102 protein-coding genes and 7 pseudogenes (2 of these 109 running past the window's edge) are annotated in these 112,788 nt (G+C 70.7%); 60 read left to right on the forward strand and 49 right to left on the reverse strand.

The window, feature by feature from the left end; all coding sequences use genetic code 11:
- Positions 1-464 carry the 5' portion of a response regulator transcription factor gene (locus ACFW5B_RS02440; RefSeq protein ID WP_066975498.1) on the reverse strand. It extends 208 nt beyond the left edge of the window, so only the first 464 of its 672 coding nucleotides appear in the window; it begins with the start codon at positions 462-464; the stop codon falls past the left edge of the window.
- Positions 465-477: 13 nt separating this feature from the next.
- Entirely contained in the window at positions 478-1,434 is a 957-nt protein-coding gene (locus ACFW5B_RS02445) for a RecB family exonuclease (protein WP_386431991.1), read from the reverse strand.
- A 175-nt stretch (positions 1,435-1,609) separates the two neighbouring features.
- On the opposite strand from ACFW5B_RS02445, the gene ACFW5B_RS02450 reads away from it, so the two are divergent.
- The 3 genes from ACFW5B_RS02450 to ACFW5B_RS02460 all read left to right on the forward strand — a co-directional run bounded on the left by ACFW5B_RS02450 (position 1,610) and on the right by ACFW5B_RS02460 (position 4,693).
- Complete coding sequence (locus ACFW5B_RS02450; protein ID WP_386431994.1) at positions 1,610-2,872, forward strand: site-2 protease family protein; 1,263 nt, start codon at positions 1,610-1,612, stop codon at positions 2,870-2,872.
- 93 nt (positions 2,873-2,965) lie between these two features.
- Positions 2,966-3,892: a tRNA (adenine-N1)-methyltransferase gene (locus tag ACFW5B_RS02455; RefSeq protein WP_386431996.1), complete on the forward strand. Its 927-nt coding sequence runs from the start codon at positions 2,966-2,968 to the stop codon at positions 3,890-3,892.
- A 216-nt stretch (positions 3,893-4,108) separates the two neighbouring features.
- Positions 4,109-4,693 (forward strand): hypothetical protein, encoded by a 585-nt coding sequence (locus tag ACFW5B_RS02460; protein ID WP_386431999.1) that lies wholly within the window; start codon positions 4,109-4,111, stop codon positions 4,691-4,693.
- 45 nt (positions 4,694-4,738) lie between these two features.
- On the opposite strand, the gene ACFW5B_RS02465 is transcribed toward ACFW5B_RS02460, so the two are convergent.
- A complete protein-coding gene (locus tag ACFW5B_RS02465) occupies positions 4,739-5,032 on the reverse strand; it encodes a ferredoxin (protein ID WP_030084810.1) in 294 nt (97 codons plus the stop codon).
- A gap of 249 nt (positions 5,033-5,281) precedes the next feature.
- Between ACFW5B_RS02465 and arc the strand changes: the two genes are divergently transcribed.
- The 6 genes from arc to prcA all read left to right on the forward strand — a co-directional run bounded on the left by arc (position 5,282) and on the right by prcA (position 11,440).
- Positions 5,282-7,048 carry a proteasome ATPase gene (arc, locus tag ACFW5B_RS02470; protein ID WP_386432003.1) on the forward strand — a complete coding sequence of 589 codons (1,767 nt, stop codon included), beginning with the start codon at positions 5,282-5,284 and terminating at the stop codon, positions 7,046-7,048.
- Positions 7,049-7,324: 276 nt separating this feature from the next.
- On the forward strand, positions 7,325-8,836 hold the full coding sequence (dop, locus tag ACFW5B_RS02475) for a depupylase/deamidase Dop (RefSeq protein WP_386432006.1): 1,512 nt from the start codon (positions 7,325-7,327) through the stop codon (positions 8,834-8,836).
- A 189-nt stretch (positions 8,837-9,025) separates the two neighbouring features.
- Entirely contained in the window at positions 9,026-9,244 is a 219-nt protein-coding gene (locus ACFW5B_RS02480; protein ID WP_006607619.1) for a ubiquitin-like protein Pup, read from the forward strand.
- 291 nt (positions 9,245-9,535) lie between these two features.
- Positions 9,536-9,712, forward strand: coding sequence for an endonuclease domain-containing protein (locus ACFW5B_RS02485; RefSeq protein ID WP_386432011.1), 177 nt, complete (start codon positions 9,536-9,538; stop codon positions 9,710-9,712).
- Complete coding sequence (gene prcB / locus ACFW5B_RS02490) at positions 9,664-10,509, forward strand: proteasome subunit beta (protein WP_386432014.1); 846 nt, start codon at positions 9,664-9,666, stop codon at positions 10,507-10,509. The genes ACFW5B_RS02485 and prcB overlap by 49 nt, the downstream gene beginning before the upstream one ends.
- 91 nt (positions 10,510-10,600) lie before the next feature.
- Positions 10,601-11,440 (forward strand): proteasome subunit alpha, encoded by an 840-nt coding sequence (gene prcA, locus ACFW5B_RS02495; RefSeq protein ID WP_386432017.1) that lies wholly within the window; start codon positions 10,601-10,603, stop codon positions 11,438-11,440.
- Between the two features lie 48 nt (positions 11,441-11,488).
- Here prcA and ACFW5B_RS02500 read toward each other — a convergent pair whose 3' ends face one another.
- Positions 11,489-12,601: a LacI family DNA-binding transcriptional regulator gene (locus ACFW5B_RS02500; RefSeq protein ID WP_386432020.1), complete on the reverse strand. Its 1,113-nt coding sequence runs from the start codon at positions 12,599-12,601 to the stop codon at positions 11,489-11,491.
- 121 nt (positions 12,602-12,722) lie between these two features.
- On the opposite strand from ACFW5B_RS02500, the gene ACFW5B_RS02505 reads away from it, so the two are divergent.
- The 11 genes from ACFW5B_RS02505 to ACFW5B_RS02555 all read left to right on the forward strand — a co-directional run bounded on the left by ACFW5B_RS02505 (position 12,723) and on the right by ACFW5B_RS02555 (position 24,205).
- Positions 12,723-13,982 carry an MFS transporter gene (locus ACFW5B_RS02505; protein ID WP_386432023.1) on the forward strand — a complete coding sequence of 420 codons (1,260 nt, stop codon included), beginning with the start codon at positions 12,723-12,725 and terminating at the stop codon, positions 13,980-13,982.
- Between the two features lie 9 nt (positions 13,983-13,991).
- Entirely contained in the window at positions 13,992-15,353 is a 1,362-nt protein-coding gene (gene pafA / locus ACFW5B_RS02510; RefSeq protein ID WP_386432026.1) for a Pup--protein ligase, read from the forward strand.
- A gap of 135 nt (positions 15,354-15,488) precedes the next feature.
- On the forward strand, positions 15,489-16,475 hold the full coding sequence (locus ACFW5B_RS02515) for an FKBP-type peptidyl-prolyl cis-trans isomerase (RefSeq protein ID WP_386432029.1): 987 nt from the start codon (positions 15,489-15,491) through the stop codon (positions 16,473-16,475).
- Between the two features lie 68 nt (positions 16,476-16,543).
- A complete protein-coding gene (locus ACFW5B_RS02520; RefSeq protein WP_018087767.1) occupies positions 16,544-16,918 on the forward strand; it encodes an FKBP-type peptidyl-prolyl cis-trans isomerase in 375 nt (124 codons plus the stop codon).
- Positions 16,919-17,073: 155 nt separating this feature from the next.
- Positions 17,074-18,042 (forward strand): helix-turn-helix transcriptional regulator, encoded by a 969-nt coding sequence (locus tag ACFW5B_RS02525; protein WP_386432033.1) that lies wholly within the window; start codon positions 17,074-17,076, stop codon positions 18,040-18,042.
- A gap of 17 nt (positions 18,043-18,059) precedes the next feature.
- Entirely contained in the window at positions 18,060-19,010 is a 951-nt protein-coding gene (locus tag ACFW5B_RS02530) for a helix-turn-helix transcriptional regulator (protein WP_386432036.1), read from the forward strand.
- Between the two features lie 73 nt (positions 19,011-19,083).
- Entirely contained in the window at positions 19,084-19,332 is a 249-nt protein-coding gene (locus tag ACFW5B_RS02535) for a hypothetical protein (protein WP_386432038.1), read from the forward strand.
- 16 nt (positions 19,333-19,348) lie between these two features.
- Positions 19,349-19,552, forward strand: a complete 204-nt coding sequence (locus ACFW5B_RS02540; protein ID WP_386432041.1) for a hypothetical protein — start codon at positions 19,349-19,351, stop codon at positions 19,550-19,552.
- Positions 19,553-19,768: 216 nt separating this feature from the next.
- Positions 19,769-20,062: a Sec-independent protein translocase subunit TatA gene (tatA, locus tag ACFW5B_RS02545; RefSeq protein WP_386432044.1), complete on the forward strand. Its 294-nt coding sequence runs from the start codon at positions 19,769-19,771 to the stop codon at positions 20,060-20,062.
- Positions 20,063-20,180: 118 nt separating this feature from the next.
- A complete protein-coding gene (gene tatC / locus ACFW5B_RS02550) occupies positions 20,181-21,104 on the forward strand; it encodes a twin-arginine translocase subunit TatC (RefSeq protein ID WP_386432047.1) in 924 nt (307 codons plus the stop codon).
- 287 nt (positions 21,105-21,391) lie between these two features.
- Complete coding sequence (locus ACFW5B_RS02555; RefSeq protein WP_386432050.1) at positions 21,392-24,205, forward strand: DEAD/DEAH box helicase; 2,814 nt, start codon at positions 21,392-21,394, stop codon at positions 24,203-24,205.
- Positions 24,206-24,387: 182 nt separating this feature from the next.
- Here the strand turns inward: ACFW5B_RS02555 and ACFW5B_RS02560 are convergent, their stop codons facing one another.
- The 3 genes from ACFW5B_RS02560 to ACFW5B_RS02570 form a co-directional block, all read right to left on the reverse strand.
- On the reverse strand, positions 24,388-24,516 hold the full coding sequence (locus tag ACFW5B_RS02560; protein ID WP_386432053.1) for a hypothetical protein: 129 nt from the start codon (positions 24,514-24,516) through the stop codon (positions 24,388-24,390).
- Positions 24,517-24,944: 428 nt separating this feature from the next.
- Positions 24,945-25,802, reverse strand: coding sequence for a siderophore-interacting protein (locus tag ACFW5B_RS02565; RefSeq protein WP_386432056.1), 858 nt, complete (start codon positions 25,800-25,802; stop codon positions 24,945-24,947).
- 49 nt (positions 25,803-25,851) lie between these two features.
- A complete protein-coding gene (locus ACFW5B_RS02570) occupies positions 25,852-26,766 on the reverse strand; it encodes a 5'-3' exonuclease H3TH domain-containing protein (RefSeq protein WP_386432477.1) in 915 nt (304 codons plus the stop codon).
- Between the two features lie 227 nt (positions 26,767-26,993).
- Here ACFW5B_RS02570 and ACFW5B_RS02575 point away from each other — a divergent pair, with 227 nt between their 5' ends.
- The 4 genes from ACFW5B_RS02575 to ACFW5B_RS02590 all read left to right on the forward strand — a co-directional run bounded on the left by ACFW5B_RS02575 (position 26,994) and on the right by ACFW5B_RS02590 (position 32,270).
- Positions 26,994-28,160 carry a glycine betaine/L-proline ABC transporter ATP-binding protein gene (locus ACFW5B_RS02575; RefSeq protein ID WP_386432059.1) on the forward strand — a complete coding sequence of 389 codons (1,167 nt, stop codon included), beginning with the start codon at positions 26,994-26,996 and terminating at the stop codon, positions 28,158-28,160.
- On the forward strand, positions 28,153-30,753 hold the full coding sequence (locus tag ACFW5B_RS02580; protein WP_386432062.1) for an ABC transporter permease/substrate binding protein: 2,601 nt from the start codon (positions 28,153-28,155) through the stop codon (positions 30,751-30,753). The genes ACFW5B_RS02575 and ACFW5B_RS02580 overlap by 8 nt, the downstream gene beginning before the upstream one ends.
- A gap of 245 nt (positions 30,754-30,998) precedes the next feature.
- On the forward strand, positions 30,999-31,433 hold the full coding sequence (locus ACFW5B_RS02585) for a hypothetical protein (RefSeq protein WP_386432066.1): 435 nt from the start codon (positions 30,999-31,001) through the stop codon (positions 31,431-31,433).
- A gap of 60 nt (positions 31,434-31,493) precedes the next feature.
- The gene (locus tag ACFW5B_RS02590) at positions 31,494-32,270 is read left to right on the forward strand and encodes a helical backbone metal receptor (RefSeq protein WP_386432069.1); all 777 of its coding nucleotides are present in this window, start codon (positions 31,494-31,496) and stop codon (positions 32,268-32,270) included.
- 42 nt (positions 32,271-32,312) lie between these two features.
- On the opposite strand, the gene ACFW5B_RS02595 is transcribed toward ACFW5B_RS02590, so the two are convergent.
- Complete coding sequence (locus tag ACFW5B_RS02595; RefSeq protein WP_386432072.1) at positions 32,313-33,464, reverse strand: TDT family transporter; 1,152 nt, start codon at positions 33,462-33,464, stop codon at positions 32,313-32,315.
- Positions 33,465-33,550: 86 nt separating this feature from the next.
- On the opposite strand from ACFW5B_RS02595, the gene ACFW5B_RS02600 reads away from it, so the two are divergent.
- Positions 33,551-34,483 (forward strand): LysR family transcriptional regulator, encoded by a 933-nt coding sequence (locus ACFW5B_RS02600; RefSeq protein WP_386432074.1) that lies wholly within the window; start codon positions 33,551-33,553, stop codon positions 34,481-34,483.
- Positions 34,484-34,517: 34 nt separating this feature from the next.
- On the opposite strand, the gene ACFW5B_RS02605 is transcribed toward ACFW5B_RS02600, so the two are convergent.
- From ACFW5B_RS02605 to ACFW5B_RS02615, 3 genes are all read right to left on the reverse strand, one after another.
- Entirely contained in the window at positions 34,518-35,216 is a 699-nt protein-coding gene (locus ACFW5B_RS02605) for a gamma-glutamyl-gamma-aminobutyrate hydrolase family protein (protein WP_386432077.1), read from the reverse strand.
- A 102-nt stretch (positions 35,217-35,318) separates the two neighbouring features.
- On the reverse strand, positions 35,319-36,788 hold the full coding sequence (eat, locus tag ACFW5B_RS02610) for an ethanolamine permease (protein WP_386432080.1): 1,470 nt from the start codon (positions 36,786-36,788) through the stop codon (positions 35,319-35,321).
- A 140-nt stretch (positions 36,789-36,928) separates the two neighbouring features.
- Positions 36,929-37,660, reverse strand: coding sequence for a FadR/GntR family transcriptional regulator (locus ACFW5B_RS02615; protein ID WP_386432083.1), 732 nt, complete (start codon positions 37,658-37,660; stop codon positions 36,929-36,931).
- Positions 37,661-37,733: 73 nt separating this feature from the next.
- Between ACFW5B_RS02615 and ACFW5B_RS02620 the strand changes: the two genes are divergently transcribed.
- From ACFW5B_RS02620 to ACFW5B_RS02635, 4 genes are all read left to right on the forward strand, one after another.
- On the forward strand, positions 37,734-39,101 hold the full coding sequence (locus tag ACFW5B_RS02620; RefSeq protein WP_386432086.1) for a glutamine synthetase family protein: 1,368 nt from the start codon (positions 37,734-37,736) through the stop codon (positions 39,099-39,101).
- An 11-nt stretch (positions 39,102-39,112) separates the two neighbouring features.
- Positions 39,113-40,489, forward strand: a complete 1,377-nt coding sequence (locus ACFW5B_RS02625) for an aldehyde dehydrogenase family protein (RefSeq protein WP_386432089.1) — start codon at positions 39,113-39,115, stop codon at positions 40,487-40,489.
- Positions 40,490-41,275 carry a 3-oxoacyl-ACP reductase gene (locus tag ACFW5B_RS02630; protein ID WP_386432092.1) on the forward strand — a complete coding sequence of 262 codons (786 nt, stop codon included), beginning with the start codon at positions 40,490-40,492 and terminating at the stop codon, positions 41,273-41,275.
- A 112-nt stretch (positions 41,276-41,387) separates the two neighbouring features.
- On the forward strand, positions 41,388-42,662 hold the full coding sequence (locus ACFW5B_RS02635) for an HAD family hydrolase (RefSeq protein ID WP_386432095.1): 1,275 nt from the start codon (positions 41,388-41,390) through the stop codon (positions 42,660-42,662).
- Positions 42,663-42,690: 28 nt separating this feature from the next.
- Here the strand turns inward: ACFW5B_RS02635 and ACFW5B_RS02640 are convergent, their stop codons facing one another.
- Positions 42,691-43,950: an amino acid deaminase/aldolase gene (locus ACFW5B_RS02640; protein WP_386432098.1), complete on the reverse strand. Its 1,260-nt coding sequence runs from the start codon at positions 43,948-43,950 to the stop codon at positions 42,691-42,693.
- Between the two features lie 203 nt (positions 43,951-44,153).
- Between ACFW5B_RS02640 and ACFW5B_RS02645 the strand changes: the two genes are divergently transcribed.
- From ACFW5B_RS02645 to ACFW5B_RS02660, 4 genes are all read left to right on the forward strand, one after another.
- Positions 44,154-45,467 carry a hypothetical protein gene (locus ACFW5B_RS02645; RefSeq protein ID WP_386432101.1) on the forward strand — a complete coding sequence of 438 codons (1,314 nt, stop codon included), beginning with the start codon at positions 44,154-44,156 and terminating at the stop codon, positions 45,465-45,467.
- The gene (gene mycP, locus ACFW5B_RS02650; protein WP_386432104.1) at positions 45,464-46,633 is read left to right on the forward strand and encodes a type VII secretion-associated serine protease mycosin; all 1,170 of its coding nucleotides are present in this window, start codon (positions 45,464-45,466) and stop codon (positions 46,631-46,633) included. Before ACFW5B_RS02645 ends, mycP begins: the two co-directional genes overlap by 4 nt.
- Before the next feature lie 75 nt (positions 46,634-46,708).
- A complete protein-coding gene (locus tag ACFW5B_RS02655; protein WP_386432107.1) occupies positions 46,709-47,440 on the forward strand; it encodes an SseB family protein in 732 nt (243 codons plus the stop codon).
- A gap of 116 nt (positions 47,441-47,556) precedes the next feature.
- Positions 47,557-48,327 (forward strand): MIP family channel protein, encoded by a 771-nt coding sequence (locus tag ACFW5B_RS02660; protein ID WP_386432110.1) that lies wholly within the window; start codon positions 47,557-47,559, stop codon positions 48,325-48,327.
- An 87-nt stretch (positions 48,328-48,414) separates the two neighbouring features.
- Here the strand turns inward: ACFW5B_RS02660 and ACFW5B_RS02665 are convergent, their stop codons facing one another.
- Complete coding sequence (locus ACFW5B_RS02665) at positions 48,415-48,804, reverse strand: DUF1844 domain-containing protein (RefSeq protein ID WP_386432113.1); 390 nt, start codon at positions 48,802-48,804, stop codon at positions 48,415-48,417.
- 319 nt (positions 48,805-49,123) lie between these two features.
- Here ACFW5B_RS02665 and infC point away from each other — a divergent pair, with 319 nt between their 5' ends.
- From infC to ACFW5B_RS02710, 9 genes are all read left to right on the forward strand, one after another.
- Positions 49,124-49,825 (forward strand): translation initiation factor IF-3, encoded by a 702-nt coding sequence (infC, locus tag ACFW5B_RS02670; protein WP_386432116.1) that lies wholly within the window; start codon positions 49,124-49,126, stop codon positions 49,823-49,825.
- Between the two features lie 124 nt (positions 49,826-49,949).
- Positions 49,950-50,144 carry a 50S ribosomal protein L35 gene (rpmI, locus tag ACFW5B_RS02675; protein WP_016576627.1) on the forward strand — a complete coding sequence of 65 codons (195 nt, stop codon included), beginning with the start codon at positions 49,950-49,952 and terminating at the stop codon, positions 50,142-50,144.
- A 104-nt stretch (positions 50,145-50,248) separates the two neighbouring features.
- Positions 50,249-50,632 carry a 50S ribosomal protein L20 gene (rplT, locus tag ACFW5B_RS02680; RefSeq protein WP_018087732.1) on the forward strand — a complete coding sequence of 128 codons (384 nt, stop codon included), beginning with the start codon at positions 50,249-50,251 and terminating at the stop codon, positions 50,630-50,632.
- A 132-nt stretch (positions 50,633-50,764) separates the two neighbouring features.
- Positions 50,765-51,619: a TrmH family RNA methyltransferase gene (locus ACFW5B_RS02685; RefSeq protein ID WP_386432121.1), complete on the forward strand. Its 855-nt coding sequence runs from the start codon at positions 50,765-50,767 to the stop codon at positions 51,617-51,619.
- 83 nt (positions 51,620-51,702) lie between these two features.
- The gene (locus ACFW5B_RS02690; RefSeq protein WP_386432124.1) at positions 51,703-52,851 is read left to right on the forward strand and encodes an ATP-binding protein; all 1,149 of its coding nucleotides are present in this window, start codon (positions 51,703-51,705) and stop codon (positions 52,849-52,851) included.
- Positions 52,852-53,042: 191 nt separating this feature from the next.
- Positions 53,043-54,167, forward strand: a complete 1,125-nt coding sequence (pheS, locus tag ACFW5B_RS02695; protein WP_386432127.1) for a phenylalanine--tRNA ligase subunit alpha — start codon at positions 53,043-53,045, stop codon at positions 54,165-54,167.
- A complete protein-coding gene (gene pheT, locus ACFW5B_RS02700; protein WP_386432130.1) occupies positions 54,167-56,692 on the forward strand; it encodes a phenylalanine--tRNA ligase subunit beta in 2,526 nt (841 codons plus the stop codon). Before pheS ends, pheT begins: the two co-directional genes overlap by 1 nt.
- 254 nt (positions 56,693-56,946) lie before the next feature.
- Positions 56,947-58,284 (forward strand): transcriptional regulator, encoded by a 1,338-nt coding sequence (locus ACFW5B_RS02705; RefSeq protein ID WP_386432133.1) that lies wholly within the window; start codon positions 56,947-56,949, stop codon positions 58,282-58,284.
- Between the two features lie 68 nt (positions 58,285-58,352).
- Complete coding sequence (locus ACFW5B_RS02710) at positions 58,353-58,883, forward strand: NUDIX domain-containing protein (protein ID WP_386432136.1); 531 nt, start codon at positions 58,353-58,355, stop codon at positions 58,881-58,883.
- A gap of 30 nt (positions 58,884-58,913) precedes the next feature.
- On the opposite strand, the gene ACFW5B_RS02715 is transcribed toward ACFW5B_RS02710, so the two are convergent.
- The 4 genes and pseudogenes from ACFW5B_RS02715 to ACFW5B_RS02730 all read right to left on the reverse strand — a co-directional run bounded on the left by ACFW5B_RS02715 (position 58,914) and on the right by ACFW5B_RS02730 (position 61,884).
- Positions 58,914-59,171 (reverse strand): hypothetical protein, encoded by a 258-nt coding sequence (locus ACFW5B_RS02715; RefSeq protein ID WP_386432138.1) that lies wholly within the window; start codon positions 59,169-59,171, stop codon positions 58,914-58,916.
- A gap of 346 nt (positions 59,172-59,517) precedes the next feature.
- Positions 59,518-60,234 carry a hypothetical protein gene (locus tag ACFW5B_RS02720; protein ID WP_386432141.1) on the reverse strand — a complete coding sequence of 239 codons (717 nt, stop codon included), beginning with the start codon at positions 60,232-60,234 and terminating at the stop codon, positions 59,518-59,520.
- Between the two features lie 226 nt (positions 60,235-60,460).
- A pseudogene (locus ACFW5B_RS02725) lies at positions 60,461-60,592 on the reverse strand (3-hydroxyacyl-CoA dehydrogenase family protein); the annotation flags it as partial.
- Between the two features lie 17 nt (positions 60,593-60,609).
- Positions 60,610-61,884, reverse strand: coding sequence for a tyrosine-type recombinase/integrase (locus tag ACFW5B_RS02730; RefSeq protein WP_386432144.1), 1,275 nt, complete (start codon positions 61,882-61,884; stop codon positions 60,610-60,612).
- A gap of 56 nt (positions 61,885-61,940) precedes the next feature.
- Between ACFW5B_RS02730 and ACFW5B_RS02735 the strand changes: the two genes are divergently transcribed.
- Positions 61,941-63,103, forward strand: a protein-coding gene (locus ACFW5B_RS02735) for an IS3 family transposase (protein WP_386432147.1) whose coding sequence is annotated in 2 segments (ribosomal slippage) — positions 61,941-62,225 and positions 62,228-63,103 — 1,161 coding nt in all. Because the reading frame shifts where the segments join, the coding sequence is not laid out codon by codon here.
- A gap of 36 nt (positions 63,104-63,139) precedes the next feature.
- Here ACFW5B_RS02735 and ACFW5B_RS02740 read toward each other — a convergent pair.
- The gene (locus ACFW5B_RS02740) at positions 63,140-63,679 is read right to left on the reverse strand and encodes a 2'-5' RNA ligase family protein (RefSeq protein WP_386432150.1); all 540 of its coding nucleotides are present in this window, start codon (positions 63,677-63,679) and stop codon (positions 63,140-63,142) included.
- 56 nt (positions 63,680-63,735) lie between these two features.
- The gene (locus ACFW5B_RS02745) at positions 63,736-64,002 is read right to left on the reverse strand and encodes a hypothetical protein (RefSeq protein WP_386432153.1); all 267 of its coding nucleotides are present in this window, start codon (positions 64,000-64,002) and stop codon (positions 63,736-63,738) included.
- Between the two features lie 28 nt (positions 64,003-64,030).
- On the opposite strand from ACFW5B_RS02745, the gene ACFW5B_RS02750 reads away from it, so the two are divergent.
- Positions 64,031-64,162, forward strand: a complete 132-nt coding sequence (locus ACFW5B_RS02750; protein ID WP_386432156.1) for a hypothetical protein — start codon at positions 64,031-64,033, stop codon at positions 64,160-64,162.
- An 89-nt stretch (positions 64,163-64,251) separates the two neighbouring features.
- Here the strand turns inward: ACFW5B_RS02750 and ACFW5B_RS02755 are convergent, their stop codons facing one another.
- Positions 64,252-64,587, reverse strand: a complete 336-nt coding sequence (locus ACFW5B_RS02755) for a peptidase inhibitor family I36 protein (RefSeq protein ID WP_386432159.1) — start codon at positions 64,585-64,587, stop codon at positions 64,252-64,254.
- Positions 64,588-65,716: 1,129 nt separating this feature from the next.
- Positions 65,717-66,142 carry a hypothetical protein gene (locus tag ACFW5B_RS02760; protein ID WP_386432162.1) on the reverse strand — a complete coding sequence of 142 codons (426 nt, stop codon included), beginning with the start codon at positions 66,140-66,142 and terminating at the stop codon, positions 65,717-65,719.
- 50 nt (positions 66,143-66,192) lie between these two features.
- On the opposite strand from ACFW5B_RS02760, the gene ACFW5B_RS02765 reads away from it, so the two are divergent.
- The 3 genes and pseudogenes from ACFW5B_RS02765 to ACFW5B_RS02775 all read left to right on the forward strand — a co-directional run bounded on the left by ACFW5B_RS02765 (position 66,193) and on the right by ACFW5B_RS02775 (position 73,058).
- Positions 66,193-70,221, forward strand: coding sequence for a hypothetical protein (locus tag ACFW5B_RS02765; RefSeq protein WP_386432165.1), 4,029 nt, complete (start codon positions 66,193-66,195; stop codon positions 70,219-70,221).
- A gap of 615 nt (positions 70,222-70,836) precedes the next feature.
- On the forward strand, positions 70,837-71,280 hold the full coding sequence (locus tag ACFW5B_RS02770) for a cupin domain-containing protein (protein WP_386432168.1): 444 nt from the start codon (positions 70,837-70,839) through the stop codon (positions 71,278-71,280).
- 819 nt (positions 71,281-72,099) lie between these two features.
- Positions 72,100-73,058 (forward strand): annotated as a pseudogene (locus ACFW5B_RS02775) (phosphotransferase family protein).
- Positions 73,059-73,361: 303 nt separating this feature from the next.
- Here ACFW5B_RS02775 and ACFW5B_RS02780 read toward each other — a convergent pair.
- On the reverse strand, positions 73,362-74,102 hold the full coding sequence (locus ACFW5B_RS02780; protein ID WP_386432171.1) for a class I SAM-dependent DNA methyltransferase: 741 nt from the start codon (positions 74,100-74,102) through the stop codon (positions 73,362-73,364).
- A 420-nt stretch (positions 74,103-74,522) separates the two neighbouring features.
- Here ACFW5B_RS02780 and ACFW5B_RS02785 point away from each other — a divergent pair, with 420 nt between their 5' ends.
- Entirely contained in the window at positions 74,523-74,783 is a 261-nt protein-coding gene (locus tag ACFW5B_RS02785) for a lantibiotic dehydratase (protein WP_386432481.1), read from the forward strand.
- A 48-nt stretch (positions 74,784-74,831) separates the two neighbouring features.
- Here the strand turns inward: ACFW5B_RS02785 and ACFW5B_RS02790 are convergent.
- The 7 genes and pseudogenes from ACFW5B_RS02790 to ACFW5B_RS02820 all read right to left on the reverse strand — a co-directional run.
- Positions 74,832-74,975, reverse strand: a pseudogene (locus tag ACFW5B_RS02790) (histidine phosphatase family protein); the annotation flags it as partial.
- A 109-nt stretch (positions 74,976-75,084) separates the two neighbouring features.
- Positions 75,085-75,213, reverse strand: coding sequence for a hypothetical protein (locus tag ACFW5B_RS02795; RefSeq protein ID WP_386432173.1), 129 nt, complete (start codon positions 75,211-75,213; stop codon positions 75,085-75,087).
- Entirely contained in the window at positions 75,210-75,689 is a 480-nt protein-coding gene (locus tag ACFW5B_RS02800; protein ID WP_386432176.1) for a hypothetical protein, read from the reverse strand. The genes ACFW5B_RS02795 and ACFW5B_RS02800 overlap by 4 nt, the downstream gene beginning before the upstream one ends.
- Complete coding sequence (locus ACFW5B_RS02805) at positions 75,659-75,934, reverse strand: LLM class flavin-dependent oxidoreductase (protein WP_386432178.1); 276 nt, start codon at positions 75,932-75,934, stop codon at positions 75,659-75,661. Before ACFW5B_RS02805 ends, ACFW5B_RS02800 begins: the two co-directional genes overlap by 31 nt.
- A 196-nt stretch (positions 75,935-76,130) precedes the next feature.
- The gene (locus ACFW5B_RS02810; protein WP_386432181.1) at positions 76,131-76,775 is read right to left on the reverse strand and encodes a TetR family transcriptional regulator; all 645 of its coding nucleotides are present in this window, start codon (positions 76,773-76,775) and stop codon (positions 76,131-76,133) included.
- A 235-nt stretch (positions 76,776-77,010) separates the two neighbouring features.
- Complete coding sequence (locus ACFW5B_RS02815; RefSeq protein ID WP_386432183.1) at positions 77,011-78,198, reverse strand: glycosyltransferase; 1,188 nt, start codon at positions 78,196-78,198, stop codon at positions 77,011-77,013.
- A gap of 559 nt (positions 78,199-78,757) precedes the next feature.
- Positions 78,758-79,789, reverse strand: a complete 1,032-nt coding sequence (locus ACFW5B_RS02820; RefSeq protein ID WP_386432186.1) for a GNAT family N-acetyltransferase — start codon at positions 79,787-79,789, stop codon at positions 78,758-78,760.
- A gap of 55 nt (positions 79,790-79,844) precedes the next feature.
- Between ACFW5B_RS02820 and ACFW5B_RS02825 the strand changes: the two are divergent.
- Positions 79,845-80,777: pseudogene (locus tag ACFW5B_RS02825) on the forward strand (IS5 family transposase).
- Positions 80,778-80,792: 15 nt separating this feature from the next.
- Here the strand turns inward: ACFW5B_RS02825 and ACFW5B_RS02830 are convergent.
- On the reverse strand, positions 80,793-81,035 hold the full coding sequence (locus ACFW5B_RS02830) for a hypothetical protein (RefSeq protein WP_386432188.1): 243 nt from the start codon (positions 81,033-81,035) through the stop codon (positions 80,793-80,795).
- Between the two features lie 472 nt (positions 81,036-81,507).
- Between ACFW5B_RS02830 and ACFW5B_RS02835 the strand changes: the two genes are divergently transcribed.
- Positions 81,508-83,205, forward strand: coding sequence for a hypothetical protein (locus tag ACFW5B_RS02835; RefSeq protein ID WP_386432191.1), 1,698 nt, complete (start codon positions 81,508-81,510; stop codon positions 83,203-83,205).
- 58 nt (positions 83,206-83,263) lie between these two features.
- Here the strand turns inward: ACFW5B_RS02835 and ACFW5B_RS02840 are convergent, their stop codons facing one another.
- Positions 83,264-83,731 carry a flavodoxin family protein gene (locus tag ACFW5B_RS02840; RefSeq protein WP_386432194.1) on the reverse strand — a complete coding sequence of 156 codons (468 nt, stop codon included), beginning with the start codon at positions 83,729-83,731 and terminating at the stop codon, positions 83,264-83,266.
- Between the two features lie 106 nt (positions 83,732-83,837).
- Positions 83,838-84,437, reverse strand: coding sequence for a YdcF family protein (locus tag ACFW5B_RS02845; protein ID WP_386432197.1), 600 nt, complete (start codon positions 84,435-84,437; stop codon positions 83,838-83,840).
- Positions 84,438-84,628: 191 nt separating this feature from the next.
- Here ACFW5B_RS02845 and ACFW5B_RS02850 point away from each other — a divergent pair, with 191 nt between their 5' ends.
- On the forward strand, positions 84,629-85,168 hold the full coding sequence (locus tag ACFW5B_RS02850) for a putative immunity protein (RefSeq protein ID WP_386432200.1): 540 nt from the start codon (positions 84,629-84,631) through the stop codon (positions 85,166-85,168).
- A gap of 143 nt (positions 85,169-85,311) precedes the next feature.
- Here ACFW5B_RS02850 and ACFW5B_RS02855 read toward each other — a convergent pair whose 3' ends face one another.
- The 3 genes and pseudogenes from ACFW5B_RS02855 to ACFW5B_RS02865 all read right to left on the reverse strand — a co-directional run.
- Positions 85,312-86,298: an LLM class flavin-dependent oxidoreductase gene (locus tag ACFW5B_RS02855; protein ID WP_386432203.1), complete on the reverse strand. Its 987-nt coding sequence runs from the start codon at positions 86,296-86,298 to the stop codon at positions 85,312-85,314.
- Positions 86,299-86,696: 398 nt separating this feature from the next.
- Entirely contained in the window at positions 86,697-87,836 is a 1,140-nt protein-coding gene (locus ACFW5B_RS02860; protein ID WP_386432206.1) for a PP2C family protein-serine/threonine phosphatase, read from the reverse strand.
- A gap of 249 nt (positions 87,837-88,085) precedes the next feature.
- Positions 88,086-88,781: pseudogene (locus tag ACFW5B_RS02865) on the reverse strand (TetR/AcrR family transcriptional regulator); the annotation flags it as partial.
- 100 nt (positions 88,782-88,881) lie between these two features.
- On the opposite strand from ACFW5B_RS02865, the gene ACFW5B_RS02870 reads away from it, so the two are divergent.
- The 3 genes from ACFW5B_RS02870 to ACFW5B_RS02880 all read left to right on the forward strand — a co-directional run bounded on the left by ACFW5B_RS02870 (position 88,882) and on the right by ACFW5B_RS02880 (position 91,256).
- Positions 88,882-89,802 (forward strand): alpha/beta fold hydrolase, encoded by a 921-nt coding sequence (locus ACFW5B_RS02870; protein WP_386432209.1) that lies wholly within the window; start codon positions 88,882-88,884, stop codon positions 89,800-89,802.
- A 44-nt stretch (positions 89,803-89,846) separates the two neighbouring features.
- The gene (locus ACFW5B_RS02875; protein ID WP_386432211.1) at positions 89,847-90,410 is read left to right on the forward strand and encodes a GNAT family N-acetyltransferase; all 564 of its coding nucleotides are present in this window, start codon (positions 89,847-89,849) and stop codon (positions 90,408-90,410) included.
- Positions 90,411-90,611: 201 nt separating this feature from the next.
- A complete protein-coding gene (locus tag ACFW5B_RS02880; protein WP_386432214.1) occupies positions 90,612-91,256 on the forward strand; it encodes an SUKH-4 family immunity protein in 645 nt (214 codons plus the stop codon).
- Between the two features lie 116 nt (positions 91,257-91,372).
- Here ACFW5B_RS02880 and ACFW5B_RS02885 read toward each other — a convergent pair whose 3' ends face one another.
- The 4 genes from ACFW5B_RS02885 to ACFW5B_RS02900 form a co-directional block, all read right to left on the reverse strand.
- Complete coding sequence (locus ACFW5B_RS02885; protein ID WP_386432217.1) at positions 91,373-92,371, reverse strand: DUF1259 domain-containing protein; 999 nt, start codon at positions 92,369-92,371, stop codon at positions 91,373-91,375.
- Positions 92,372-92,686: 315 nt separating this feature from the next.
- Entirely contained in the window at positions 92,687-94,531 is a 1,845-nt protein-coding gene (gene ggt / locus ACFW5B_RS02890) for a gamma-glutamyltransferase (protein ID WP_386432220.1), read from the reverse strand.
- A 162-nt stretch (positions 94,532-94,693) separates the two neighbouring features.
- Positions 94,694-95,581, reverse strand: a complete 888-nt coding sequence (locus tag ACFW5B_RS02895) for a DUF2268 domain-containing protein (protein ID WP_386432223.1) — start codon at positions 95,579-95,581, stop codon at positions 94,694-94,696.
- Between the two features lie 87 nt (positions 95,582-95,668).
- On the reverse strand, positions 95,669-97,159 hold the full coding sequence (locus tag ACFW5B_RS02900) for a PLP-dependent aminotransferase family protein (protein ID WP_386432226.1): 1,491 nt from the start codon (positions 97,157-97,159) through the stop codon (positions 95,669-95,671).
- A gap of 126 nt (positions 97,160-97,285) precedes the next feature.
- Here ACFW5B_RS02900 and ACFW5B_RS02905 point away from each other — a divergent pair, with 126 nt between their 5' ends.
- Together ACFW5B_RS02905 and ACFW5B_RS02910 are read left to right on the forward strand one after the other, a co-directional pair.
- Positions 97,286-98,104 carry a YitT family protein gene (locus ACFW5B_RS02905; protein WP_386432229.1) on the forward strand — a complete coding sequence of 273 codons (819 nt, stop codon included), beginning with the start codon at positions 97,286-97,288 and terminating at the stop codon, positions 98,102-98,104.
- Positions 98,105-98,246: 142 nt separating this feature from the next.
- Entirely contained in the window at positions 98,247-98,747 is a 501-nt protein-coding gene (locus tag ACFW5B_RS02910) for a peptidylprolyl isomerase (protein WP_386432232.1), read from the forward strand.
- 70 nt (positions 98,748-98,817) lie between these two features.
- On the opposite strand, the gene ACFW5B_RS02915 is transcribed toward ACFW5B_RS02910, so the two are convergent.
- Positions 98,818-99,240, reverse strand: coding sequence for a TIGR03668 family PPOX class F420-dependent oxidoreductase (locus tag ACFW5B_RS02915; RefSeq protein WP_386432484.1), 423 nt, complete (start codon positions 99,238-99,240; stop codon positions 98,818-98,820).
- Between the two features lie 522 nt (positions 99,241-99,762).
- Here ACFW5B_RS02915 and ACFW5B_RS02920 point away from each other — a divergent pair.
- Positions 99,763-100,347, forward strand: a complete 585-nt coding sequence (locus ACFW5B_RS02920; protein WP_386432235.1) for an AAA family ATPase — start codon at positions 99,763-99,765, stop codon at positions 100,345-100,347.
- A 41-nt stretch (positions 100,348-100,388) separates the two neighbouring features.
- Here ACFW5B_RS02920 and ACFW5B_RS02925 read toward each other — a convergent pair whose 3' ends face one another.
- Positions 100,389-101,489: an AI-2E family transporter gene (locus tag ACFW5B_RS02925; protein WP_386432238.1), complete on the reverse strand. Its 1,101-nt coding sequence runs from the start codon at positions 101,487-101,489 to the stop codon at positions 100,389-100,391.
- A 263-nt stretch (positions 101,490-101,752) separates the two neighbouring features.
- Between ACFW5B_RS02925 and ACFW5B_RS02930 the strand changes: the two are divergent.
- Positions 101,753-101,938 (forward strand): annotated as a pseudogene (locus tag ACFW5B_RS02930) (DUF6596 domain-containing protein); the annotation flags it as partial.
- A gap of 198 nt (positions 101,939-102,136) precedes the next feature.
- Here the strand turns inward: ACFW5B_RS02930 and ACFW5B_RS02935 are convergent.
- Positions 102,137-102,874, reverse strand: a complete 738-nt coding sequence (locus ACFW5B_RS02935) for a hypothetical protein (RefSeq protein WP_386432499.1) — start codon at positions 102,872-102,874, stop codon at positions 102,137-102,139.
- Positions 102,875-103,303: 429 nt separating this feature from the next.
- Between ACFW5B_RS02935 and ACFW5B_RS02940 the strand changes: the two genes are divergently transcribed.
- Positions 103,304-104,092 carry an alpha/beta fold hydrolase gene (locus ACFW5B_RS02940; RefSeq protein WP_386432487.1) on the forward strand — a complete coding sequence of 263 codons (789 nt, stop codon included), beginning with the start codon at positions 103,304-103,306 and terminating at the stop codon, positions 104,090-104,092.
- Positions 104,089-105,363, forward strand: a complete 1,275-nt coding sequence (locus ACFW5B_RS02945) for a cytochrome P450 (protein WP_386432242.1) — start codon at positions 104,089-104,091, stop codon at positions 105,361-105,363. The genes ACFW5B_RS02940 and ACFW5B_RS02945 overlap by 4 nt, the downstream gene beginning before the upstream one ends.
- Positions 105,364-105,398: 35 nt before the next feature.
- Here ACFW5B_RS02945 and ACFW5B_RS02950 read toward each other — a convergent pair whose 3' ends face one another.
- The 7 genes and pseudogenes from ACFW5B_RS02950 to ACFW5B_RS02980 all read right to left on the reverse strand — a co-directional run.
- Positions 105,399-107,060: an ABC transporter ATP-binding protein gene (locus tag ACFW5B_RS02950; RefSeq protein ID WP_386432245.1), complete on the reverse strand. Its 1,662-nt coding sequence runs from the start codon at positions 107,058-107,060 to the stop codon at positions 105,399-105,401.
- A gap of 155 nt (positions 107,061-107,215) precedes the next feature.
- A pseudogene (locus ACFW5B_RS02955) lies at positions 107,216-108,079 on the reverse strand (ABC transporter permease); the annotation flags it as partial.
- Positions 108,076-109,029 (reverse strand): ABC transporter permease, encoded by a 954-nt coding sequence (locus tag ACFW5B_RS02960; RefSeq protein WP_386432248.1) that lies wholly within the window; start codon positions 109,027-109,029, stop codon positions 108,076-108,078. The pseudogene ACFW5B_RS02955 and the gene ACFW5B_RS02960, both read right to left, overlap by 4 nt.
- Positions 109,026-110,612, reverse strand: coding sequence for an ABC transporter substrate-binding protein (locus ACFW5B_RS02965; protein ID WP_386432251.1), 1,587 nt, complete (start codon positions 110,610-110,612; stop codon positions 109,026-109,028). Before ACFW5B_RS02965 ends, ACFW5B_RS02960 begins: the two co-directional genes overlap by 4 nt.
- Before the next feature lie 49 nt (positions 110,613-110,661).
- Complete coding sequence (locus tag ACFW5B_RS02970) at positions 110,662-111,465, reverse strand: class I SAM-dependent DNA methyltransferase (protein ID WP_386432254.1); 804 nt, start codon at positions 111,463-111,465, stop codon at positions 110,662-110,664.
- A gap of 7 nt (positions 111,466-111,472) precedes the next feature.
- Complete coding sequence (locus ACFW5B_RS02975) at positions 111,473-112,774, reverse strand: MFS transporter (protein ID WP_386432257.1); 1,302 nt, start codon at positions 112,772-112,774, stop codon at positions 111,473-111,475.
- On the reverse strand, positions 112,771-112,788 hold the end of the coding sequence (locus ACFW5B_RS02980; protein ID WP_386432260.1) for a mandelate racemase/muconate lactonizing enzyme family protein. The gene runs 1,107 nt beyond the window's last position; 18 of the gene's 1,125 nt are visible here — the last part of the coding sequence; the start codon falls outside the window, past its right edge; the stop codon is at positions 112,771-112,773. Before ACFW5B_RS02980 ends, ACFW5B_RS02975 begins: the two co-directional genes overlap by 4 nt.

The raw sequence follows: 112,788 nt of genomic DNA on the forward strand, positions 1-112,788 counted from the left end.
AGGGTGTCCGGCACCGGCTCCTCGCCCGACGGCAGATGGCCCGCGTACTTGTCCAGCAGCCGGCGGGTGATGCTCGGCGCGAGCATCGCCTCGCCCGCCGCCACCACCCGGATCGCCTGCACCAGCTCATGGGCCGGCGCGTCCTTGAGCAGAAAGCCGCTCGCGCCCGCCCGCAGCGCCTCGACCACGTACTCGTCCAGATCGAAGGTCGTCAGCACCAGCACCTTCGCCGGGCCGTCCTTCGCCGGGCCGGTGATCTGCCGGGTCGCCTCGACGCCGTCCATCCGGGGCATCCGGATGTCCATCAGCACCACATCGGGCTGCAGCGCCCGCACCTGCTCCAGTGCCTGGAGACCGTCACCGGCCTCGCCGACGACCGCCAGATCCTGCTCCGCCTCCAGAATCATCCGGAATCCCGTACGCAGCAGGGGCTGGTCGTCGACCAGCAGGACGCGGATGGCCACGAGCTCTCCTTCGTTAGATCTCCCCCATTCTGCCCTGCGGCGGCACACCGCCCTCGGGCGGGCGCACCTGGAGCGGGTACACCGGGGGAGTGCCGCCGAATTCCGGACAGTGCGCCTGGTGGTCGCACCAGCCGCACAGCTTCGTCGGCCGCGGCCGCCAGTCGCCGGTCGCCGTCGCCAGCTGGATCGCCTCCCACAGCGCCAGCAACTTCCGCTCCACGCCCCGCAGATCGGCCTCACCCGGGTCGTACGTCACCACATCGCCGCTGCCCAGATAGACCAACTGCAGCCGCCGCGGCACCACACCGCGCAGCCGCCAGACCACCAGGGCGTAGAACTTCATCTGGAACAGAGCGCCCTCGGCGAACTGCGGCCGCGGCGCCTTGCCGGTCTTGTAGTCGACGATCCGCACCTCGCCCGTCGGCGCGACATCCACCCGGTCGATGAACCCCCGCAGCTGCAGCCCCGAGTCCAGCACCGTCTCCACATACAGCTCACGGTCCGCCGGCTCCAGCCGCGTCGGGTCCTCCAGCGAGAACCACCGCTCCACCAGCGCCTCGGCCTCCGCCAGCCACTCCGCCAGCCGCTCACCCTCCGGGTCGTCCGCGAACAGCCCGGCCAGCTCCGGCCGCTTGGCGAGCAGCTTCGCCCACTCGTCCGGCACCATCGCCCGTGCCCCCGCCGCCGTACGCTCCGCCGCCGGCGCGTCGAAGAGCCGCTCCAGCACCGCGTGCACGACCGTGCCGCGCGTCGCCGCCGGGCTCGGCTTCTCCGGCAGCCGGTCGATCACCCGGAAGCGGTACAGCAGCGGGCACTGCATGAAATCACTCGCCCGCGACGGCGACAGCGCCACCGGCGGCCGCGGCTGCTCCCCGCCCCGCGCCTCCGCACCGGCGGCCTCCGCGCCCGGCTCACCGCCGCTCCGTCCGCTCCGCGTGCCCGCCTCGGCCTGCTCCGTGCTCCATCCCATGCCACAAAACCCTACGGCCCGCCACTGACAGGAGCGGACGGGTCACCCGCGCAAGGGCCCCGCAGCGTAAGGGGCCGAAGCGCGCCGCATACCATCGACGGCGGACCCCTTCTCCCTGCATGATCGAGATATCAGGCCGAGCAGGGGCGAAAGCCGTATTCGATGAGGGGACGCCGTGGACGAGAGCGGGAAGTCGCAGGACCCCGAGGAGTCCGTGCGGCCCCAGCCGCCCGAGCCGCCCGAGCACAACAACGCACCCAAGGGCCCCGCACCGGGCAAGAAGCGGACCGGTGGCGGCATTCTGATGGGCCGTCCCTTCGGCGTGCCCGTCTACGTGGCGCCCAGCTGGTTCGTCGTCGCCGCCCTGATCACCTGGGTCTTCGGCGGCCAGCTGGAGCGCGTGCTGCCCGAGCTCGGTGCCGCGCGCTATCTGGTCTCGCTCTTCTTCGCCGTCGCCTTCTATGCCTCGGTGCTCGTCCACGAGCTGGCCCACACCGTCGCCGCGCTCCGCTTCAAGCTCCCCGTACGCCGCATCCAGCTCCAGTTCTTCGGCGGCGTCTCGGAGATCGAGAAGGAGACCGAGACCCCCGGCAGGGAGTTCGTCCTCGCCTTCGTCGGCCCGCTGCTCTCCCTCGCCCTGGCCGGGATCTTCTACGGCGGCGTGCAGCTGGTCGAGCCCGACACCGTGCCCGGGGTCCTGCTGGCGGGTCTGATGATCTCCAACCTGATCGTCGCGGTCTTCAACCTGCTGCCCGGCCTCCCGCTGGACGGCGGCCGGATGCTGCGCGCCCTGGTCTGGAAGATCACCGGCCGGCCCATGAGCGGCACCATCGCCGCCGCCTGGGTGGGCCGCGCGCTCGCCGTCACCGTCCTCATCGGGCTGCCGCTGCTCACCCACACCGGCGCGCTCGGCACCGCCCGCCCCGAGATCGGCGGCGCCGACTCGCTCACCGACGCGCTGCTCGCCGCGATCCTCGCCGCCATCATCTGGACCGGCGCCGGCAACAGCCTGCGCATGGCCCGGCTGCGCGAACGCCTCCCCGACCTCACCGCCCGCACCCTGACCCGGCGCGCCGTCCCGGTCGAGACCGACACCCCGCTCTCCGAGGCGCTGCGCCGCGCCAACGACGCCGGCGCCCGCGCCCTGGTCGTCGTCGACCGCCAGGGCACGCCCACCGCCCTGGTCCGCGAGGCCGCCATCGTCGGCGTCCCCGACCACCGCCGTCCCTGGGTCCCCGTCGGCACCCTCGCCCAGGACCTCAAGGACGGCATGCGGGTCTCCGCCGAGATGGCCGGCGAGGATCTCCTGGAATACCTGCGGGCCACCCCCGCCACCGAGTACCTCGTCGTCGAGGAGACCGGGGAGATCTACGGCGTGCTCTCCACCGCCGACGTCGAGCGGGCCTTCGTCTCCGCTATGGCCCGCAAGGCTGCCTGATCGGGCTCGGTTCGCCTCCGGGGGTGCCGCACTCGCCCCCGCACCGGCCGCCCACTGGTCGGCGCGGCCCCAACGGGCCGGTAGGCTGGTCACATGTCCGAACCGACCGGTGCCGCCCGCCGTCGCGGGCCCTTCAAGGTCGGGGACCAGGTCCAGCTCACCGACCCCAAGGGACGCCACTACACCTTCACGCTCGAAGAGGGAAAGAGCTTCCACACCCACAAGGGAGCCTTCCCCCACGACGAGCTGATCGGTGCTCCCGAGGGCAGTGTTGTCCGTACCACCGGGAACGTCGCCTACCTCGCGCTGCGCCCGCTGCTCCCCGACTACGTCCTGTCCATGCCCCGCGGTGCCGCCGTGGTCTATCCCAAGGACGCGGGGCAGATCCTGGCGATGGCCGACATCTTCCCCGGCGCCCGCGTCGTCGAGGCGGGTGTGGGCTCCGGCTCGCTCAGCAGCTTCCTGCTGCGCGCGATCGGCGACGACGGCATGCTGCACTCCTACGAGCGCCGCGCCGACTTCGCCGAGATCGCCACGCAGAACGTGGAGCGCTACTTCGGCGGTCCGCACCCCGCATGGACGCTCACCGTCGGTGACCTCCAGGACAACCTCTCCGACGCCGACGTCGACCGCGTCATCCTCGACATGCTCGCCCCCTGGGAGTGCCTGGAAGCCGTCTCCAAGGCCCTGGTCCCCGGCGGCATCCTCTGCGCCTACGTCGCGACGACGACGCAGCTGGCCCGCACCGTCGAGGCGATCCGCGAGCACGGCACCTTCAACGAGCCGTCGGCCTGGGAGACCATGGTCCGCACCTGGCACGTCGAGGGCCTCGCGGTCCGCCCCGACCACCGGATGATCGGCCACACCGGCTTCCTGCTCACCGCCCGCCGCCTCGCCGACGGCGTCGAGCCCCCGCTGCGCCGCCGCCGCCCCGCCAAGGGCGCGTACGGCGAGGACTACACCGGCCCCGGCAAGGGCCCGGCGGCGGCCTCCGGCGGCGGCTCCGCGGACCGCGGCTGACCGTCCGGAACCGGCCACCGAACCACCAGGCGCCGCCGACGAGTTCCCGCACGGGAATCCGCCGGCGGCGCCGCTGCGTTTGCGCCCCGGTGTGCAGGGTGTGTCCACCCCGGATCCGCACGGAAAACTCCGGCCCGGCCGGTTCCTTGCCGCCCCCTCCTGTGGAACGATGCTGGGCACTCCCACCGGCACAGAACTTCACAGGAGTTACCCCGCGTGCAGCCCACGGCAGGCCAGGATCTCTCGCACACCCAGCCGCGCCCCATGCACTGGCTCGCCACCGCCACGGCCCTCTCGGCGGTCATCGCGGGCGCGTCCTTCGTACAGCCCCCCGACGCCACGGCCACCACAGCCCGCGGCACCAGCACTGCCGGGCACCCCGCCGCCGCCCCCGACCCGGACCGGGTGAGCTTTCCGGTCGACTGCGGCCCCAACCGCCTCGACGTGGTGAAAAAGGCCTCCGGAGACCTGGACGGCGACGGTACGACCGAGACCGTGGCGGTGGTCCGCTGCCACAGCGGGACCGGCACCCCGCCCAGCGGCGCCTACGTCCTCGCGCAGCCGTCCGGGCGCCGGGCCGCCCCGCGGATCGTGGCGACACTCCTCGCGCCCGCACAGCAGCGCAGCGTCCAAAACCTCGCCGTCAAGGATGGCGCGATCTCTGCGGCGGTCCTGGGCTACTCCACGCGCGACATCCCGCGCTGCTGCCCGGACGTACGGCAGAGCCTCAAGTGGCAATGGAAGGGCGGGAAGTTCGTCCGGAGCGAACTTCCCGCCGCCATGGGCACACGGAGCGTCTGACCGGTCACGGGGAGTGTCCGCCGGCAGCGCTCTGCTCCGGCGGGGCTACTCCGCGTCCGGGCCGTAGACCTCGACCAGGTCCTTGACCCGGCGGACGTGGATGCAGTCCCCGGGGCACTCCTTGGCGGAGTCCCGTACGTCATCGAGCAGCTTCAGCGGGACGGGCGTTGTGGCCCCCTTGTCCTGCAGCAGCTCGTCATCGCCGCTCTTCACATAGGCCAGACCGTCGATGTCGAGCTCGAAGACCTCCGGCGCGTACTGCGCACAGATGCCGTCCCCGGTGCACAGATCCTGGTCGATCCATACTTCCAGCTCTGGGGCTTCGTCCTGCGCGGTCATCTCGCCTGCCGTTCCTGCGTACGTGAACCGTTTTTGTCTAAGTGGCGCCAGCCCTGACGGGTGTTGACCGACTCGACGATACAACCGCTCGCTTTCCGATGTTGTTGGGTGGGTATTCCCTTGGGGTGAGGACGTGCGCAAGGGTGAAGATCGGACACGCCCCGACAGTCTTTTCGATCTAGGGGTTTCAACCTGCACCGGCCCAGGTAGGGTCAGGAAGCGTCCAGCTCCTTGGAGGAGGTGAGGACCGTGGCAGCCCACGACGACGACATCAACCGCGGCATCCGGCCGGGGCGGGGGTCTGAAGATCCCGCCGGCCAGGTTGCCTATCTTGAGCAGGAGATCGCCGTCCTGCGACGCAAGCTCGCCGACTCTCCGCGTCACACGAGGATTCTCGAAGAGCGGATCGTCGAGCTGCAGACCAACCTGGCCGGCGTCTCGGCGCAGAACGAGCGTCTCGCCAATACTCTCCGCGAGGCCCGCGACCAGATCGTCGCCCTGAAGGAGGAAGTCGACCGGCTCGCGCAGCCGCCGGCCGGCTTCGGCGTCTTCCTGCAGGCGAACGAGGACGGCACGGTCGACATTTTCACCGGAGGCAGAAAGCTCCGGGTGAATGTCAGCCCCAGTGTGGAGACCGAGGACCTCCGGCGCGGCCAAGAGGTCATGCTCAATGAAGCGCTCAACGTGGTCGAGGCCATGGAGTTCGAGAGCGCCGGCGACATCGTCACCCTCAAGGAGATCCTTGAGGACGGCGAGCGCGCCCTGGTGATCGGGCACACCGACGAGGAGCGGGTGGTGAGGCTCGCCGAGCCGCTGCTGGACACCACCATCCGCCCCGGCGACGCCCTCCTCCTCGAGACCCGCTCCGGCTACGTCTACGAGGTCATCCCGAAGAGCGAGGTCGAGGAACTCGTCCTCGAAGAGGTCCCGGACATCGACTACACCAAGATCGGCGGTCTGGGCGGCCAGATCGAACTGATCCGGGACGCGGTCGAGCTCCCCTACCTCTACCCCGACCTCTTCAAGGAGCACGAACTCCGCCCGCCCAAGGGCGTCTTGCTCTACGGCCCGCCCGGCTGCGGCAAGACACTCATCGCCAAGGCGGTCGCCAACTCCCTTGCCAAGAAGGTCGCCGAGGTGACCGGGCAGCCCGCGGGGAAGAGCTTCTTCCTCAACATCAAGGGTCCCGAGCTGCTCAACAAGTACGTCGGTGAGACGGAGCGGCACATCCGGCTGGTCTTCCAGCGCGCCCGGGAAAAGGCGAGCGAAGGCACCCCCGTCATCGTCTTCTTCGACGAGATGGACTCCCTCTTCCGCACCCGGGGGTCCGGCGTCAGCTCGGACGTGGAGAACACCATCGTCCCGCAGCTGCTCTCCGAGATCGACGGCGTCGAGGGCCTGGAAAACGTCATCGTGATCGGCGCCTCCAACCGCGAGGACATGATCGACCCGGCGATCCTGCGCCCCGGCCGCCTCGATGTGAAGATCAAGATCGAGCGTCCGGACGCGGAGGCCGCCAAGGACATCTTCTCGAAGTACCTCACGGAGAATCTCCCGCTGCACTCCGACGATCTCGCCGAACACGGCGACTCGCGGAAGGCCGCGGTAAGCGGAATGATCCAGTCGGTCGTCGAGCAGATGTATGCGGAATCCGAGGAAAATCGGTTCCTGGAGGTCACCTATGCCAATGGTGACAAGGAAGTCCTCTACTTCAAGGACTTCAACTCCGGTGCGATGATCGAAAACATCGTAGGACGTGCGAAGAAGATGGCCATCAAGGCCTTCCTCGAACACAATCAGAAGGGGCTTCGGGTTTCCCACCTCCTCCAGGCTTGCGTGGATGAGTTCAAGGAGAACGAGGACCTGCCCAACACCACCAATCCGGACGACTGGGCCCGGATCTCCGGAAAGAAGGGCGAGCGGATCGTATACATCCGTACGCTGGTCACCGGAAAGCAGGGCGCCGACACCGGTCGCTCCATCGATACGGTGGCGAATACCGGCCAATACCTGTAACACCGCTCTCCGGCTGCGGATGTCCTGCACGGGGCGTCCGCAGCCGGACGCTTTTCCGGGGGCGCCAGAACCGCTCCCCATAAGGGCGCGGTGAACCAGGGAAAACCGGACTGGAGCAATGACTGTAATGATCTCCCCAGCGCCGCTAAGGCGTTCTAGGCTCTTCGGTACCGCTGCGTCACGCTGTGCGGGCGTGGGGCACGCACACGGACCGGAAGCACAGCGGTACTTGAGCGCCGACCCCGTCCGGGGGCGCCGCCGGGCTAGGAGGGCCGCATGACTGTACGGCGAGTAATGGGAATCGAGACGGAGTACGGGATCTCCGTCCCCGGCCACCCGAACGCCAATGCCATGCTCACCTCGTCCCAGGTCGTCAACGCCTACGCGGCCGCGATGCACCGGGCACGCCGTGCCCGCTGGGATTTCGAGGAGGAGAACCCGCTGCGGGACGCCCGCGGCTTCGACCTCGCACGGGAAAACGCCGACGCCAGCCAGCTCACGGACGAGGACATCGGCCTGGCCAATGTGATCCTCACGAATGGCGCCAGGCTCTACGTCGACCACGCCCACCCCGAATACAGCGCCCCCGAGGTCACCAATCCGCGCGACGCCGTCCTCTGGGACAAGGCCGGCGAGCGGATCATGGCCGCGGCCGCCGAGCGGGCCGCCCAGGTCCCCGGCGCCCAGCCCATCCACCTCTACAAGAACAACACCGACAACAAGGGCGCCTCCTACGGCACGCACGAGAACTACCTGATGAAGCGGGAGACCCCCTTCTCGGACATCGTGCGGCATCTGACGCCGTTCTTCGTCTCCCGCCAAGTGGTCACCGGTGCCGGCCGGGTCGGTATCGGCCAGGACGGCCACGAGCACGGCTTCCAGCTCAGCCAGCGCGCCGACTACTTCGAGGTGGAGGTGGGCCTGGAGACGACGCTCAAACGGCCCATCATCAACACCCGCGACGAACCGCACGCGGACGCGGAGAAGTACCGCCGGCTCCACGTGATCATCGGGGACGCCAACCTCTCCGAGATCTCGACGTATCTGAAGCTGGGTACCACCGCGCTGGTGCTCTCCATGATCGAGGACGGCTTCATCGCCGTCGATCTGGCCATCGACCAGCCCGTTCGCACCCTCCACCAGGTCTCCCACGACCCCACGCTGCAACATCTGATCACGCTCCGCAGCGGCCGGACGCTCACCGCCGTACAGCTCCAGATGGAGTACTTCGAGCTGGCCCGCAAATACGTCGAGGACCGTTACGGAGCGGATGCGGACGACCAGACCAAGGACGTCCTGACCAGGTGGGAGGACGTGCTCGGCCGGCTGGAGAACGATCCGATGAGCCTGTCCGGCGAGCTGGACTGGGTCGCCAAGCGGGAGCTCATGGAGGGCTACCGGCGCCGGGACGGCCTGGACTGGGACGCGGCGCGGCTGCACCTCATCGATCTGCAGTACGCCGATGTGCGCCCCGAGAAGGGGCTGTACAACCGTCTCGCGGCCCGCGGCAAGATGAAGCGGCTCCTGGACGAGGCCGACGTCACACGGGCGGAGCAGAAGCCTCCGGAGGACACCAGGGCGTACTTCCGCGGCCGCTGTCTGGAGCAGTACGCGGATGATGTCGCCGCGGCCTCATGGGATTCGGTCATCTTCGATCTGCCCGGCCGTGACTCTCTGCAACGCGTTCCCACACTGGAGCCGCTGCGGGGGACCCGTAAACACGTCAAGGAGCTTCTTGACCGCTGCCGTACCGCAGAGGAGCTGGTCAGGACATTGGCCGGGCGCTGAGCCGCGGCAGGTGCACGACAAAATTCCTGGCGATCCGAGGCCGATTCGCGGCTGAAATCGTCGCGGGGCGGGAATCATCGAGGTGACTCCCGGGCGTTGCAGCAACTGCAAGGCCGATGTCGGACCCTGCTTGTAGGGTCGGATCTTGAAGGTCACATCGAGCGGGGCGAACCGAGCGGGGTGAGGGACATGGCGACCAAGGACAGCGGCGGCGGACAGGCCAAGGCCACGCGTTCCACGGAAGAGGTCGAGGAGCAGACGCAGGACGCGCAGGCTTCGGAAGACCTCAAGGAACGCCAGGAAAAGTTGTCGGACGACGTGGATTCCGTCCTGGACGAAATCGACGATGTGCTCGAGGAGAACGCCGAGGACTTCGTGCGGAGCTTCGTGCAAAAGGGCGGACAGTAGAGCAGACCGGACATGTTCCATTCAGGGGGGCCGAAGCGTTGCGCGCGGTGCGGAAAGTGATGACCGCGCGCAGCCTTCGGGCAGCATCCGGTGAGATTTCCCGGCGGCCGGGAATCCGGCGCTTCGCGCACCCGGGAATTCACCACGGCATCGCGCCGCAGCAGGCGAAGGGAATGCCGGGCGCCGGATCCCGGCCCACCGGCCCCGGCGGGTGCGGGCGCCTCCGGGGAGCCGCGTGGAGCGAGGAGCGCCGGCAGCCGCCCGATCCGTCCCGAGCAGGGCCCCGGGCATGTGGATCACGCCCCCGATACGGGTAAGGTCCGAGGCGTACGCTGCATCAACTACAACTCGGCACTCGGCAAGTTGAGGGATGACCCCGACGCCATGCGCAGGGCCATCGCATATCCGGAAGGATTCGTGTGGAAGCCAATACTCGAAGCACCGGGCGTCTGCCAGCTGCCTTCCTGACGCCTGGATCGTCGTCGTTCATGGATTTCCTCGGCGCGCACTCGCCCGATCTGCTGCCGGGCCATCGCCCGCTGCCGCCGGTGCAGGGCGCCGTCGAGGCGCCGCACGGGACGACGATCGTCGCCGCGGCCTTCCCCGGGGGCGTGGTGCTCGCCGGTGACCGGCGGGCCACGATGGGCAATGTCATCGCACAGCGGGACATCGAGAAGGTCTTCCCGGCCGACGAGTACTCGGCGGTCGGCATCGCGGGCACGGCAGGCCTCGCGGTGGAGATGGTCAAGCTCTTCCAGCTGGAGCTGGAGCACTTCGAGAAGGTCGAGGGCGCCCAACTCTCCCTGGAGGGCAAGGCGAACCGGCTGTCGACGATGATCCGCAGCAATCTCGGCATGGCCATGCAGGGCCTGGCCGTGGTGCCGCTGTTCGCCGGCTACGACCTGGACCGCGAGAAGGGCCGCATCTTCTCGTACGACGTGACGGGCGGACGCTCGGAGGAGCTGGGCTTCGCGGCGACGGGCTCCGGCTCGGTCTTCGCGCGCAGCTCGCTGAAGAAGCTCTTCCGGGAGGACTTCACGGAGGACCAGGCCGCCACGGCCGTCGTCCAGGCCCTCTATGACGCCGCGGACGACGACTCGGCGACCGGCGGACCGGACATGGCACGGCGGATCTACCCCATCGTCACGGTGATCACCGAGGACGGTTTCCGGAAGCTGACCGAGTCCGAGGTCGCGGAGATCGCCCGTGCGGTTCATGAGCGCCGCCTGGAACAGCCCGACGGTCCCCGTGCCGCGCTGCTCTGACGGGACGGACGTTCCGCAATGCTCCCCCAGCTCCCGCTGGGTGTGCCCCCAGCCACTGAGAGAGCTCTTGACAGGAAGGGACGGATAGCCGGTGTCGACGCCGTTCTATGTCTCACCCCAGCAGGCCATGGCCGATCGCGCCGAATACGCCCGCAAGGGCATCGCGCGCGGCCGCAGTGTCGTGGTGCTGCAGTACACCGACGGCGTGGTCTTCGTCGCCGAGAATCCCTCCCGCGCCCTGCACAAGGTCAGCGAGATCTATGACCGGATCGCCTTCGCCGCCGTCGGCAAATACAACGAGTTCGAGAATCTGCGGATCGGCGGTGTGCGCTACGCCGATCTGCGGGGTTACACCTACGACCGGGAGGACGTGACCGCACGCGGTCTGGCGAACGTCTACGCCCAGACGCTCGGCACGATCTTCTCCAGCGCAGCCGAGAAGCCGTACGAGGTCGAGCTGATCGTGGCAGAGGTCGGCAGCGCGCCCGAGGACGACCAGATCTACCGGCTGCCGCACGACGGCTCGATCGTGGACGAGCACGGCTCGGTGGCCGTCGGTGGCAACGCCGACCAGATCAGCAGCTATCTCGACCAGCGGCACCGCGACGGCATGACGCTGGCCGAGGCGCTGAAGCTGGCGGTGGAGTCGCTGTCCCGGGACACCAACGGGGGCGAGCGCACGCTGACCGCCGAGCAACTGGAGGTCGCCACCCTGGACCGCACGCGGCCGCAGCAGCGCAAGTTCAAGCGGATCCTGGGCCGGCAGCTGTCGCGGCTGCTGGACGGGGACGCCGGCGCGGGCGCCGGGGAACCGGCGGCGGACGCCGACGCCGGGGCGTCCGACGAGGGCGCCGGCGACAAGGGAGCCAAGGACAGCAAGGGCGGCAAGGGCAAGGACGACTCCGAGGGGGAGTCCGGCCCGTTGCTCTGACGAGGTACCGCACCCGGGCCCCGGGCCCGGTTCACGCGCCCCGGTGGGTCATGTCCCGCCGGGGTGCGCGGCGTTGCCGGGGGCGTCCGGGGGCGGGGCGGTGGAGCCGCGGGGGACCAGTTCCACGGGCAGGGTGGGGGCGTCCGCCGGGCGTCCGTCGAGCACCGCCATCAGGGCCCGCAGCCCGGCCGCGCCGAACTCCTCGGCGGGCAGCCGTACGGTCGTCAGCTCCGGTTCGACGGCGACGGCCAGCGCCAGATCGTCGAAGCCGGTGACGGAGACGTCCTCGGGGACCCGCAGGCCCAGCCGGCGGACGGCCTTGCAGGCGCCCGCGGCGATGGTGTCGTCGTCGCAGAGCAGCGCCGTGGGGCGGGGGCCGGGCCCGGTGAGGGCGGCGTGTGCGGCCTGCAGCCCGGCGTCGACACAGAGGGCGGCCGGCTGCCGGCGCAGCAGCGCGCCCGGGACGCCGTGGAGGCGGTCGGCGACGACGCGGGCGCGCACCCCGAAGGTCCAGGACCGGACATCGGCCGTGAGATGGGTGATCCGGCGGTGGCCGAGGGCGCTCAGATGGTCCGTCAACTGCCGTGCGCCGTCGGCGATATCGAGGTTGACGGTGGCGTCGGCCCGGTCGTCGTCGGGGTCGCTGTCCAGCATGACCAGGGGCAGATCCGCGTTCCGGAGCGTGGTGAGCGCCTCGGCGGCCATGGAGGAGGCGAGCACGCCGTCCAGGGTGGCCGCGGCGGAGTCGAAGGGGTCGCGGATCACCGGGGCCCGCACGGAACCGTTGGCGCTGGCGGGGGGAGACGGGTCGCCCTCGGGGGAGGGGTAGAGGACGACGCCGAAGCCGTGGTCGGCGGCGGCCCGGGCCGCGCCGGTGTAGACGCGCGCGAAGAACTCGGTGGTCAGGGCGGGGACGACCATCAGCACCGTGCGGGTGCGGCCCAGGCGCAGGCTGCGGGCGGCGAGGTTGGGCCGGTAGCCGAGCTCGCGGGCGGCGGTGCGTACGGCGTCCGCCTTGGCGGGGGACACCCGGCCGCGCCACTTGTCACCCAGGACGAGCGAGACGGCGGCCTGGGAGACCCCGGCGGCGCGGGCCACATCCCGGCTGGTGACGCGGGCGGCGGCCGGGCGGCGGGCGGGGTGTGCCTCGTTGCTGGTCACCGGGTGTTCTGCTCCTCACGTTCGGCCGTCGCGAGTGGACCGCGGGTGGTGGACATGGTACGTATAGCGACGGTAGTTATACGTAACACGTCTGGTTCGGCCGGACAGGGAAGGGGCGGGGATGGCCGCGGGATACGCGGAGCTGCTCAGGACCCGGCACGCGGCCCGGCTCCTGGCAGGCACGCTGGTCGGCAGGCTGCCGAATGCCACCGCCGCGCTGGCGGTGGTCCTCTTCGTACGCGCCGAGGGCGGCAGCTACGCCCTGGCCGGTGCGCTCTCGGCGGTCTACGGGGTCTGCAACGCCATCGGCCAGCCGCTGCTCGGCCGGGCGGTGGACCTCTGGGGCCAGCCGCGGGTGATGCTGCCCGCCTCGGTGCTCTCCGCGCTCGGCGCGGCGCTGCTGGTGGCCGTCGGCCTGGAGGAGCGGTGGCTCGCGTACACCGCCATGGTGATCGCAGGTTTCTTCACCCCGCCCCTGGAGGGCGGTCTGCGGGCGCTGTGGCCCGGGGTCCTGCAGCGCGCGGACCGGGTGCACGCCGCCTATGCGCTGGACGCGGTGGCGCAGGAAGTCATGTTCGCGGTGGGGCCGTTGCTGGTGACACTGTGCGTGGCGGCCTGGTCGGAGGGGGCGGCGCTGCTGGTGATCAATCTGATCGGGGTGCTCGGCGCGCTCTCCGTCGTCGTCTCCGAGCCGTCCCGGCGGTGGCGCAGCGGGCCCCGGGAGGCGCACTGGCTGGGGGCGCTGCGCTCGGCCGGGCTGCTGGTGCTGATCGGGGCGTTCCTCTTCGTGGGGCTGGCGATGGGGTCGATCGCGGTCGCGGCGGTGGCGTACGCCGATGAGCACGGCGGGGGCATGGTCTCCAGCGCGCTGCTGTCCGCGCTCGGTGCCGGTGCGCTGGCCGGCGGTCTCGTCTACGGCGCCCGGGAGTGGCCGGGACGGCCGGAGAGCCGGCTGCGGCTGCTGGTCGGGCTGCTGGCGCTGGGGTATCTGCCGCTGGTGCTGGTGCCGGGCGTCGTCGGGATGACGGCGCTGGCCGGTGTCGCCGGTGTGTTCCTGGCGCCGGCGCTGGCCTGCGCGTTCGTGGTGGTGGACCGGCATGCGCCCAAGGGCACGGTGACGGAGGCGTTTTCCTGGCTGGTGACCACGTTCGGGGTCGGGGCGGCGCTGGGGGCCTCGGTGGTGGGTCCGGCGGTGGAGAGCGGCGGAGCGGTCGCGGGCTTCGCGGTGGCGGGCGCCGGCGGGGTCGCCGCACTGCTCGTCCTTTTGTCGACGAAGCGATTTCTCGGGGATCCCGTAGTGCCGGTGGCCGGGGCCGCCACGGCGGAAAATGATCGAAACGGGGTGGCCGAACCCGGTTTCAGAGCAGGCCGTCAGGCGTAATGTTCAGTCATGGACCGCCGCATTTTCGGGCTGGAGAACGAGTACGGCGTCACGTGCACGTTCAGGGGACAGCGCCGACTGTCGCCTGACGAAGTGGCGCGGTACCTCTTCCGCCGTGTCGTGTCATGGGGCCGCAGCAGCAATGTCTTCCTGCGGAACGGTGCCCGCCTCTACCTCGACGTGGGTTCGCACCCGGAATACGCAACTCCCGAGTGCGACAACGTGACCGAACTGGTCACGCACGACAAGGCCGGCGAGCGCATTCTCGAAGGCCTGCTCGTCGACGCCGAGCGCCGCCTGCATGAGGAGGGAATCGCAGGCGACGTCTACCTCTTCAAGAACAACACCGATTCGGCGGGAAACTCCTACGGCTGCCACGAGAATTATCTCGTCGCCCGTCACGGTGAGTTCTCCCGGCTCGCGGACATCCTCATTCCGTTCCTGGTCACCCGTCAGCTGCTGTGCGGCGCGGGCAAGGTGCTCCAGACGCCGCGCGGCGCCGTCTACTGCGTCAGCCAGCGCGCGGAGCACATCTGGGAGGGCGTCTCCTCGGCGACGACCCGCTCCCGCCCGATCATCAACACCCGCGACGAACCGCATGCGGACGCCGAGCGCTACCGCCGGCTCCACGTCATCGTCGGCGACTCGAACATGTCCGAGACGACGATGATGCTGAAGGTCGGCGCCACCGATCTCGTCCTGCGCATGATCGAGGCGGGCACGGTCATGCGCGATCTGACGCTGGAGAACCCCATCCGGGCGATCCGCGAGGTCAGCCATGACATCACCGGACAGCGCAAGGTACGGCTGGCCAGCGGGCGCGAGGCCTCGGCGCTGGAGGTCCAGCAGGAGTACTACGAGAAGGCGGTGGACTTCTGCGACCGCCGCGGCATCCGTACGGGGCTCGTCGAACGGGTCCTGGAGCTGTGGGGCCGTACCCTCGAAGCGATCCGCGACCAGGAGCTCGACCGGGTCTCCACCGAGATCGACTGGGTCATGAAGCATCAGCTCATCGAGCGGTATCGCAGCAAGAACAACATCACCATGTCCCACCCACGGGTGGCGCAGATAGACCTCGCCTACCACGACATCCACCGGCGCCGGGGGCTTTACTACCTCCTGGAGCGGAAGGGGCAAGCGGCGCGGATCTGCAACGACTTGAAGATCTTCGAGGGCAAGTCGGTGCCGCCGCAGACCACCCGGGCCAGGCTGCGCGGCGATTTCATCCGCCGGGCACAGGAGCAGCGCCGCGATTTCACGGTCGACTGGGTGCATCTCAAGCTCAATGACCAGGCGCAGCGCACGGTGCTGTGCAAGGACCCGTTCCGCTCCGTGGACGACCGGGTGGAGAAGCTGATCGCAGGAATGTGACCCGCGGGGAATGCGGTGGTGTGCCGGGAGCCGGAGCTCCCGGCACATTGCCGTGTTGTGACGGGAAACGTCCGGCGGCTCAGGTCGTAGAGTGGCGGACATTGCCCACCCACCCCACGAGCCCGAGTTGGACGAATGAACCTCACGAAGAACACCCGTCGCGCCGCCCTCGCGCTGACTGTGCCCATGCTGCTGTTCACCGCCGCCTGCGGGACCGACGACGGCAAGGGGGCGTCGGGCGAAGCCGTCGTCAAGGTCACGGGCAAGGCAGGGGAGAAGCCCAAGATCACGGTGCCGAAGGGTGCCAAACCGGCCGACAAGGCGGTCACCAAGACCCTCACCGAGGGCAAGGGTGCCACGGTCAAGAAGGGTGATCTGGTCCGGCTGGACTTCTCGGCGCAGTCGATGAAGGGCCAGAACCTCGGCAGCAGCTGGACGCCGCAGCCGGGCAGCAAGCCGGGCGGGGCGCGTACCCAGGTCGTCACCGAGGTCACCGACCAGATGACGCAGCAGATGCTGCCGCCGAAGGTGCTGTCCGCGGCCGCCGGGCAGAAGGTCGGCAGCCGCTTCGAGGTCGAGGGCACCGCCAAGGCGCTGATCGGCGCGGGCCTGAACCCGCAGGCCGGTATCAAGCCGGGCGACGGCCTGGTCTGGGTCGTCGACGTCGTCGGGGCGAAGAAGGTCGACAAGAAGGCGAAGGCCGAGGGCGAGCAGGCGGAGCCGGAGGACGGGCTGCCGAAGGTGACGGCGCCGGACGGGAAGGCCGCGAAGATCGAGGTTCCCAAGGGCGAGAAGGCCCCCAAGGACCTCAAGCAGCAGGTGCTGATCAAGGGCAAGGGCCCGGAGGTCAAGGCCGGTGACGGGCTGATCGCGCAGTACACCGGGGTGAAGTGGGAGGACGGCAAGAAGTTCGACTCCTCCTGGGACCACGGCGGCGCGACGGCCTTCCAGATCGGCACCGGGCAGGTCGTCCAGGGCTGGGACAAGGCGCTGGTCGGCAAGCACGTCGGTGACCGCGTGGAGATCGTGATTCCGCCGAAGCTGGGCTACGGCGCGAGCCCGCAGCACGAGCTGGCGAAGAACACCCTGGTCTTCTCGGTCGACATCGTCGGCACGGTCTGACGGAGGCCGCGGCAAGATCTGCAAGACTGGCCCGGTAATCGTAAAGATTCGTAAGTAGGAGCACATCCGTGAGCATCGACAAGCCCGAGATCGACTTTCCTGAGGGCCCGGCTCCCACCGAGCTCGAGATCGTGGACCTGACGGAGGGCGACGGGCCGGTCGCCAAGGCCGGGGACACCGTCTCCGTCCACTACGTCGGCGTGTCGTTCAGCACCGGCGAGGAGTTCGACGCCAGCTGGAACCGCGGCAAGCCGCTGCAGTTCCAGCTGGGCGCCGGCCAGGTCATCGCCGGCTGGGACCAGGGCGTGCAGGGCATGAAGGTCGGCGGCCGCCGTCGGCTGACCATCCCCGCGCACCTCGCGTACGGCGACCGCGGCGCCGGCGGCGGCCGCATCGCCCCGGGCGAGACGCTGATCTTCGTCTGCGACCTGGTCTCCGTCTGAGACCGGTACCGGTCGCTGTGCGCGACCGCTGCTGACGTACCCGAGGGCCCGTGCCGCGATGGCACGGGCCCTCGGTCACGTACGGCCTCGGCTTTTGCCCTGACCACCCCGAGCGGTACGGTCAACGATCTGGAGTTCAACGAGAAAGGGCGTCGATGGCCATTGCCAAGGCCGAGCGGCTGATGAATCTGGCGCTGTGCCTGCTGGGGACGCGACGCCCGCTGACCAAACGTGAACTGCGGTCGTCCATCGAGGCCTACATCGAGGCGAGCGGCGACGAGTCGTTCAACCGGATGTTCGAGCGGGACAAGGACGATCTGCGCGAGCTGGGCCTGGTCATCGAGACCGTCGAGGGCATCGACGGCGACATCGGCTACCTTGCCCGCCGCGACAGCAACCGCCTGCCCCCGATCACCCTGGACGCCGAGGAGGCCGCCGCCCTGGGGCTCGCGGCCAAGATCTGGCAGCAGGCCCGGCTGGCCAGCGCCGCCAGCGGTGCGCTCCAGAAGCTGCGCGCGGCCGGTATGCCGCTGGCCGGGGACGGTGCCGACTACGACGCCGGAGCGCCGCACAGCGCGCTGGAGCCACGCATCCCCGCCCATGAGGCCGCCTTCGAGCCGCTGATGCTGGCCTGCCGCGACCGCCGCCCGGTCGTCTTCGACTACCGCAAGTCGAACGCCGTCCACCCCGAGCAGCGGCATGTCGAGCCCTGGATCCTCGAATGCTGGCGCGGCCATTGGTACGTCGCCGGCTGGGACCGCGAGCGCAAGGCCGAGCGGGTCTTCCGGCTCTCCCGGATCACCGGCAAGGTCCGTTCCCGGCAAGGGGCGTTCACCGCGCCGGTGCCCGACCACGTCACCGTCCGCGAGACCGTCGAGAGCTGGGCCGGCGAGACCGCCACCGGCACCGCCCGGATCAAGCTGCGCGCCGAGCACGGGTACCCGCTGCGCGCCCGCGCGCTCACCGTCCGCGCGCTCGGCGACGGCTGGGACGAGCTGGAGATCCCCAACGGGCACGGACTCGACGCCTGGCTCGTGGAGTTCGGCCCCGACGTGGTCGTCCTGGAACCCGCCGAACTGCGCGCCGATGTCATCGACCGGCTGCGTGCCGTGGCCAAGGGCTGAGAGGGATAACGAGACCCATGGCGACGAACGCGATCGACCAGACCCGCCGGATGCTGTCCCTGGTGACCTACCTGCGGGAGCGCCCCGGCGCCCGCGTCGGGGACGTCGCCCGCGCCTTCGGCATCACCGAGGACGAGCTGATCGCCGACCTCGACGTGCTGCCGATGTGCGGGACGAGCTTCCGCGGCGGCGACCTCCTGGACATCGACACCGACGGCGACCGCATCTGGTGGCACAACCCCGACGATGTCGCCGAGCCGCTGCGGCTGGCCGCCGACGAGGCGACCGCCCTGCTGGTGGCGGCCCGCGCGGTGGCCACCCTGCCCGGACTGCGCGAGGGCGACCGGCAGGCGCTGCTGCGGGCCACCGCCAAGCTGGAGGCGGCGGCCGGGGAGGCGGCCGGCGCCAGCTCCCGGCTCTCGGTGACCTTCGAATCCGAGGGCGGGGTGTTCGCCGATGTGGACCGCGCCATCGCCGAGCGGCGCCGGCTGTGGCTGCGCTACTACTCCCCGGCCCGCGACGAGCTGACCGAGCGCGAGGTGGACCCCATCCGGCTCTTCGCCGTCGGCCACACGTACGTGGAAGCCTGGTGCCGGCTCTCCGAGGCCCGGCGCACCTTCCGGCTCGACCGGGTCGCCGAGATCAAGCTGCTGGACGCGCCCGCCGACCCGCCCCCGGTCGAGCTGCGCGATCTGTCGGAGGGCCTGGTGCAGCCCGCGGCCGAGGACCCCGAGGTCTCCATCGAGGTCGGGCCCGGCGGCCGCTGGGTCGCCGAGTACTACCCGCACGACAGCGCCGAGGAGCTGCCCGACGGCGGGCTGCGCATCACCCTGCGCACCCCCGACCCGGCCTCGCTGCGGCGGCTGGCCCTGCGGCTGGGCCGGGACGGCCGGATCGTGGCGCCGCAGGCGCTCGCCGACAGCGCGCGACAGGCCGCCGAGCTGGCCCTCGCGGCGTACGGCGAGTGAGCGCGGCGGACCGGGCGGCGTGCCGGGCGCGCCGCCCGGCGCAGGGCGAAGGACGAGGCAGCGAAGGATGACGATGGCGACCACCACCTTGAGAGGCATGACCGCTCCGGTGCTCTACAAGGCGGCCTGCCCCGACTGCCGGGGCCGCTTCGAACTGGGCTCGGACGCCTTCCGGCTGGCCATCGGCGCCAGCAGCCGCACCACCTTCTACTCCTTCACCTGCCCCGACTGCCGCCGCGCGGTGCGCCGACCGGCCGGTGAGCGGATCATCGAGCTGCTCACCGGCGGCGGGGTCCGCACGCTGCGGCTGCACACGGGCTGACCTATAGGCTCGTCCCATGCTCTGGCCCATGATCGCAATCGCCCTCGGCTTCGCCGGGATCGCCGTGCTCGGCGTCCTCGCCGTCCGTGTCTTCATCGAGGTGCGACGGCTGGCCCACCAGGTCGGGGTGGCCTCGGAGCGGATCCAGCGGGCCGGCGAGGACCTGGAGCGGGCGGCGGTGCCGTTGGCGTCCTCGGCGCACCTGCACAAGCGAGGGTGACGCGGGGCGCCAGGGGACCGGGCTCTCGTACGCTTGCGCGGTACGCTGTCGCGCAGGGCCGTTGTCCGAGGTGCGGCCCGTTAACGGGAGTGCGCACACGGGGTTGCCCAGCGTTTACTCCTGAGCGCTACGATCGCTGTCAGCACGGTGGGCGGACGGAGGTCCGGCCAGTCAGGCAATCCCATCCCAGCCGCCTCGGTGAGAAGGTAAACGCTTATGTTCGGAAAGATCGGTGCTCCCGAGATCATCCTTATTCTTGTCGTCGTCTTTTTGCTGTTCGGCGCCAAGAAGCTTCCCGACATGGCACGTTCTCTCGGCAAGTCCGCCCGCATCCTGAAGAGCGAGGCGAAGGCGATGAAGTCGGAGGGCTCCGAGTCGCAGACGGCTCCCTCGGACCCGCCGAACCCCAACGGGCAGCAAGAGGCCCACAAGACCATTCAGGCCGCTCCCGGCGATGTGAGCAGTTCCCGTCCGGTCGCACAGCCGTCGGACACCACGACGCAGCGCTGACCGACGGCCGACTGGGGCAGCGTCACCTGCTGCCGCCTCTTGCAGGAGATGAGGATGAGGGGTGCTTAAGTCTGCCCTCCCGAAGAAGCAACGCGCGGAGAAGGATCCCGAGGGGCGCATGCCGCTCGTGGAGCACCTGCGGGAGCTGCGCAACCGGCTCGCGAAGGGGATCGTGGCCATTCTGGTGGCCACCGTCATCGCTGCGTTCTTCTACGGCGAGATCATCAACTTCATCACCAAGCCGGTGCTGCAATCGGTCGGCTGTGAAGCGCTGTTCACTGATCTGGCCAAGCAGGGCAAGGGCGGGACGTGCGCCCGCATCGTGATGCTGGACCTTCTCGGTCCCTTCACGCTGGCCTTGAAGGTGTCGCTGGTCGCCGGTGTGATTCTGGCCTCCCCGGTCTGGCTCTACCAGCTGTGGGGATTCCTCGCGCCCGGTCTGCACCGCCACGAAAAGAAATACTCCCTGGCCTTTGTCGGTGCGGGATTCCCGCTCTTCATCATCGGTGGCTATTTCGCCTACATGGTGATGCCGACCACCGCGAAGGTGCTTCTGGAATTCACGCCCATCGGTGTCGACAACCTTCTGCCGCTGGACAAGCTGCTCGACCTCGTCACGCGCATGGTCGTTGTCTTCGGCCTGTCCTTCGAGCTGCCGCTGGCGCTGGTGATGCTCAACTTCGGCGGGGTCCTCAGCGCCGAGCGCATGCGCGGGTGGTGGCGCGGCATGGTCATGGGCATCACGGTCTTCTCGGCCATCGCCACGCCCAGCACCGATCCGCTGACGATGGTCTCGCTGGCCGCGCCCATCGTCCTGCTCTACTTCGGCGCGGTCCTGATCGCCACGATGAACGACGCACGCAGGCAACGCCGGCAGGGCAAGGAACTGCCCGACGACGTGGCTTCCGAGCTGGATCTCACCCCCGAGAGCGTCGGTGAGGCCGAGCCCGTGTCCAGCGGCCGGAGGCTGCCCGAGCAGCTGAGCACCGATGGTGACGGGGGCGAGCCGCAGCGGCGGCACGGGTACGACGACTTCACATGATTGCCGGGTCCGTGCGCCCGCCGGCGCACGGACCGGAATAAGGGCGGCTTCCTGTAGGAGCCGCCCTTCCGCATTCCCGGGCGGTGGCGCTGACATCCCGGAAGACGGAGGGACGGGGAGCCGTATCGGCTCCCGCCCCTCGCCGCACCTGGTCACAGGCGGGCTTTCGCCCCCTCTCCGTCGGGTGTGCCACCGTGTGTCCCGCCTGGCCGCGGTGGCCGTCCGGGTAAAGGCCCGCCATAAAGATCGGGTCGTTGTCAGAGGTGGCCGGTAGGCTCGTAAGCACGATGACCGAGGACATGTCCCCTGCTGAGCGCTATGCCGCCGCCAAGCGCCGGGCGGCCGAGCAGGCCACCGCACTCGCCCCTTTCCGTGAAATGTACGACTTCGGGCTGGATCCGTTCCAGGTCGAGGCGTGCCAGGCGCTGGAGGCCGGCAAGGGCGTGCTGGTCGCGGCCCCCACCGGATCCGGCAAGACGATCGTCGGCGAATTCGCCGTCCACCTGGCCCTGGAGCAGGGCCGGAAATGCTTCTACACCACGCCCATCAAGGCGCTGTCCAACCAGAAGTACCAGGATCTGGTCAAGCGTTACGGGGCCGACAAGGTCGGCCTGTTGACCGGCGACAACAGCGTCAACTCCGAGGCTCCGGTGGTCGTGATGACCACCGAGGTGCTGCGGAACATGCTCTATTCCGGTTCCCAGTCGCTGGTCGGCCTCGGCTATGTGGTCATGGACGAGGTCCACTACCTCTCCGACCGCTTCCGTGGCGCCGTATGGGAAGAGGTGATCATCCATCTTCCCGAGTCGGTGACGCTGGTGTCACTGTCGGCGACGGTCTCCAACGCCGAGGAGTTCGGCGACTGGCTGGACACCGTGCGGGGCGACACCGCCGTGATCGTGGCCGAGCACCGGCCGGTGCCGCTGTGGCAGCACGTCCTCGCCGGGCGCCGGATATATGACCTGTTCGAGGAGCGGGACGGCAACGGCGGGCGCCGCGAGGTCAACCCCGACCTGGAGCGGCTGGCGCGGATGGAGAACAGCCGCCCGACGTTCGGCCGGGACAAGCGCCGGGGCCGCAACATGCGCGAGGCGGACCGGGAGCGGGAGCGGCGGCAGCGCGCCCGTATCTGGACGCCGAGCCGGCCCGAGGTCATCGACCGCCTCGACAACGAGGGCCTGCTGCCCGCTATCACCTTCATCTTCAGCCGGGCCGGCTGCGAGGCGGCCGTCCAGCAGTGCCTCATTTCGGGACTGCGGCTCAACGACCAGGAGGGCCGCGAGCAGGTCCGTCGCACAGTGGAGGCGCGGACGGCCGGAATCCCGGACGACGACCTCCATGTGCTGGGCTACTTCGAGTGGCTGGAGGGCCTGGAGCGGGGCATCGCCGCGCACCACGCCGGCATGCTGCCCACCTTCAAGGAGGTCGTCGAGGAGCTGTTCGTGAAGGGCCTGGTGAAGGCCGTCTTCGCGACCGAGACCCTGGCGCTGGGCATCAACATGCCCGCGCGGTCGGTGGTGTTGGAAAAGCTGGTGAAGTGGAACGGCGAGCAGCACGCCGACATCACCCCCGGCGAGTACACCCAGCTGACCGGGCGGGCCGGCCGCCGCGGTATCGACATCGAGGGCCACGCGGTGGTGCTGTGGCAGCGGGGGATGGACCCGGGCGCGCTGGCCGGGCTCGCCGGGACGCGTACCTATCCGCTGCGGTCCTCGTTCAAGCCGTCGTACAACATGGCGGTCAACCTCGTCTCGCAGTTCGGCAGGCACCGTTCGCGGGAGCTGCTGGAGATGTCGTTCGCGCAGTTCCAGGCCGACAAGTCGGTGGTGGGGATCTCGCGGCAGGTGCAGAAGAACGAGGAGGGGCTGCAGGGCTACCGCGGCTCGATGACCTGCCACCTCGGTGACTTCGAGGAGTACTCCCGGCTGCGGCGGCAGTTGAAGGACCGCGAGACGGAGCTGGCCAAGCAGGGCGCGGCGCAGCGGCGGGTGGCGGCCGCGGCGGCGCTGGAGAAGCTCAAGCCCGGCGATGTCATCCATGTGCCGACCGGCAAGTACGCGGGTCTCGCGCTGGTCCTCGACCCCGGAATGCCCTCGGGACGGACGGACCGCCACCGCGGCTTCGAGTCGCAGGACGGTCCGCGGCCGCTGGTGCTGACCGCCGAGCGGCAGGTCAAGCGGCTGGCCTCGATCGACTTCCCGGTGCCGGTCAAGGCGCTGGACCGGATGCGGATCCCCAAGTCCTTCAACGCCCGCAGCCCGCAGTCGCGCCGTGATCTGGCCTCCGCGCTGCGGACGAAGGCCGGCCACATGGTGCCGTCGCGGCACCGCAAGCCCCGCTCGGAGGCGGCCGACGACCGCGAGATCGCCCGGCTGCGTACGGAGATCCGGGCGCACCCCTGCCATGGCTGCGCCGAGCGCGAGGACCACGCCCGCTGGGCGGAGCGCTATCACCGACTGCTGCGCGACACCCGCCAGTTGGAGCGCCGGATCGAGGGACGGACGAACACCATCGCCCGCACCTTCGACCGGATCTGTGCCCTGCTGACCCAGCTGGACTACCTAGAGGGCGACACCGTCACCGACGAGGGCCGCCGGCTCGCCCGGCTCTACGGTGAGCTGGATCTGCTGGCGAGCGAGTGTCTGCGCGAGGGCGTCTGGGAGGGGCTGGGCCCCGCCGAGCTGGCGGCCTGTGCCTCGGCGCTGGTGTACGAGGCGCGGCAGGCGGACGACGCGGTGGCGCCCAAGCTGCCGGCCGGCAAGGCCAAGGACGCGCTGGCCGAGATGGTCCGCATCTGGGGCCGGCTGGACGCCCTGGAGGAGGACCACAAGATCAACCAGGCGGAGGGCGTCGGCCAGCGGGAGCCGGACCTCGGCTTCGCCTGGGCCGCCTACCGCTGGGCCTCCGGCTTCGGCCTCGACGAGGTGCTCCGCGAGGCGGAGATGCCCGCCGGTGACTTCGTCCGCTGGTGCAAGCAGCTGATCGACGTCCTCGGCCAGATCGCGGCCGCGGCCCCGTCCGAAGGCACGGTCGCCCGCACGGCCCGCAAGGCCATGGACGGGGTGCTGCGCGGCGTGGTGGCGTATTCGTCGGTGGGCTGAGCGGCTGAGCGGAGGACACGGGCTGAGCGCGGCCTGTGGAGTGGTGGCGGCGCGGTGCCCCGTGCGGACGGGGCACCGCGCCGCTTGCTGTGGTGGGGCCGGACACTGCTTGCCCTGTCGGCCGCCGCCCGTGGCGCCGTCCCGTTCAGCCGCCTCCGTGGGCACGGGCGGGATGACGTCACCTACCGGCCGAAGTTGAGGGCGTCGGTCAGCTCACAAGCACGGAATTCTACGACCGTGTCCTCGCCCCGCTGGGGGCTCAACGCACCAAGGAGTTCGGCGAGTTCGTCAGCTTCGGCACGACCGGGCACTCCCTCTGGCTGGTTCCGGCGACCGACGAACGTCCCGCCCGTGAGGTGCATCTGGCCTTCGCCGCGCCCGACCGTGCGGCGGTCGACGCCTTCCACGCCGTAGCGGTCGCGGCCGGTGCGAGTCCCTGCACGCGCCGCAGCTGTGGCCCCAGTACCACGCGTCGTACTACGGGGCTTTCGTCCGTGACCCGGATGGGAACAACATCGAGGCGGTCTGCCATGCCGCTCAGGGGGCTGGGCAGGGGCGGTGAGGGGGAGGCCGCTTCCGGGTGCCGGGTGCCGGGTGCTCGGCCGGGGGCGGGAAGGAGGGCCCGGGTCGGGCGCGGTCACCCCGGCCCTCCATAGGGCAGTCGCCTCTTCCCCTCCCTGGGCAGTTGGCCCCTCCCACGACGAGTGCGCCGGAGAAGGGCCCGTCCGCGTCGCCGGTTTCAGGAAGCCGCGGCCGGTGTGGCCTCCTGTTCGGCCTCGATCTGCTGGTTCCAGTCGCGCTTGGCGGCCTGCCAGCCGTCCTCGTTGTGGCCGGTGCGCCAGTAGCCGGAGATGGAGAGGTCCTCGCGCGGTATCTGGTGCTCGACGCGGAGCAGCCGGCGCAGCTCCTTCACGAAGCCGGCCTCGCCGTGTACGAACGCCTGGACACGGCCGGCCGGGAACGCCAGCCCCCGCACCGCGGAGACCAGTTCGCGGCCGACGGGGGCGTCGCCGCGGTAGAGCCAGTTGATCTCGGCGCCGGGAGGCGCGTCGAGCTGCTGGCGCTCCTCCGGGCCCGCCACCTCGATGAAGGCGTGCACCGGGACACCGGCGGGCATCCGGGCGAGCGAGGCCGCGATGGCCGGCAGCGCGCTCTCGTCGCCCGCCAGCAGATGCCAGTCGGCGCCGGCCTCCGGGGCGTAGGCGCCGCCGGGGCCGAGGAGGAAGATCTCCTCGCCGGGCCGGGCCGCGGCCGCCCAGGGCCCGGCCAGGCCCTCGGCGCCGTGCACCACGAAGTCCACGGTCAGTTCGCGGGTCGCGGCGTCCCAGGCGCGGACGGTGTACGTACGGGTGCTGGGCCACTGGGCGCGCGGGAAGTCGGCGCGGATCTGCGCGATGTCGAACGGCTCGGGGTAGTCGACACCGGGCTGCGGGAAGACGAACTTGACGTAGTGGTCGGAGTATTCGCCCGCGGCGAACTCCGCCAGCCCCGCACCGTCCAGCACCACCCGGACCATGTGCGGGGTGAGCCGTTCGGTGCGCTGCACCCGGGCGCGGTGCACGGCGGGCTTCTTGCGGGACGGACGCTCTGCTGCCACGGCGATCTCCCCTGCTGCCAAAGTCATTAGGTATACCTAACCTAACAGTTCATCGGCTGAGGGTGAGGAGCAGCCGCTGCAAGGCGCCACCGAGGCCCCACTGTGCGGCCAGTGCCTCCAGACGCCCGGGGTCGGCGGGTTCGGCGGGGAGGGTGTGGTCGACGGCGGGTACGGGCACGTCGGTGGCCACCTTCACGACCTTCGGGGCGACCGCCAGGTACGGGCGCGCCTCCAGCAGCCGCTTGCGCTGGGCGGGGGTGATCTTCGAGGCCGGGTCGTCGGCGGCGGCCGTGATGCCCGCCAGGTCGCCGTAGGTGGCCAGCAGCTTGGCGGCGGTCTTCTCGCCGATGCCCGGGACGCCGGGCAGGCCGTCGCTGGGGTCGCCGCGCAGCAGCGCCAGATCGGCGTAACCGGGGCCGTCCACGCCGTACTTCTCGCGCAGCAGCGCCTCGTCGGTGACCTGGAGGGTCCCGACGCCCTTGAGCGGATAGAGGATGCGGATGCCGCGCCGGTCGTCGACGAGCTGGAAGAGGTCGCGGTCTCCGGTAACGATGTCCACCGGGCCCGTGGCCTGCGCGGTCAGGGTGCCGATGACGTCGTCGGCCTCGTAGCCTTCCGCGCCGATCCGGGCGATGCCCAGCGCGTCCAGAACGTCCTCGATGACCGGGACCTGCGGCGAGAGGGTGTCGGGGATCTCTTCCTCGTCGGGCTCGGCGGAGCCGGCCGGGGCCTCCTCGGCGACCCGGTGTGCCTTGTAGGAGGGGATCAGATCGACCCGCCACTGGGGGCGCCAGTCGAAGTCCATGCAGGCGACCAGGTCATCGGGGTGGTGGTCCTGGACGAGCCGGGCGATGAAGTCCAGCAGACCGCGTACCGCGTTCACCGGGGTGCCGTCCGGAGCCTTGACTGATTCCGGTACCCCGAAATAGGCGCGGAAGTAGAGCGAGGCGGTATCGAGGAGCATCAGGCGTCGAGTCACACCCCGCATCTTGCCGTATGCCCCAAACGTCACACAGGTGTGAGCTGAGTCACCGTCGCGTTTGAGTCAGATAAGGCCGGGCAGGCGCGGGGCCGGAGTGGACCCGGTCGGATTTCAACTATTCGACCGGTAAAGGCGGGCCGAACCCGTGCCGCTCCACGACCTGGCTACGGGGGTGGCAGGTCGTTACCCGCACAACAAGAGAGGCACATGTGTCCAGGCTTCACGCCGAGCACCTGTACAAGGTGTTCGGCAGACGACCCGAGGACGCGGTCCGCGCACTCGAATCCGGCAGGAGCCGGGACGAGCTGCGGGCCGAAGGCACCACCGCCGCGGTGATCGACGCGTCGATCGAGGTGGACGAGGGCCAGATCTTCGTCGTCATGGGTCTGTCCGGTTCCGGTAAGTCCACCCTGCTGCGGATGCTCAACGGGCTGCTGGAGCCGACCGCGGGCACCGTCCGGATCGACGGCCAGGACCTCACCTCGATCGGTGACAAGGAGCTGCGCAAGGTCCGCTCCCAGAAGATCTCCATGGTCTTCCAGCACTTCGCGCTCTTCCCCCACCGCAGTGTGCTGGAGAACGCCGCCTACGGTCTGGAGGTCCAGGGCGTCCCGCGCGCCGAGCGCACCCGGCGCGCCACCGAGGCACTGGAACTCACCGGGCTCAAGGGCTGGGAGAAGTCCTGGCCCGACGAGCTGTCCGGCGGTATGCAGCAGCGGGTGGGCCTGGCCAGGGCGCTGGCCACCGACGCCGATCTGCTGCTGATGGACGAGTCCTTCAGCGCGCTCGACCCGCTGATCCGCCGCGATATGCAGGACCAGCTGCTCGAACTGCAGAAGACCCTGAAGAAGACCATCGTCTTCATCACCCACGACCTCAACGAGGCGATGCGCCTCGGTGACCGGATAGCGGTGATGCGGGACGGCCGGATCGTGCAGACGGGCAGCGCCGAGGACATCCTCGTGCGCCCCGCCAACGACTATGTGGCGTCCTTCATCCAGGACGTGGACCGCAGCCGGGTGCTGACCGCGGGCGCGGTCATGGCCGAGGTCGGGACCGTGCTCGGGGCGACGACCCCGGAGGGCGGGAAGCTCACCACCGCGGCGGAGTTCCGGGCCGCGGCGCCCGCCACCGTCGGTGTGGACACCCCGCTGGCCGAGCTGTTCACGCCCTGCTCGGCCGGCACCGTTCCGGTCGCGGTGACCGATGAGCACGGTGACCTGGTCGGCGCGGTGACGGCCGAGCGGCTGCTCGCCGTCCTCGGTGAAGCCGCCGGGCAGGACCCGGCCGGTGCGGTCCCCGCGCCCGCCAAGACGGCCGCCGCGGACGCGTCGGCCGGCCACGAGCCCGAGGACAAGGTGATCGCCGGTGCCTAGGATCCAGATAGGCAGCTGGGCGGAGCACGCCGTCAACTGGCTGCGGGACAACCTCGACTGGCTCTTCACCCTCATCACGAAGGTGCTGAACGGTCTCTACGACGGGATTCACACCGTCCTCGCCGGCCCCGAGCCGCTGCTGCTGGCCGGCATTCTCGCGGTGCTCGCCTGGTGGCTGCGCGGTCTGCCGGCCGCCCTGCTCACCTTCCTCGGCTTCGCCCTGATCGACTCGGTGGAGCAGTGGGGCCCGACCATCGAGTCGCTCTCCCTGGTGCTGGTGGCCTGCCTGATCACTGTGGTGGTCGCGGTGCCGCTCGGTATCTGGGCGGCCCGCAGCCGGGTCGTCGGCGGTCTGCTGCGTCCGGTCCTGGACCTGATGCAGACGATGCCGGCGATGGTCTACCTCATCCCCGGCATCCTCTTCTTCGGTCTCGGTGTCGTCCCCGGCATCGTCGCCACCATCGTCTTCTCCATGCCGCCCGCGGTCCGGATGACCGAACTCGGCATCCGGCAGGTCGACGAGGAACTGGTCGAGGCGGCCGAGGCGTTCGGCACCCACCCGCGGCGCACGCTCTTCCGCGTCCAGCTGCCGCTGGCACTGCCCACGATCATGGCCGGTGTCAACCAGGTCATCATGCTGGCGCTGTCCATGGTCGTCATCGCCGGCATGGTCGGCGGCGGCGGTCTCGGCTCGTCCGTCTACAACGCGATCAGCTCGGTCGACGTGGCGCTGGGCGCCGAGTCCGGCATCGCGGTCGTCATCCTCGCCATGTACCTGGACCGGATGACCGGTGCGCTCAACGAGCGGGTCTCCCCGCTGGGCCGGCGGGCGCTGGCCAAGGCGCAGGCGGCGCTCGGCGGACTGAAGTTCCTGCGGTGGCGGCCCGCCACCTCCGTGGCCATGGTCGGCATCGTCGTGCTGGCGCTGCTGGCCGGCGGGATGAGCCACTTCGGCAAGGGCGACGGCGGGGCCGGCGGCGGCAACGGCCGGCCGATCAGCCTCGGCTACGTCAACTGGGACGAGGGCAAGGCCACCACCTACCTCTGGAAGGAAGTCCTGGAGGAGCGCGGCTACAAGCCCAAGGTCCAGGCGCTGGAGGCCGGTCCGCTGTTCGCCGGGCAGGCCCGCGGTGACATCGACGTCCAGACCAACGCCTGGCTGCCGACCACCCACGCCTCGTACTGGAAGAAGTACCAGGACAAGCTGGAGGACCTCGGAGCCTGGTACGACAAGACCTCCCTGGAGATCGCGGTCCCGGCCTACATGAAGGACGTCAAGACGCTTGACGACCTCAAGGGCAAGGGCGGCGAGTTCGGCGGCAAGATCACCGGCATCGAGCCGGGCGCCGGCGAGATGAAGATCCTCAAGGAGAAGGTCCTCAAGGACTACGGCCTGGGCGGCGAGTACAAGGTCCAGCAGTCCAGCACCGCGTCCATGCTCACCGAGCTGGACCGCTCGCTGCACGCCAAGAAGCCGATCGCGGTCACGCTGTGGTCGCCGCACTGGGCGTACGACAAGTACAAGCTCACCAAGCTCAAGGACCCCAAGGGCTCCTTCGGCTCCGGTGACAGCCTGCACCTGCTGGGCCGCAAGGGCTTCGCCAAGGACGAGCCCGAGGTCGCCAAGTGGATGAAGAACTTCCACCTGGACGAGAAGCAGCTGACCAGCCTCGAGAACGACATCAAGAGCGCCGGTGAGGGCCATGAGCAGGACGGTGTGCGCACCTGGCTGAAGAAGCACCCCGGCCTGGTCGACAAGCTCGCGCCGTCCGCCGCTGCCTCGTACGCCAAGGGCAAGGACGCCGGCAAGGCGCCGAACATCGGCTACCCGGCGTGGGACGAGGGCATCGCCACCACGTACCTGTGGAAGAACGTCCTGGAGAAGCGCGGCTACAAGCCGAACATCCGCAACCTCGACATCGGACCGATGTGGACGGGACTGTCCACGGGCCAGATCGACGTGGAGACGGACGGCTGGCTGCCGGTCGCGCAGAAGCAGTACTGGGACAAGTACAAGAAGGATCTCGTCGACGTCGGCCCCTGGTACGACAAGACCTCGCTGGAGATCGCGGTGCCGTCGTACGTCAAGGGTGTGAAGACCCTGGACGACCTGCGGGAGCACAAGGACGAGTTCAAGGGCAAGATCATCGGAATCGAGCCGGGCACCGGCGAGATGAAGCGCCTCAAGGACACCGTCGCCCCCGCGTACGGCCTGCAGGACTTCGAGGTCACCTCGGCCGGCACCAGCGCCATGCTCACGGAGCTGGACCGGGCGTACCACAAGAAGGAGCCGGTGGCGGTCGTGCTGTGGTCGCCGCACTGGGCGTACAGCAAGTACAAGCTCACCAAGCTCAAGGACCCCAAGGGCACCTGGGGCGCCAACAACCAGATCAAGACGCTCGGCAACAAGAGCTTCCCGAAGAAGTTCCCGGAGTTCCACGGCTGGCTGAAGAACTGGAAGATGAGCCCCGATGAGCTGGGCAGCCTGGAGAAGGACATCCAGGACGCCGGCAAGGGCAACGAGAACAAGGGCGTCGAGAAGTGGATCGGTGACCACCCGGGCATCGTCGACAAGATGGCGCCCGTGAAGTGAGCCCGTACGACGGGTAGTTCGCGCGGTCGCGTGCGCGCGTGACCCGTTCCGCGGTGCGGCGAGCCCCGCCACCAGGCAACTGCCGGTGGCGGGGCTCTCGCGTGGACCGGCGCCGCGGCGCCGCGGCGGATCACCCGACCGGCGGCGTTTGCTGCGCGACGGGGTGGGTCAGGTGATTCGCTCAGCTGTGTGCCCGATTTTTCCTGAGGGGCCGCCGTAGTGGGCGGCCGGCGAAGGAGACGCTCGTGAACCCCGCACATCCCGCCGCCGTCGCTCTGATCGGCGCCACCGCCCTCGGGCTCGCCGCGCCCCCCGCCGCCGCCCGGGTCGACCCCGACCCGATGGTGGCCGGTCAACGGGTGAGCATCAGCGACGGCAGCCGGTGCGCTCCGGCCCGCGGGGTGCGGGCGTCGTCGCGGCTGTTCGGCTCGGTGGAGCTGCGGCCGGGGGAGCGCGGGATGGCCGCCCAGGTCCGGGTCGCCGAGGGGACCGCGCCGGGCCGCTACCCGGTCACCATCCACTGCGCGCCGGGCGGGGCGAGCTTCACCGAGACCGTCTCGGTGCGCGACGGCCGGATCGAGGGGGTGAACGCCGCTCAGGCGGCCGGGGGTCTGGCGCTGCTGGCGCTCGCGGCGGGCGCGGCGTTCTGGCTGCGGCGTACGGTCGGCGGGCGCTCCTGAGCCGGGACACGGGCCGACGGCGTACTGCCCGCGCGGTGGCGGGACACGTACCGTGAGCGGATGACCGGTCACCGTTCCCCGCGGCGCGTGGTGTCCCTGGTGCCGTCGCTCACCGAAGCGGTGGCGGCGTCCGCGCCGGAACTTCTGGTCGGGGTCACCGACTGGTGCAGCCACCCCGCCGGGCTCGGCGCCGCACGGATCGGCGGCACCAAGAACCCCGACCTCGGCCGGATCGTGGCGCTGGCGCCCGATCTGGTGCTCGCCAACGAGGAGGAGAACCGTCCGCAGGACCTGGCCGCGCTCCGGGCCGCCGGGCCGTCCGTCCTGGTCACCGCGGTGCGGACGCTGGACCAGGCGTGGGACGAGCTGACGCGGGTGCTGGTGGACGGCTGCCGACTGCCCAGGCCCGGATGGCTGGACGCCGCCGAGGACGCCTGGCGGGCGCTGCCGGTCCCGGCGGCGATCGGGGTCTCCTCTGCTCGAACGGAGGGGGGAGCCTGGGGAAGGACCGCGGTGGTGCCGGTCTGGCGCCGGCCGTGGATGGTGCTGGGGCGGGACACCTTCGCCGGTGACCTCCTGGCCCGTCTGGGCGTCCGCAATCGCTACGCGGACCACACCGACCGCTACCCGCGAATCCCGCTCGATGCACTCAACGCGGCCGGCGCCGATCTCGTCGTCCTCCCCGACGAGCCCTACCGCTTTACCGCCGAGGACGGCCCCGAGGCGTTTCCCGCTCTGCCCGCCGCGCTGGTCAGCGGGCGCTTTCTGACCTGGTACGGGCCGTCGCTGGCGGAGGCCCCGGCCGCGCTGGCAGCGGCGCTGGCCGGGGCCCGCTGAGGGAGGACCGTCCTGCGCGGGACCGGCCCCGGCCGCGGACGGCTACGGCGTGACCGGCCGCGGCGGGCGCAGCAGGCTGCCGCGGGCCAGGCCGGCGGCGGTACGGGTACCGGCCACCGCCACCGCCGTCGCGAGGGCCGCGAACAGCGCCGTGGCGAGCCAGTCGAAGGCACCCAGACCGGTGTGCCGGGCCAGACCCGCCGCACCCGTGACACAGGTGCCGAGCGGGAAGGTGAAGCCCCACCAGGTCATCGAGAAGCCCATCCCGCGGCGGAAGGCGCGGACCACCAGCGCGCCGGCGAGCGCCAGCCACAGCAGCGCGAAGCCCATCACCGGGACGCCGTAGAGCACCGCGAAGGCGCCCATGGCGTGGGCGGTCGAGGCGTTCACGACGCCCGGGGCGGCGTCGGCGAGGTGGTTCACCGCGGTGGTGGACTGGCCCAGCGGGCCGAGGACCAGGAACAGCGTGGGGGTGAGCGCCAGGGGCAGCGGGCCGTGGTGGATCAGCCGGGACAGCACCAGCGGCAGCACGAGCAGCGTGGCCAGCAGGGACATTCCGAACAGGGCGTAGCAGCCGAACAGCAGGGCCCGCTGCCACGGGCCGGCCGGCAGATGGGGCACCAGCGCCGGGCCGACCGCCGCCGACACCATGGGCGCGACCAGCGGCAGCAGCCAGACGGGCGAGGCGCTGCCGGGCTCGATGCGGTGCCGGGTCACCATCAGATACGGGATCGCCGCGGCGCCCACCAGACCGGTCACGGTGCCGGCGGTCCACAGCACCGCGTCGGCGGCCACCGCGGCCGGTGTGCCGATGACGTCCCGGCCCACCGCGAGCGTGCCGCCGCCGACCGCCAGCAGCGCCATGGCGAGACAGCCGTGGAACGGGGCGACGGCCGGGTCCAGCAGCTGGCGGCGGGCCTGGTCGCGGTGGCGGACCCAGTGCACGGCCCTGGCGGCCAGCAGCACCGGCAGCATCAGCGCGGACAGCGCCCAGACCGCCTGGCAGGCGAGGCGCGGGCCGGGCGCGGTGAACGGCAGGGCGGCGCCGGCGCTCGCGACGATCGCGGTGCCCATGACGGTGGCGTACCAGTTCGGCCCCAGATGGCGGACCGAGGCCGCGGGCGTGGGCGCGGTCGGCGGGGTGCCGGGGGCGGTGGGGTCGGTACGGGAAGGTGCTTGCGCGACGGTTGCCATGGGAGCAGCCTCGTCGCCCCCGGCGCCCGCCACCAGGGACCCGGTGTCTATGAGGGCATAAGCTGGGGTTATGTGCAGGGGGATTTATGGGTGCTGAGGACGAGCCCGTCGCCGTGCCGCTGTCGCACCGGGTCCCGGATCTGGGCGCGCTGGAGCTGCTGCTCGCCGTCGCCCGGCTGGGGAGTCTGGGGCGGGCGGCCCGTGCGCGGGGCATCTCCCAGCCCGCCGCCAGCAGCCGCATCCGGTCGATGGAGCGGCAGTTGGGGGTGGCGCTGGTGGAGCGCTCGCCGCGCGGTTCCCGGCTGACCGACGCCGGTGTGCTGGTGACGGACTGGGCGCGGCGGGTGGTGGAGGCGGCCGAGGCCTTCGACGCGGGCGCACAGGCGCTGCGGGGGCGGCGCGACTCCCGGCTGCGGGTCGCGGCCAGCATGACGATCGCCGAGTATCTGCTGCCGGGCTGGCTGATCGCCTTGCGCGCGCGGCGGCCGGACACCGCCGTGTCCCTGCTGGCGGGCAACTCCCGTGCGGTCGCCGAGCGGTTGCTGGCGGGCGCGGCCGATCTCGGGTTCGTGGAGGGGCTGGAGGTGCCGGCGGGACTGGACGGCACGGTCATCGGACAGGACCGGCTGATCGTGGTCGCCGCGCCGTCCCACCCCTGGACCCGGCGCCGTACGGAGCTGACCGCCGCCGAACTGGCCGCGACCCCGCTGATCCTGCGCGAACGGGGCTCCGGCACCCGCCAGGTGCTGGACGCGGCGCTCGCCCGGCACGGCGGCCTGGCCGAGCCGCTGCTGGAACTCGCCTCGACCACCGCCGTGAAGGCGGCGGTGGTGAGCGAGGCCGCGCCGTCCGTGCTCAGCGAACTCGCCGTCGGTGAGGAGCTGACCGCGCGCCGGCTGGTGGAGATTCCGGTGCGCGGACTGCGGCTCGGCCGTGCGCTGCGCGCCGTGTGGCCCACCGGTCAACGGCCCGCGGGCCCGGCCCGCGAACTGCTCGGGCTGACCCGCGGCACCTCCTGAGGCACCCGGGGCGCGGCGGCCGGGGGCCGGCCCGTCACTCCCCGGTGGACGACCCGCCTGCCGCGGCGACCAGCGCGTCCATCACCCGGGTGTCGTCCCCGGCCTCCGGGTGCCACTGCACCGCCAGCGCGAAGCCGTAGGCGCCCGGGAGTTCCAGCGCCTCGATGGTGCCGTCCTCCGCGTACGCCGAGGTCAACAGGCCGCGGCCGATCCGGTCCACGGCCTGGTGGTGGTACGTCGGCACGGCGACCGGCTCGGGGAGCGTACGGCCCAGCAGGGTCCCGGGGACCGGTTTGATCTCGTGCTGCTCGAAGACCCCGGGCGCTCCGGCGTGCCCGTCGAGGTGCTGGACGAGGGAGCCGCCCAGCGCCACGTTCAGCAGCTGGAGGCCGCGGCAGATGCCCAGCAGCGGGACGCCGCCCGCCAACGCGGCCTCGATCAGGGCCAGCTCCCAGGCGTCCCGGTCCCGGGCGGGCGGGCCGGTCCGGGGGTGCGGCTCCGCGCCGTAGCGCACCGGCTCGACATCCGCGCCGCCGGCGATCACCAGACCGTCCAGCCGGGCGACGGCCGCGGCGGCGGTGGCCGGATCGCCCGGCGGCAGCAGCGCGGCCAGCCCGCCCGAGCGCTGCACCAGCTTGGGATATCCGGCGGGCACCAGCGCGGCGGGCAGCGTCCACACCCCCCACCGGGCCTCTTCCTGGTAGGTGCTGATGCCGATGAGGGGCTGGGACATGGGGTGTGGTCCTCCGTGCGTACGTGGGGTGGGTGCGGTGCGGGGACGGCCGGGCCGGCCGGGAGGTCCCGGGCCGCCGTGGGGCGTGTCCCGATGTGCCGGTCAGTCGCGTGCGAGCTCCGCCTCCGCGGCCGCCAGCGCCGCGAACTCCTCCTCGGGCGCGGTGGCCACCAGCCGGTGCCGGGAGTAGAAGGCGAAGTAGGCGAGCGCCACGACGTAGACGCCGAGGGCGATGAAGGCGGCTTCCTTGTCGACCAGGAACGTCGCCACCAGCGCCGAGCAGGCCAGCACGAACGCGACGGACGAGGTCAGCATGCCGCCCGGGGTGCGGTACGGGCGGGGCAGGCCGGGCTCGCGGCGGCGCAGCACGAGGTGGGAGAGCGCCATCAGCGCGTAGGAGATGGTGGCGCCGAAGACCGCGACATTGAGCATCCGGGCGCCGTCGCCGGTGGCCGCGGCCAGCGCGAAGCCGAGCGCGCCGGGCACCAGCAGGCCCAGGTAGGGGGCCTTGCGGCGGCTGGTCAGGGAGAGGAAGCGGGGGAGGTAGCCGGCCCGGGAGAGCGCGAAGAGCTGGCGGGAACCGGCGAAGATGAGGGAGAAGAAGGAGGCCACCAGGCCCGCGAGACCGGCGTAGTTGACGATCCGGCCGACGGTGGTCGGCTTGCCGTCCGGCTGCAGCGCCTGGACCAGTGGATCGCCCACCGACTGGATCGCCGCCGAGCCGCGGGCGCCGGTCGCGGCGACAAAGGTGATCAGTGCGAGCAGCAGCAGGATGCCCATCGCGGCGCCCATCGCCTTGGGCAGCGAACGGGCCGGGTCCTTGGTCTCCTCGGCCGCCAGCGGCACGCCCTCGACGCCCAGGAAGAACCACATGCCGAACGGGAACGCCGCCCAGATGCCGAGGATGCCGAACGGCAGCCAGGAGTTCGCCCCGAAGGCGCCGGCCTTGACGGGGATGTCGTTGAGCGAGTCGACATGGAAGTCGGTCAGCGCGGCGATCGCGAAGACGACGAGCGCGGCGACCGCGATGGCGGTGACGATCAGGCTGAAGCGCAGTGCCTCGCCCACGCCCCACAGATGGATGCCGATGAAGATCGCGAAGCAGACGAGATAGACCGGCCAGCTGGAGTGCAGCCCGAAAAGGCCGAGCGATTCGATGTAGTCACCGATGAAAATGGAGATCGCGGCGGGCGCCAGCACATATTCGATCAGGATCGCGGTGCCGGTCAGGAAGCCGCCCCAGGTGCCCAGGGCGCGGCGGGCGAAGCCGTAGCCGCCGCCCGCGGTCGGCAGGATCGAGGCCAGCTCCGCCAGCGCGAAGACCAGACAGGTGTACATCAGGCCCATCAGGACGGCGGCGATCGCCAGGCCGCCGAAGCCGCCCTGCGCCAGACCGTTGTTCCAGCCCGAGAAATCGCCGGAGACCACGTAGGCGACGCCCAGGCCGGTCAGCAGCAGGGGGCCCGCGCTGCCCCGGCGGAGGGTCCGCCGCTCCAGATAGGTCTCGTCGGGCGATGTTCCGCCGGTGGCCCCGAGGGGCGGTGCGGTCTGCGATTCCGTGTTGTCGGCCATGAGCCGCTCCTGCCTCGCCGAGGGGGGAAATCGAGCAAAGGTTCAGCGGCATACCTTTGCTCTGGGTACCGGCCCAGCGCAAGACCCGTGCGTAAAAGAATGGTTAACCGGCGCCCACGGGCCGGCTGCCGTCCGGTGTCTCACGGCGCCGGCGCGGTCAGGAACCCCCGCAGCAGCGCCGCGGTCCCGCAGCAGTGCTCCCGCATGACCTCCCGCGCCCCGTCCGCGTCGCCCTCCAGCACCGCCTCGACCAGTGCGCTGTGCTGGGTCTGTGAGTGCTCCAGATTCCGGACCAGCAGCGGAATGCAGTCCAGGAGATCGTTCACGCTCGCCCGTACCGCCGCGTACTGCGCCGCCAGCGACGGTGAGCCGGACAGCTCGGCGAGCGTCAGATGCAGCAGGGTGTCGTGCCGGCGGTAGTCGGCGAGCGGGGCGTCCTGGGTCGCCGCGAGCGCCGCCCGCAGCCGGCCGCTCTGCTCGTCGGACAGCCCGTGCGCGGCGCACAGTCCGGCCGCGCCCACCTCCAGCACCTCCCGGAACCGCAGGGTGTCCTCGACGTCGACCTTCTCGATCCGGCGCCGCAGCTCGGCCTCGCCCGGGTTCTCCGTACGCACCCGGACGAACGTGCCGCCGTAGCGCCCTCGCCGGCTCTCCACCAGGCCCTCGTCCTGCAGTACCTTCAGCACCTCGCGCAGGGTGACCCGGCTGATCTGCAGCCGCTCCGCCAACTCCCGCTCCGCGGGCAGCCGTTCACCCTGGGGTACCAGGCCGAGCCGGACGATCTGGAGTATCTGTTCCAGGGCTTCCTCGAAACCGTTGCCCGCCCGGACCGGTCGCAGCACCGGTGCCAGCCGATCAGCCGCACTCTCCATCGATACCCCTTCCCAATCAATGGTTCGTGTGCCTACCTTATGACCTCCGGATGCAGTGACAGGAGGCAAAACCGTGGCAGACCGCACGCCCCCACTCTCCGTCGAGGACCTCAGAGTCCTCGTCGACGCCGGGGAGATCGACACTGTCGTCCTCGCCTTCACCGATATGCAAGGCAGGCTCCAGGGCAAGCGGTTCGCGGCCCGATATTTCCTCGACACCGTCCTCGACCACGGTACGGAGGGCTGCAACTACCTCCTCGCCGTCGACGTCGACCTCAACACCGTCGAGGGCTACGAAATGTCCTCGTGGGAGCGCGGCTACGGCGACTTCGCCATGCACGGCGACACCGGCACCCTGCGCCGCATCCCCTGGAACCCGGGCAGCGCCCTGATCACCGCCGACCTCGCCTGGCACGACGGCTCACCGGTCGTCGCCTCGCCCCGGCAGATCCTGCGCCGCCAGCTCGACCGGCTCGCCGAGCGCGGCTGGCGGGCCTTCGCCGGCACCGAGCTGGAGTTCATGCTCTTCAAGGACACCTACGAAGACGCCTGGGCGCGCGGCTACCGCGAGATGAACCCCGCCAACCAGTACAACGGGGACTACTCCGTCCTCGGCACCGGCCGCGTCGAACCCGTGCTGCGCCGCATCCGCAACGAGATGGGCGCGGCCGGCATGACCGTCGAGTCCGCCAAGGGCGAGTGCAACCTCGGCCAGCACGAGATCGTGTTCGTCTACGACGAGGCGCTCACCACCTGCGACCAGCACAGCATCTACAAGACCGGCGCCAAGGAGATCGCCTCCCAGGCGGGCATGTCGCTCACCTTCATGGCGAAGTACGACGAGCGCGAGGGCAACTCCTGCCATATCCACCTCTCGCTGCAGGACACCGAGGGGCGGCCGGTGCTGGCCGACGACAGCGGCCCGTACGGCATGTCGAAGACCATGCAGCACTTCCTGGCCGGCCAGGTCGCCGCGATGCGGGACTTCACCCTCCTCTACGCGCCCAACATCAACTCCTACAAGCGCTTCCGCCCCGGCTCCTTCGCGCCCACCGCCGTCGCCTGGGGCCCGGACAACCGCACCTGCGCCCTGCGGGTGGTCGGCCACGGCCGCAACCACCGCCTGGAGAACCGCCTGCCCGGCGGCGACGTGAACCCCTACCTCGCGGTCGCCGGCATGGTCGCGGCCGGTCTGTACGGCATAGAGCACGAGCTGGAGCTGCCCGAGGCGACCACCGGCAACGCCTACACCGGCGACGCCGCGCACGTCCCCACGACCCTGCGCGAGGCCGCCGAGCTGTGGGAGAAGAGCGCCATCGCCCGGGAGGCGTTCGGCGACGAGGTCGTCGACCACTACCGCCACATGGCCCGCGTCGAGCAGGACGCCTACGACGCCGCCGTCACGGACTGGGAGCGCTTCCGCTCCTTCGAGCGCATGTAAGGAACCACGCTGTGTCCCATGGATCGCACGAGCTGAAGATCCTCAACCCGGCCACCGAGGAAGTGGTGGCCACCGTTCCCACCACCTCTCCCGAGCAGGTCGACGCCGCGGTCCGGCGGGCAGCCGCCGCCCAGGAGGCCTGGGCCGCCGTGGCCCCCGGCGACCGGGCCCGGCTGCTGCGCCGGTTCGCCGAGGTCGTCGACGCGCAGATCGAGCCGCTCGCCGAGCTCGAACTCAAGGAGGCCGGGCACCCGCTGGGCAACGCCCGCTGGGAGGCCGGCAACGTCCGCGATCTGCTGCACTACGCCGCCGGGGGAGTGGAGCGCCTGACCGGCACCCAGATCCCGGTCGCCGGCGGCCTGAACATCACCGTTCAGGAGCCGCTCGGCGTGGTCGCGGTGATCGCCCCCTGGAACTTCCCGATGCCGATCGCCGCCTGGGGCACCGCCCCCGCGCTCGCGGCCGGCAACGCGGTGCTCCTCAAGCCCGCCGAGACCACCCCGCTCACCGCGCTGCGGCTCGCCGAACTCGCCCTGGAGGCCGGGCTCCCCGAGGGCCTCTTCCAGGTCCTGCCCGGCGAGGGCCCGGTCACCGGCACCGCGCTGGTCGACCACCCCGGCCTCGCCAAGGTCGTCTTCACCGGGTCCACCGCCACCGGCCGGCAGATCGCCGCCCGCTGCGCCGCGCAGACCAAGCGGCTCACCCTCGAACTCGGCGGCAAGAGCCCCAACATCGTCTTCGCGGACGCCGATGTCGAGGCCGCCGCGGCCGCCGCGCCCGGCTCCTTCCTCGACAACACCGGCCAGGACTGCTGCGCCCGCAGCCGCATCCTCGTCCAACGCCCCGTGTACGACCGGTTCATGGAGCTGCTGGAGCCCGCGGTCAAGGCGTTCACGGTCGGCGACCCGGCCGATCCCGCGACGCAGATGGGCCCGCTGATCTCCGCCGCCCAGCGGGAGCGGGTACGGTCCTACGTCCCCGAGGACGCCCCGGCCGCCATCCGCGGCGAGGCCCCCGGCGGCAAGGGCTTCTGGTACCCGGCCACTGTCCTGGAGGGGCGGCCCGACGACCGTACCGCCGTCGAGGAGATCTTCGGCCCGGTCGCCGTCGTCATCCCCTTCGACGACGAGGCCGACGCGATCCGGATCGCCAACGACACCGACTACGGGCTGTCCGGCTCGCTCTGGACCCGTGACGTCGGCCGGGCGCTGCGGGTCTCGCGCGCCGTCGCGGCCGGCAACCTCTCCGTCAACTCCCACAGCAGCGTGCGCTACTGGACCCCCTTCGGCGGGTTCAAGCAGTCCGGCCTCGGCCGTGAGCTGGGCCCGGACGCGCTGTCCGCGTTCACCGAGACCAAGAACATCTTCATCAGCACCGAGGAGCGCTAAGTGACCGACCAGACCGCAGTGTGCCGCCGCCTCGTCGGCCGTACCGCCGTGATCACCGGAGCCGGCAGCGGCATCGGCCTGGCCACCGCCCGCCGGCTGTCCTCCGAAGGCGCCAACGTCGTCTGCGCCGACATCGACGAGGTGGCCGGCAAGGCCGCCGCCGAAGAGGTCGGCGGGACCTACGTCCAGGTCGATGTGACCGACTCCGAGCAGGTCGAGGCGCTCTACAAGACCGCCTTCGACACCTACGGATCGGTCGACATCGCCTTCAACAACGCCGGGATCTCCCCGCCCGACGACGACTCCATCCTCACCACCGGCCTGGACGCCTGGAAGCGTGTGCAGGAGGTCAACCTCACCTCGGTGTACCTCTGCTGCAAGCACGCGCTGCCCTACATGCAGCGGCAGGGCAAGGGCTCCATCATCAACACCGCGTCCTTCGTGGCCGTGATGGGCGCCGCCACCTCCCAGATCAGCTACACCGCCTCCAAGGGCGGCGTGCTGTCGATGTCCCGCGAACTGGGCGTGCAGTTCGCCCGCGAGGGCATCCGGGTCAACGCGCTCTGCCCGGGGCCGGTCAACACCCCGCTGCTGAAGGAGCTGTTCGCCAAGGACCCCGAGCGCGCCGCGCGCCGCCTGGTGCACGTCCCGGTCGGCCGGTTCGCCGAGCCCGAGGAGATCGCCTCCGCGGTCGCCTTCCTCGCCAGCGACGACTCCTCGTTCGTCAACGCCGCCGAATTCCTGGTCGACGGCGGTATCGCGGGCGCGTACGTGACTCCCCTGTAACCGCGCGCTGTTCACCTGCGCGCCATCGTCACGGCGGCCGGACGTCAATCGACGCCCGGCCGCCGTACGCTAGCGTCCGCCTTCGGTTCTTCGTTCGACAGGAGTGCGTTCCATGCTCACCAAGCGTCGCTGGATGGCAGCGGGTGCTGCCCTCGCAGTCTTGGGCGGTGGCGGCGTCGCCGTCGCCCAAACAGCCACGGCGGGCCCGGCCCCGCGCCACTGCCCCACCCTCCATGTGACCAAGGGCTGGTACGGCGACAACCGTGCCAAGCTCCAGAAGATGATCGACGAGCGGGGCAGCTGCTCCGGCTCCGGGGGCGCGCGGCCGGTCGCGACCTTCGACTGGGACAACACCGTCGTCAAGAACGACATCTCCGACGCCACGCTGGCCTGGATGCTGCGCAACGACAAGGTGCTGCGCCCCGCGGACTGGCAGGCCACCAACAAGTGGATGACCAAGGCCGCCGCCGACGCGCTCACCAAGGCCTGCGGCACCTCCGTACCCGCGGGCCGTGCGCTGCCGACGTCGACCGACACCGGCTGCACCGACGAGATCCTCGGCATCTACCTGGACGCCAAGACCTCCACCGGCAAGAAGGCGTTCGAGGGCGAATGGAATGCCCGCCGCACGGTCCCCGAATACGTCTGGATCACCCAGCTGTTCGCCGGCCACAGCCCCGCCCGGCTGACCGCGTACGCCCGCGCCGCCCGCGCCCAGAACCTCGCCGCGCCGATCGGCAGGGAGCAGAAGGTCGGCACGCACACGATGGAGGGCTACGTCCGCTACTACGACCAGCAGCGCGACCTCATCGCCACCCTCAAGAAGGCCGGCTTCGACGTCTACATCGTCTCCGCCTCGGCCGAGCCGCTGGTCCGCGCCTGGGCGCCCGGTGTGGGCATCGACCGTGACCACGTCATCGGCATCCGCAACCTCGTCCGCGACGGCAAGCTCACCACCGGCGTCCAGGGCTGCGGCGACGTCAAGGACACCAACGGCGAGGTCCTGACCTACATCGACGGCAAGCGCTGCTGGATCAACCAGGAGATCTTCCACGTCAAGGGCGCCAAGGCCTGGCAGCAGCAGGACCCGGCGCACCGCCCCGCCTTCGCGGCCGGTGACGCCGACACCGACGTCACCTTCGTCGGCGACGCCACCGCCGGGCACCTGGCCATCAACCGCAACAAGACCGAGCTGATGTGCCGGGCGTACGACAACGCCGACCACCGCTGGCTGGTCAACCCGATGTTCATCGAGCCGAAGAAGCGCCAGGCCGACCCGTACCCGTGCGCGACCGCCGGCTACACCGAGCCGGACGGCTCGCTCGGCCCGGTCCGCCGCGCCGACGGCAGCATCGTGCCCGACCAGCAGGACCGCATCCACGGCTGACGGGGAACACAGGGGGAGGGGCACACCGTCACAGGAAGGTGTGCCCCTCCCCCCGGTACGTCGGCACCGTGTCCACCACCCGGTCCCCGTCGATCAGATGCAGGGCGGAGAACCGCTCACACAGCTCACCGGCCTTCGCGTGCCGGAACCACACCTTGTCGCCGAGCCGCAGTCCGTCCGCGGCCGGCCCCAGCAGCGGGGTCTGCACCTCGCCGGGGCCCTCCTGCGGGTCGTAGCGCAGCCCGGCCGGCAGATACGGCACCGGCAGCCGGTCCGGCCCCGCCACCCCGGACGCCGGATAGCCGCCGCCCAGCACCGTCACCACCCCGGGGCCCGGCCGCCGCACCACCGGCTGGGCGAACAGCGCCGCCGGACGCCCGCTGAACGACCGGAAGTTGTCGAACAGCCGCGGCACGTACAGCCCCGACCCGGCCGCGACCTCGGTGACCGCCGCCTCCGCCGCGGTGTGCTGCACACTGCCGGTCCCGCCGCCGTTGACGAACTCCAGCCGCGGCGCGATGTCCCGCACCGCCCGTACGGCCGCCCAGCGCCGCCGCGCCAGCTCCCTGCGCGCCGCCGCCTGCATCACCCGGACCGTCCGCGAGAACACCGGCTTGCCGGCGACCTCGTCGCCGACCCCCGCCACATGCCCCTCGTAGGCCATCAGCCCCACCAGCCGGAACCCCGGGCGGCGCACCACCGTCCGGGCCAGCGCGGCCAGTTGGCCGGGCGCCCGCAGCGGGGAACGGCGGGCACCGACCCGCACCCTCCCGCCCAACAGCCGGTAGGAGGTGTCCAGTTCCAGGCACACCCGGATCTCCTCGCCCGAACCGCCGGCCGGCCGGGCCGCGTCGATCAGATCCAGCTGCACCGGATCGTCGATCATCACCGTCACCGCGGCCGCCGATTCCGGATCGGCGGCCAGCTCGGCGAAGCCCGCCCGGTCCGCCGACGGATACGCCAGCAGGACGTCCGGGAAGCCCGAGCGGGCCAGCCACAGCGACTCGGCGAGCGTGAAGCTCATGATCCCCGCGAAGCCGTCCCGGGCCAGCACCCGTTCCAGCAGCGCCCGGCAGCGCACCGACTTGCTCGCCACCCGGATCGGCTTGCCCCTCGCGCGGCGCACCAGGTCGGCGGCGTTGGCGTCGAAGGCCGCCAGGTCGACGACGGCCAGCGGCGCGTCGAACTCGGCGGTGGCCCGGTCGAAGCGGGTCTCCCCTGTGCGGACCGGGTGGAGAGCTTGCGCGGGGGCTGTGTCGCCCTCTGTATCGGATGTGTACTGGGGCATGGCCGCAGCCTGCCAGACCCCACTACCACTGGGTAGGGGAGAGATTGCGACAGAGCGGACAGGGGTTGGAGCACCGGCTGTGCCAGCCCTTAGAGTGGCCCGACACCGCAACCAGCAGGTCAGCGGAGTGTTGTCCGGATACGAACCACCGTGCCCCGATTGCGGATCGGAGCCGGTGGTCAGCGGTGCAAGGGGGAGCGCGGGTGAGCACCGACGCCGAATTCGCCGATGCCCGGCACATTCCACCGATACCCCCGCAGCCGCCCCACCGGCCGGGCCCGGCCGGGGCGCCGGAGCCGGACGGGGACCCGCGGACGACCGTGCTGCGCCGGGTCCCGGCCGAGCCGTCGGTACCGGCACCCGGCCCGCCCCCCGCCGCGCACCCCGTCCCGCCGCGCCCCACCGTCCCGCCGCCCGCCGCGCCCCGCGTCCCGCCGCCCGCCGCCGGTACGCAGCCGCCGCCCCGCGTGCCCGGCGCCCCGGCCCCCGCCGCACCGGCCGCCCCCGCCCCGCCGCCCGCCGGCCCGCCCGTCAGCTTCCGCGACACCGCCGCCTTCCACCTGGCCAACAGTCAGAGCCTGTGGGCCGAGGGCCGCGGCCCCGGCGGCGGTCCGGCCGCCCCGCCGGCCCCCCGCACCCCGGCCGCCGGTCCCGCTGCCGAACCGCCCTGGCCCGCAACCGCCCCTCCACGCAACGGAGTTGGGGCCGCCCCCGGGGCCCCGGCGATGCCCCGGCGCCCGTCCGCCCGCCGCCCCGGCCCCCGGCTGCTCGGCGCCGCGGCCTGCCTCGTCCTAGGTATCGGCCTGCTCGGCGGCGCCGCGGCCGGGAGCTGGCTCACCGACGAGGCCGGCGCCGCCCCGGCCTCCGCCGCGGCCGCCTTCACCAAGGGCCGCGACGTCTGGCACAACACCCCCGTTGACCGGCTCTTCCCACGCACCGTCAACGGCCTGGGCGCCGGGCCCGGCGGCGCCGACCGGACCTGGACCCGGATCGCCGTCGCCCCGGACAGCGGCTGCCGCGACGCCTACGACCCCGAGCTCGCCGCCGCGCTCGCCCGCGCCGGCTGCACCCGTCTGCTGCGCGCCACCTACACCGACGCCACCCGCACCGGCGTCATCACGGTCGGCGCGCAGACCACCAAGGCCGACCAGCCGGGGATGATGGCCCTCAACACCCGCTTCAGCACGAAGAGTCTGGGCAGCCGCACCGATCTCTTGCCGGTGCCGTACGCCGCCAAGGGCACCCCGGCCGAGGACTTCGGCCGGGCCCAGCGGGCCAGCTGGACCGTCCGCATCCTCACCGACATCCCGGTCGTGGTCTACGCCGTCTCCGGCTTCGCCGACGGCCGCACCGGCACCGAGCCGCAGCCCGCCGAGGCCGCCGTCCGGACCGGCGCCACCACCGCCCCGGCCGAATCCGGCCTGGGCCACGACGCGAAGGGCCTCGCGGACCGCGTCGAGGCGGACTTCCGCAAGGCGGCCGGCCGCCCCCCGCAGACGACGGAGGCCTCGTCATGACGCACCCCGTGCTGCGCGGCACCGCCCTTGCCCTGGCCTCCGCGGCCCTCGCCGTCCTGCCTGCCGTCCCCGCACGGGCCGACACCCTCCGGGACCAGGAGTGGGCCCTCGACGCCGTCCACGCCCCGCAGGCCTGGCGCACCACCAAGGGCAAGGGCGTCACCGTCGCGGTCCTGGACACCGGTGTGGACGCCAACCACGCCGATCTGGAAGGACAGGTGGACCCCGAGCGCGACCTGGTCGGTTTCGGGGCCGGCCCCGGGGACTCCTCCTGGGCCCGGCACGGCACCGGAATGGCCAGCATCATCGCAGGCCGCGGCCATGGCGCGGGCGGCGGCGACGGTGTGCTGGGGCTCGCCCCGGAGGCCCGGATCCTGCCGGTCCGGGTGATCCTGGAGGACGACGACCCGCAGCGCGGCCGCGCCCGTACGGAGAAGGCGGGCGCGCTCGCCGACGGCATCCGCTGGGCCGCCGACCACGGCGCCGACGTGATCAATATGTCGCTGGGCGACGACAGCGAGTCCGCGCACCCCGAGCCCCGCGAGGACGCCGCGATCCAGTACGCCCTCGCCAAGGGCATCCCCGTCGTCGCCTCCGCGGGCAACGGCGGCGAGAAGGGCAACCACGTCTCCTACCCCGCCGCCTACCCGGGCGTCATCACGGCCACCGCCGTCACCCACCTGGGGGGCCGCGCCCGCTTCTCCACCCGCCACTGGTACGCCACGGTCAGCGCGCCGGGCTTCGACATCGTCATGGCCGACCCCGAGCGGGACTACGTCCGGGGCTGGGGCACCAGCCCCGCCGCCGCCTTCGTCTCCGGCGCCGTCGCCCTGATCCGCTCCGCCCACCCGGACCTGAGCCCGGCCCAGATCCGCCGGGTGCTCACCTCCAGCGCACAGGACCGCCCCGAGGGCGGCCGCGACGACGACTACGGCTCGGGCCTGATCGACCTCGCCGCCGCGCTCGACGCGGCCGCCGACCTCCGGCCCACGCCGCAGAAGCCGTCCCCCGCCGCCTACACCGACCGCTATTTCGGCCCCGGCCCCTCGGCGGACGCCACCGAGGACACCGGCACCTCGTGGCTCCCCTGGACCGCCGGCGCCGCGGGCCTGGTCCTCCTCGCGACCGCCGCCGTCCTCTGGCGCAACCGCTTCCTCGACCACTGACCCGCGCCCCGGCACCCGTCGCGGGCTCCGCCCCGCGCCCGGTGGCGCCGCGGACCCACCCGATACGCTCGGGCGGTGCAGAAGAACATTCCCGACCCCGGTTTCGCCGACGACGACGGCTCCGCCGACCCGGCCCTGGCCGCGGCCCTGGCGGCCTACGACCGGGACCGCGGCGCCGAGCCCGAGCTGCTGACGGCGCTGGCCGGCGCCCGCGTCCTGGTGCCCGTGGTGGCCGTCCTCGGCGAGGTCGAGACCGGACCCGACGGCCTGCGCCGGGAGAAGACCAGCGACATGGCCGTCCCCACCCTCCAGGCCCCGGACGGCCGCCGCGCCCTCCCCGCCTTCACCTCCACGGAGACCCTCCGGCGCTGGCGGGCCGACGCCCGCCCGGTCGCGGTCCCGCTGCCGCAGGCGCTGCTCGCCGCCTCCCACGAGCAGGCCGACACCGTCGTCGTCGACCTGGCCGGCCCGGTCACCTACCAGCTCACCGGCCCCGCGCTGCGCGCCCTCGCCGAGGGCCGCACCAGCGCCGACCCGCTCGCCGACCCGGCCGTCACCGACGCCCTGCGCACCCTGCTCGACGCCGAACCCGCGGTGCTCGTCGCCCGCCTCACGCCGTCCGAGGAGACCGACGCCACCCTCGCCCTCGGCCTCGCCCCCGACGCCCCGGCCGCCGAGGTCGCCCAGCGCCTGGCCCGTGCCCTGGCCGCCGACGAGGTCCTCCGGGCCCGGCTCGTCCGGGGCCTGGACCTCGCCCTGCTGCCGCCGGGCGGCACGGGGGCCGACGAGCCGTTCTACCGGCGCTGACACCCCACGCCGGGGGCCCGGTGCCCCCGGCCGGACCCGCTGTCGTCGACGGGCGGGTTCGTCTCCAGGGCCGCACAATGCGAGGAGAGCTCAAGATCCACGCGAGGAGAGCCCCCATGGAGAAATCGGAGATCTCGTCGGTACTGACCCGCACGGTCGTATCCGAGTTCCTCGGCACCCTGCTCCTGGTGTTCTTCGCCGTCGGCTCGGCAGTGCTGGCGGGCGAATACATCGGCACCTTCGGCATCGCCCTGGCCTTCGGCTTCACCATGGTGGCGCTGGCCTACGCCCTCGGCCCGGTCTCGGGCTGCCACTTCAACCCAGCGGTGACCCTGGGCATGCTGCTGTCCCGCCGGATCACCCTGCGCACGGCCGCCGAGTACTGGATCGCCCAGGTGGTCGGCGCCATCGCCGGCGCGGCCCTGCTCTTCCTGGTCGCCAAGCAGATCCCGGGCCTCCAGACCCATGCCTCCTTCGGCACGAACGGCTGGGGCGACCGCTCGGCGGTCCACCTCAACCTCGGCGGTGCCTTCGTCGCCGAGATACTGATGACCTTCCTGCTGGTCTACGTGTGGCTGTCGGTCACCCACAAGGTGGCCGTGATCGGCTTCAACGGCATGGCGATCGGACTGGCCCTGGCCGCCGTCCACCTCATCGGCGTCCCGCTGGACGGCACCGGCGTGAACCCGGCGCGCTCCATCGGCCCGGCGCTGTTCGCGGGCGGCGCGGCCATCACCCAGCTGTGGCTGTTCATCGTCGCGCCCCTGATCGGCGCCGCCATCGCCTCGGTGGTCCACCAGCTCACCCATCCACCGCACGAGCCGGTGCTCGTCGCCGACGAGTCGATGCCCCCCGAGTCCGCGGCCACCACCGACGACGGGCTCTGAGCCCGCCCGCGCCGCGCACACGACGGGCCCCGGCCGTGTTCCCGGCCGGGGCCCGTCACCTCTGCGTGCGGCGGTCCGCCGCCCGGCTCAGCCGTGGACCGGACCGGTGTACTTCTCCCCGGGGCCCTGGCCCGGCTCGTCCGGCACGACCGAGGCCTCGCGGAACGCCAGCTGGAGCGACTTCAGCCCGTCCCGCAGCGGCGCGGCGTGGTACGAGCCGATCTCGGTGGCGCTGGCGGTGACCAGCCCGGCCAGCGCCTGGATGAGCTTGCGCGCCTCGTCGAGGTCCTTGTGCGTCTCGCCGTCCTCGGCGAGCCCGAGGTTGACCGCCGCCGAACTCATCAGGTGCACCGCGACCGTGGTGATCACCTCGACCGCAGGCACCTCCGCGATGTCACGGGTCATGGCGTCGAAATCGGGGCCGGCCGGGCTCGCCGCGTGCGCGGCGCCGGGCTGCTGCGGGGTCTGGTCACTCATGTCTTCGGACTTCTTCCTGCTGAGGGGTCGGCTCCAGCCTATGGGCAGTGCCGCCGGACCCCGCGTCGGGGAGTGTCATCCCCGTCACGGCGCACGTCCGCGCCGGCACAGAAGTGGGTGCCACCCCTTGACTCGTGTATTCTGGTGTTCCGACCGGCCGGACACGCATGTGACCGGCCCACAAGTGGAGGCTCCGATCTCCCACCCGACCGACCTCACGGTTGGCGGGTCAACGGTCCGGCTGCGCCCCGCGGAGACTTCGCGGCGGTGCTCCAGATCCACGTGGAGCCCCGCCTGTGTCCCGTCCGGGGCGTTTTTCATGTACCGGCGCGGTAGGTCACACCGAAAAAGACGTTACGCGGCAGTCCGCCAGGCCGTCGCGTGGTGCTACCGAGGAGGATCCATCAGCGCCGAGCCCCGCATCAACGACCGGATTCGCGTCCCCGAGGTGCGACTCGTCGGTCCCAGTGGCGAGCAGGTCGGCATCGTGCCGCTTGCCAAGGCCCTGGAGCTTGCGCAGGAGTACGACCTCGACCTGGTCGAGGTGGCGGCGAACGCCCGTCCGCCGGTCTGCAAGCTCATGGACTACGGAAAGTTCAAGTACGAGTCGGCCATGAAGGCCCGTGAGGCGCGCAAGAACCAGGCGCACACGGTCATCAAGGAGATGAAGCTCCGGCCGAAGATCGACCCGCACGACTATGACACCAAGAAGGGTCACGTCGTCCGGTTCCTCAAGCAGGGTGACAAGGTCAAGATCACGATCATGTTCCGTGGTCGCGAGCAGTCCCGCCCCGAGCTGGGCTTCCGACTGCTGCAGCGCCTCGCGGAGGACGTCCAGGAGCTCGGCTTCATCGAGTCGAACCCGAAGCAGGACGGCCGCAACATGATCATGGTCCTCGGTCCGCACAAGAAGAAGACCGAGGCGATGGCCGAGGCCCGTGAGGCGCAGGCCGCCCGCAAGGCGGAGCGCCAGGGTGGAGCCTCTGCGGAGGAGCCCACGGGGGAGCACGCCCAGGCGTGATCCCCGAGGCGTGAGCCCCGGTTCGCGCCGGGGCGCCCCGCCCCGGACATCAATCGATACACATGACGCTCCCGCATGCCGGTACCAGCCGGCGGGGGCGCCACTGACGAGGAGAGAACGGCGCATGCCGAAGAACAAGACGCACAGCGGTGCCAGCAAGCGCTTCAAGGTCACCGGCTCCGGCAAGGTGCTGCGTGAGCGCGCCGGCAAGCGCCACCTGCTCGAGCACAAGTCGTCCCGCGTGACGCGTCGCCTCACCGGCAACGCCGAGATGGCCCCGGGCGACGCCGCGAAGATCAAGAAGCTTCTCGGCAAGTGAGCCGACGCGCCCCGAGGAAACGGAGGGGCGCGCGACTCGGACCGGGACCCAATCGATTCGGGCCGTGTGACGACAACCACGGCCCCGCTACAAGGAGTTAACAAGTGGCACGCGTCAAGCGGGCAGTCAACGCCCACAAGAAGCGCCGGGCGATCCTCGAGCAGGCCAGCGGCTACCGTGGCCAGCGCTCCCGCCTGTACCGCAAGGCGAAGGAGCAGGTCACCCACTCCCTCGTCTACAACTACAACGACCGCAAGAAGCGCAAGGGCGACTTCCGTCAGCTGTGGATCCAGCGCATCAACGCCGCTGCCCGCGCCAACGGCATGACCTACAACCGCTTCATCCAGGGTCTGAAGGCCGCCAACATCGAGGTGGACCGCAAGATCCTGGCCGACCTCGCGGTCAACGACGCCAACGCGTTCGCCGCGCTCGTCGAGGCCTCGCAGAAGGCGCTTCCGAGCGACGTCAACGCCCCGAAGGCTGCCTGAACCCCAGCCTGACGACGTTGTGACGGACCCGCAGGCCCCGGCCTGCGGGTCCGCCGCTTTTCCGGTCCCGGCCGGGTGCGCACGCGCGGACCGGGAGCCCCACGTACGAACAACAGAAGCGAGCCGCCGCCCATGGGCACCCCCGAGCTGATCTCCCCGCGTTCCCCGCGCGTCACCGCCGCCCGGCGGCTGGCCCGCCGCGCCTTCCGCGGCAAGGAACGCCGGTTCATCGCCGAGGGCCCGCAGGCCGTGCGGGAGGCCATCGCGCACCGCACCGGCGGGACGCCGACGCTCATCGAGCTGTTCGCCACGGTCGAGGCCGCCGAGCGGCACGCCGACATCGTCGAGGCGGCCCGTGCGGCCGGGGTGCGGGTGCACCACGCCGACGACCGGACCGTCGCCGACATCTCCCAGACGGTCACCCCGCAGGGGCTGCTCGGCGTCTGCGGCTTCCTCGACTCGCCCTTCGAGGAAATCCTCGCCGCCCGCCCGCAGTTGGTCGCCGTGCTCGCCAACGTCCGGGACCCCGGCAACGCCGGTACGGTGCTGCGCTGCGCGGACGCCGCGGGCGCCGACGCGGTCGTGCTGACCGACGCCTCTGTGGACCTCTACAACCCCAAGTCCGTACGGGCCTCGGTCGGTTCGCTCTTCCACCTCCCGGTCGCGGTGGGCGTCCCGGTCGAGCGGGTGGTGAGCGGACTGCGGGGTGCCGGCGTACGCATCCTCGCCGCCGACGGTGCGGGCGACCGCGACCTCGACGCCGAGCTGGACACCGGCTCCATGAGCGGCCCCACCGCCTGGGTCTTCGGCAACGAGGCCTGGGGGCTGCCGGAGGAGACCAGGGCGCTGGCCGACGCCGTGGTGCGGGTCCCGATCCACGGCAAGGCCGAGAGCCTCAACCTCGCGACGGCCGCCGCGGTCTGCCTCTACGCCTCCGCCCGCGCCCAGCGCAGCCCCGGCGGCTGCCGCGCGGTGTCACCCGCCTGAGGGGTGTCCCCCGGATCTTCGGGGCACTTGGGGCACGAGCTAGTAGGCTTGCGTGCTCGGGGGCCCGGAAGGGGGGTACGGGGATGACTGCGCGGACTTCCGGCACCACGGTCACCGCTGACGGCCGTCGGTCCGAGGGGCCGTCGCCCGCTCCGGCCGGGGGGCCGGATGCCCTGGGGGACGGTCTCGGAGTGGACCCGGACGATCTGCCCGACGGTCTGGTCGTCGCCGATGAGAACGGCCGGGTGATCTGCTTCAACGCCGCCGCCGCCAGGATCACCGACATCGTCCCCGAGGACGCGGTCGGCCGCCCCCTCGAACACGCCCTGCCGCTCCAGGACATCGAGGGCCGCCGCTGGTGGCGGCTCACCGACCCCTATGGCGGGCTCGCCATCCGCCGCGGCCAGCCCGAGCGCAATCTGCTGCTCGGTGGCCGGGAGGTGCTGGTCTCCGCCCGCTATGTCCGCAGCCGGCCGACCGGGCCCGTCCAGCGGCTGGTGATCGCGCTGCGCGGCACCGAGGCCCGGCGGCGTACGGAACTCAGCCACGCCGAGCTGATCGCCACCGTCGCCCATGAGCTGCGCTCGCCGCTGACCTCCGTCAAGGGCTTCACCGCCACCCTCCTGCAGAAGTGGGAGCGCTTCACCGATGACCAGAAGCGGCTGATGCTGGAGACGGTGGACGCCGACGCCAACCGCGTCACCCGGCTGATCGCCGAGCTGCTGGACATCTCCCGGATCGACTCGGGGCGGCTGGAGGTGCGCCGGCAGCGGGTCGACATGAGCGCCGCGGTCCGCCGGCACGTCCAGGCGCAGACCACCGCGGGGCAGCGGCCGGACCGCTTCCTGATCCGGATGCTGGAACCACTGCCCGATCTGTGGGCGGACCCGGACAAGGTCGACCAGGTCCTGGGCAACCTGCTGGAAAATGCGGTGCGCCACGGCGAGGGAACCGTCACCATCGAGGTCGGTCCGGTAACGGACGAGACCAGCACGGAGGGGACGAGCGTCACCGTGAGCGACGAGGGCCCCGGCATCCCGGAGGAATCGATGAGCCGCGTCTTCACCCGCTTCTGGCGGGGCAGCAAACGCGGCGGCACCGGCCTGGGCCTCTACATCGTCAAGGGCATCGTCGAGGCCCACGGCGGGACGATCACGGTCGGCCGGGCGCCGGCCGGCGGCGCGCAGTTCCGATTTAGCCTGCCCGTCGCAGCTCCGGCCTTCATGGCATAAGAGAGACCGCGGCGGGCGCCCCGCGGGGGCGCGGACCGGCCGCGCGGCCCGCCCCCCTTAGACTTGACCTTTGGCACCTTTGGCGCACAGGCATCGCGGGCGCAGCGCGGGCTCGGCATCCGACCTTTGTGATCGAGGGGCCGAGGCGAAGCGAGCCAAGCCAAGCCAGTCCACCGGAAGCACGGGAAGAGATGTCCGCACCCAATAAGTCGTACGACCCTGTCGAGGTCGAAGCCCTGAAACCGGAAGAGATCGCCGCCCGGCTGGACGAGGCGCTGGCCGCCATCGCCGCCGCGGGCGACCTCGACGCGCTCGCCCAGGCGAAGATCGCGCACACCGGTGGCACCTCGCCGCTCGCCCTCGCCAACCGCGAGATCGGCGCCCTGCCCCCGCAGGCCAAGGCGGAGGCCGGCAAGCGCGTCGGCCAGGCCCGTGGCCGGGTGAACCAGGCGCTCAAGGCCCGCCAGGAGGAGCTGGAGGCGGAGCGCGACGCCCGCGTGCTGGTCGAGGAGGCCGTGGATGTCACGCTGCCCTACGACCGCACCCCGGCCGGCGCCCGGCACCCGCTGACCACCTTCATGGAACGGGTCGCGGACGTCTTCGTGGCCATGGGCTACGAGGTCGCCGAGGGCCCCGAGGTCGAGGCGGAGTGGTTCAACTTCGACGCCCTGAACTTCGTGCCCGACCACCCGGCGCGCCAGATGCAGGACACGTTCTTCGTGCGGGCCAACGGCGCCGAGGGCGATGAGTCCGGCGTCGTGCTGCGCACCCACACCTCGCCGGTCCAGGCCCGGACGCTCGTCGACCGCGAGCCGCCGGTGTACGTCGTCTGTCCGGGGCGGGTCTACCGCACCGACGAGCTGGACGCCACGCACTCCCCGGTCTTCCACCAGATCGAGCTGCTCGCCGTCGACGAGGGCCTGACCATGGCCGACCTCAAGGGCACCCTGGACCACATGGTCCGGGCGCTCTTCGGCCCGGACATGAAGACCCGGCTGCGACCGAACTACTTCCCGTTCACCGAGCCGTCCGCCGAGATGGACATGGTCTGCTACGTCTGCCGTGGCGAGTCCGTGGGCAACCCCGACCGCCCCTGCCGTACGTGCTCCAGCGAGGGCTGGATCGAGCTGGGCGGCTGCGGAATGGTCAACCCCAAGGTGCTCATCGCCTGTGGCGTCGACCCCGAGAAGTACAGCGGCTTCGCCTTCGGGTTCGGCATCGACCGGATGCTGATGTTCCGGCACAACGTGGAAGACATGCGTGACATGTTCGAAGGCGACGTCCGGTTCACCCGGCCGTTCGGGATGGAGATCTGATGCGGGTCCCGCTTTCTTGGCTGCGGGAGTACGTCGAGCTGCCGGCGACGGAGACCGGCCGGGACGTACAGGCCAAGCTCATTGCCGTCGGCCTGGAGGTCGAGACCGTCGAGCGCCTCGGCGAGGGCCTCAAGGGCCCGCTGGTGGTCGGCCAGGTGCTGACCATCGAGGAACTGGAGGGCTTCAAGAAGCCGATCCGCTTCTGCACGGTCGATGTCGGCGACGCCAACGGCACGGGTGAGCCCCAGGAAATCGTCTGCGGCGCGCGGAACTTCAGCATCGGCGACAAGGTCGTGGTGGTCCTCCCCGGTGCCGTGCTGCCCGGTGACTTCAAGATCGCCGCCCGGAAGACGTACGGCAAGAAGTCGCACGGCATGATCTGCTCCGGCGACGAACTGGGCATGGGCGACGACGGCAGCGGCGGCATCATCGTGCTGCCGCCGGAGACCGCGGTGGGCACCGACGCCATCGCGTTGCTGGAGCTCGTCGACGAGGTGCTGGACATCGCCGTCACCCCTGACCGCGGCTACTGCCTGTCGATGCGCGGTGTGGCCCGCGAGACCGCCACCGCCTACGGCCTGCCGCTGCGCGACCCGGCGCTGCTGGACGTGCCGCCGCCGAACGCCGCCGGCTACCCGGTCCAGGTCTCCGACCCGCTCGGCTGCGACCGCTTCACCGCCCGTACGGTCACCGGTCTGAACCCCGAGGCGCGCACCCCGATGTGGCTGCAGCGCCGGCTGCAGAAGGCCGGGATGCGCCCGGTCTCGCTGGCCGTCGACATCACCAACTACGTGATGCTGGAGCTCGGCCAGCCGCTGCACGCCTACGACCGGGCCAGCGTCGACGGCACGATCGGCGTCCGCCGGGCGACCGCGGGCGAGCAGCTGACCACCCTGGACGGCACCAAGCGGGTGCTGGACGCCGCGGACCTGGTCATCACCGACAACCGCGGTCCCATCGGCCTCGCCGGTGTCATGGGCGGCGCCAACACCGAGATCGCGGCCCCGGCCGCCGACCCCGGGACCGGCGAGCCGCGCGGCACCACCGACGTCGTGATCGAGTCCGCGCACTTCGACGCGCTCTCCATCGCCCGTACGGCCCGCCGGCACAAGCTGTCCTCGGAGGCCGCCAAGCGCTTCGAGCGCGGGGTGGACCCGGAGGCCGCATCCGCCGCGGCGCAGCGCACCGTCGACCTGCTGGTGCTGCTCGCGGGCGGCACCGCCGAGGACGGCGTCACCGAGGTCGTCACGCCCAGCGGACCGCGCACGATCACCATCTCCGCCGACCACCCGGACAAGGTCGCCGGTGTCGTCTACGGCCGGGAGACCGTCGTCCGCCGCCTCCAGCAGGTCGGCTGCGACGTCTACGGCCAGGACGAGCTGGTCGTGACCGTGCCGTCCTGGCGGCCGGACCTCAGCGACCCGAACGACCTGGCCGAAGAGGTCATCCGGCTGGAGGGCTACGAGAACCTGCCCTCCACCCTGCCGCTGCCGCCGGCCGGCCGTGGGCTGACCGAGCGTCAGCGGCTGCACCGCCGGGTCGGCCGGGCGCTGGCCGGCGCGGGCTATGTCGAGGCGCTGAACTACCCGTTCACCGGCTCGCACGTGCTCGACCAGCTCGGCATCGAGGCCGACGACCCGCGCCGCGCCGCGGTCACCCTCGTCAACCCGCTCTCCGACGAGGAGCCCGACCTCCGCACGACGCTGATCCCGGGGCTGCTGAACGCACTGCGCCGCAACTTCGGACGGGGCACCCACGATCTGGCGCTCTTCGAGACCGGACCGGTCTTCCGGGCGTCCGGCGACGAGAAGCCGGCCAGCCGGCTGGTCGTCGACCGCCGGCCGACCGACGACGAGATCGCCTCGCTGGACGCCTCGCTCCCGCAGCAGCCGCGGCGCGCCGCCGTGGTCCTCGCCGGCGGCCGTGAGCAGGACGGCTGGTGGGGCGGCGCCCGCCCCGCGACCTGGGCGGACGCCATCGAGGCGGGCCGTACCGTCGCCCGCGAGGCGGGTGTGGAGCTGATCGTCCGCCAGGACCAGCACGCGCCGTTCCACCCGGGCCGCTGTGCGGCGCTGCTCGCCCTCGCCGACGGCGAGGAGATCCTCGTCGGCAACGCCGGTGAGCTGCACCCGCGGGTCATCAAGACGCTGGCCCTGCCGGAGCGCACCTGCGCGATGGAGATCGACCTGGACCGCCTGGAGCAGGCCGGCACCGGACCGCTGCGCGCCCCGAAGATCTCGGCCTTCCCGGTCGCGACCCAGGACGTCGCGCTCGTGGTCGACGCCGGTGTCCCGGCGGCCGAGGTCGAGGGTGCGCTGCGCGACGGCGCGGGTGAACTCCTGGAGTCGCTGCGGCTGTTCGACGTCTTCACCGGTGAGCAGATCGGCGCGGGCAAGAAGTCGCTGGCGTACGCGCTGCGCTTCCGGGCCGCCGACCGGACGCTGACCGCCGAGGAGGCCTCGGCGGCCCGTGACGCGGCGGTCCAGGCGGCCGTGGCGCGGACGGGTGCGGTGCTGCGCGGCTGAGTGTGCGTGGCCCGCGACGCCTTGAGGGCGTGCGGGAAGGAGTGCGGGCGCGGACGGTGCACACCGTCCGCGCCCGCACCGTTTTCCGGGGGCGGGTTCCGTGCGGGAGCAGGGCCTTCGTGCAGTGGATGCCGCGCGCCTCTTCACACCCCGTGTGCGGGGGCGTTCACTACGCTCAACTGACGGAGTGGTCCCTGTCGATGAGGCCAGGAGCCGGCGGTCCGCGGACCGGCCCGGCTCACCGGGAGGCCGGTATGGAGCCCAACACCCTTCTGGACGCGATGCTCGACGAGTCCGGGATCTCGCACGCGGGACTCGCCGCGCGGATCAACCAGCTCGGCCGGCGCCGCGGTCTGGCGCTGCGGTACGAACACACCGCGGTGGCCCGGTGGCTGAAGGGGCAGCGGCCGCGAGGCCAGGTGCCCGATCTGATCTGCGAGATCCTGGGCGAACGGCTGCACCGGCCGGTCGGGCTCGCGGACATCGGGTTCAGCGGCCCGGGGGCACGGCGGGCGGATGACACCCCGCTCTCCGGCTTCGTCGAGCGGGCCACCGCGCTGTGGCGGTCCGACGAGCAGCAGCGGCCGCACATCCTCGACGCACCGGCGCTCACCGGCACCTCGGCGGTCATCCCCGTATGGGAGTGGGAGAACCCGCCGGAGGACTCCGATGTCTCGCGCGACGGGCTGACCCGGGTCGGGATGGCCGACATCGAGATGCTGCGCAGCGCACGGACGCACTACGAGACGATGTACCGGAAGGCGGGTGGTATCGCTACCAGAGCACGCATCGTGGGATTCCTCAACGCCGAGGCGGCGCCGCTGCTGCGGGGCAGCTACAGCGATGCGACGGGGCGTCAGCTCCACCGGGCGACCGGCGGGCTGGTCGCGGTCGCCGGCATCTGTGCGTACGACTCGGACGCTCTCGGGCTGGCCCAGCGCTACTTCCATCAGGCGCTGCGGCTGGCCAAGGCCAGCGGGGACCGCGGCCTCGGCGCGTACGTCATCGCGCTGCTGGTCAACCAGTCCCTCTTCGTACGGGAATACCGCCAGGCGGTCGCCTTCGCGGAGGCGGCGCTGCGGGCCGCGGGCCCGCAGATCACCCCGGCGCTCTCCGCGGACCTGCACGCGATGCAGGCCAAGGCCTACGCCCGGCTCGGGGACGGTGCCGGCGCGCTGTCCTGCATCCGTCGCGCGGAGGCGGCCGCGGAGCGCATCCGGCCCGGTCAGGAACCGGCCGAGACGGGCTATGTCCAGCCCGGCCTGGTGAACGTACAGGTCGCGGAGGCGCTGCTCAGCCTGGGGGACTTACGGGCCGCCCGGGAGCAGGCGGACGCCGCCGTCGGCACCCCCGCACACGACCGTGGCCGGGTCCACCGGCTGGCCATGCTCACCCATATCGAGCTGCGTCAAGGCGATGCGGACCGGGCCGTGGCCAATGCCGCGCAGATGACGGAGCAGGCTCGGGGTATGGAGTCGCAACGGCTGCGGGACCGGCTGCGGGCGGTGCGCGAACATCTGGCGGAGACCGGGAGCTCCGCGACGGACGAGGCTGCCGATCTCATCGACGAGGTGCTGCGCGTGCCGCTGTAGGGCGTGAGAACTGCCCCTGACCGGGCCCGTGTCACCTTGCCGGCCCTACAGCGGAAGGTGGCAGTTACGTGCGTTGGAACAATCTCGGCGAAAAGCCCGTCTATGTGAATCCGTGGTTCCGGGTCAATCTGGCCGATGTGGAACTGCCCGACGGCCGGCATCTGGATCACTATCTGATCCGGATGCGGCCCGTCGCGGTGGCCACCGTGGTCAATGAGGCCAACGAGGTACTGCTGTTGTGGCGGCACCGCTTCATCACCGACACCTGGGGCTGGGAGCTGGCCGCCGGAGTCGTCGAGGACGGCGAGGACCCCGCGGCAGCGGCCGCCCGGGAGATGGAGGAGGAGACCGGGTGGCGCCCCGGGCCCCTCCACCATCTGCTCACGGTGGAGCCGTCCAACGGCCTCACCGACGCGCGGCACCACATCTACTGGTCCGAGGAGGGCGTGTACACCGGCCCGCCCCAGGACGGTTTCGAGTCCGAGCGGCGGGAGTGGGTGCCGCTGAAGCTGGTGCCCGACATGGTGGCGCGGGGGGAGGTGCCGGCCGCCAACATGGCCGCCGCGTTGCTGATGCTGCATCACCTCCGGCTGGGCTGACCGGGACCGGCCGGTGACCGTGGCCGGCGGTCATCGGCCCAGGGCCTGCCACAGCGCCACCGCCAGCGCCGCGAGCCCCGTGAGCGCGGCGAGCGACGGCAGGGGCCAGCGGGTGCTCTCCAGCCGTATGACGCGGGCCTGTACGTCGTCCGCGTCACGCTCGTACTGCTCGGAGCGCTGGGCGAGCAGCGCGAGCTGTCCGTCGACCCGGGCGGTGCGGACGTCCAGCAGACGCCTCAGCTCGGCTAAGTCGGCGGCTACCAGATCGGGTTCGGGGTGGGCGGTCACGTTCCGCTCCTCATTCCTTCGGTCCGTTGCTTCGGTGTCCTGACGGGCCTCAGTCAACTGTGCTGGGGCGACGGGCGGGAGCGTGTGCGGCGGGGAGATCCGGGTCTGTGCTTCACACCCCGTGTGACATGACGCGGAGTGACGGCGCGGCGGCCCCTTCGCACGGGGTGTGAACCATGCACCCCGGCTCACCCCCTTCACACACTCCCGCCCGCGTCCGCACGGGAGTTGACTCGGAGGTGCCACGGGGGCCGATGCCGGCGGACGGGCGCCCGCCGGCCCGGAGTCCGCCCGCCGGCATTTCCCCCGAGCGGCGGGCGGACGGCCGCCCTCTGTGCGGGCCCGCCTACTTGATGCCCTGGGCGCGGGCGTTGGCCAGCAGGGCCTTCAGACCGTCGAGGTCGAAGCCGGTGAGGCGGCCCATGCCGGTGGCGGTGCGGTAGCCGCCGTTGGGCGAGCACATGACCGGGGTGTTGCCCGCGGAGGTGGCCACGCATTCGTAGTCGGCGGTCTTCCCGTCCTTGTTGGTGTCCAGGTTGGGATGGTCGAGGCCGAGCGCGTGCAGCGGCTCGTGCACGAGCGTGTTCCGCAGCTTGTACGCGGGCATCGGCCAGGTGCCGTCCCAGTACTCGGAGTCGATGGCGACGATGCCTCCGATGCCGACGCCCTTGGGCGGATAGGGGCAGGGCATGCCCTGACTGAAACCGGCACGGCCGAGCGGCCGGTAGAGCTCGGTGAACTGGATGTGTCCCACGGGCCCGCACCTGGCCGGATCGACGGGCTCGACGCCACCGATGGCGAGCTTCACACCGGCGGCTTTGACCTGCGCCACCGCGGCCGTCAGATAGGGCGTGTAGCGCGTCTTCATCGCGCTACTGGCGAACGTGATCGTGTACTGACGGCCCGGACTGAGACTGGTGACACCGAGCTGGGCCGTGAGCTTCCACCCCGTGCCCTTCGTGGTGACCTTCGCCGCCTTCGCGGGAACCGTCGCCGCCTGCGTGGGTAAGGCGGCGAGCGCACACACCACGAGCGCCGCGGCCACGGGCAGGGCCTTGTACATGGGTCCTCCGTATGTAGTTGTGGGGGGAGTGTGTCGGTCCTTTCACAAGTGAGACGCATGCGACCGGAAAATGGATACATCGTCAACTGGATCGTTTTGACGGTGATTTGGTCGGTTGGTGGGAGCGACGCGCGCGGCGGAGGCCGGGCGCACAGCAAACCGCCTCGCACCGGGAGGTGCGAGGCGGTGTGGGCGGGGCGGCGGCACTGGTGCGCCGCCGGGTTCGTCAGTACGAGTAGAACCCCGACCCCGACTTCCGGCCCAGCCGCCCCGCGTCCACCATCCGCGCGAGCAGCGGAGGAGCGGCGTATAGGGGCTCCTTGTACTCGTGGTACATGCCGTCCATCCGCGCGGCTACCGCTCTGACCTGCGGTTTCATGGCCCGTCCGGGGTCTTCCGGGCGCTCAGGGACTTCTCAGGGACATTCGGTTGTGGATCTTGATCGAACCACTCGTCCATGGCGGCGAGGCCCCGCTTGCCTGCCCCGGGCATGAAGTGAGCGTAGTGCTTCAGCGTGGTCTGCGGCGATGCGTGCCCGAGCCACTCCGACACGCTCACGATCGACTCGCCCGCCTCAAGCTGGGTACTCGCGTATGTGTGCCGGAGCACGTGGTACATGTCCGCGCGCGAAAGTTCGTAGACGGGGTACCGCCGGATGCGGCCTCCATGCGTCGCGACCTTCTCGCCGATCGCCGCCAGAAGCCCGGCCGCCGCGAGCGCGGGCCGCCAGCTCCGCTTGTTCCACATCGAGGGGTTGATTCGATTGCCGTGCGAGGTGCTCAGGACCAGCCGGACGGTGATCGGTTTGCGCTGTCGCGCTTCCAGTTCGGTCGTAGGTGGCTCGGGGTTGCGCCACGGGAGCGTGCAGGCGACCGAAGGGAAGCGGCGCAGGTGGTCCTGGACGCGCTTGGCGAGGTTGGGGGAGAGGGGAGCGTCTCGCGTCTTGCCGCCCTTCGGCAGGCAGAAGTACGGCCTTCCTTTGGAGTCCCACCGCAGCTGTCGGCGGACGTGCACGACTCCGGCATCGAAGTCGAAGTCCTCCTCGGCGAGGCCGAACGCCTCACCTTGGCGAAGGCCGAGGCCGACGCCAAGGTCCACCGCGATGTGGTATCGATCCTGGAGGCCCGCCCGGACGGCATCCACGGTTGACCTGGACCATGCCTTGGCCTTCTTCTTCGCGGGTTTGGGAGCCTTGACCGTCCGGTGGGCCTTGCAAGGGTTCTTGACCAGGCGGCCGTCGTCGACGGCAGCTTCGAGGATCGTGGAGAGGTGGATCCAGATCACCTGGGCCGTGGACGCCTCGACCCGCGTCAGCAGCTGGGCCGTCCAGGTGCGCAGCGCGGCAGCGTCGATGTCCCGGAGCGCCGTTGCACCCAGGAACGGCATGATGTGGTTCCAGATCTTGCTGCGCATGGGGGCGGCGGTCGACGGTTCGTCTGACCGGCTCGGCCACCAGTGCTTCTCGATGTACTGGGCGAGAGGGATCGTCCCATCGCGGGGGTCGACGAACTCGCCACGTGTGGTGTCGGTCTGTGCGTTCGCGAGCCACTGCTTCGCATCCTCGCTCGTGTCGAACGAACGGTCCCGGACGCCCGGGATACCCTTCACCCGGTAGCGCTTGCCCTTGCCCCACAGGGGGGGCTGCCGCACGATCGGGTGACATCTGAACTGGCTTGCCCTGTGGGGTGGGTGGGAAGGATGTCGCTGTGCCCAAGCCTTATCCGGAGGAGTTCCGTCAGGACGTCGTGCGGGTCGCGAGGAACCGCGGGCCGGGTGTGACGGTCGAGCAGGTGGCCACCGATTTCGGAGTCCATCCGATGACGTTGTGGAAGTGGATGCGTCGCGCGGACATCGACGACGGGACCAAGCCCGGAACGACCAGTCGGGAGAGCGCCGAGCTTATGAAAGCGCGTCGGCGGATCAAGCTGCTGGAGCAGGAGAACGAGGTGTTGCGGCGGGCTGCGGCCTATCTGTCGCAGGCGCATCTGCCGGGAAAAGGATCTACCCGCTCGTGAAGGAGCTGGCCGGGGACGGGGTGCCCGTCACGGTTGCGTGTCGGGTGCTGAAGCTCGCCAGACAGCCCTACTACCGCTGGCTGGACCAGCCGGTGACCGATGCCGTTCTGGAGGAGGCGTATCGCGCGAACGCGCTGTTCGACGCGCACCGTGACGACCCGGAGTTCGGCTACCGCTTCCTGGCCGACGAAGCGCGCGGCGCCGGGGCCGTGATGGCGGACCGGACCGCATGGCGGATCTGCCGGGACAACCGTTGGTGGAGCGTGTTCGGCAAGAAGCGCGGCAAGGGCAGGAGGGGCGGCCCGCCGGTGCACGACGACCTGGTCCGCCGTGACTTCACCGCGACCTGCGCGAACCGGCTCTGGCTCGCCGACATCACCGAGCACGCCACCGGCGAAGGCAAGCTCTATCTCTGCGCGATCAAGGACGCCTTCAGTAACAGGATCGTGGGCTACTCCATCGACGAGCGGATGAAGTCCCGCCTGGCCGTGGCCGCCCTGGACAACGCCGTGGCCCGGCGTGGAGACGTCGACGGGTGCATTCTGCACAGCGATCGCGGATCGCAGTTCCGCTCCCGGAAGTTCGTCCGGGCGCTCGACCGCCACCGGATGACCGGATCGATAGGGAGGGTCGGAGCTGCCGGTGACAACGCGGCCATGGAGTCCTTCTTCAGCCTGCTGCAGAAGAACGTCCTCGACCGCCGTGTCTGGGCCACGCGCGAAGAACTCCGGATCGCGATCGTGACCTGGATCGAGCGGACCTATCACCGACGTCGCAGACAAGCCTCACTCGGCCGACTGACCCCCATCGAATTCGAGACCGTCATGACCACGCCGGCCCTCCAGGCCGCGTGACCGCACCTGTCACCCGAACCTGCATCAGCCCCCTGCTCATTCACGGAGCGCGAACGACGCCCGCTCTTGCCACTTCGAGCCGTCATGCACCACGAGGTCAACTGACGCGACCCGGCAGGTGAAGGGGAGCCTGCCGAGCAGGTCAGCCCCAATCTCATCCAAAACTGCATCCTCCTGACCGTCAGCGACGGTCAGGTGGGGCACGATCTCGGTGAACTGGCCCTCATAGGGAGGTGCTTCGGGCCACCGGTCAGCGATCACCTCAGTGAGCAGCCGCAACTGCGCGTCTGGCTCCGGAGCAAGATACAGCACCCCCGGAAACTGACCGCAGCTCTCAAATCGCAGGTCAAAGGCATGATGACTGCCGAGCACATCAGTGAGCGTCGAGTAGACACGCGCATCTATTCGACTCTCGTCGAGGAATGGGAAAAGCACCGTGACATGTGCTGGTACTCCTGCCTGGGCTGACGGATCGAACCGTTCACGCCATGCGCGGACGGCCGGCTCCGCGTCCGGGACCTTGACGATGAGTCCCGTCCGGCCTGCCTGAAACCTGCTGGTGCTGTCGTCTGCCATGACACCGCATGCTGCCACCCCGGAAGCCGGCGACAGCACTCAATATGCGTCCGTGATCATGAGCGACCCGAGGCACGAAACAAGCGCGGAGCCGAGGGCGCCGGAACACGACTGCCGTCATTTCCCGTGAACATCCAGATGGTCGACGAACACCAAGCGCCGCCGGAACCGATGAACAAACGCTGTCGGTTGCAGTGAACGAAGCCAGGATCCCAGATCTTCGCCAGGCGGTTGGCCCACTTGGGCTGGAACATGCGCTGCGCGTCGAGGTTCGGGTCGACCCTCAGCTGCGAGACCGGAATGGCCTCGTAGTACTTCTTCACCACCGGCTTGGACCGGATGATTCTGCGCGTGCTGGAGACGCATCTCCCTCGGTGTGAGTGGACGTCAGATGACAACCACCGTAACGCCGCCCGCGCACGCGCCGGCTGTGCGGCCGACGAGCTGGTCACCGCTGCCGGCGGACTCCTCGCCGTCGCGTAGCCTGCGTCCGGCTGCTGGGCGGCACCGGCATGCGGGAGCGTACGTGCACCTGTGCCGGGGCCGTTGGTTGCTGTCGACTGGCGGGCGGGTCATCGGGGGAGTCTGAAGGCGCGGACCTTCCAGGGGGTCTTGTTGGAGTGGGTGTGCGACTTGAGCGTGAAATGTGATCCGTGGCAGCCGGCGTGGTTGTAGAAGGTGACGTGGGAACGTCCCTGGTTGGAGACAGATCGGCTGGTGTTGGGGCGGTAGCAGCCGGGGCTCATCTGGTCGAACCACTGGTCTTTTTTGCCGTGCATGTGAGGCTTGGGCCAGCCGCAGATGTAATCCCTTGGGCACTTGGATGCCGCGTGCGCCGGGGCAGTCGCGGAGAGCGGCAGAGTCGCGGCGAGGATGACGCCTGCCAGTGCTGGTACGCGTAGCTTCATGCGGGATCTCCTCAGTGGTGCTGTGCCTGTTCATGGGTGGTGGCCGGCCCTGCCCGGCGCGGTTGCCCGGCCTTGGCGGGCGGCGGCGTGGTGGTCAGCCCCCTCACCGCGGTGGCAGCCTCATGCTTGCGTCCAGTGCACCGAGCGCGGTCGCGCACCCCGGACGTCAGGCGGTGGCTGTGCGGCGGTGCGACCGCGGCGACGATGTCTGCTGGTGGTCGGCAGGCGGTCACGGGCTGTCCTGGCGGGCGATGTCATCAGAGATGTCACCGTGGAACTGCCGAGGGATGGCAGTGAGCTGGTTTTCGTGGCCCGGATCACGGTACCGGCACCAGTTCGTGTCGCTGCTGTTGTGCGCGGCGTGGACGTTGCCGTTGGGGGTTCTGCGTTGACGTCCTTGAGGTCATGGGCGCCGTCGTTGAGCGAGGGGTGATGACGGTCTCCGCCCTTGTCGGAGTAGATGCAGAGCTCACCCGGGTCGTACTCCCGGTTGTTCGGGGGCTGCGGGTTCAAGTGCGCGGCGGCGGGATTGACGGCCGGCACTGCGCTCGCGCTGTCCGCCGCATCGCCGGAGCCGGCGACCGGAGTGATGACACCGGCAACTGCAGACGTCCGTGAGCTCTTCAGGACTCCTTCCTTTGGCTCGGCGTCAGCATGTTCGCGCCGACGTCTTCATCCGGTAGATGTACGACGGGGCTGCGCGTATGGCGGCGAGGCGTGTTTGGCCCAGTGGGGCGGAGCAGGGCCAGAGGCCATTACCAACAGTGCGTGAGCGCAGGATGCCATTGGGTGACCATGCAAGGGCGGTCCTCGCTGTGTCACGCGCCTGATGGGTATGCCCCGCGCCCCTTCATCCGCCGCGTTCGGCCACCTTGCTGCAGCGCCGCGCGGACCCAAAGTCAGCGGAGGTGAAGGGGTTTCGCCGGGTGCCGTTCTCCTGCCGCGGCGTCCTGTGGCAACGACCTGGTGGCGGCAGCCGGTCACGGCTGGGCCATGTGGCTGCGCAGGGGAGTGTGGCCGCCGCCCGCCAACGGTGAAGGGCCGGAACCCCCGTTCCCGGCCCTTCCCTGCCCGCCCTGGCTTCGGCGGCGGGCCCGTTCTTCACACGCTTATGCAGGTGCCGTGAGCTTCACCAGGACACCCTGATTCCCCCCTTCACCCTGGTGGCCTTGAAGTGATGCTTGTCGCCGGCGCGCAGGGAGAAGTGCTTCGTCTGGCCCTTGCGGCACACCTTCTTGGACAGGTCGGTGTCACGGAGCTTGCCGCCCTTGTACCACTTCACCAGCGCCTGGGCGCAGGTCTTGTCCTTGGACAGCTTCGTGACCCGCCCCTTCACGATGCGGTTGTTCACCTTGGTGAACTTCACCTTCGCCACCTTGCGGCCCTGGACATTCTTGATCATCGTGTCGGACTGGTGCACCGGCCCGTCTGCCTGCACAGCAGCGGTAGTGGCGGGCGCTGAGGGGGCGGCTGTGGCGGCCGGGGCGGCCACGCCGGCCAGGCTTCCCATGCTGAGGACGGCAGTGGCTGCGGTGAAGGTGAGCTTGCGCTTCATGTGATCAGTCCTTGGGTTGTCACGTGTGCCGTCGCCGGGCCGGCGTCGGCATGAACGACTCTGTGGGAGGTAAGGAGTTGTCCGAAAGCGCAGGTGGCGATCGACAAACAACCCGGACAACGGTGTCGTTGCCGGGCCGGGCCCAGGAGCCGAAGGGGGAGCTTGTGAGGGCGGACAGGGGTGGGCGGAATGCCTCGGACGGGGGGCGGGTGGGGCGGCCGGAGAACCCGGTGGACCCCGATGCGGGGCCGGTGGAACGGCTGGCGTGGGAGCTGCGGTGCTTACGGGCGGAGGCGGGAGGCCCCAGCTACCGGGCGTTGGCGAAGAAGGCCCATTACTCGGTGAGTACGCTGGCCGCGGCGACCAAGGGAGACCGGCTGCCGTCGTTGGAGGTGCTCCTTGCCTTTGCGCAAGCGTGTGGAGGCGAGCGCGCCGAGTGGGAGGCGCGGTGGCGGGCCGCCCTGCAGGCCAGCGGGGAGTGCGGGGGCGCGGAGCCGGCCCCTGGGTGTCCGTACCCCGGGCTTGCGCCCTTTGGGGCGGGGGATGCGGAGGTGTTTTGCGGGCGCACGGAGCTGGTCAAGGAACTGGCCGCCGGTGTGGAGCAAAACCCGCTGACGGCTGTGTTCGGTGCCTCGGGCAGCGGCAAGTCGTCGCTGCTGCGGGCCGGGCTGCTGGCGGGGCTGGGCCCCCTCTGGCACACCGTCACGCTCTCTCCGGGCGAACATCCTCTGGCCGCGCTGACCCGCGCCGTCAACCGAGTCATCGGCGGGCAGGCCGGTGACGGCGGCATGGCCCCGGAGGCGGCCGATGGTGCCGTGGCCCCGGAGGCGGCCGGTGACGGCGGCATGGCCCCGGAGGCGGCCGGTGACGGCGGCATGGCCCCGGAGGCGGCCGATGGTGCCGTGGCCCCGGAGGCGGCCGGTGGTGCCGTGGCCCCGGAGGCGGCCGGTGGTGCCGTGGCCGCGGAGGGCCTTGCCGAAGAGCCCGAGCGGGTGGAGCTGGCTTTGAGCACGTGGCTGTCGGGGCGGCCGGAAGAGGAGCGGGTGCTCTTGGTCGTCGACCAGTTCGAGGAGGTCTTCACGCTCTGCGCCGATGAGGCGGAGCGCACCGTGTTCCACTCCGTCCTGGCCGAGGTCGCTGGGGCCCAGTCGCCGCGGCTGGCACTGGTCATCGGTGTACGGGACGACTTCTACGGCCGGTGCTTCGCCCACCCGGGGCTGCGGGCGGCGCTGAGCGAAGGCGTGCAGCTGCCGGTGGGCCCGCCTTCCCGCGCCGAGCTGCGCGAGATCATCGTCGAGCCCGCGGCACGGGCAGGGAGCACGGTCGCTCCCGAGCTGGTGGCTACCGTGGTCGCCGAGGCCGCGGACCAGCCCGGAGCCCTCCCGCTGGTGGCCCACGCCCTGCGGGAAACCTGGCACCGCGGCCGCGGGCCCGTCGTGCGCCTGGATGACTACCGTGCCACGGGCGGTATGCGCGGTGCCGTGGCCCAGACCGCCGAGGCGGTCTACGCCTCCGAGTCTCCCGCCCGGCAGGCCCTGATGCGCGCCGTCTTCCTGCGCCTCATCACGCTCGGCGACGGCACCGAGGACACCCGCCGGCACGTACCACGTAGCGAACTTGACGGACTTGCCTCACCGGCGGATGTGGACTCGGTTCTGGGGAGTCTGGCGGACGCCCGGCTGGTCGTGCTCTCGCGCGGCAGGGTGGAGGTGGCCCACGAAGCAGTGATCCGGGCCTGGCCCCGGCTGCGCCGCTGGCTGGAGGAGGACCGCGAGGGGCTGCGTACGCACCGCCGCCTCACCGCCGCCGCCACGACGTGGGACGCCCTCGGCCGGGACAGCGGCGCGCTGTACCGAGGGGTGCAGCTCGCCGCGGCCCGGACGTGGTTCCGTGAACACAGCACTGCGCTCAACGAGCTGGAGCAGGACTTCCTGCGCAGCGCCACCCGCCATGACCAGCGGCGCGGACGGCGGGACCGGTGGGTGACCGCGACGCTGGCCGGCCTGCTGGTATGCGCACTGCTCGCCATGGGCATCGCCTTCCAGCAGCGCTCGGATGCCGAGCAGCAGCGCCAGGTGGCGGTCTCCCGCCAGTACGCCGCCCAGTCCGGGGAATTGCGCGAGCAGCAGCCCGAGGCAGCGGCGCTCACCGCGCTCAAGGGCTATCAGCGGGCGCACACCGCCGCGGCCAGAGGCAGCCTGCTCAGTGCCGATGCCGCCTTCAGAGCCAACCAGTTCACCGGGCACACCGGGTTCGTGAACGCGGTGGCCCACTCGCCCGACGGCCGCACGATCGCCACCGGGAGCCAGGACCGCACGATCAAACTGTGGGATGCGCGCACCCACCAGCTGCGCGGCACACTCACCGGCCACACCCTCGGGGTGTCCTCGCTCGCCTTCAGCCGAGACAGCCACACCCTGGCCAGCGGCGGTGACGACCGGATCGTGCGGCTGTGGAATCTGCGCACCCAGCGCACCACCGCGATCCTCTCGGGCCCTACGAACGGGGTGAGTTCGGTGGCGGTCTCCGGGGACGGCCACACCGTGGCCGCGGCCACCGGCGCGGCCGTCCGCCTGTGGGATGCGCGGTCCGGGCGGGTAAGGGCCGACCTGACCGGCCACTCCGCCTATGTGGTTGCCGTGGCCTTCTCGCGCGACGGCCGAACGCTGGCCAGCGCCGGCGGTGACAACACCGTCCGCCTGTGGGACGTGGCCACGCGGCGGACCACCGCCGTCCTCCACGGCCACACCGACCCCGTCAACGCCCTTGCCTTCACCCCTGACGGACGCACTCTCGCCAGCGGGAGCGCCGACCGCACCGTACGGATCTGGGACGTCGGCGCTCGCCGCACATCCGCCACCCTCACCGGTCTTCGTGCCACGACGCTGGCGATCTCGCCGGACGGCCGCACCTTGGCCACCGGCGGAGCCGATCAGGTACGGATCTGGGACGTAGAGACGCGTCGCAGCGCTGCAGTCATCGGCGCGCACATCCGCGGGACGCAGGCGCTTGCCTTCTCCCCGGACAGCCGCACCCTGATCATCCCCGACGGCGCAGACAAGGGAGGGGTGCGGCTGTGGGACACCCGAGCCCGCCGCACCACAGCCACCCTCGGCGGTCGCCATGACGCGGTCAGATCAGCGGCCATCTCCCCCGACGGCCGGGTGATCGCCACCGCCGGCCGCACACTGCGCCTGTGGTCCGCCAAGAACCCACGACCGCTGCGCACCCTCGCCAGCTCCATCGAGCCCACCTGGCACCTGGTGTTCTCCCCGGGCGGACGCAGGCTCGCCTCCGTAGAGACCGATGGCACCGTGCGGCTCTGGGACGTGACCACCGCACACGCGGTGGCCACGTTCCCGGGGCACACGAAACTCTTCGACGGCGCGGCCTTCTCACCGAACGGGAAGACACTCGCCACACTTTCCGACGACCGTACGGTGCGGCTGTGGGACACCGCGACCCACCGGACGAAGGGCGTGCTCAGGGCAAAGACCGGCGGACTGTCCGCCATCGCCTACTCCCCCGACGGCCGGACACTGGCCGCCACATACAACGGCAGCGACTACGGCACCCGCAGCACGGTACGACTGTGGGACGTGGCCCGGCAGCATCCCGTAGCCAGCTTCTCCGGCCGTGCCGCCGCCCTGTTCACGGTCGCGTTCTCACCGGACGGCAAGACCCTCGCCACCGCCGGAGCAGACCTCCCGGTGCGCCTGTGGGACGTGGCCTCCCGACGGCCGGCAGGCACCCTGGAAGGCCACTCCTACAGCATTCAGTCGCTCGCCTTCAGCCCGGACGGACACAAGCTGGCCAGCGCCGGCTTCGACAACACCGTCCGCCTGTGGGACGTGACACAGCAACGGACCACCGCCGTCCTCAGCGGCCACAAAGACTGGCTGGAATACGTAGGGTTCAGCCCCGACAGCAGCAGCATCGTCACCGCAAGCCAAGACGGATCAGCGCGACTGTGGGACATCGACGTGAACCGGGCCGCAGCAGACATCTGCACCCTCAGCCGCACCAACCACTGGCGAGACCTCAAACCAGAACTGCTGAAACAACCACTCTGCACCTGACAAAACACCACCACACACCCGCACCACCAGCCACCACGACTCCTTCACCACCACAACCAGGCACACTCTGATGTCCACCGTCGTCGGCCGCGTGATGCCGACCACAACGCGGCGTAACGCCCTGGCGGTTGGCCGGGGCGCCGGCATGGTGCGGCCGGTGATCACCGGCGGGCGGCCACCGACCGGTTCAGGCCCGACGCCTGCGCCCATCCCGACGTCGCTGAAGAAGGCGGCACGCGGCGCCAAGGCATGGCCGGTGATATCCGAACGACTGGAGCCGGCGGAAGACTCGACACGAACTGCTGCTCGCAGTCTGAAGGGTGACTCCTGGAACGGCTCGGTGGGGCCCGCTTGGACCAGGCGCTCGAAGACCTGGCACAGCCGGTCGTCTGCCCTGGTCAATAGATGCCGTTCACGGCACGACAGGTGCCACGCCACTGCGGACAACTACGCCCACAACGAGGGCGCCAATACGCAAGCAATGGTGGCGAGCGCTTGCTCCGGGTGCGTGTTCGGATGCGTGCGCTTTGCCATAACGGCAACGATAGTTGTCGTACTGGCGCGGGAGTCGCAGCCTGTTCCGGTCAAGGCCATGAGAACGGGAGCTGCACGACGATGACTACGCATGAAGGTGTGGGGACTGCGTTGGGCGCTGGTGACAACGCGCCGCTGAACAACCGCGTCCACCACGTCCGATCCGGCGAGTTGGATGGCTACGCCGCTATCAGCGGGGGCACGGTCGGCTCGAAGAGGCTCTGGATGGGCCTGGTGGAGAACCCGCCGTTGAGCGTCACGGACAACCACCATCACGGCGATTCGGAGGCGGGGATCTACGTGGTCAGCGGTCACCCCGTCTTCGTCTACCACGACGGCATGCAGGAGGTACGGCTCGCCGCCGGTCCGGGCGACTTCTTCCTCGTCCCCCCGTTCGTCCCGCACCGCGAGGAGAATCCCGACCCGAACGAGCCCGCGGTCGTGGTGATCGCTCGGACCACGCAAGAGCCGATCAAGGTCTCCGTGCCCGAGCTGTACCAGCGCGAAGAGACAGAGACGCAGTAGGAACAAGACGCGGACCGGTCGGCCATCGCCGCAAGGACTGGCCGATGGCCAGCCAGCGCACGGCCCTTCTTGACCGTGGGCCGAGCGGCTGTAAGCCCATCAAAGAGACGCCCCTGGCGGCGGGATGTGCTCGTCTGCGTGCACCAGGCGCCGGGTCCCCCGGGCCAATGCGTCCGGTGGACTCGGTCAGCTGAATGCGGCTGGCCGAGCATCGCGCTCCGTCAGTCGGCGGCGCGGCCTCTTCCAGCGGGTCGTGCTCGAAGGGGTTGTCCCTCGGTGGTCCGTTGCCTTGCTTGCAGACCGGGTCGGGCTCCTTGCCCGCCTCGGCGGCTGCCTGCTCCGCCGCCCGGCACTCCCCTGTCTTCCCGCGCTCGCGTTCGCGCTGCTGCTCCTTCTTCGGCTTGCGCTGCTGTTCGCGGAGTTGGCCGCGCTGCCCTGGCGGCGTCGAAAGGCTCGCTTGTCCTCGGGGTTGTCGAGGACTTCGGTGAGGGTCTGCCCGGTGCGTGGCCGAAGCGGAACCAGACCGGGTCCAGGGGCCGGTGGAAGGACCGTGACCGGAGCGCGGCGACCGAAGGAACCGGGCTACCGAATGCCCCCGATCCTGCTTCAGTGACTCATCGTGACGGCTCGCCTCGATCGCTACCGGATTCCGCTGAACGGGGACTTTCCAGGCTGCCGCCACGGCTCGCTGTGAGGACCTGGAAAACCTGAACAGTGCCTGCGGCAGCAGCGAGAAGAGCAAGGCAGAGCAGGGCAGTGTTGTCATCGCCTCCGAGGAAAGCTTTTGCGCATGCTGCGTTCGGATGTTGGGGTGGCCCGGTGAACAACCACGATGAGGTGGCGCTCCGACCGTTGACACTGGCCTGGGCGAACCGGCACCTGGAGGTCGGCGAACGGATCGTCAGAGCTGACGCGCTGCACGGCGGCATCACTGCCGAAATGCGGAGGCTGACCATCAGCACACGCGATGAAGGCACCCGTCACCTGGTGCTACGGACCTTCGCCGACCCGATCTATCCGAAACGCTCCGAGGACCGGCTGAACAGGGAGGCCGGCGCCCTGACCCAGCTCGCAGGGACCGCTGTGCCGGCTCCTGGACTGATCGCGGTTGACCCGACCGCCGCGCATTGCGAGTACCCCTCACTCCTGATGACGCACCTGGCGGACCGGACCATCATCAAGGATAAGGGACTGGAGACGCGCATCCCGCTGCTGGCCCGTCAACTCGTGGCGATCCACGCATTGCGGCCCGGCGAACGGCCCCCAGAATATGGGGCTTTGACGACCGCGGACACCGTCGTAGTGCCGAAGGGAGCCGACACGGCGGCATGGGCCGCAGCGATCAACATCATCCGCAAACCCGCGCCGCCCTATGAAGGGCGATTCCTGCACCGGGACTTCCAACCCGGCAACGTGCTGTTCGACGTGCCATCACCAAGGCCGGCAGGTACCCGGATCACGGGAGTCGTCGACTGGGCAGCGGCCTCCTGGGGCCCGGCAGATCTCGATGTGGCGCACTGCTCCACCAACCTCGCGTGCTGCACGGCCCAGCGTGGGGTCTACGGTTCGCCGAGGCGTACGAAGAGGCTGGCGGGGTGTTGGCCGCGGCCGCGAGCGAACGGCTGTACTGGCGGGTGCGGGACGGACTGGCGTGCTCAGAAGAAGTGCAGCAAGTGGCGCAGCCATGGCGGGAGGCAGGGAGGACAGAGCTGACCACTCGAGCCGTGGAGGAGCGGCTGGATGCCTATATCACCGCCCTGATGAACGCACTGGGCTGAACCAGAGCGGTCTGCGGCGCGAGCACCCTGGCGAGCGTCTGGCGTGCTGCCACCGAGCGTCGATGCGGCCGCGGCATTCTCCTACAGGGCCGCTATAGGCACCGGGCTCCACGTGCCGTCCGGGGCTTGGCCGTCTTCGGGTCTGGGCGACAACGGACGTGAAGACCCGTCCAGCGACGTCTGCGAGATGAAGCCGCTCTCCTTCGGCCTGGACGAAAGGTGGACGACGCGGGGAAGCACAGCGGATTCCGGTCCGTGGCTCGTGAACGGCCCGGCCGATGCCGGGACAACGAGAGGGGCTCCTCAGGCAGGCTTGCGCCACACGGAGATGTGCTGTGCGGAGTCCTGGGTGAATGGTGCCCCCTCCCAGTCCGCGACGCGACGTTCCAGTTCGAGCCCGGCGATCCGAGCCATCAGGTCAAGTTCCGCCGGCCAGGCGTACCGGTGCCGGGAGCTGTCCCGGCGGTAGCGGCCGTCGTCGCCGTCACGGGTGAAGTGGTGCGAGACGAGAATCTGCTCGACCAAGTCGAAGGTGTCGAAGCCGAGATGCTGCTCAGAGACGTCGAAGGGCACCGCGACCTGGCCGGGCGGCAGGAACCGCAGCGGCGGCACGCCCAGCTCGATGACGAATCGGCCGCCGGGCTCCAGATGACGTGCGGCGTTGCGGAAGCACTCGACCTGCTCGTCCTGCGTGAGCAGGTTCGTGATGGTGTTGTAGACGAGATAGACGAGGGAGAACTCGCCGGGGACGGTGGCGGTGGCCATGTCCCCTGTGACTACCGGGAGCGTGTCCTCATCGGCCTTGCGTCGCAGGACCGATGCCATGTGCCTGGACAGTTCGATGCCCACGACCGGCACGCCGCGTTCCCGGAGCGGGACGCCCACTCGTCCGGTTCCGATGGCGAACTCCAGTGCCCGACCGTCTCCGGCGAGTTCGGCCAGGAAGGCGAGAGTCGGTCCGAGAACGGCGGCCGAGGACATCTCGGTCTCTTCGGCGTCGTAGCGGTCGGCGGTCGTACGGGTCCACAGCTCACTACTCGTCACAGCTGGCCACCCTGCCGTGTGCTGAGGGCGATGTCGACGCAATTACCTGCCACCGGCTCCCATCACAGGGTTCGGGGCGGGCGGTAAGGTCGCCTTGGCCGTGGTGGTCGTGACCGCCCGCACTCGCCGGCGCGGCTGCGAGAGGAGCCGCAGCGGCCCCCGAGACCACGGTCGCGAGCACAGTTCGCACAGCTCAACGCATGTCTCGGTCCTCCGTTGGTGTGTCGGCGGATCAATGCTCCTGGATCAACTGCTGAGTGTTGGCGCGCACCAAGCTCCGCTGGCCGCCGAACCATCGCGACGCTGCGCACGATCCATGACCTGATGTCCGAGCACAAGCGCCTCCCGGCCTCTGCGGAAAAAGGCCACCGCAGGTCGCCGGGCAGAACGGATGCGCGAGCACGGTGACGTCGCGAACCGCTGGCAGTGAACCTGCACTTGGATGCCGAAGTGCAGCTGCCCCACGCGGGCGCCCGGGAAGCCGAAACCGAAACCCCCGCGGCCACCGTACGGGCCCGGCTCACCACCCACCCCGACGGCACCCCCGCCGGGCAGACCTACCGCCACCGCTTCCTGGAGGACCACGGCCCGCACGTGCTGATCCCGCTACTGGAGTGCACCGACCCGGTCACCGGCATCGACCTGCCGGACGGGTTCCACACAGCCGCCAGCGCTGCATGAGCGCTTGGTCGAATCGAGGTGAAGGGTTGACCAGTTGGTTCTGGTATGTATTCCCTCGGCCTGCCGCCGCCCGGTCTCCGACAACACCGGATCGGAGCCGCCGCTGCCGGACAACCGCTTCTGCGGTGTCAGTGCCGTCTCACCGTGGCGTAGCAGCACAAGGGTCGGGGGGGTGCCCTGGCCGGCGAGCGCGACCTTCACGCCGTCCGCTCCACTGCTGGTTCCGGAGCCGATGCGCATCGGGGTCACCCCTTTCGGTCACAGCCTCCGTCGTCGGCGGCATTGTGGCGAAGTGTGCAGTTCAGCGGAGCGCGGCGATGACCGGCGCGAAATTCTCCATGTTGTATTCCATCACCGTGAAGTAGCTGAAGCCGTAGCGTTCGCGGCGTTCCTTGAGTTGTTGCGCCATCTCCGTTGGGGTTCCGATCAAACAGAAGGCAACCCCTCGGGGCTGTCCACGGCATCGGGCGGCAGCAGCGGCTCGAACCTGCCGGGAACCACGCCGCGTTCGGCAGGCGGAATCACCTGCTGCACCATGATGTTCAGCTCCACGGCGTCGGCACGGTCACCGAGTAGGCCGCGCACGTAGGCGACCCGTTCTTCCGTCTGCGCGACTCCGGCCAGATGGAGTACCTCACCCGTGGCGCCGGCCCAGCCTCCGGTCAAGGCGATGATGTCGGCGTGCGCGGCGGCCAGCCGCAGCAGCCGGTCGCCCCAGCCCCCGATCAGCAGTGGTGGCCCGGATGGTTGGGCCGGACGCGGCTGATATTCCGTGTCCTCAAACAGAGAACGCAACGTGGTGACCGTCCGTTCCAGCTGTTCGACCCGCCTTCCGCCGCTGGGGAACGGTATCTCCGCGGCGTCGAACTCGGCCTTCACGTAGCCTGCGCCGAGCCCGAGTTCCATACGCCCGCGTCGACGAATTGGTCGGTGCTCGCCACTTCACGCACGAGAAGGACGGGGTTGTAGAGCGGTGTGTTCAACACGAACGTACTCAGACGAACCCGTTCGGTCATTGCGGCCGCAAGCACCATCGCTGGAAACGGCGCGGAGAATCCCAGGTGATCGGCCACTCCGACGACATCGAAACCGAGTTCCTCGGCTCTGCGGCACTTCGCGCTCCACTCGTGTCGCGAACCGGGAACGAACATGTTGACACCGAAGCGGAAAGGACGCTGCGAAGGAATTATGCGTGTATATCACACGAGCATTCTCCCGTCATCCCGCTGGCCGCCCCTGCCCGTGCGCCGCCAACAAAGCGCATCACACCACCAGTTGAACTGGCCACTCGTCACGAAAGGTCGTGGCTCATCGCAGGGCCGACGGCCGGTTCGGCCAGGGAGGTGCTTACGCGTCCGGAGCGATGAGGCCACGGAGCAGCGGAGTGGCGATCCGCACGATGTCCTCCACGTCCGCCTCGGCCAGGTCGGGAAGGTGCAGCAGATAGCGCTGGGCGGCGAGGCCCATCATGATCGCGCTGAACAGTGCGGCACGCAGTCGCGCGTCGGGGGTATGGATGGTGGCAGCGATGTGATCGGTGACTTCCACGGTGAGATGCCTACGCAGCAGCTCTGCCGCTTCGTCGCTCGTCATGCTGGTCCGCAGGAGCACTGCCATGGGGCTGTCCGGATCCGCCGCCCAGGTGTCCAGCATGCCGCGCAGGCGGTTCTCCACCGTCTGGCCGGGGTCGCTGGTGGTGAGTTCGTCGTGGGGGATCTGCCAGTGGACGGCCTCGCGGAACAGGTCCTGCTTGCTGCCGAAATACTGGATGACGGAGGACTTGTCCACGGCGGCTTCGGCCGCAATGGCGCGGATGGTGGCACGTTCATAGCCGACCTCCGCGAACTTCCGCCGTGCGGCCGTCAGGATACGCCGACGTGTGCGCTCACCTTTGCGCTCCGGAAGGGCTGTGTCCTCGGCCGGGCCTCCTGGCTCCACCGTCCGCCGGGCGGCCTGTCCGGGCGCATTCGTCACTGCATCGGCGCAGGTCAAGTCGGCCTCCTTTCCGGTGCCGGTCCTGATGGTACAAGCACCTCCGGGCGGCGCCGAGGACTTGGAGACGGTAGATCGGAGGGGTCCGCAGGGGTGGGGAGTCGATGCTGTTTCAGGGTGGGGCCGGCTCTCACCGCCGCTGCACTCCGACCGGTGGAGTCCCAGCGGCCGGAGTGACACGCAACAGTTGGGCGTACCGTCACCATGGGTGGGGTGCGCAGGAGAGCCGTCCGGCTCAGGTGGCCAGCGACACTGCGTCCTCCACCAGCCGGTTGAGGTCCGGCAGAGCGTGGGACCGGCGCTGCAGTCCTTGGGCGCGGGACCGGTAGGAGCGGTCCTCCAGTACGGTGCGCACCGCCTCGGCCAGCGAAGTGCGGGTGACGTCCTGGACATCTATCCGGGTCCCGACGCCCAACTGCTGCAGCCGGGCGGCATTGTGGGACTGCTCGGCGAACAACGGCACAGCCACCATGGGGACTCCGGCTGCCAGCGCCTCCCGGGTCCCGTTGAATCCAGCATGGGTAAGGAACAGATCGCTGGACCGGAGCAGCAGTTCCTGCTGCACGAAAGACGTCAGATGGACGTTGTCGGGGCGCGGCCCGTCCCACTGGCCCGGGTCGCGGTCCGCCCCCAGGGCCACTACTCCGGTGACGGGCAGCTCTCCGAGCGTCTCGATGATGGTCTCCAGCAGAGCTTGCGCGCCGCCGGGAAGCCGGGTGGCATTCGAGCCGAGGGTGGCGAGGACGAACGGCCGGTCCGTGGAGAGTTGGGCGATATCCGGGTCGAGGGCACCCTGTACCGCCTGGGCGGGGAGCTGGTAGCAGCGGGCGCTGGGCAGTCGGCTGTCCGTGGGATAGAAGTCCTCCGGAACGACTCCGGCACGGAAGGTCCGGAAGGTGTGCCAGGGATCGCTGACCGGTGCCAGGCCGAGCTTCCCGCGCTGCCGGTTGAGTTCCTCCGTCACGACGGGATGGGCATAGGGCGCCATCGGCGCGATGTCCAGAGCGCCGTGCGGGATGCCGAGGCATTCCGCCGCCAGATAGCCACCGTACTCGGTCGACTCGTGGAGGATCAGGTCCGGTTGCCAGCTCCTCGCCACTTCGAGGAGGTCCTGGGCGCCGGCCTCGGCGAGGAGCCCGACGAAGGCCGAAGCGAAGAATTCCGGCGCCAGCTCGATGGTCACGGAACCGGCCTTCTCCATGCCCGGCGGGGGCCGGAGCCTACCGTCCTCGAGTGCTTCCGCCATCGTTGGGACGTTGGGCAACGTCACTGCGGTAAGTCCGCGATTCTCGATGTGCTGGACAACACCGGCTCCCGTGGCGACGGCCACTTCATGCCCTGCCTGTTGGGCCCTCTCCGCCACTGGCAGCACCAGGGGGGCGAGATGCGAATAGATTGCCTGTGCAGTGATGAGAATGCGCATGGTGCTCGCTCTCCACGATGCGGTGCAGGCGCCACGGTGTGGGCCTCGCCCCGGGCTTCACGGCCGATTCGCAAAAAATAAACGCTTGTTGAGAACCTATCACTCACCCTTCGCCGCTCCTTCAGGCCCCCTGTGAGGCCCGCTCGCGCTTGTGCGGCTTGGGCCGACGCCCACTGGTTCTCAGCCCGGCGAGGGAGCGGCGGAAGCGGTCAACGCCGTCTCGCCCGGGGCGCATCTGGAATCCGATGGCCACGCTGCCGGCAACCAGAGCAACAACTCGTCCGCGCCCGGCGGGAGGTGTCAACGCCGCGAGGGGTACGGTCCCGGACCGGCCACTGCTGATGGCCGGCCGGGCGTACGCCGCCTTGGCCGCCTCGGGCTCGTCCTCGGACGGCGGACGAGTGGGTGAGCGCGCGGGTGGCGGTGGCCGTGCCCCTCGAACTTCTGGACACGGCCGGGCAGGGAGAGCTGCGTGGGTTAGGACCTGTCCGGCCGATCAATCAGGGCTCAGTCTTCTGCAATCCGCACTGTCAGGTGCTGCCGAGCTGGCTCTGTCGGATCAGACAGCGATCGGCTTGCGGTAGCGGACGTGCTCGTTCTGGCACCGGAATCCTACGCTCTCGTAGAGGTCGTAGGACCGGTGCGGATTCGCAGTCCCGGTGTACAACCGGGCGGTCTCCGCACCGTGCTCGCGAAGACATCGCAGCCCGTCCAGCAGCAGGGCCCGCCCAAGTCCCAGACGCCTTGACTCTGCCCGGACGCTCAGTTCTTCGACTTCGCCCACAGCGGGGTCGTGCCGACGGATGGAGCACAAGGCGACCCCGGCCATAATCTCCCCATCCCAGGCAGCCCGCCAGCACGTCGGGTCGGCAGTGGCGAGGAAGCTCTCGAACGTCCACCTCTGGGTGAAGGCGGCATCCGCATACGAATCAACGACCGTCTTCCATGCCGCGCGGTAGCTGCTCGGATCGACCGCACCGACTCGGATGCCGGCTGGCAACGGCTTGCCGTCGGAGAGCTGTCGCAGATCGGACAGCTCCAGCTCTACCAGGCTGAAGACACGCCGGTATCCCGTTTCGAGCAGCAGCGCCGTTGCCTCCTGTTCGGAGGCCATGGCGTTCGCGCCGATCACGGCCGTCTGCGCGGTTCCATGCTGCTGCACGAGCTGACGGATACGGCTTTCTGCCCAACTGAGCATGGCCGAGCCGATGCCCTGGCCGCGGTGCTCGGGCAGCAGATAGCCGCGGTGCAGGTACAGCCATGTCCCGTCCCGCTCGTGCCACCACCTGATCGTCGAGTAGCCGACGACGCCGCCGTCGTGCTCCACCAGGACCTGGTTCTCGGATGGATCGTCCAGTTTGGCGCAGGATTCGGCGATCTCGGCTGCCGTCGGGATTCCTTCCACAACCGAGCGGGCGTCGGCCCGATCCCGCTGGGCACAGCCCAGCCGCACACCGGCCATCGCGCCATGGTCGTCGTGGCCGCGATACGGCCGGAAGACGTAGCCAGGCAACCGTTCCCACGATGCAAGGCCACTGCCGCTGTTCGCCTCCACATCAATACCCCCGTTATGTTGGAGATGCGGTGTCATCGACCAATGAAGCGTAGGCCGTGCTGATCAGACGGCAGAACTCGTTTTCCGCAGCATGACCGTTCGCGGGGACTTGACGGACGAGGCGTGGGACCGGCTGCGGCCGTTCCTGCCCGTAAGCAACGGCCGGTGCGGCCGGTGGCGGGACCACCGCCAGGTGATCGACGGCATCCTGTATCGGGTACGGAATGGGGTGCAGTGGCGTGACCTGCCGGAACGCTTCGGACCGTGGAAAACGGTCTACGAACGGCACCGGCTGTGGTCGGCTAACGGGACATGGGAGCGCGTGCTGCAGCAGCTAGGCCGCAGCCGATGCGGCGGGTGAGATCGACTGGGACACCTCCGTGGACTCCACGACCGTGCGCGCGCGCCACCACGCTGCCGGCGCCCGCACCGACCCACCACCAGCCCCGCATCAAAAGGGGGCCACAACGGCAGAACACCAGGACGAAACGCCGTGGCAGAACCTGTACGGCCGCCTGGTGGAGGTGGCGCATCGGGTGAGGGCCTGGGCCGCTCGCGCGGTGGCTTCACCACGAAAGTCCATCTGAGCGCGGACGGACGCTGCCGTCCGCTGTCCCTGGTCGTCACGCCGGGGCAGCGGGCGGACTGCACTCAGTTCGCACCGGTGCTGGAGAAGATTCGCGTCCCACGACGCGGGCGCGGCAGGCCGCGCAAGAGGCCGGAGAGTGTCGCGGCCGACAAGGCGTACAGTAACGGGCCCTGCCGCCATTACCTGCGGCATCGAGGCATCCGGCACACCATTCCGGATAAGACAGATAGCCAGGCCGCCCGCCTACGGAAGGGGTCACGAGGCGGACGGCCTCCAGGCTTCGACGAAGAGCGGTACAAGAAACGCAACACCGTCGAGCGAACGATCAACCGACTCAAGCAGGCACGAGCAGTCGCCACCCGCTACGACAAGCGGGGCTACGTCTTTCCCGGCACCGTCACCGTCGCAGCCATCGTCATCTGGCTCCGCACGTGATCGCCCGGACAGGTCCTAATCGTCGACACACTTGGGGTACTTCGAGCCCCGGTTGCAGTCGTGGTAGTCGTACTTGCTGACCCGGAACTTCTGCTCCTTGCCCTCCTTCGTGGGATCGACGACCAAGTAGAACTTCTTCCCGTCCTTGGTCTTTTCAGTGACCCGGCCTTCAGGGCCGTGACCAAAGTCCTGCGCGCACCCGGTGAGTGCGAGGGCGGCTACTGCCACGAGGACGGGGGCGAGAATAAGGCGACGCATGTCGTGCTCCGATCAGACTTTGAGACGACGGCAGTCTAGGAGGTCGGCCGACCGTCAGAGCAGGCAGGGCTGCTCACTTCCACGAAGGAGCAAAGCTCGACGAAGGCGACCGCGGGACCTTCCACTCGAAGAGCACATATTGCTGTTCTCGGCGTACTGGCACCGAACTTGACGCCGTGCCAGTTAACTCCGCTCTTGGGAGTCTCGGACGGCAAGGGCCCGGAGAAGGACTGGGGGATGTGCACGCGATGAGCAGCGTGCGGGCCGCCCGGATTGCGGAGGGGCATAACGCCATTCCCGTCGCCAGCAGCGGAACACTGGCCTCGCCATCGCTGAATCCGCCCCTCAGGGATAAAGCTCATTCGAGTGAATGCGGTACGGCGTGATCCGCCGGAAGTGCACAAAGCCAATCGGCACCTACGCACTCAACGCGGACTATCGTCGAGTCCACATCCCTCTGCAGGAGATCCTCATGGACTACTTCGACCTCGGGACCTTCGCCCGGCCCGTATCGACACGTTCGCCGGAAGCACAGCTCTGGTTCAACCGTGGACTCGCCTGGAGCTACGCGTTCAACCACGAAGAGGCCGTCACCTGCTTCGAATCGGCGGCGGCAGCGGATCCCGGCTGTGCCATGGCGTACTGGGGCATCGCGTTCGCCCTGGGCCCCAACTACAACAAGCCCTGGGAGTTCTTCGACGAGAGCGAGCTGCAGCGCACGGTGGAACGGGCGCACGCCGCCGTCGAACGGGCCCACAAGCTGCGTGACGGCGCCACGCCGACCGAGCGCGCGCTCATTGAGGCACTGCGCGAGCGCTACCCCGCCACGCAGGCAGTGGAGGACTGCTCCGTCTGGAACGCGCCCTATGCCGAGGCCATGCGCGCCGTCTACGAACTCTCACCCGATGACCTGGACGTCGCCACCCTCTACGCGGACGCATTGATGAACCTCACCCCGTGGCAGCTGTGGGACCTGCGTACGGGCGAGCCCGCCGTCGGCGCGCGCACGCTGGAGGCGAAGGCCGTCCTCGACCGCGCGTTGCTGACCGCGGCCGGCAGCGACCACCCGGGCACACTCCACATGTACATCCACCTGATGGAGATGTCGCCGACGCCGGAGAAGGCCCTTGCGGTCGCCGACCGACTGCGAGGGCTGGTCCCGGACGGGGGCCACCTGCAGCACATGCCCTCACATCTCGACGTGCTGTGCGGGGACTACCGACGGGTCGTGTCGGGCAACAGCGAAGCGATCAGGGCTGACGAGAAGTACCTGCGGCGAGCCGGCGCGATGAACTTCTACACGCTGTACCGCTCGCACAACTACCACTTCAAGATCTACGGAGCGATGTTCCTCGGCCAGTCCAGGACGGCGCTGGAGACGGCCGCACAACTCGAAGCGTCCATCCCTGAGGACCTGCTGCGCGTGGAGAGCCCGCCGATGGCCGACTGGCTGGAGGGCTTTCTCGCCATGCGGGTGCATGTGCTGATCCGCTTCGGCCGGTGGACAGACATCCTCGCGCTGCCGATGCCCGCCGACCCGGAGCTGTACTGCGTCACCACGGCGATGCTGCACTACGCGCGCGCAGTGGCGTACTCGGCCACGGGGGCGACCGTCGAGGCCGAGGCCGAACGAGAACTGTTCCGTCACGCGGTCGAAGGGGTTCCCGAGACGCGGATGCTGTTCAACAACACGTGCCGGGACATCCTGGCGATCGCCTCCGCCATGCTCGACGGCGAACTCTTCTACCGCCAGGGCGAGTACGACGTGGCGTTTGCCGCCCTGGAGCGCTCCATCGAGCTGGACGACAACCTGCCCTACGACGAACCGTGGGGCTGGATGCAGCCGACCCGCCACGCCTACGGGGCGCTCCTGCTGGAACAGGGCCGGGTCGAAGAGGCCGAGGCCGTCTACCGGGCCGACCTCGGACTCGACGACACCCTGCCCAGGCCGTTGCAGCATCCCGGAAACGTCTGGGCCCTCCACGGCTTCCACGAGTGCCTCGTGCAGCTCGGCAAGACGGGAGAAGCCCGCATCGTCGCCCAGCAGCTCACCGTGGCCACCGCACTCGCGGACGTCCCCGTCGAGGCGTCGTGCTTCTGTCGCCTCGACACCGCCGCCGGCGCGAAGAGCGACTGCTGCTCCGACGGAATCCGTGACCGTACGAACTGATGCCGCGTCCTCGGGCTGGCAGGCAGAGCGGACCGTCAGGCTCCGCGCCTCCCCGTGCTCATGCCATCGGCCCACCCCTCCGCAGCCGCTCCGCGAACGCCCGCGCGGCCGCCAGGTCCCCGGCGCTCGGCCGCTGCTTGTGGAGTCCGCCGACAAGCCTGAAGGGCATCCAGGTGTCGAACGCACGGCACGAGAAGCTCCCGTCCGCCGCGAAACCCCTCCCTTCGAGGAGCCGGATCAGCGGACGGGTGAAAGGCACCGGCGGGAACTCGGACAGCCCGCTGGTAGCGAACACGAACGCACGGCCCCGCCCAGCGGGAAGTCCTTTGACGAAGTTGGTCAGGCGAGGGTGCAGCCGACCGTAGAAGACGCCTGAACCAAAGCCCACGAGGTCGGCGGCGGCCAGCTCCGTCGGCTCGGCCGCTTCGGGGGATACGACCTTCGCACCCAGTACGTGGGCCATGGCGTCGGCGATACGACGCGTATTGCCATGCGACACGGAGACGCACACGATGACACTCTTCACCTGACGATCCCTTCCTCGCTTCCACGGTGAAGACGCCACAGCGGCACCGGATGTGACACCACACCCGCGCGACGACTGCCTGCGTTCGTCGTGACAGCAGCGCCGGCTAGAGGCATGTCCTTCGCTCATCAGCACGGAAACGACGGAGCGTCCACAGTCCGTACAGGGCCAGAAGCGGCTTGGCGATCAGCCACTCGCCGAGGTGGTAGTCGTCCGCGCGCACGAGCCGGTCGGCGAGATCAGGGCGTTGCCTGCGCAAGTACGCGCGGGCCTTGAGCGCGTGAGCCGGCTGGGAGACGATCTTGATGCGGTCGGCGTCCTCAAGCAGTGGGGCCACGTTCGTGATGTTCTCCCACGTCGTCCCGCTTTGGTCTTCGAGGAGGACCGTGCCGTCGAACGTGCGTACCGACTTCGCGTAGTCAGCCATCAGCTGCGCCTCCGCGGCGCCGCCGGTGGTCGCACCGCCGCTGAAGATCACGCGGGTGTTACGCGCGCTGTCGGCCGCGATGGAGCGCAACCCGGCACGGACACGCCAGCGGTTGATGAGGTTCGCCGTCGCTCGGGGGTTCCGGTACCCCAGCACGACCACGGCCTCACTAACGCCCCCGCGGTTCCCCACAAGCGTGCGAGACCAGCGCCAGTTCAACCACTCCCCCCAGGCCAGCGCTACTCCCCCAGCTACCACCCATACCGTCCTGCGTCGCATGCGGCGACTCTAGGCCACCTCAACAGCGTCGTCCCGAAGCACCGACGCCCAGTGCTTCACCTTCGGCCACCGGTGCTGCCCATCTGGCCCCGCCTCCCGCCAATAGGCAGAAGCCAGCCTTGGTGCAGCCTCCTGCGTCGTAGCACACCAGCGGGAGCTGCACACAGTTGGTGCGTGGGAGGATCGGACGCATGACGAACGGGACCGGGGACTTCGAACTGGCCATGGAGGAGCTGCGTGTTGTCGCGCGCTACGCTGCGCAGAGCGCCGAGGAAGTCATCCCGGTGTTCGAAGCCGCGCACCCCGACGATCCACGTCCTCGTGCCGCGCTCGACGCCGCATGGGAATTCGTGAACGGCGCCAGAAGAACCAAGCTCCAGCGCATCACCTCCCTGGACGCACACCGCGCGGCGAAGGAGGCTGCCACCGAAACCGCACGCCTGGCCGCAACCGCAGCCGGCGATGCCGCCTCTGCGGCCTATCTCCATCCGATCGCGAAAGCCACCCAGGTAGGCCACATCCTCCGCGCTGCCGCAAGCGCCGCCCGCGTAGGGGAACTCAACGCAGGCGACGATCCCGACGTCGGACTCCAGCTGATCGAGCAGGCCCGGCAACGCGCCACACCCGTGCTGATCGGTGTCCTCAACCGATACCCGCTCGCGCCGACCGGCAAGAGCCGCGTTGCACAACTGATGGCTGTCCTGGACGCCTCCCTGCGTACTTCCCGCTAAGGAAAGAGAGGGCAACTACAGCCTGGCCTCCGGCTCGACGCAACTGCGGGACAGGCACTGCCCCTCGGCAACATTCCTGAGCGGGCTCAGCCAGCACACCGCCCGGACCGAGACCGGCAGTGGGACGGTCTCGTTCGTGTTTCCTACGGTGCTGTTGTGGTCCCGGAGTGCTTCGTGACGAGTTCGTAGGAACGAAGGCGGTCGCGGAGGTCGTAGACGGGTGTGGTCAGCATCAGTTCGTCTGCTCCGGTCGCCTTGGCCAGCCGGCTGAGCCGGTGCAGGACGGTTTCAGGTGTTCCGACGGCTTGTTGTGTGCGGAAGGCGGCCAGTGCCTGTCGCTCCGCCGCTGTGAAGGGGTGTGTGGCTGCGTCAGCGGGCGTGGGGAACGGGATCTCGCTCTGCCCCTTCAGGAGGCCGGCTTTGACGACGTCCATCGGTCCCACGCGCCACGCGGCTTCTTCCTCTGTCTCGGCGCACACCGTTTCCACGCACACCAGCACCCGGGGCACGTCGCACCAACGGGATGGTGTGAAGTTCGCCCGGTATCGCTCCAGCACCGGTTGGGTGTTTTCCGGCCGGATGTGATGGGCGACGGCGACCGGCAGGCCCAGTCGCGCGGCGAGAGCGGCACCCGCGGTGCTGGAGGCCAGCAGCCACGGCTCCGGCAACGGGTCCAGCGCCACCTCGTCCACCAGGAACGACAGGATCGCGGCCACGTCGCCCTCGTACTCCGCGTCCGTCGCCGGCCCCGCTCCGCGACGCAGCGCCCGCGCGGTCGCCTCGTCGAAGGTCCCGGGCCCCCGGCCCACCCCCAGGTCGATACGGCCCTGGTGCAAAGCCGCCAGCGTTCCGAACTGTTCCGCCAGCGTCAGAGGCGCATGGTTGGGTGCCAGCACACCACCTGAGCCCAGGCGGATCACCGAAGTCGATGCGGCAGCGTGCGCGCTCAGCACCACGGGCGGGAACGCGCCGATCGCGGGCGAATGGTGATGCTCGGCGTACCAGATCCGGTCATAGCCCAGCCGTTCGACACCCTGCGCGAAAGCCGCGGTGTCGCGCAGGGTATCCACGGCTCGGGCGCCCGCCTGGACCATCGCGACTTCAAGCGCCGAAAGAGGTATATCGAACATGCCGTCAGCATAGAGATCATGCGGGTGGGGAGGGAGCAGTGATGGTGCTTTGGCTGCTGACGGGACATCAGCTCGCGCGCCCCAGAAGGTGCGGGCCCACCACGGACATGTCCGGCTGCGGGGGGCCAGGCCCACCACGAAGGCATACAGGCCACAGGGGTCAAGAAGCCCGCCGCGGTCCGGAGTCAGCGCCGGAGGCAGTAATGAGTACCAACACCAGCAAGCAGCAGGCCTGATGTATGCCAGACGACGACGCCCACACCGGATGGCCAGGAGAGACCGCCCGCGGGTGGGGTGAGCCCCGCCATGGCCCTCCCCCGGACCCGGCCAGGACCACACCACCGCGGGCTGGCGGTATGCCAGCCACATGTCATGCACACACAGGCCCAGTTACGCCCCTACACCCCCCCAGACCGCGCAAGAAGGTCCCTCTCCCACCGTGGGCGATGCAGCACCAGCAAGGCCTGATCGTCCTGGGGAGCGCCACCGCTGTGGCGGCTGACGTCGCGGGCCAGGAGGTCCAGGACCGTCGACGGGTCGGGGAAGTGGCCCGTCTGCCGCTGATAGGACCGCACCATGTGCGGGACACGGTCCACGGGATCGTAGAAGACGCCGGCCGGGTCACGCGCCTCGGTGACGCCGTCGGTGAAGCAGAGCAGCATCGCTCCGGGCGGGAAGGCGTACGACTCCACCGGGGACGTCCAGGACCCCAGGCCGGTGATGCCCAGGGGCGGGGCCACCTCCGCAGGCTCCAGCACGTGCGCCCGGCCATCCGCGAGGAGCAGCACGGGAGCGGGATGGCCGCGGTTGACGATATGGACCTGGCTCAGATCGTCGGCGAACTGCACGATCAGCGCGGTGGTGAAACCCTCCGTCGCATCCAGGCCTTCCCGGCGCTGGCTTTCGCGCAGCAGGGCCTCTTCCATGCAGCCCACCAGGGCCGGCAGGTCGGCTTCATGATCGGCGGCGTAGCGGAACACCCCGATGTCGACGCTGACCGCCGTCACGGCGGACAGTCCCTTCCCCCGTACGTCGCCGACCATGGCGCGCACCCCGTACGGGGTCTCCTGCATCACGTAGAGATCGCCGCCGATCAGCGCCATGTCCTCGGCCGGTACGTAGCGGGCGGCGATGCGCAGGTCCCCCAGACGGCTCGGAGGGCTGGGCAGTACGGCACGCTGGGCCATCTCCGCGGCGTAGCGTGCCCGGCTCGCGCTCGCGTGCTGCATGCGCAGGGACCGGTTCAGGCCGACGGCCAGGGCGGTGACGGACGCCAGCGTGATCTGGACCGCCGCGTCGCCCTGCCAGTCGTACGACCCGTCGACGAACGCGAGACCCGCCTGCACGACCATCGCCGTCACGCCGATACCGACGATCCCTGCCGGGCTGAGCAGCGAGACCGCGGCCACCGGTGCCACGGCCAGCAGGGGTGCGGACGACACCGAGGTAGGCGTCAGCAGATCCACCAACGCCGCTAGGGCGATCACCACGGCCGGAACCCAACGGCGCACCCGTGACCACACCGGCATCACCCTCATCAGACCATGATGCCTCCCGGCACCCCCACGACGCCGGATCTGTCCGTGGCGACACCTCTGCCGCAGCCAAACAGCCGACAGTCCGATTCGGGCGCGGTGCCGGTGACGGTGGGGGCGACGGGGACGACCTCAGCGAGCACCGCGGCCGCCGTCGCCGTCCTCGCTCTCTTCCTCGGCCACGATGAGGGCGTCGACCTCCCCGGCCTCTTCAAGGTCGTCAAGGTCGTCAGGGTTCTCAAGGCCTTCATCGTCCTCGACGTCACCGACGACCAGTCCGCTGAGCACCCGGCGCATGGCCCGCTCGAACAGAAGCTGTGGATCCGCTGCCGGATCCCCTCCCGTGCGGTCGGCCATGGCGGCCGCGAGGCGGGGATGGCGGCCTTGGGAGGCCGTCTGGCTCAGGTAGGCGAGTTGCGCCGCATGGCGGTCGGTGGTCCCGCGGGCGGCCTGGATTTCCGCTCGGGCGAACTGTGCGACCAAGGCGCTCATCAAGGCGACGATTTCCAGCTCGGTCCGGCCCGGCAGGCGGGCCGGGGCCAGTGCCCGTAGGGCGTATTCCAGGTAGTCGACGCCCCGCGGCCCCAGCCGTAGAGGTTCCGGTGGGACATCGGGCAGCCAGGGGTGCCGCAGCTGGACGGTCTTGGCCCGGGTCGCGAGGGCGACCAGGTCCTCAACGGGGTCGCCGTGGAGCGGGACGCCGAGGTCGATCTCGCCGGCCACCGCGTCCGCCATCAGGTCGAGCAGGTCGTCGCGGCCGGAGACGTAACGGTAGAGGGATGCCTGGCCGGTGCCGAGTTCCTTGGCCACCTGGCGCATGGACAGCGCCGAGAGGCCGCCCCGGTCCGCCAGCTCGATGGCTGCAGCGGTCAGCTCAGCGTGGCTGTGCACAGCCACGGGGCCGCGGGCACCGCGTTCGGCCCGCGCCCAGACCGTCACAGGTTCCATGGGCACTCGTTCATCTCTCTCCCTGCCTCCTCCGCTCCGGCGGCACATGCACTACTCTAAACTGCGAACACCGGTCGCAGTTTTAGGAGGTTCGGTTCTCGTGTCCTCAACTCAGGAGCATCAGGAGCATCTGTGGGGTCCGGTCCGCTGGGCGGAGAACGGCGCGGTGCGGCTGGCCTTCGACTCGCTGGTCGAAGGAGCCGACGGTGAGCCGCTGCTGATGGCCACGGGGCTGGGCGCCAACCGGTTCTGGATTCCGGACGGGCTGTGCCGGCTGCTGGCCGCGCAGGGCTTCGCCGTGGCCCGGTACGACCAGCGCGACGGCGGGGAATCGACCCACCTGCCGCCCACCGCCACCCGCAATCCCCTCTCCGCGCTCTTCGCCAAGCGGGAAGAGGCATATACGGCCGAGGACATGGCAGATGACACCATCGCCGTCATGGACGCCCTGGGGTGGCGATCGGCGCATCTGCTGGGCGTCTCCCTCGGTGGCGCCGTCGCACAACGCGTGGCGCTGCGGCATCCCGGCCGTGTCCGGACCCTCACCACCATGGCCGCCGTCCCCGGAGACGTCTCGGGGCTGCGGACCATGCGGTACATACGGATGAGCACCCTGGCGAAGTTCGCCCGGGTGAGGTTTCCCGACACCCCTGACGGGGCCGTCGCGGCCGGGGTCGCCGTCTCCCGGCTCGTCGCCTCGCCCAACCGTCCCTTCGACGAGCAGGCCGCCCGGGAGGCCGCCGAGCGCAACGCCGACCGCGGCATACACGACCAGGACGCGCAGAGCCGCCAGATCGGCGCCCAATGGCACGGCCCGCCGATCAGCGCCGTCACCCGGCCCACACTCGTCCTCCATGGGGCCGACGACCCTCTCATCAAGCCCAGCGCGGGAAAGGCGATCGCGTCCCGCATCGCTCATGCGCGCCTGGTCCTTCTGCCGCGCGTCGGCCACGAATTCCCCGAATGCGCCTGGCACAGCGTCGCCACCGAAATCCGCGACCTGGCCAACTCCGAGCGCTGATAATTGCGTTGTCGAGCTGACGTGGCTCCGCCAGGATCTCGGCCATGGAACAGCCCGCTGAAGTCCTTCGCTCGGACCAGGTCGAGTTGCGTCGCTGGCGTGAGCCAGACATCGAGATCCTGCACCGGTTGCTTACCGAGTCGCGCGAACACTTGCTTCCCTGGATGCCCTTTGCGGCCGACCATGACCGGAGGCAGGGCGCGGCCTTTCTGACCAGGTGCGCGGAGGAGTGGGCGTCGGGGCAGGCGTATCACTACGTGATCACCACGGACGGTGTGGCGGTGGGCGCCTGCAGTCTGATGCGCCGGATCGGTCCGGGCGGGCTGGACATCGGCTATTGGCTGCACCCCTCGTGGACGGGTAAGGGGCTGGTCACCATGGCCGCGGCTGCCCTGGTGAATGCGGGACGCCGGATGCCGGGTATCGAGCGCATCGAGATTCATCACGACGAGGCCAACCCCGCCAGCGGGGCCGTCGCCCGGCGCCTGGGCTTCACCGAAGTGGAGCGCGTACGGATACCGGAAGGACCTGCCGCCCCGGGTGAGACGGGCATTGACCTGATCTGGCGTCTGCAGGTCCGCTCCTCTCCTGGAGTACGACGCTGTTGATGGCTACGACGGGCAGCCCGTTTGCCGCTCCACCTCAACTTCCCCGGTCCATCCGGTAGTCAGGACTTCCGAGGCGCCGCAATACGGGTCAGAGGGAGGGGACGGGCCCAGCAGGGCCGGGTTGTCAGTGCCCTGGGGTTCACTGGTCTGTGTCATTTCAGCGGAACGGCCGAGGAGGGTCACGCAGGCATGGATGAGCGGATGGATCAGCGGGGGGATGAGGTGGACGAGTGGGTGGCGGCGGCCCGGAACCCCACGGCGGAGTGGCTGGAGTCCTGTTTCGGGGTGGGGTCGCTGTGGCGGCCGGCGGAGGCGGAGCTGCCCGAGCGGCTGGAGCACGCGGGGACCAGGGAGTTCCTCACCAATGTCGGCTTCCCTTCCGTGCGGCTCGACGGGTTTCTGGAATTCATCGACTTCGATTCGAGCCGTCTGAAGACCGAGGGCCCGTGGTCGGAGGACCCGGACGAGCTGTTCGGGCAGCGGACTCCGGACGACACCTCTCCGCCGACGAGCTATGCGTTCGAGTTCGGTCAGTGCGAGGAGTTCTCGCTGATGGTGGACGGCGTGGTGGGATGCGTCGATCTGTACGACCCCAACGGCTGGGACCACGCGGCGGGGTACGCGGGCGAAGCCCACTCCTCCCTCAAAACGCTGGCGGGTGCGCTGGGGCTGGCCGCGCAGTTCGCCCGTCGCTTTGAGGGAGCGGAGCCGCTGAGCGCGCTGGCGGAGTTCCGCACGGCGGTGCAGGGGCTGGACCCGCAGGTGGAATCCGCCTTGTGGGAGAAGGTCACCGAGGTGTTGGAGGAAGAGTTCGAAGTGGCGGAGGAGATGAAGCAAGACGGGTAGGCGGGGTGCGGCACGGAGCCTGCGGCAGGCTCGCCCGGGACCGGCCGCTGGAAGCTTCTGGTGGCGGGCTCAGGGCCAGTCGTCGTCCACAGGGGCGGGCCCGCTGCCCGGTGAGGTCAGCCGACCGGCACGACGTTGGTGGCGTCCACCGCGGGGCGCAGGGCACGGGCGAGTCGGACGGCTTCGCCTACCGCCCAGAAGTGGACGAAGAACAGGCGGGGTTCGTCCGTCAAGCCGTGATTGTGCAGTTCGACAAGCTCGGCGCCGGCGCGCCGCAGCGCCTTCAGGACGTCTTGGACCTCGCTGGCGATCATGGCGCAGTCGCCGCTGATCGCGGCCCGCCCGTTGCCCAGCGGCTGGAAGTTGAACGCGCTGGTCGACCCCAGGCCCGGAGGGAGTACCAGGTTTCCGTCGGTGATGGTCTCGCGGCGGACGAAGACGGACTTGTAGATCCCGTCGTCGACGGAGCCCTTGACACCCATCGCCTTGTCGATGCCGGCGGTGTCCAGGTCGACGGGCTTGGGCTGGGACAGCGGCAGCGGGGGTGGGGTGCCGGTGCGGTCGAACGCGGCGCGCAGGCCGCGGGCCAGAGTCACCGGATCGGGACCGTGACCATGGACGTGGACCCACCAGATGTCGGGAGTCTGGGCGAGCAGATGCTTGTGGATCGCGGTCTGCGCGATGTTGTGCTGGTGCAGGGCATCGGTGAAGCGCTGCAATTCGTGTTCGGTGACCACCACGTCACCCATCAGCAGCGTGCTGGTGTCCGCGTAGCGCACGAAGGACACATGCGAGCCCAGAGCGAGCGCCGGCTTGACGAGGACGTGGTGCGAGCACACCCGGAGGTCACGGCGTGGGAGCGCCGTGTGGTACATCAGGTTTCGCTTCATGTCGCCGTTGCGCCCGAGCGTGCGAGCCACCTCGGCCCAGTCCGACAAGTCGGTGGTAACCGGCTTGACCAGTGTGCTGCTCCACGCCTCGCCCGTCTTGGTGGACAGGGCCCGGGCAGGGGCCGCGGCACCCGCAAACAACGAGGTCAGGGCAGCCGCGGCCAGTACACGCCGCCGTGGCGCACCCCGATGCGGAGAGCTGTCTTGCTGTGTTTCGTCGGCCATCACGTAGGCACCTCCATGGCGCGATGGAACACGACGGAGGGGAGTCAACGCCGTCTCCGCCACCCCCATGGGGCCAGGTGGGCTAAGCAATCAGCCCGGCCCGCCTATGGCTCCGCGGCTGCCCGCAAAGCCGAGGCGGTGGGACGGGGAGGACACCGAGCGCGCTCCGCCGGTCCCCGGCCGGGGGTGACCTGGCCGGGGACCGACTTCACCGTGCGAACTTCACTGTCCGAACTTCACGGTGCGCACTTCAGGGGGCCGGCTCCATGGGCTGACTTCATGGTGCGAAGTTCCGGACGGCGGCGTGGTGGGGCCTCAGTGGGATTCGTTGAGCACCATGGCCGATCCGCCGCCGCGGCGCCTGGGCTCGGCCACTGCCGTGAGCTTGCCGTGGGGCAGGAGCTCCAGGGCGGCCACCGCACCGATCTCCGGGGACGGGGTGAAGGCCTTCGGGGCGAGGACGAACCGGTGGCCCAGGGCTTCCAGCTTCTTCCGCTCGGGAGAGGCGAGGAAGGCCGGTTCGGCTTCCGTCGCGGTCTGATTCCGCTGTGAGATGCGCGGGGCGGCGACCGCGGCCGGGAGTGACATGCCGAGGTCGACCCGGTTGACCAGGGTCTGCAGCACGGTGGTGATGATGGTGGCGCCGCCCGGTGACCCCACCGCGATCATCGGCTTGCCGTCCTTCAGGACGATCGTCGGCGACATGCTGCTGCGCGGGCGCTTGCCCGGGCCCGGCAGGTTCGGGTCCGGCGTCCCCTTGGTGAGGGGGGCGAAGTCGAAGTCGGTCAGCTCGTTGTTGAGCAGGAATCCGCGTCCGGGCACGGTGATGGCCGAGCCGCCGGTCTGCTCGATCGTCAGGGTGTACGAGACCACATTGCCCCAGCGGTCCGCGGTCACCAGATGCGTGGTCGAGGGCCCCTCGTGCGGCTGCTTGCTGCCGGCCTTGTGCTCGCAGCCCGAGCCCGGGTGGCGCGGGTCGGCGGGAGCCAGCGGGCTGGTCAGCGCCTTGTCGGAACGGATCAGGCAGGACCGGTCCTTGGCGAACTCCTTGGCGAGCAGCGGCTTGGTCGGCACATCCGAGAACGCCGGGTCACCCACCCACCGGTTGCGGTCGGCGAAGGAGATCCGGCTGGCCTCCAGGTAGTGGTGCAGCGCCTGGGTCCGGTCGGCCTTGGAGAGGTGGAAATTCTCCAGGATGTTCAGCGCCTCACCCACGGTGGTGCCACCGGACGAGGACGGTGCCATGGAGTACACGTCCAGGCCGTGGTGCGAGGTCCGGGTCGGCTCCCTGCGTACGGGCTTGTAGTCGGCGAGGTCCTTCGCCTTCATCAGGCCGGGGCGGGCCTTGTGCGAGGCGTCGGGTGCCATCGGAGGCTTCTCGACGGTCCGCACCACATCGCGGCCGATCGCCCCGTTGTAGAGCGCGCCGATGCCTTCGCGGGCGAGCTGCTGGTACGTCTTGGCGAGACCTGGGTTGCGGAAGCGCGAGCCGACCACCGGGAGTTTGCCCTTGGGCAGGAACAGGTCGGTGGTGGGCTTGAATTCCCGGAAGCGCTTCTCGTTCATTTCGGTCTGTGCCCGGAATTCGTCGTTGACCACGAAGCCGTCGCGGGCGACCCGGGTGGCCGGGCGCAGCGCTTTCGCCAGGGAGACCGTGCCCCAGTCCTTGAGCGCCTTGTCCCAGGTCGCGGGCGTGCCCGGAATGCCCACCGACAGGCCCGAGTTGATCACTTCGTCGGTGGGGAGGGGCTTGCCGGTCGAGGGGTCGAGGAAGGCGTCCGAGTGCATACGGCGGGGTGCGGTCTCCCGGCCGTCGATGGTGCGCACCTTCTTGGCCTTGGCGTCGTAATAGACCATGTAGCCGCCGCCCCCGACTCCCGCCGAGTAGGGCTCGACCACGCCGAGTGCGGCGGCAGTTGCCACCGCCGCGTCCACGGCGTTGCCTCCCTTGCGCAGCACCTCGATGCCGGCTCGGGAGGCGTACGGATTGACGCTGGACACCGCGCCGCCGCTACCGGTCGCCACGGCTTTCTTCGCGGGCGGCCGGGGCGTGGGTTCGGCGGCGGACGCGGCGCCGCCGACATTGCAGGAGGTGGCCAGCAGGGAAAGACTGAGCGTTGCCGCGGATGCGGCGGCGACAGCGGCACGGCGGACAGCCATACGGCCTCCAGGTCTTCACTGTGTGGTTGCGAGCGAATTCCGAAACCCTGACATCGGTCGATCGGCGGATCAACGCCGCGCTGGAAGGTTTGCGGGAGATCTGAGGTTTCCGGCCGGTAGCCCGGTGGGGGGCGGATGCGCCCCCCACCGGATTCCGGGGCCTCACGCCCCCGTCGGAACGCCCGCGTTACCGAGGATCTCGCGTGCCGGCAGCGCCGTGCTCTCGGCGGCGGAAAGGCCGGACGCCGACAAGTGTGCGTCCACGATCCGCAGTCCGACGGCGTAGCCTGCGAAGTCCGGCAGGCCGACGGGCTGCTGGCCCATGAGCTGCGCGGTGGCGTCGCCCAGTACGTAGGCGGTCAGGTTCTGCATTCCGGCCACGTCGATATCGGCAGTGATCTTTTCGTAGGCGCGGTCCAGCGGGGCGCCGGTGAGCGCCTTGGACCAGTGGCCCATACCCTGCTCGCCGACGAGTTCCCGTACGAACGCCTCGGCCAGCCCCTCGGCGACGACGTACTCCCCCACCGTGACCGCCGTCGGGTTCCAGACCACATTGGCGTAGCGCACATTGTGGTGGAGCTCGTGGGCGGCGCCGCAGACGATCTTCTGGAGGCTGTGCTCGGTGGGCCACATCGTCAAGTGGATGGCCCCCGGAAAGCCCCCCATACCGAAGTAGCCGGCGCTGCGGCCCATCAGATGCTCGTCATCGGGGTTGCCGAGCACGAGGACGACGTGCACGGTGTCGGCGTGCCGGATGCCGGGCGCCGCGGCGCCGATCCGTTCCCAGGCGGTGGTGAGGGTCTCCTCGATGCGCTCCCATACCCCCGCGTCCTGCATCCGGCGCAGGGCGGGAACGTAGCGCGGGTCGTCACGGTCGAGCCGGAAGCCGCTGCCCTGCTGATGCATCTGGACCGGATCCACGTCCCCCATCGGGGACATCGCGCTCCGGAGCGGGCTGAGTATCTCGCGTAGGGCGTCGGGCCGCTCGTCCAGCGGTCGCTGCAGGAGGTCGAGCATGGCCGACGCGGTGTCGTGCACAACGATCTTCATGGCTCGGACCGTAGGACCTCCCGTTGCGTGAGGTGCAAGTCCTGCTGATGGGGCGGCGGTTGCGGGGCCTCTTCCCCTCACGGATGTTCAGGCGATCCAGTGCGGGTGGCGGGTGGCGGGTGTGCGTGGGAGGCCGTCGGCGAGGGCGGTGGCCATGCGGTGGACGGCCTCGCGCAGGGTGTCCGGCGGTGTGGTGTAGGGGATGCGGAGGCGCTGTTCGAAGAGGCCCGGGTCGGTGGCGAAGTAGGCGCCGCCCTCGATGCGTACGCCGTAGTCCCGTGCCCGTTCGGCCAGCGCCGAGGCGATGGGTTCGCCGAGGTCGACCCACAACGACAGGCCGCCGGGCGGCAGTTGCCAGGTCCACTGCGGGACGTGTTCGGCGAGCGCTTCAGCGAGGGCGGTGCGCTGCCGGCGCAGCTGTTCCAGGCGGGGCGGCAGCAGGTCCCCGGCCCGTGTCAGCAGGGCGAGGGCCAGGAGTTGGTCCAGGACCGAGCCGCCCATGTCGGTGGCGACCCGCTGGCCGGCGAGTTCGGTGACGAGCCGCGCGGGGGCGCGCAGCCAGCCGATGCGCAGGCCGCCCCAGTGGGTCTTGCTCATCGAGCCGAGGGTGATGACCTGGCCGGTGCCGCCGCCGGGTGTGCCGTGGGAGGCGAAGGGCAGCGGGGCGGGGACGTCGAGGGCGAGGTCGGCCAGGGTCTCGTCGATGACCAGCCAGGTGCCGGCGCGCTGCGCGGCCCGCAGCACGCGGACGCGCTCGTGCCCGGACATCAGACAACCGGTCGGATTGTGGAAGTCCGGTATCAGATAGCCGAGTTGGGGCACGACCTGACGCACGGTCGATTCGACGGTCCCGATGTCCCAGCCGGCGTCGGTCACCGGGACCGACACCGTGCGCAGGCGGCCACGGCGCATCGCGTCCAGCGCGGTCGGGTACGACGGATTCTCGACCATGACCCGGTCGCCGGGGCGGCACAGCAGCCCGAGGACGAGGCTGAGTGCGTGTTGGGCACCGGAGGTCACCAGGATCTGTTCGGGCACGGTGGCCAGTCCCCGCCGGGTGAAGCGCTCGGCGAGGGCGGCGCGCAGTTCCGGCAGGCCGTAGGGGTGGTAGCCGGGGGTGTGGACGTGCTCGGCCAGTTGCGGGGCGATCCTGGCGAGCGCCTCGGTGAGGGTCTGCTCCGGCAGTCCGGGGGCGGCCCTGGCCAGGTCGATCGCGGTGTCCTGGGGTCCGAGGAGACGGGTGATGCCGCTGGGAGCCCGGTCGTCCGGCAGGGCCGTCCAGGTGCCGGAGCCCTGGCGGCTGTGGGCGTAACCGCTCTCGCGCAGCAGGTCGTACACGGCGGTGACGGTGGCCCTGCTGGTGTTGAGGGCCGTGGCCAGTTCCCGTTCGGCAGGGAGTTTGACGTGCAGCGCAATACGGCCGTCGAGGATGAGCGCGCTGATGGTCCGGGCCAGGTGGCGGTAGGCGGGGCGGGTTCCTGACGGGTCGGGCAGCATCGCGGCGAGCTGCCGGCTCCCCAGGGTCCGTTGAGTGCGCTCCACCCGGTCCACGGGCCGGAACGGATGCGAATCCGCCATACCACCCTCCCTGGATTGGCCGTACTGCTGAGGCCAATCACTGTACATAGTCGCCGTATTGGCCTTGAGGCACACATGTGCCCATCTACCGAGAGCGTGGGGAGTGCGCCCGTGGAGGCGACCGGCATGGAGCAGGACCGTCAGGACTTTCCGGACCGTACGGAACGCGGCGAGCGCGGACCTCGGCGTCGTCGGCAGGAGCGCATCGGGGATACCGCACCGCCGGACGGGGGCGGCGGCCCCACGGGCGGTCCCACGCGGCTCATGTCCCGTACGACGCCGTCGCCGAAGCCGTCGCCACCGCCCCTCACCTACCTCCCGTTCGGTGCGCGTCCACTGCGCCGGCTGCCTCAACTCCTCGTCGGACTCGGCCTGTACGGCTTCAGTCTCTCGGTCATGGTCAGGGCCTCGTTGGGCGTCAGTCCGTGGAGCGTTCTGTACGAGGGGCTGGAGCGGCACACCTCGTTGAGCTTCGGCACGATCAGCGCCGTGCTGGGTGTGCTCGTGCTGCTGTTGTGGATTCCCCTCAAGCAGCGGCCCACATTCGGCACGGTCGCCAACATCGTCGTCCTGGCGTACTCGGCCGATCTCGGGCTCCTTCTCCTCCCCCAGCACCTCGGGCTCCCCGCCCGGGTCGGTCTGCTCGCCGGGGGCGTGCTCCTGAACGGTCTGTCGGTCGCCGTCTACGTCGGCGCGCGCTTCGGTCCCGGGCCCCGGGACGGGCTGATGACCGGTGCGTCCGCCGTGACCGGGCGCTCCCTGCGGCTGGTCCGTACGCTGATCGAGGTCGCCGTGCTCGTGGTGGGCCTGCTGCTGGGTGGGAGTGTGGGGGCGGGCACCGTGCTGTACGCGCTCGCGGTGGGCCCGGTCACCCAGTTCTTCCTGCCCTGGTTCGTCTGCCGGAGCGCTGCCGAACGGGGCGGGGACAGGCGCCCTGCGGCCTGATGGCGCGCGGGGCCGGATACCGGTGCGAACGCGTTGCGCGAGCGGACCGGCCTGCCCCCAGGAGCGGCGGTGTGTACCCTCTGTGACCGGCAAGCCGGGGGTGCGTGCCGAGCCGGTCACGGGGGATGTGAGGATTACCGGCATGAGTAACAGCGACGTGTACTTCGACATCACCATCAACGGCGACCCGGCCGGCCGGATCGTCTTCACGCTCTTCGACGACGTGGTTCCCAAGACCGCGAAGAACTTCCGTGAGCTGGCCACCGGCGAGCACGGCTTCGGCTACGAGGGCTCCGGCTTCCACCGCGTGATCCCCGACTTCATGCTCCAGGGCGGCGACTTCACCGCCGGTAACGGGACCGGCGGCAAGAGCATCTACGGCGAGAAGTTCGCGGACGAGAACTTCACGCTCAAGCACACCAAGCCCGGCCAGCTCTCCATGGCCAACGCGGGCCCGAACACCAATGGTTCGCAGTTCTTCATCACCACCATCGTCACCGACTGGCTGGACAACAAGCACGTCGTCTTCGGTGAGGTCGTCGAAGGCATGGAGCTCGTCCAGAAGATCGAGTCCCTCGGGTCGCGCAGCGGCGCCACCAAGGCCGACATCGTCATCGCGAAGTCGGGCGTGATCGGCGCCTGAGGTAGCGGAACCGGGGTCCGTGCGTGGGTCGGCGTCGGCCCACGCCGACCCACCGGTCAGGCCTGAGTGGTCAGCTGGCGTACCAGCCGGACCAGCGGGCCACCCGGATCTCCACCACGGGGCCCTGCGGGGCGCGGTCGGCGTATTGCTGCCGGTACTTGCGTGTCAGCAGGTCCACATAGTGCGCGGACGCCGCCGCCTGCCCGGCCGGTGGCAGCACCACGGCTGTACCGTCCGCGCGCGCCCACCACAAGCGGTCCCAGTCCTCGTCATAGCCGTCGATGAGGAGGCAGACCTGGGGGTGGGCGCGGATATTGGCCAGCCGCTTGAGGTGCGCCGAGCGCTTCGGTTTGTGGTCCACGGCGAAGACCAGGGTGTCACCGGTCTGGGCGAAGACCGCCGGAACCAGGTGCGGGCGGCCGGCGTCGTCGACGGTGGCGAGGCGGGCGATCCGCGCCTCGGCGAAACGCTCCCGGGCCCGCTCACCGGTCATCGTCGGCACGGCGGCATCATCCGATCGCTCACCGGAAGCCGTCGCGACGTCGGAGAACCGGTCCAGGTACGACTCGGAGAACCGGTCCAGGTACGACAGGGTCTCGGGCTCCGGAAGCGTCGGAGAGGGGCGGTACACCGAACTTCACAGCGGCTCCCTGGGGTTCCGGGCTTTGCGGGGTCGCGGGGCTGGGGGCTTCGTTTCTCAGGGCCCTGGTTGCGGATCCGGAAGGCCGGCCCAAGGCCAGGTACCCGGATCGGCCCCGGCCCAACAAGGCGTGCGGCCGACCGGGCGATGTCGTGAACTGGTTCCGGACGGGTGTCCGGAGGCTTGCGCCCCGGCGGAAAATGCGTTGCGGTGACGCGCTGAATCGGCGATATGGTCGCCGAACGCCGCGCGGCACCGGCTGCGGCTGCGGCTGCGGCTGCAATCCATGCAACCTGCTGGTCGTTCCTGTAGCACGCCTGAGGCGGCGGACGGCTCCGCCAAGCGCACGGCAGAAGGGCAGAGTGAGTACACACCATGACCGCAAACGCTCCCGGACGGGTGACACCGCAGGGGCCGTGGAACGACGGCGGTGTCGTGGTGATCACCGGCGTCCAGGCAGCCGGCAAGTCCACGGTGGCGCAGGCACTCGCCGAGCGCTTGCCCCGCTCCGTCCATCTGCGCGGTGACACCTTCCGCCGCAACATCGTCCGGGGCCAGATCGCCATGACGCCCGACGCGGAGCAGCAGGCCGTCGCCCAGCTCGAACTGCGCTACCGGCTGACGGCACACTGCGCCGACGAGTATGCGCGGGCCGGCTTCACCGTCATCGCGCAGGACATCCTCATCGGCGAGTACTTGGCCGAGATGACCGGGTTCATCAAGACCAGGCCGCTCGCGGTCGTCGTGCTGCTCCCCGACCCGGCGGCGGTCGAGGCGCGCGAGGCGTCCCGTCCCAAGACGGCGTACGGGCCCGACTGGACCGTGCAGGACCTGGACAAGCTGATGCGGGCCGACACTCCCCGGGACATCGGGCTGTGGCTGGACACCTCGGGGCAGACGGTGGACGAGACGGTCGACGCGGTCCTCAGCCGGGCCTGGACCGAGGGCGCCGTCGTCTGACGGGTGCCGGCGCTCGCCCGGCCCGCTGAGCGACGGCCCGCTCACCGCCCCGGGGAAACCGCCGTGGGTGGCACCCGCAGTACCCCGTAGACGGACCATGCCACCGAGACCACCGGTACGGCGACGACGGCTCCCAGTACGCCCGCGGTGACGCTGCCGCAGATGACCGTGAGGGCCACCACCACCGGGTGGAGCCGGACCGCCTTGCTCATCACCAGCGGGTGCAGCACATGGCCTTCGATCTGGCCGATGACCACGATCAGCACCACGACGAGGGCGGCCACCAGCGGCCCCTTCGCGGCCAGCGCCACGACGGCGGCCACGGCCAGCGCCACGGGTGAGCCCACCAGCGGGATGAAGGCGGCGAAGAATTCCAGCACCGCCAGGGGAAGGGCGAGGGGAATCCCGAGCGCGAAGAGTCCGGCTCCTACAAGAACGGCGTTGAGGGCGGCCACCACCACGATGCCTCGGGTGTAGCCGGTGAAGGTGATCCATGCGGCGCAGCCGGCGGCATGGACGGGACGACGCCCGCGTTCCGGCAACTGGCCGCCGAACCACTGCCACATCCGGTCGCCCGAGTGCAGAAAGAAGATCGAGCAGAACAGCGCCAGCACCCCGACCGTCAGGACGGCCACCACCTGGCCGACGCCGCTGAGCGCGGTGCTGATGAGGGTGGCGCGATGGCTCGTCACGAAACGCGACAGCCGGGCCTGCGCATCGGAGAGGGTTCCCGGACGCAGATGGACCGGCGGGCCTTCGAGCCAGCGCTCGATGCGCTGCACACCGCCGACGAATTCCCGGCGCAGTCCGTCCCACTCACCGGCGACGGTCGCCCCGATCAGGCTCAGGACGGTGAAGACCAGCAGGATGCCGACGACCAGGCCGACCGCGACCGCCGCCGAGCGGGGCATCCAGCGGCTCAGCAGCGTGACCGCGGGCTCCAGGAGGGCCGTCAGCACCAGGGCCAGGAAGACCGCCAGGGTCACCAGGTGGAAGCGTCCCAGTGCGGCGAAGATCGCGTAGGCGGCCGCGCCCACGATGATCAGGCGCCAGGCGTACCCGGCCGCCACCCGCAGCGTCGGAGAGACCTCGGAGCCCTTCCCCGGGCAGCGGTCCGGCGCCTGCCCCCGCGACCGGTACACGCTCAGGGACCGCGCCCCCCGGGCGGTGTGCCGCGCCGCGCCCCGGAGCCGCCGGGGCCCGTTCCCGTGGGTGCCGGGAGTTCGCTCACGCTCCCCGCCGGATCGGATCCGCACTTGGCCGCCACCGCCTCCCGCCCCTCCCGTGGCCAGCGCCGGAAGGGGGACGACTGCCGCGCGCGAGCCGGTGCTCACCCGTGGCGCATACCCAGAGGTGGTATCACCGCGGGGCGGTCTTCGAACGTGTGCGGGCGGGCATGGCCCCAATGGAGCATGCCGTCGGCGCACCCATCGACGACGACCGACGGGCCGACGCGGATCTCCCGGACCGCCTCCGGGCCGCCCCGGCCGTGGTCTACCTCCTCTTCAACGAGGGCTACACCGCCGGCTCGGGCGAGTCGCTGGTCCGCGAGGACCTCTGCCGGGAGGCGATCCGGCTCGGCCGGCTCCACCGCGACGAGCGGCCCGGGCCTATGAGCGGGCCCTGGCCCGTACGGACAACGCGGCGGAGCGCCACTTCCTGGAGCGCAGTCTTCGGGCACTCCCCCGGGGCGTACCCGGCCGGTGAGGCACGGGGCGGTGCGGTGTGTGTCCCTGACGCGGCTCCTACCCGGCCCCGCGCTCATCCATGGGGACGGGGTGCCGTCCCGTTATGCCGGGGCTGCGGTGAGCGACGGCAGAGGGGTGGGTGCGGTGGCGGCCGCGGTGTCCCGGAGGCTCTGGCATTCGTCCGTGAGGTGCGCGAGGGCGGCGGTGAGGGCTTCCTCCGCCTGGTCGTGCGGAGGGTTGTCCGGCAGCACGGTGACGGACAGCTGGCGCAGCAGCTCGGTGTGGGCGGCGAGGGCCTGCCGGGTGCGGGTGTCGGCGTGGTCGGTGAGCAGCAGACGCGCGGCGGTGTTGGCGGCGCGCAGCCGGGGCTGGTGGATACGGCGGTGGGAACGGGGAAGGGCGCGCCAGGCCGTGTTGGCGATGGTGACCAGGCGCCAGATCTCGTTGTCGGCGGGCTCGGTGTCGTAGAACCGCAGGCCGTAGCGGCTCACCAGCCAGTAGGAGGCGGCCAGGACGAAAGCCGTGGCGGCGTCGAACGCCAGCCAGAATCCGAGCAGGTGAGGCTCACCGCAGACCGCGCGTACCGCCAGGGCCGCCCCCGCTCCCCCGGCGCCGAACAGCAAGGACCCGACGAGCACAAGCAGGAGCGCGGCCGGGAGGGCGCCGATGCCGTTGGCGCTGTCGAGGCGCGCCATGCCCTTCCAATGGGGCGCGAGATAGCGGGCGTAGCGGGCGCACCTGGGGGCGGGCTCGACCAGGGCGACACGTCCGGCCCAGCTGACGCTCTGCGGTCTCTTGGCGCTGTTGATGCCCGGGGTCGGGCTGCTGCAGGGAATCACGTGAGCGTCAACGAGCCGTGCCGGAAAACGCGACAGCCGCAGCGGAGGTTTACGGGCCAGATTCCTCCCTCCGGCCGGGCGCACGCCGCCGCGCGCCGAATGCGCCGGTGGCATACCCGGTCGATCATCCGATACATACGCTCGATGGGGGCTCCCCCGGGGCGGCTCCGGGTCCGAGGGGCCGCGGGCCCCGGAGCGGGCCGGATCGGGGCCGGAACGGGGCAGTCCAGCGGCTGGACGCGGCCGACCGGTCATGACGAAACCGGCGGCCGGTCCGGTGGCCCGGTGGCCCGCGCCGTTCAGGGTGAATCTGCCTGGGTCAGCGGGTCGGCGGCGCCCTTGCAGGGCAGGGAGGTTGCGGCCACTGTGGTCGCACAAGGCCAATGGCCGGTCACCGTCGGCAGGTTCCGTCACACGGTTGGAGTGAGCGTGGCTTCCTTCGTACTGCCCCATGATGTGCGCGGCACGGGATCGCACAAGGTCATCCTCGTGCACGGGTGGTTCGCCGACCGGTCTGCCTTCGACCCGGTCCGGGAGGATCTCGATCAGGACGCGTTCCAGTACGCGCGGGTCGATCTCCGTGGGTACGGGGCGGCGAAGGACGCGGCCGGCGCGTACACCACCGGTGAGGGGGCGGCGGATGTGCTGGCGCTCGCCAATCGGCTGGGCTGGGACCGGTTCTCGGTGGTCGGGCATTCGATGGGGGCGAGCGTCGTCCAGCGGGTGCTGGCCGCGGCGCCGCGGCGGGTGCGCCGGCTGGTCGGCATCTCCCCGGTGCCGGCCTCCGGTCTGCCGCTGCCGCCGCAGCAGTGGGAGCTGTTCTCCTCCGCGGCCCACACCCCGGAGAACCGGCGCGCCATCATCGACCTCACCACCGGCGGGCAGCGCCCCGCCGCCTGGCTGGACCGGATGGTGCGGCGGTCACTGGAGTGCAGCGACGCGAAGGCCTTCCGGTCCTGGCTGGACTCCTGGTCGGGGGACGGATTCCAGGCCGAGGTGGACGGCTCCGCGGTGCCGGCGCTGGCGGTGACCGGCACCCTCGATCCCGCGCTGAACGCCGAGCTGATGCGGCAGACCTGGATGCAGTGGTACACCCGCGGCGAGCTGGTCGAGCTGCCGTCGGCGGGGCACTACGCCATGGACGAGACGCCGCTGGAACTGATCCGGGCCGTGGAGGACTTCCTGCGCGCCGACGATGACGCAATCGCGGCCGGATGACCGTGTTCGCGGCCGGTGCCACGGAGCGGGAGGGCCCGGACGTCTTCGACCCCCGGGGCTATGCCGACGGGCTGCCGCACGCGGCGTACCAGCTGCTGCGCGACCGCTGTCCGGTGGCCCGGCAGGAGGAGCCCGAGGTGCTCGGCTGGCCCGCCGGGCCGGGTTTCTGGGCGGTCACCCGGCACGAGGACGTGGTACGGGTCCTGAAGGACGCCCGCACGTTCTCCTCGCATCTGGGCGCGACCCAGATCCGCGATCCCGACCCCGCGGATCTGCCGTTCATCCGGCGCATGATGCTCAATCAGGATCCACCCGGCCACGGACGGCTGCGGCGTTCGGTGAGCCGGGCCTTCACGCCTCGTCAGGTCGACCGTTTCGGGACCGTCGTACGCGAGCGGGCCCGTGCCCTGCTGACGGCGGCGGTCGACACGGCGCGCACCGGGAACGGGGTGGGTGATCTCGTCGCGTCGGTCACCGATGACTTCGCGCTGCTCAACCTCGCCGATCTGCTCGGTGTGCCGGCCGCCGAGCGCGGGCTGCTCCTGGAGTGGACCCGGCGGGTCATCGGCTACCAGGACCCGGACGAATCAGGCCCGCCCGTGACCGGCCCGGACGGGCGGCCCGCCAACCCGCGCTCCCCGGCGATGCTGCGGGACATGTTCGACTTCGCACGGGATCTGGCCGCCCACAAGCGGCGGTATCCGGGCGACGATGTGATGACGGTGCTCGCCTCGGACACCGAACTGGCCACGCCCGAGCTGGAGATGTTCTTCTTCCTGCTGACCATCGCGGGCAATGACACCGTACGCAGCGCGGCCCCCGGCGGGCTGCTGGCGCTGGCCCGGCACCCGGACGCGTACCGCCGGCTGCGCGCGGGCGCCGTGGGGACGGCGACCGCGGTGGAGGAGCTGTTGCGCTGGCATCCGCCCGTGCTCAGCTTCCGCCGCACCGCGGCCCACGACACCGACCTGGCCGGCCGCCGTATTCGGGCCGGCGAAAAGGTGGTGGTCTTCCATGGCTCGGCGAACTACGACGAGCGGGTCTTCGCCGACCCGCACCGGCTGGACCTGGCCCGGTCCGTGAACCCCCATGTCTCCTTCGGCGACGGCCCCCATGTCTGCCTGGGCGCGCATCTCGCCCGGCTGCAACTGCGGGTGTTGTACGAGGAGACCTGCCGCCTGCTCCCCACCCTGGAGGTCGCCGGTCCGCCGCAGCGGCTGGTGTCGAACTTCATCCATGGGCTGAAGTCGCTGCCGCTGCGGCTGTCTTGAGGGGCGGGCGGGGCGGCGGTGGCACCAGGGCCTGGTCACGGAACGGGCGCGGCTTCGGCGTCGGGTGGTGAGGGCAACAGGGCTGCGGTGAGGGGGTGCCGCGGGCTGGAGAGGAGTTGGCCCGCCGGGCCTTGTTCGATGAGGTGGCCGTTGTCGAGCACGGCGATGCGGGTGGCCAGGGTCGCGGTGTCGCGGTCGTGGGTGATGAGGACCAGGGACATGTCCGGGTGGGTCCGGACGAGGTCGGCGAGGAGCGTGCACAGGCTCCGGCGGGTGAGGGCGTCCTGGCCCGAGGTGATCTCGTCGCAGATCAGGACCCGGGGGCGGGCCAGGAGGGCACGGGCCAGGGCGGCGCGCTGGAGTTCACCGCCGGAGAGTTGCGCGGGGCGGCGGCGTACGAGGGCGGCGGAGAGCCCGAGGGTGCTCAGGGTGCGCTCGGCCTCCGCCCCGGCCGCGGGCCGCGGGACGCCGCGCAGACGTACGGCGCTGCGCGCCACCTGGTCGAGGACCGGGCGGTGTTCGTCGAAGGCGGCGCGGGCGTCCTGGAAGACGTACTGGACCGCGGCCAGTTGCGCGCGGGTACGGTCGCGGAGGCTGCGGGGCAGGGCGTCACCGTCCAGCAGGATCCGGCCGTCGTAGCTCCGGTGGAGACCGGCGAGGCAGCGGGCGAGGGTGGTCTTGCCGCTGCCGGAACGGCCCACGACGGCCGTACAGCCGGGCGGGAGGCGTAGTTCGGGGGTGTGCAGGACGGTGGAGCGGCCGTGGTGGGCGGTGAGGCCGTGGACTTCGAGCACGGCTGTGGGGGTGGGGGCGGAGGGCGGGCCGGAGACGGTCTCGTCGGTCCCGTCCGTCCCGTCCCTTTCGTCGGTGCCCTGGGTCCTCGCGCTTCGTTCGCTCCCGGCGGTCCGCGGCGCGGTGTCCGTGTCCGCGCCCGGGACGACCGGGCCGTCCGACGGGGCGATGGCGGCGGCCGGGGTGAGGAGGGTGCGCGTCCAGGCGTGCTGGGGGCGGCTCCAGAGCTGTTCCGGGGTGCCGGATTCCACGATGCGGCCGGCGCGCATGACATGGACGTCGTGGGCCAGGGCCCGGACGACGTCCAGGTCGTGGCTCAGGAGCAGTACGGCGATGCCCTCCCGGGCCACGGCGCCCAGCTGGCCGGCGATGCGCTGCTTCGTCAGGGCGTCCTGGCCAGTGGTCGGTTCGTCGGCGACGAGGGTGCCGGCGCCGGTCAGCAGGGCCTGGGCCAGGACGATGCGCTGTTGTTGGCCGCCGGAGAGCTGGTGGGGGTAGCGGGACAGCAGGGCTTCGCCGTCGGTGAGTTGAGCCTGTGCGAGCGCGCGGAGGATGCGTTGCCGGATCTCGGGCCGGCGGGCGCGGCGGGGCAGATGGCGTACCCGGGTGCGCGCGATGTCCCGGAGGAGGGCGGCGACCGGGCGGGCGGGGTTGAGGACGGTGGCGGGGTGCTGCGGTACGTAGCCGACGAGGGTGTCGGGGACGCACACCTCGCCGGTGACCGCGGCGCCGGGCGGATGTTCGTGGAGCAGGGCGAGTCCGGTGGTGGTCTTTCCGCTGCCGGATGCGCCGATCAGGGCGGTGATCCGGCCGGGTGGCACCCGTAGGCTCACTCCGTCGACGAGCGCCCGGCCGTCGATTTCGACGCGGAGGTCCCGGATCTCAGCGGCCTGGTTCAGGTGCACGGATGGCTCTTCTCGTCTGGTCCGGGAGCGGGCGGCGTGCCGTGGGCGGTGGTGCCGATGCCGGGGGTGCTGTCGTTGGGCGTGGCGTCGTTTGGTGTGTCCTCGTTGGGCGTGCCGTCGTCGGGTGCTCCCTCAGCGGGCGGTGGGGCGGGAGTACGGCCGGTCCGCGAGGTACGGTCCGGGCCGGGCTTCCGGTCACGCCGTCCCCGCCCCGATCTGCCGTCCCGCCTCGTCAGGGCCGCGTCGAAGAGCAGATTGCTGCCCATCGTCAGCGCCATGATCAGCACGGCGGGGAGCACGACGGCCCAGGGCTGGACGAGCATGCCCGTGCGGTTGCGGTCCACCATCACCGCCCAGTCGGCGGCGTCCGGTTCGGCGCCGACGCCGAGGAAGGCGGCCGTGGCGACCAGGTACAGCACTCCGGTCAGCCGGACCCCGGCGTCGGCGGCGAGGGTGCGCAGGGCCGACCGGCCGACGTAGCCGACGGCGGTCCGCCACCAGGTCTCCCCCTGCATCCGCAGTGCCTCGACCGCGGGCCGGGCGGCCGCTTCGGCGGTGGCGGCCCGCACCGCCCGAACGGCGTCCGGGATGTTGACCAGTGCCACCAGCAGCGCGAGACCGCCGGCGCCGGGCGTCAGGACCGCCGCCACCAGCAGGATGAACAGCAGCGACGGGATGGCGAGCAGGACGTCCAGCGGCCGCATCAGCAGCTCGTCCAGCCAGCGGCGGCGGGTCAGCGCGCTCATGAGGCCGAGCGGGATCGCCACCACATAGGCCAGCGCCGTCGCCGCGACGGCGGTCAGGACCACCGGGCGGCCGCCGAGCAGCACCTGCCGCCAGACTTCCCGGCCGACGAAGTCGGTACCGGCCCAGTGCCCGCCGCCGAGGGTGAACGAGGGGGCCCGTGGCCCGGGTTCCCCGGCGAACAGCGGCCCGAGGAGGGCGAGGAGCAGCGGTACGGTGATGATCAGCAGGGCGAGGGTGAAGCGGCGCGGGCCGCGGGCCGTACGGATGCTCATGCGGCCACCGCCGATCGGGGCACCAGTCGGTGTGTGGCGAGGTCCGCGCCGAGGTTGAGGAGCACGGCGGTGCAGCCGAAGACGACCGCCAGGCCCTGGATGACGGGGACGTCGCGTTCCGCCACGGCATTCATCAGGACGGTGCCGAGGCCGGGAATCACGAACAGGGCCTCCACGACGATGACCCCGCACAGCAGCCAGTCGACCGTGCGGGCGAGCTGCTGGGCGGCGGGCGCAAGGGCGTTGGGGAGGGCGTGTGCCCAGCGGACGCGGGCGCCGGGGACGCCGTAGCGGCGGGCCTGGGCGACGTACGGCGAGGCCAGTGCGTCGATCATGCCGGCGCGGACCAGCCGCGCCAGCGAGCACACCGGGCGGGACAGCAGCACCAGTACGGGCAGCACCAGCGCCGCGGGGTGGGCGAGCAGATCGTCGCCGTAGCCGACGGCGGTCGGCGGGAGCCAGCCGAGGCGCAGCGCGAAGACCGTCACCAGCAGCACGCCGAAGGCGAACTCCGGTACCGCGTACACGCCCAGGGTCACCGAGCTGATGAGGCGGTCGACGAGCCGTCCTTCGTGGCGGGCGGCCAGGACTCCGAGGCCGCCGGCCAGCGGCACCAGCAGGAGCAGGGTGAGCGCGGCGAGCAGCAGGGTCGGTCCGAAGCCGTCGGCGAGGTAGGAGCTGACCGGCCGGCCGGAGGTCAGTGAGGTGCCGAGGTCGCCGTGCAGCAGTCCGGCCGCCCATGCCACAAGGCGTTCGTGGGCGGGCCGGTCCAGGTGCAGGGCCTCCCGGATGGCCGCGATCCGCCCGGGGTCGGGCTGGTCGCCGGCGAGCGCCACCGCGGCGTCGCCGGGCAGCGCCTCGGTGAGGGCGAAGACGAGCAGCACGACGGCGGCGGTCTGCCCGGCGCCGAGCAGCAGCCGACGGGCCAGCCACGGCCGCAGACCGGTCACGCGAGCCACACCCTGTCGAAGCGGGCCCAGTCGAGGGTGTTGGCGGGGGCGCGGTGCGCGACGCCGCGGACCGTACGGGCGGTGCCGAGGATCCAGTCGGCGAAGCCCCAGACCAGGAAGCCGCCCTCGGTGTACAGACGGCGCTGCATGCGCGCGTAGACGGCGGCCCGGTCCTTCTTGTCCCTGGTGGACTGGGCCTGCTGGTAGAGCGCGTCGAAGTCCTTGTGGTGCCACTTGGTGGCGTTGGTGGTGGAGCCGGACAGCAGGCGCTGGGAGAAGTGCGACTCGATGGGCATCGCGCCGGAGCGGTAGCAGCACAGCGTTCCGGAGTCGAGGGTGTCCTGCCAGTAGCTGTCCTTGCTGCCCATCGCCACCTTCACCCGCACTCCGGCCTTGGCGGCCTGGTCTCGGAAGATGGCGGCGGACTCGGTGAAGCCGGCGGCGACGGCCGAGGTGTCCAGGGTGACCCGCAGCCCGTCGGCGCCGGCCTTCTTGAGCAGGTGGCGGGCCCGGTCGAGGTCCTGCTCGCGCTGCGGCAGTCCGTCCGCGTAGTACTCGTAGCCCTTGCCGAACAGGTCGTTGCCGACCTCGCCGGCGCCGGAGAGCGCACCGTCCACCAGTTCCTTGCGGTCGGTGAGGAGGAAGAACGCCTCGCGCACCCGCCGGTCGTCGAACGGCGGCCGGTCGGTCTTCATCGCGAACGCCTGCATCGCGCTGTTGCGCAGCCGGACGATCTCGATCCGGCCCTTGCCCTCGTGTGCGCGAGCGGTGGTCGGTGTCAGCTCGTGGGCGTACTCGACCTGGCCGCCCAGCAGGGAATTGACGCGTGCGGACTCCTCGTTGGCGACCAGGAACTCCAGCTCGTCCAGGTAGGGCGCGCCGTCCCAGTGGTCGTCGTTGCGCCGGAAGACGGCGGAACGTCCGGGGGCGAAGGAGACGAAGCGGAACGGGCCGCTGCCGACGGGTTTCGTGTCGAAGTCGGTCGCGCCGTCGGGGACGACATAGGCGCCGAACGCGGCCAGGATGTTGGGGAATTCGGCGGTCGGGCGCTTGAGGGCGAACTCGACGGTGTGCGCGTCGACGGCCCGGCTCGCCTTGAGGTCGAGGGGCTCCAGCGAGGCCTTGGCGCGGAACGCCTTCTTCGGGTCGGCGATGCGGCGGTAGCTGTAGAGGACATCGCGGGCGGTGACCGGCCTGCCGTTGTGGAAGGACGCCTTGCGCAGCCGTACGGTCCAGCGGTCGAGGGCTGCGTTGGGCTCCCAGGACGCGGCAAGCCGCGGCTCGGCGCCGAGGTCGGCGCCGAAGTCGGCGAGCTTGTCGAAGAGGGCCTTGGCGCGGGCGGCGTCGGCGAAGAGGTTGGCCAGGTGCGGGTCGAGAGTCTCGCTCGCGCCGCCGCCCGCGAAGACGGCCCGCAGTCTTCCGCCGCGCCGGGGCTTGCCCCCGCTGTCGGCGGCGTCCCCGGCCGGGTCCGTGCAGCCGGTGAGGGCGAGCGCGCCGAGGCCTGCGGCCCCGCCGGCCGCGGCGAGGAAGCCGCGACGGCGCAGGCCGGGGAAGCGGGGGTCGTTGACGGGGCCTTCGTTCATGGCGGGTTCCTTGCTGTGCGCGGGTGGGTGGCGGGGGTGCGAGCGGGCGTCAGGCGTGCCGGGTGAGCCGGGCGACGAGGTGCAGCCGGTCGCCGTCGGCGGACGCGCCGGGCCGGTCGCCCTCCTGCCAGGCGGGGTCGGTCCGCGGCCCCGGCCCGTCGTGCAGTTCGAGGACGTCGAAACCGTGCGCGGTCAGGGCGTACCGCAGTTCCTGGGGGAAGAGCAGCCGCCATGCGGAGCGCTGCTCGTGGGGCGGGGCGCCGTCGTCGGTGGTCCAGAGGCGGGTGCGGCGCAGGAGTTGGGCGGTGCGGTCGAGGTACAGCGTGGTGGTGGAGGTGTGGACGGTGCCGCGCCAGGTGAAGGCGTGGACGGCGGGGGCGTCGAGCAGTTCCGTGCGGCCGAGGAAGAAGGCGCCGTTGCGCATCTCCGCCACGAGCAGCCCGCCGGGGGTGAGGGCGCGCCGGCAGGAGGCGAGGAAGCCGTCGAGTTCGGCGTTGGTGTGGCAGTAGAGCAGGGCGCTGTCCAGGCAGACGACGGCGTCGAAGGGGCCTTCCTGGAGGTCGAAGTCGCGCAGGTCGGCCTGTACGTAGTCCGGTCCGGGGTGGTGTCTGCGGGCGTGGGCCAGCATCGCGGTGGAGAGGTCCGCCCCGACGACGGTGCGGCCGGCCCGGTGCAGATGTGCGGCGTCGCGACCGGTGCCGCAGCCGAGGTCCAGGACACGGTGTCCCGCGCGGTGGCGGCCCAGGCAGTCCTCGGCCCAGCGGGCGGCGAGCCGTTCGGCGTCGGGGAAGCGGGCCTCGTAGAGCTCCGGGGTGTCGGTGAGCAGGTTGTCGCTGCTTCTCTGCGTTTCCATGGGTGGGTCAGGCCTTTTCCGTCGTCTTGGGTGCCTCGGTGACCAGGGGTGCGGCGGTGGCCGGTGCCTTGGTGGTGTCCCCCGGCAGGCCGCGCAGCCGGTGCAGCCAGGCGACGCCGGCCGCGGAGACGAGGCCGAAGGCCAGGCAGCAGGCCCACGGCAGCCACTGCGTACGGGTGTGTTCACCGGTGTCCATGGCCCAGCCGACGACGGTGTTGCCGGCCGCCGCGGCGATCCCGGAGACCACGTAGAACAGTCCGAAGTAGGTGCCGGTGAGTTCGGCGCGGCCGAAGGCGGGGATCAGCTCCATCACGAACGGCTGGGCGACCATGACACCGAGGTAGAGCAGCAGCGCCCCGGCCAGTACGGGCAGTGCCCGCAGCGCGGCGTCGCCCGGTCCGCCGGCCGGTGTTCCCAGGCCCGCGACGGCCATCGGCGGGATGAAGGAGAGGGCCATCAGGGCGAGCCCGGCGCTGATCCACCGCGCTCGGTTGCCGCGTTCCTTGAGGGCGCGGGTGATCCGCAGTTGCAGCGTGAGGTTGGCGACGGTGCCGATGAGGAAGACCAGTCCGGCCGCGCCGTCCCAGCCGGTGGCCCGCCGGGCGCCGTCGGGCAGCAGCAGGTACAGCTGGTTCTCCATGGTGAACATGCCGACCATGGCCAGCGCGAAGGCCAGGAAGACGCGGTTGCCGAGGACTTCACGCCAGTCGCCGAGGACGCTGTTGCGCGCCGGGGCGACCTCGGAGGCGGGCAGCACGACGGCCTGGGCGACGGTGAGCAGGGCGAAGATCCCGGCGGCGGTGAGCGCGGAGGCCCGGAAGTCGACCAGCAGCAGGGCGCTGCCGAGCAGTGGCCCGATCAGGGCCCCGGTGGTGGCGAAGACATTGAAGAGGGCGAACGCCTCGGCCTTGTCCGCACCCGCCTCCTGTGCGAGGTAGGCCCGTACGGCCGGGTTGAACAGCGCCCCGGCCAGCCCGCTGAGCACGGACGCGGCGAGGAGCACGGGCAGGCCGTCGCCGAGCGCGAAGAGGCCGAAGCCGACGGTCCGCAGGGCGCAGCCGGCGATGATGACCCCGCGCGCGCCCAGCCGGTCGGCGGCCGAGCCACCGATGAGGAACAGGCCCTGCTGGCTGAGATTGCGGACGCCGAGGACGATCCCGACGACCGCGGCGGACATCCCCAGGTCTTCGCCGAGGTGCACCGCGAGGTACGGAATCAGCAGATAGAAGCCGGTGTTGACACCGAGCTGGTTGATCAGCAGCAGCCGGATGGCGAGCGGGAAGCGGCGCATTTCCTGCCAGGTCCTCATCGGGCCGCCTCCTC

The organism is Streptomyces sp. NPDC058773 (genome assembly GCF_042746015.1).
In the GTDB taxonomy this organism is placed as follows: domain Bacteria; phylum Actinomycetota; class Actinomycetes; order Streptomycetales; family Streptomycetaceae; genus Streptomyces.

Excerpts from the sequence above, each read along its gene's own strand:
- ACFW5B_RS02445 (WP_386431991.1), bottom strand. The coding sequence starts at position 1,434 with ATGGGATGGAGCACGGAGCAGGCCGAGGCGGGCACGCGGAGCGGACGG.
- ACFW5B_RS02455 (WP_386431996.1), top strand. The coding sequence starts at position 2,966 with ATGTCCGAACCGACCGGTGCCGCCCGCCGTCGCGGGCCCTTCAAGGTC.
- ACFW5B_RS02465 (WP_030084810.1), bottom strand. The coding sequence starts at position 5,032 with ATGACCGCGCAGGACGAAGCCCCAGAGCTGGAAGTATGGATCGACCAG.
- dop (WP_386432006.1), top strand. The coding sequence starts at position 7,325 with ATGACTGTACGGCGAGTAATGGGAATCGAGACGGAGTACGGGATCTCC.
- ACFW5B_RS02480 (WP_006607619.1), top strand. The coding sequence starts at position 9,026 with ATGGCGACCAAGGACAGCGGCGGCGGACAGGCCAAGGCCACGCGTTCC.
- ACFW5B_RS02505 (WP_386432023.1), top strand. The coding sequence starts at position 12,723 with ATGGCCGCGGGATACGCGGAGCTGCTCAGGACCCGGCACGCGGCCCGG.
- pafA (WP_386432026.1), top strand. The coding sequence starts at position 13,992 with ATGGACCGCCGCATTTTCGGGCTGGAGAACGAGTACGGCGTCACGTGC.
- ACFW5B_RS02515 (WP_386432029.1), top strand. The coding sequence starts at position 15,489 with ATGAACCTCACGAAGAACACCCGTCGCGCCGCCCTCGCGCTGACTGTG.
- ACFW5B_RS02525 (WP_386432033.1), top strand. The coding sequence starts at position 17,074 with ATGGCCATTGCCAAGGCCGAGCGGCTGATGAATCTGGCGCTGTGCCTG.
- ACFW5B_RS02530 (WP_386432036.1), top strand. The coding sequence starts at position 18,060 with ATGGCGACGAACGCGATCGACCAGACCCGCCGGATGCTGTCCCTGGTG.
- ACFW5B_RS02535 (WP_386432038.1), top strand. The coding sequence starts at position 19,084 with ATGGCGACCACCACCTTGAGAGGCATGACCGCTCCGGTGCTCTACAAG.
- ACFW5B_RS02540 (WP_386432041.1), top strand. The coding sequence starts at position 19,349 with ATGCTCTGGCCCATGATCGCAATCGCCCTCGGCTTCGCCGGGATCGCC.
- tatA (WP_386432044.1), top strand. The coding sequence starts at position 19,769 with ATGTTCGGAAAGATCGGTGCTCCCGAGATCATCCTTATTCTTGTCGTC.
- tatC (WP_386432047.1), top strand. The coding sequence starts at position 20,181 with ATGCCGCTCGTGGAGCACCTGCGGGAGCTGCGCAACCGGCTCGCGAAG.
- ACFW5B_RS02555 (WP_386432050.1), top strand. The coding sequence starts at position 21,392 with ATGACCGAGGACATGTCCCCTGCTGAGCGCTATGCCGCCGCCAAGCGC.
- ACFW5B_RS02570 (WP_386432477.1), bottom strand. The coding sequence starts at position 26,766 with ATGCTCCTCGATACCGCCTCGCTCTACTTCCGCGCCTATTTCGGGGTA.
- ACFW5B_RS02590 (WP_386432069.1), top strand. The coding sequence starts at position 31,494 with ATGACCGGTCACCGTTCCCCGCGGCGCGTGGTGTCCCTGGTGCCGTCG.
- ACFW5B_RS02595 (WP_386432072.1), bottom strand. The coding sequence starts at position 33,464 with ATGGCAACCGTCGCGCAAGCACCTTCCCGTACCGACCCCACCGCCCCC.
- ACFW5B_RS02600 (WP_386432074.1), top strand. The coding sequence starts at position 33,551 with ATGGGTGCTGAGGACGAGCCCGTCGCCGTGCCGCTGTCGCACCGGGTC.
- ACFW5B_RS02605 (WP_386432077.1), bottom strand. The coding sequence starts at position 35,216 with ATGTCCCAGCCCCTCATCGGCATCAGCACCTACCAGGAAGAGGCCCGG.
- eat (WP_386432080.1), bottom strand. The coding sequence starts at position 36,788 with ATGGCCGACAACACGGAATCGCAGACCGCACCGCCCCTCGGGGCCACC.
- ACFW5B_RS02615 (WP_386432083.1), bottom strand. The coding sequence starts at position 37,660 with ATGGAGAGTGCGGCTGATCGGCTGGCACCGGTGCTGCGACCGGTCCGG.
- ACFW5B_RS02635 (WP_386432095.1), top strand. The coding sequence starts at position 41,388 with ATGCTCACCAAGCGTCGCTGGATGGCAGCGGGTGCTGCCCTCGCAGTC.
- ACFW5B_RS02640 (WP_386432098.1), bottom strand. The coding sequence starts at position 43,950 with ATGCCCCAGTACACATCCGATACAGAGGGCGACACAGCCCCCGCGCAA.
- mycP (WP_386432104.1), top strand. The coding sequence starts at position 45,464 with ATGACGCACCCCGTGCTGCGCGGCACCGCCCTTGCCCTGGCCTCCGCG.
- ACFW5B_RS02660 (WP_386432110.1), top strand. The coding sequence starts at position 47,557 with ATGGAGAAATCGGAGATCTCGTCGGTACTGACCCGCACGGTCGTATCC.
- ACFW5B_RS02665 (WP_386432113.1), bottom strand. The coding sequence starts at position 48,804 with ATGAGTGACCAGACCCCGCAGCAGCCCGGCGCCGCGCACGCGGCGAGC.
- infC (WP_386432116.1), top strand. The coding sequence starts at position 49,124 with ATGTACCGGCGCGGTAGGTCACACCGAAAAAGACGTTACGCGGCAGTC.
- rpmI (WP_016576627.1), top strand. The coding sequence starts at position 49,950 with ATGCCGAAGAACAAGACGCACAGCGGTGCCAGCAAGCGCTTCAAGGTC.
- ACFW5B_RS02685 (WP_386432121.1), top strand. The coding sequence starts at position 50,765 with ATGGGCACCCCCGAGCTGATCTCCCCGCGTTCCCCGCGCGTCACCGCC.
- ACFW5B_RS02690 (WP_386432124.1), top strand. The coding sequence starts at position 51,703 with ATGACTGCGCGGACTTCCGGCACCACGGTCACCGCTGACGGCCGTCGG.
- pheS (WP_386432127.1), top strand. The coding sequence starts at position 53,043 with ATGTCCGCACCCAATAAGTCGTACGACCCTGTCGAGGTCGAAGCCCTG.
- pheT (WP_386432130.1), top strand. The coding sequence starts at position 54,167 with ATGCGGGTCCCGCTTTCTTGGCTGCGGGAGTACGTCGAGCTGCCGGCG.
- ACFW5B_RS02705 (WP_386432133.1), top strand. The coding sequence starts at position 56,947 with ATGGAGCCCAACACCCTTCTGGACGCGATGCTCGACGAGTCCGGGATC.
- ACFW5B_RS02720 (WP_386432141.1), bottom strand. The coding sequence starts at position 60,234 with ATGTACAAGGCCCTGCCCGTGGCCGCGGCGCTCGTGGTGTGTGCGCTC.
- ACFW5B_RS02740 (WP_386432150.1), bottom strand. The coding sequence starts at position 63,679 with ATGGCAGACGACAGCACCAGCAGGTTTCAGGCAGGCCGGACGGGACTC.
- ACFW5B_RS02755 (WP_386432159.1), bottom strand. The coding sequence starts at position 64,587 with ATGAAGCTACGCGTACCAGCACTGGCAGGCGTCATCCTCGCCGCGACT.
- ACFW5B_RS02760 (WP_386432162.1), bottom strand. The coding sequence starts at position 66,142 with ATGAAGCGCAAGCTCACCTTCACCGCAGCCACTGCCGTCCTCAGCATG.
- ACFW5B_RS02765 (WP_386432165.1), top strand. The coding sequence starts at position 66,193 with ATGAACGACTCTGTGGGAGGTAAGGAGTTGTCCGAAAGCGCAGGTGGC.
- ACFW5B_RS02770 (WP_386432168.1), top strand. The coding sequence starts at position 70,837 with ATGACTACGCATGAAGGTGTGGGGACTGCGTTGGGCGCTGGTGACAAC.
- ACFW5B_RS02800 (WP_386432176.1), bottom strand. The coding sequence starts at position 75,689 with ATGGAACTCGGGCTCGGCGCAGGCTACGTGAAGGCCGAGTTCGACGCC.
- ACFW5B_RS02805 (WP_386432178.1), bottom strand. The coding sequence starts at position 75,934 with ATGTTCGTTCCCGGTTCGCGACACGAGTGGAGCGCGAAGTGCCGCAGA.
- ACFW5B_RS02815 (WP_386432183.1), bottom strand. The coding sequence starts at position 78,198 with ATGCGCATTCTCATCACTGCACAGGCAATCTATTCGCATCTCGCCCCC.
- ACFW5B_RS02820 (WP_386432186.1), bottom strand. The coding sequence starts at position 79,789 with ATGACACCGCATCTCCAACATAACGGGGGTATTGATGTGGAGGCGAAC.
- ACFW5B_RS02830 (WP_386432188.1), bottom strand. The coding sequence starts at position 81,035 with ATGCGTCGCCTTATTCTCGCCCCCGTCCTCGTGGCAGTAGCCGCCCTC.
- ACFW5B_RS02835 (WP_386432191.1), top strand. The coding sequence starts at position 81,508 with ATGGACTACTTCGACCTCGGGACCTTCGCCCGGCCCGTATCGACACGT.
- ACFW5B_RS02845 (WP_386432197.1), bottom strand. The coding sequence starts at position 84,437 with ATGCGACGCAGGACGGTATGGGTGGTAGCTGGGGGAGTAGCGCTGGCC.
- ACFW5B_RS02850 (WP_386432200.1), top strand. The coding sequence starts at position 84,629 with ATGACGAACGGGACCGGGGACTTCGAACTGGCCATGGAGGAGCTGCGT.
- ACFW5B_RS02855 (WP_386432203.1), bottom strand. The coding sequence starts at position 86,298 with ATGTTCGATATACCTCTTTCGGCGCTTGAAGTCGCGATGGTCCAGGCG.
- ACFW5B_RS02860 (WP_386432206.1), bottom strand. The coding sequence starts at position 87,836 with ATGAGGGTGATGCCGGTGTGGTCACGGGTGCGCCGTTGGGTTCCGGCC.
- ACFW5B_RS02875 (WP_386432211.1), top strand. The coding sequence starts at position 89,847 with ATGGAACAGCCCGCTGAAGTCCTTCGCTCGGACCAGGTCGAGTTGCGT.
- ACFW5B_RS02880 (WP_386432214.1), top strand. The coding sequence starts at position 90,612 with ATGGATCAGCGGGGGGATGAGGTGGACGAGTGGGTGGCGGCGGCCCGG.
- ACFW5B_RS02885 (WP_386432217.1), bottom strand. The coding sequence starts at position 92,371 with ATGGCCGACGAAACACAGCAAGACAGCTCTCCGCATCGGGGTGCGCCA.
- ggt (WP_386432220.1), bottom strand. The coding sequence starts at position 94,531 with ATGGCTGTCCGCCGTGCCGCTGTCGCCGCCGCATCCGCGGCAACGCTC.
- ACFW5B_RS02895 (WP_386432223.1), bottom strand. The coding sequence starts at position 95,581 with ATGAAGATCGTTGTGCACGACACCGCGTCGGCCATGCTCGACCTCCTG.
- ACFW5B_RS02900 (WP_386432226.1), bottom strand. The coding sequence starts at position 97,159 with ATGGCGGATTCGCATCCGTTCCGGCCCGTGGACCGGGTGGAGCGCACT.
- ACFW5B_RS02905 (WP_386432229.1), top strand. The coding sequence starts at position 97,286 with ATGGAGCAGGACCGTCAGGACTTTCCGGACCGTACGGAACGCGGCGAG.
- ACFW5B_RS02910 (WP_386432232.1), top strand. The coding sequence starts at position 98,247 with ATGAGTAACAGCGACGTGTACTTCGACATCACCATCAACGGCGACCCG.
- ACFW5B_RS02915 (WP_386432484.1), bottom strand. The coding sequence starts at position 99,240 with ATGACCGGTGAGCGGGCCCGGGAGCGTTTCGCCGAGGCGCGGATCGCC.
- ACFW5B_RS02920 (WP_386432235.1), top strand. The coding sequence starts at position 99,763 with ATGACCGCAAACGCTCCCGGACGGGTGACACCGCAGGGGCCGTGGAAC.
- ACFW5B_RS02945 (WP_386432242.1), top strand. The coding sequence starts at position 104,089 with ATGACCGTGTTCGCGGCCGGTGCCACGGAGCGGGAGGGCCCGGACGTC.
- ACFW5B_RS02965 (WP_386432251.1), bottom strand. The coding sequence starts at position 110,612 with ATGAACGAAGGCCCCGTCAACGACCCCCGCTTCCCCGGCCTGCGCCGT.
- ACFW5B_RS02970 (WP_386432254.1), bottom strand. The coding sequence starts at position 111,465 with ATGGAAACGCAGAGAAGCAGCGACAACCTGCTCACCGACACCCCGGAG.
- ACFW5B_RS02975 (WP_386432257.1), bottom strand. The coding sequence starts at position 112,774 with ATGAGGACCTGGCAGGAAATGCGCCGCTTCCCGCTCGCCATCCGGCTG.